We start from the raw sequence: 113,151 nt of genomic DNA, 5'->3' as shown, positions 1-113,151 counted from the left end.
CGGCGGCCGAGAAGATCGGTGGCCGAGTGGTCGTGAAGGCCCAGGTGAAGACCGGTGGCCGCGGGAAGGCCGGTGGCGTCAAGCTCGCCTCCTCGCCGGACGAGGCGGAGGAGAAGGCGCGCGAGATCCTCGGGCTGGACATCAAGGGCCACGTCGTCAAGATCCTGAACATCGTGCCGGCCGCGGCGATCGCCGAGGAGTACTACTTCTCCTTCCTGGTCGACCGGGCCAACCGCAACTACCTCTGCATCGCGTCGGCCGCCGGCGGCATGGAGATCGAGGAGGTCGCGCACACCAACCCCGACGCGGTGGCGCAGATCTCGATCGACCCGGCCACCGGAGTGGACGAGGCGAAGGCGCGCGAGATCGCCACGGCGGCGAAGTACCCCGCCGACGTGATCGACGCCGTCGTACCGGAGATCGTCAAGCTGTACGACGTGTTCATCGCCGAGGACGCCTCGCTGGTCGAGGTGAACCCGCTGGTCAAGCTCGCCGACGGCAACGTCGAGGCGCTGGACGGCAAGGTCACCCTGGACGAGAACGCGGACTTCCGGCACCCGGACCACGCCGAGTTCGAGGACATCGCGGCGGCGGACCCGCTGGAGGCGGCGGCCAAGGCCAAGGGCCTGAACTACGTGAAGCTGGACGGCTCGGTCGGCATCATCGGCAACGGTGCCGGGCTGGTCATGTCCACGCTCGACGTGGTCGCGTACGCCGGTGAGGAGTTCGGTGGCCAGAAGCCGGCCAACTTCCTCGACATCGGTGGCGGCGCGAGCGCCGAGGTGATGGCGAACGGATTGGAGATCATCATCTCCGACCCGCAGGTGGAGAGCGTGTTCGTCAATGTCTTCGGCGGCATCACCGCGTGCGACGCGGTCGCGAACGGCATCGTGCAGGCGTTCGAGCTGCTCGCGAGCCGCGACGAGCACGTCACCAAGCCGCTGGTCGTCCGGCTGGACGGCAACAACGCCGAGGAGGGCCGCCGGATCCTCGACGAGGCCGGCCTGGCCGGTCTGGAGCGGGTCGACACGATGGACGGTGCCGCCAGGCGGGCCGCCGAGCTGGCTGCGAAGTAAGGGATCGCTGAACATGTCTATCTTCCTGACCAAGGACAGCAAGGTCATCGTCCAGGGCATGACCGGCTCGGAAGGCACCAAGCACACCACCCGGATGCTTGCCTCGGGCACCAACATCGTCGGCGGCGTGAACCCGCGCAAGGCGGGCCAGAGCCAGGACTTCGACGGAAAGTCGGTGCCGGTGTTCGGCACGGTCGCGGACGCGGTGAAGGAGACCGGCGCGGACGTGTCGGTCATCTTCGTGCCGCCGAAGTTCACCAAGGACGCGGTGCTGGAGGCCGTCGAGGCCGCCGTACCGCTGGTCGTGGTGATCACCGAGGGCGTGCCGGTGCACGACACCGCCGCGTTCTTCGCGGCCGCGCAGGCGTCCGGCACCACCCGGATCATCGGCCCGAACTGCCCCGGCATCATCACCCCGGGCGAGGCGAACGCCGGCATCATCCCGGCCGACATCGCGGGTGCGGGCCGGATCGGTCTGGTGTCGAAGTCGGGCACGCTGACGTACCAGATGATGTACGAACTGCGGGACTTCGGGTTCTCCACCGCGATCGGGATCGGTGGCGACCCGATCATCGGGACCACGCACATCGATGCATTGCAGGCCTTCCAGGAGGATCCGGACACCGATGCGATCGTGATGATCGGTGAGATCGGTGGTGACGCCGAGGAGCGGGCGGCCGCGTTCATCAAGGAGAACGTGACCAAGCCGGTCGTCGGTTACGTCGCGGGCTTCACCGCGCCGGAGGGCAAGACGATGGGCCACGCCGGCGCGATCGTGTCCGGTTCGTCGGGTACGGCGGCTGCGAAGCAGGAGGCCCTCGAGGCCGTCGGCGTGAAGGTCGGCAAGACGCCGACCGAGACCGCCAACCTGATGCGCGAGATCATGCAGGGCCTGACCAAGTAAGCATCAGCAGTAGCAAGCGGGACCTGCGGCTTCGGCCGTGGGTCCCGTTGCTGTTTGCAGGCCGCTTACCTGTAGGCGGCCGAGCGCTCGGTCGCGCGGATCAGCGTCTCCCGGAAGCCGCCGTCGGTGACGTCGAGGTCCTTCAGGACCGGGAACAGCAGGTAGACCGCGCGATCCCCGGAGACCGCGACACCGATCCGGTAGGTGAACTTCTTCCCGTTACCGGTGTCGAACGACGCTTCCCAGGTCTCGCCCTTCATCACGCTGGTCGCGATCTCGCCGGTCGATTCCACCTTGGCGGTCGAGACGGTCTTCCCGCAGCCGTCGACGTTCTTGCGGATCTGGGCGACGAAGGTGCTCGCCGCCTTCGCGGTCGCGAACTTGGCCACTGTGTCGTCCAGGCCGAACTCGGTCGGCACCTTCGCGTCCGGCGTGACGTACGTCTGGGAGCCGTACTTGGTCGCCTTCGCCTTCTTCGGGTCGAAGTTCTCGCACTGGGTGCCAGGGCCGGTCTTCGCCGGGGTGCTCACCCACGGCTTGTCGATCTCGGCCAGCACCGGCAGGTCGACCGGCGCCATGAACCCCGGCGCCTCGGTGCTCGGCAGCAGGCTCGGCCTCGCCACCGGTGCCGCCTTGCTGCAGCCGCCGGACTGCGCGCAGATCCGCTTCGCGGCTGCGGCCGCGGTGGCCAGTACGGCGTTCGGCGGGGGCGGCGTCCCAGAGATCGTGTCGTGCTCCAGCACCATGGTCGCCTGACCAGCCACCGAGACGGCGATGGTCTTGTACTTCGTCTTGGTCCCGGACGGCTGCCCGAACACGGCGATCCAGCCGCGCTCACCGACGCCCGTGGTCAGGTAGCTGGCGGACAGCCGGGTCTGCTTCTCGGAGTTGCACTGGCCGAGCCAGCCGACGATCGAGGTGTATGCCTTGCCGGCCGCGGCCGCGTCGTTCGAGACCTCGACGTACTGGACGGCGGTCTGCTTGGTGGCCGCGTTCGAGAACGTGCGGACCCAGGTGCGCAGTCCGGCCGGGTCGGCGAACCGCTGCGACTGGCACGCGAACGCCTTGTCCGGCGCGGTGCTGCCGTCGGCGGTTTTGGTGATCGTCCAGGCACCGGTCGCGCCCAGTGGCTTCGCGGTGGCGGCGTCGAGCAGGGGCTTGTCGTCGGTCAGCACGTTGGAGTCGGCGGACTTGTCGTCGGAGGCTCCACTGCCGGCGTTCGCACCGGGTGAGTTGTCTCCGCCGAACGCGTTCAGAGCGGCGACACCGCCGCCTCCGACCAGAAGAACGACCGCGATACCGGCCGCGATCGTCTGGTTCCGCTTACGCGCCTTCTGCCGGCGCGCCTCCCGGGCAGCGGCACGACCGCCGCCGCGCGGTGCGCGGTGGGAACCGGCCAAAGCTCGACCTCCTGACTGATTCCACCCGACAGTACCCGGTGGATCCCGGTCGCCCACAGCCAGCTACCCGCCGGCCAGCGGGGGTGAACCGAGCGTGAGCAAGCGCGCCGAAGTCTTCCATATCCGGCGTGTCAGAACGAGTGGCATCTCGCGGCAGGGTGACGATGGGAGTCAGATGAGCGACATGCTGAGCCGCCCGGGCGCCCGTGACGGCGGACCACACCAGACGCCCGGGCCCGCCCCGTCCGACGTCGTCGCCCCGACCAAGCCGGTTGTGCTGTCGGCGGCGCTCTCGGCGGGAGCCTGCCTGCTGACCGGGCTGCTCACATGTGCAGCGGTGGCCGTGATCGGCTGGCTCGCCGCGACTTTCGGCGGCGCTTCCGGCGCTCTCCGGGCCGGGGCATCCGCCTGGCTGGTCGCGCACAAGGCCGGTGTGACGCTCGGCGGCGGTTCCGTCACGATCGCACCGCTCGGTCTAACGTTGTTCTTCGCCTGGTGCCTGTACCGCGGTGGCAAGTCCGCGGCCAGGAACAGCGCGGCTGACCGGACCGGGGACCTGATCCTGCTGTCCGGGGTGTTCGCCGTCGTCTACGGCCTCGGTGGGCTCATCGTGGCGCTGCTCACAGCGGACGGGTCGCTGAAGGTGCACCCGCTGGCGGCATTCCTCGGTGCCGGGACGATCGCGTTCATCGCCGGGACCCTCGGCATACTGGTCGAGTCCGGTGCGGCGGCGGACATCGCCGACGCGACACCGATCGGTCTCCGCGACACCGTGCCGGCCGCGGCGGCCGCCGTACTGACCGTGATCGCGATCGCATCCGTCCTGTACGGCGTACTGCTCGCGATCCACTTCTCCCGCATCACCGGGATGCTGGAGTTGCTGGACGCCGGTGTGATCGGGTCGGTGGTGCTGTTCGCCATCTGCCTGATGCTGGTGCCGAACATGATCCTGTACGTCGTCTCGTTCCTGGCCGGACCTGGATTCCAGCTGGGCGTGGGTACGACGATCGCCCCGACCGGAGTGGATGTCGGCAATCTGCCTGCGCTTCCGCTGCTGGCCGCCGTACCTGAGGATGGCGCGACACCGACGTACCTGCTCGCACTGACCGCGGTGGTCCCGCTGATCGCTGGTGTGGTGGCCGGACTGGTTGTGGTGCGGCGCGGTCTGGTCGATGAGGAGGCGGAGGCGCTCGGCTGGGACGCCTTTGCGCTCCGCGGTGGTATCGCGGCGCTGATCGCGGGCGTGATGCTCTACCTGCTGATGGCGTTGTCGGGCGGCTCGGCCGGGCCCGGGCGGATGTCGGCCGTGGGGATCCCGGCTGCGTTGCCGGCGGCCGGCGTACTGGCTGCCGGGATGGCGATCGGTGCGTCGATCACTGCCGCGGTGATCGCCTCCCGCCGACCGGCTGACGTTGAGGTGGATGCCGCGGGATAAGGTTTGCGGCGTGACAGACCCGGTTGCGCCTACCCCTGACCCTGCACGCCTCGTCGTGCTGGTGTCCGGATCGGGGTCGAATCTGCAGGCCCTGCTGGATGCCTGCGCCGACCCGGCGTACGGCGCTCGCGTCGTCGGCGTCGGTGCCGACCGGGACGGGATCGCCGGGCTGGACCGGGCCGCGACCGCCGGTGTGCCGACCTTCGTGCACAAGGTGAAGGACTACGCCGAGCGGGTCGAGTGGGACCGTGCGCTGACCGCGTCGGTGTCCGAGCACAAGCCCGACCTGGTCGTGTCGGCCGGCTTCCTGAAGCTGGTCGGCGACGACTTCCTGGCCGCGTTCGGCGACCGGTACATCAACACCCACAACGCGCTGCTGCCCGCGTTCCCAGGCATCCACGGGCCGCGGGACGCGCTCGAGTACGGCGTGAAGGTGGCCGGCGCGACACTGTTCTTCGTGGACGGCGGCGTCGACACCGGGCCGATCATCGCGCAGGTCGTCGTACCGGTCGAGGACGACGACACCGAAGAGACCCTGACCGAGCGGATCAAGGAGGTCGAGCGCCGCCAGTTGGTGGAGTGGGTCGGCCGGCTGGTCCGCGACGGCTGGACCATCACCGGACGAAAGGTTCGACTGAAGTGAGCACCGACCGCAGGCCGATCCGCCGGGCGCTGATCAGCGTCTACGACAAGACCGGTCTGGAGGAGCTCGCGACAGCGCTGTCCGCGGCCGGCGTCCAGCTGGTGTCGACCGGTTCCACCGCGGCCCGGATCGCGGCGGCCGGCGTACCGGTGACGAAGGTCGAGGAGCTGACCGGGTTCCCGGAGTGCCTGGACGGGCGGGTCAAGACGCTGCACCCGATGGTGCACGCAGGGCTGCTGGCCGACGTACGCAAGACCGATCATGTCGAGCAGTTGGCCGAGATGCGGGTCGAGCCGTTCGACCTGCTGGTGAGCAATCTGTATCCGTTCACGGAGACCGTTGCGTCTGGCGCCTCGACGGACGAGTGCATCGAGCAGATCGACATCGGCGGGCCGTCGATGGTCCGTGGCGCGGCCAAGAACCACGCCAACGTTGCCGTTGTCGTCTCGCCTTCCCGCTACCCGGAGATCGTTGCGGCGCTGGCTGCCGGTGGATTCAGTTTGGAGGAGCGGCAGCGGCTGGCTGTCGACGCCTTTGTGCATACGGCGTCGTACGACGTGGCCGTCGCGTCCTGGATGGGCAGTGTGCTCACGGACACCTCCGATGGCAGTGGGTTCCCGGCTTGGGCCGGTGCGACCTGGGAGAAGGCCGCCGTACTGCGGTATGGCGAGAACCCGCATCAGCCGGCGGCGCTGTACACCAACGGTCGTGGCGGTCTCGCGTCCGCGGAGCAGTTGCACGGCAAGGAGATGTCGTACAACAACTACGTCGACGCCGACGCGGCCCGGCGTACCGCGTATGACTTCAGTGAGCCGGCTGTCGCGATCATCAAGCACGCGAACCCGTGCGGCATCGCGGTCGGCAAGGACATCGCCGAGGCCCATCGCCGCGCCCACGAGTGCGACCCGGTCTCGGCGTACGGCGGTGTGATCGCGACCAACCGGCCGGTCTCGGTGGACCTGGCCAAGCAGGTCGCGGAGATCTTCACCGAGGTGCTGGTCGCGCCGGCGTACGAGGACGGCGCTGTCGAGATCCTGCAGGGTAAGAAGAACATCCGGCTGCTGGTCGCTGACGCACCGGCCGACGGCGATGCGGTTGAGATGCGTGGGGTCAGCGGTGGGTTGCTGATGCAGCACGTCGATCGCTTCCAGGCTCCTGGTGACGACCCGACTGCGTGGACGCTGGCGGCTGGTTCGGCGGCCTCGCCTGAGGTGCTGGCCGACCTCGCGTTTGCGTGGAAGGCATGCCGCGCGGTCAAGTCCAACGCGATCCTGCTCGCCTCGGATGGCGCCTCGGTCGGCGTCGGCATGGGCCAGGTCAACCGCGTCGACTCCTGCCGCCTCGCCGTCTCCCGCGCCGGTGAGCGGGCGGTCGGCTCTGTGGCTGCCTCGGACGCGTTCTTTCCCTTCCCTGATGGGCTCGAGGTCCTGATCGAGGGTGGAGTGAAGGCCGTGGTCCAGCCCGGCGGCTCCATCCGCGACGAAGCCGCCATCGAAGCCGCGGAGAAGGCCGGCATCACCATGTACTTCACCGGAACCCGCCACTTCTTCCACTGAACGTCCGACCCACGCGTGCTCCCGCGGCTGCTCCTCCGTCGCGACCGCTACGCGCGCTCCCACCCACCCCCGGCTCAGCGCCGGTACATCCTTTCCGGCTACCGCCGGGTGCGCCGGGCTAGCGCCGGCTGACGCCCGCGGGACATGAGGCTGCCGCCTGGTGCTGCGCGCTCCTGCATCGTGCACGACCGGTTGATCAGACTGACGGCTACTGCGACGGCCGGTCGATCCCTGAGGCGCCGCCCAGCGCCCCGCGTGATATTCGGCATCGCGACCTACGCCACCGCGTCTCACTTCTCCACTAACTATCGTTGAGGTCGTGGCGGAACATCACCTGGTGCCCGTCGTCGCGGGTGTTGCCGTCGGCGTACCAACCTGTTGACTCGTAGAAGCGCTGGCCTTGGGGGTAGTTGGCGAGGGTCCAGAGGATCGCTTGGGGGTAGGCGGCGCGGAGCGCGTCCAGAGCGGTGTGCATGAGGGTGGTGCCTAGCCCGGTGCGCCAGTACGCCGGATCGATAGCAATCGTGTCGAGCTCGCCCAATCGCGAATCCACCGGATCACGGCTGGGACCGATGCCGGCCAAGCCTGCGATGGTGCCGTCGGCTTCGGCGACCCACCATGTGGTGCGGTCGCTGGCCAGGTCGGCTGCCCACCGTTGGATCCGCCCGGCGTCGGCCTCGATGGGCGCCATCAGCCCGGCGAATCCCGCATTCCAGGAGTCGACGTAGATCTCCACCACCCGCGGCGCATCAGCCGGCGTCGCAGCCCGCACCACGATGCTCACCCCGCCCAGCCAAACCGGGCCAGCACCGAGTCGATCTCAGGATCGCTGGCGCGCCAGGACCAGGTGCGGAGTTCCACGAGCTTGATCAGGCCGAGCAGCATCAAGGGATCTTCTGCTACGTACCTGCCCTCAGGTGAGGTCGCCTCCATGAGATCCCCGTCCAGCTGGCTCACGCGGTAGCCGGCAGCTTCCAGCGCGAGGATCGCCGGCACGACCGTGTTCCCGGCCGAGGCGATGTTCCGTTGCTCTGTCATGGACGCACAGTAGGACAGGCGGCTCGGAGCGTCTCCTCGGAAATGGCTCCGGGGCGACCACGGTGTGGTTGGTCGCGGGCGATAGCCCGGCAAGTGGCGGCGATAAGCCCGGCAGGGATGCACCGGCGACAAGCCGGGGGTGGGTGGGAACGCCCGCGTAGCACGCGGGGGCTGATCTGTTAGTTGGGGACGATCAGGCCCAGGGCGGTGACGGCGGCGCCTACGGCTATGAGGAAGGTGGTGTCGAACATGCGGCCGCGGACGTGGAGGAGGCCGGCGGCGGTGTCGGAGAGGGTGGCGCGGAGGAGGCCGGCCAGGATGACGCTGCCGGCGAAGATCAGTACGCCGTTGCGCCAGTCGTAGAAGGTGAGGACGACCAGGCCGGTCAGGGCGACCAGGAGCGAGAGCACCAACGGCCATTCGCTGCTGCGCTGAGCCTCGCCCGCCATCAGCACGTCACGCTCGTCTCGTTCCGTCCCGTCCGGCTCACTGCGCCAGGCTCGCTTCGGCCGCCTCGACCACGTTGGTCAGCAGCATCGCCCGCGTCATCGGGCCGATCCCGCCCGGCATCGGCGCGATCCAGGAAGCCTGCTCGCGGGCCGCGGCCTCGATGTCGCCGACGATCTTGCCCTCGGCGCTCCGGCTGGTGCCGACGTCCAGCAGTACGGCGCCCGGCTTCACCATGTCCGCGGTGATCAGCCCGGCCGACCCGGCCGCCGCGATCACGATGTCGCCGGTGCGTACGACGGACGCCAGGTCGGTGGTGCCGGTGTGGCACTGGGTCACGGTGGCGTTCTCGCTGCGGCGGGTGAACAGCAGACCCATCGGCCGGCCGGCGGTCACACCCCGGCCGATCACGACCACGTGTGCGCCCGCGATCGGAACGTCGTACCGGCGGAGGAGCTCGACGCAGCCCTTCGGGGTGCACGGCAGCGGGCCGTCCTGGCCGAGGACGAGCTTGCCGAGGCTGACCGGGTGCAGTCCGTCGGCGTCCTTGGCCGGGTCGATCAGGCCGAGGATCGTGTTCGTGTCGACGTGCTTGGGCAGCGGGAGCTGGACGATGAAGCCGGTGCAGTCCGGGTTGTCGTTCAGCTCGCGGACCTTCGCGGCGATCTCGTCCTGGGTCGCGGTGTCCGGCAGTTCGACCTGGATCGACGCGATCCCGACCGCCGCGCAGTCGCGGTGCTTGCCGGCCACGTACGCCCGGCTGCCCGGGTCGTCCCCGACCAGGATCGTGCCGAGCCCGGGCACCACGCCCTGCTCGGCCAGCTTCGCGACCCGGACCTTCAGCTCGTCCTTGATCGCCGCCGCGGTGGCCTTGCCGTCCAGAATCTGCGCCGTCACAAGGCACGAGTCTGCCATGCGGGCGACCGGGAACACCTACCCCCTTGCTCGTGTTGAGGGAGGTAGTTTATTCTTGAACTACTGAGCAGCGAGGAGACCACCATGCCCGCCGTGACCGTCAGCGACATCACTGTGCTGCCCCGCGTCCACCAGCCGGATCCGGCCGTCGCGCACGAGCGCGCGGTGAAGTCGGTGACGTCCGCGCCGAGCGGCTTCGAGGGCGAGGGATTCCCGGTACGGCGTGCGTTCGCCGGCGTGGACCTGCGCGACCTCGACCCGTTCATCCACATGGACCAGATGGGCGAGGTCGAGTACGCGCCGGGCGAGCCGAAGGGTACGCCGTGGCACCCGCACCGAGGCTTCGAGACCGTCACCTACATGCTCGACGGGATCATGGAGCACCAGGACTCCAACGGCGGTGGTGGTGTCATCTCCAACGGCGACACCCAGTGGATGACCGCGGGGAGTGGGCTGCTGCACATCGAGACCCCGCCGGAGCACTTGGTGCTGAGTGGTGGCCTGTTCCACGGCATCCAGCTCTGGGTGAACCTGCCGAAGGTGCAGAAATGGGCGCCGCCGCGCTACCAGGACATCCGCGGTGGTGACGCTGCCCTGCTGTCCACGGAGGACGGCGGCGCGCTGATCCGCGTGATCGCGGGCTCGGTCGACGGCCATGACGGCCCCGGCTCGACCCACACACCGATCACGTTGGTGCACGCGACCGTCAGCCCTGGCGCCGAGCTGGTGCTGCCGTGGCAGCCGGACTACAACGCACTCGTCTACGTGCTGGCCGGCCAGGGCACAGTCGGCGCCGAGCACCGCCCGTTCCGCAAAGGCCAGTTGGCGGTCTTCGGTCCCGGTGACACGATCCGCACCGCGGCGGGGACGACGCAGCCGCAGGCGGAGCCGAACCTGGATGTCCTGATCATCGGCGGTCGCCCGATCCGGGAGCCGATCGCGATGGCCGGCCCGTTCGTGATGAACACCCGCGCCGAGGTCGTCCAGGCTTTCGAGGACTTCCAGGCCGGCAAGCTCGGCTCGATCCCCGCCGTGCACGGCGCTCCGACGGAACTGCGCAGTACTGACTAGCGTTGCCCTGGACAGTCTGAAACCCCGGTTCTACCTTCAAATGAAGGGGAAACGGGGATTTCAGGGGGCATCATGTCGCGTTTCCGGAAACTTGCGCTGATTGTGTCCGCGGTGGCACTGACCGTCGCCGCCGGCATACCCTTCCCGGCCTCGATCCCGTTGCCGAACGACTTCGCGCCGGAGGGCATCGCGACCGGGCCTGGGGCAACGTTCTACGCCGGATCGCTCACCACGGGTGACATCTTCCGGGGCAGCCTGCGGACCGGCAAGGGTGCGATCTTCGTCGACGCACCGCCGGGCCGCGCGGCAGGCGGCATGAAGGTCGAACGAGACGCGAAACGGCTGTGGGTGGCCGGCGGACCGACCGGACATGCGTACGTGTACAGCACCCGCAACGGCTCGACGATCAAGGATCTGGTGCTCGCCACCGGCGACAGCCTGATCAACGACGTCACGGTGACCAACCACGCGGCGTACTTCACCGACACGTTCGCTCCGGTGATCTACAAGGTGCCGATCGGAGCACACGGCCGGATCGGGACGCCGCAGACGATTCCGCTCAGCGGGCCGGCCGCCGTGATGGGGGAGTTCCCCAATCTGAACGGGATCGACGCGCCCAAGAGTGGGAAGTGGCTGATCCTCGGGCACTCGTCCCGCGGCGAGTTGTACCTGGTGAACCCGCGGAGCGGTGCCAGCCGGACGATCGCGATCACCGGCGGCACCATCACCCCCGGAACGCCGGACGGGATTCTGCTCGACGGCCGGACGCTGTGGGTGGTGGAGAACTTCGCTGAGCGGCTGGTCAAGATCAGGCTCAGCGGAGACCTGACCAGCGGCCGGATCACCGAGACCTTCACCAGCGACCTGTTCCGCATCCCGACCACCGTGGCCAAGTCCGGCGACCGGCTCGCGCTGGTGAACGCGCGCTTCGATCTCGGCTTGCCGCCGCCATTCGGACCGGGGGCACCACCAGGCACCGACTACGACGTGGTGCAGATCAAGAAGCCCTGAGGTCAGCCCTCCGGGTAGAAGAGGAACAGGGTGCAGCCCTTTTCCGACTGTGGCACATGGGACGACCCGGCCGGGGCGTGGATGAACGAACCGGCCGGGTAGTCGCGGATCCCGTCGTTGAACACCCCGTCGACGACGAAGACCTCCTCCGGCCCCGGGTCGTGGACGTCGATGCCTTCCCAGTGCGAGCCGGGCTCCATCTGGAGCACGTACGCCGCTGCCGTTCCGTTGGTCCAGAGCGGTCGCAACGTGATGCCGGCGAACACCTCACGCGCGGGTGCGTCGTCGACCGAGGCCCATTCGTAGTTCTGCATACCTTCGATCCTGAGATATCCACAGGGATGTCCCCAGTGTCTGGATAGTCTTGTTCGGGTACTTTTCTGTCATGAGTCCGCATCGGGTCGTCGCGCTGGTGTCGGCACTGCAGGGGAGCTTCGAGCTGGGTTGCGCGGCCGTGGTGTTCGGCAACGACCGGTACCGGTTCAGCGTGTGTACCGAGCGGCCGGGCGCGGTCCGGACGCGCGGAGGGTTCGACCTGCTGGTGACGTCCGGGCTGCGGGCGCTCGACCGGGCCGACACGATCGTCGTACCGGGGTGGCTGCCGGTCGGCCGGATGCCGTCCGACGCTGTACTGCGCGCATTGCGGCGGGCGCATCGGCGTGGAGCCCGGCTGGTGAGCATCTGCTCGGGCGCGTTCGCACTGGCCGCGACCGGTCTGCTCGACGGTCGCCGTATCACCACGCATTGGCGGCAGTGCGACGTACTGCAGAAGCAGTTCCCCGCGGTTCAGGTCGATCCGGACGTGCTCTACATCGACCACGGTGACATCGCGACGAGCGCCGGCTCCGGCACGGGGATCGATCTGTGTCTCCACCTCGTCCGCAACGACCACGGTGCCGCGTACGCCGCTCAGATCGCGCGGACGATGGTGATGCCGCCGCACCGCGAGGGCGGCCAGGTCCAGTACCGGACGGACGACCGGCCGCAGTCTCCCGATGCGTTGGGTGCCTTGCTGGATTGGGCGACCGAGCGACTCGCCGAGCCGATCACCGTGGACGACCTGGCCGCGCAGCTCAACGTGTCACCGCGGACACTCGCGCGACGCTTCGCGATTGAGCTAGGAGTGGCTCCGGGGCAATGGCTACTGGCGCAACGGATCGCCCGGACCCGTGCCCTGCTGGAGGAAACCGACCTCCCGATCGAGACCATCGTGACCCGCGTCGGCCTCTCCTCGGCCACCAACCTCCGCCGCCGCTTCCACACCGCCGTCCGCACAACGCCCAGCGCCTACCGCCGCGCCTTCCGAGCTCAGAAATCCCCAGAGTCGTCGAGGTCGATGTAGCAGCGGATCCGTGGATCGTCCGCTTCGCCGCCGTACGCCTCGACGAATCGCCGGGCCGCGGGAGGACCGCCGTACTGCGGGTTGAGCTCGCCGGACAGGCTCTTATACATCAGGGCGAGGTCGATGTAGCGGTCGCCCGTGCCGAGCCGGGCGAGGTCGAGGATGCCGGTGAACTGCAGTGTCTCCGGGTCGATGAAGACGTTCGGCGCCGCGTAGTCGCCGTGGGTGACGACATCCCGCTCGCCGGGAAACGGCGACGTGAACGGGCAGTCGGTCAGCTCGTGCAACTGCCGGATGCCGTCGGCGATCGCGGCGAGTACGGCGACCCGGTCGCGCGCCGGCCACGGCTGCGATGCGTCTCGGCCGGGGAGCTCGCTGGTCAGCAGCCAGTTGTTGCCTCGACCAACGACTCGAGGGCAGGGGAAGCCGGTGGTGCCGAGCCAGGCCAGCCGGTCGGCCTCGTGGTCGACGCCGGGGCCGGCCTTGTAGAACAGGCGTTCCCGTCCCCGGTCGAGCCGTACGACAACAGCCTCAGAGTTGCCGAGGTGGATCGGTTCGGCGGTGGCTGCGCCGAACCGATCCACGAGAGCGTTCAGATCCACTCAGTGAAGATTACGGTGCAACGCCGAGATCAGCTCCCCAGTTCCGGTGTCACCGTCGAGCGACCAGATCATCGCGCCACCCAGATCGCGCTTCGAGATGTACTGCGCCTTGCGCTTCATTTCGACCGGGTCGTCCCAGGTCCAGAACGTCGTACCGTCGAAGATCCAGGCGAAGCCGGCCTTGTTGTCGCGGTAGACGGTGTAGTTGGACAGCTGCGCCTTGAGGTAGCGGTAGTCGTCCGTGCCGGGCTCGAACGTGCCCGGTGCGGCACCCGTCGACGGCTGGAAGAGACCGTGGTTCTGGTCGGTCACGCCGGTCCAGCCGTGGGAGTAGAACGGCACGCCCATCACGAGTCGGCTCCGCGGCGCGCCTCGGGCCAGGTAGGCGTCGATCGTCACCTGCGAGCTGAACTCCGGTGTGGTCGGGTCACCCTTCGGTCCGTCGATCGCGGACTGCTGGTTCGTCAACTGCTCCCACGGACCGTGGTAGTCGTACCCCTGTGTCGTAGCGAAGGTCAGGTCCTTGAACAGCTTGCGGACCTCGAACCCGTTGTCGATCATCGTCGGGTTCGCCGGCAGGAACGCGGTCAGGTTGTAGCGGCCCTTGAACGGCCAGGACAGCTTGTCGAGTTGGGTGCGGTACTCGTGCACCAGCGCGGTGAAGTTCTGCTTGTCCTCGGGCCGGATCACGTTGCCCGGGTTGCCTTCGCTGCCGGGCCACTCCCAGTCGAGATCGATCCCGTCGAAGACACCCTTGGCGGCACCCGCGGGCAGGCCGGGCAGGTTGCCCTTCAGCCACATGTCCACGCAGGACTTCACGTGCGCGGCCCGCGAGGCCGGCGTGAGTGCGGCGTCGGAGAAGTACTTCGAGCCGGTCCAGCCGCCGAGCGAGATGCTGATCCGCAGCTTCGGATACATCTTCTTGAGTTTCTTGAACTGATTGAGGTTGCCGTTGAGCACCTGCCCCGGCTCGTCGGCCTTGCCGTCGACGCTCTGCTCGGCGCTGAACGGCCGTTGGTAATCGGCCCACGCGTCGCTGCTCAGGCAGTTCCCGGCAGCGTCGACGAAGCCGAAGGCGTAGTTGATCTGGGTCAGCCGCTCGGCCGACCCGTTCTTGACCAGATCGCTGACCAGGAAGTTCCGGTCGTACCCGCTCCAGTTGGTGTAGTACCCCACTACCCGCTTGCTGTCGTGCGCCTCGGCCGGTACGGCGGCAATGCCCGCCATCCCGACCCCGGCCGCCACCAGCAACGCCACACTCCGACGTCTCATTCGACTCCCCACCTGGCGGTTCAAGGGACAAAGTGCGCTCACAGTAGGACTGTTCCGACGATTTACACAATGTCTCTACCAAAGAATCTCTGACCTAGAATTCGCGGATGATCAGACCCGCGACGGCCGAGGACGCGGACGCGGTCACGACGATCGTGACGACCGCGTTCGAGGGATACATCCCGCGGATGGGCGTGGCCCCGATCCCGATGGTGATGGACTACCGCGCGGCCATCGCAGCCGGGAAGGTCTGGGTGACCGGAGAGCCCATCGCCGGCCTCGTGTTGCTGGAGGACGAACCGGACTCGCTGCTGCTGGATGTGCTCGCTGTTTCGCCGGACGCGCAGGGACGCGGCATCGGTGCCGCGCTGCTGGCCTTCACCGAAGTCGAGGCGAGGGCTCGTGGCTTTGACCGGATCACCCTCTACACGAACGCGGCGATGACCGAGAACATCGCCTACTACCCGCGCCACGGGTACGTCGAAACCGGCCGGGAGACCGTCGAGGATCGGCACCGGGTCTTCTTTCGCAAGGACCTCACGTAGGGTCGCCCGCATGACGGATGTGCGTGCGGATCTGGCGCCTACGGGTGCGTTGCGGGCCTCGATCAACCTGGGGAATCCGGTGCTGGCACAGGGGACGCCCGAGCAGCCGGGCGGGGTGACGGTGGACATCGCCCGGGAGATCGGTCGGCGGCTCGAGGTACCGGTGGAACTGGTCTGTTTCGATGCCGCGCGGAAGTCGTTCGAGGCGATGGCGACCGGCCAGGCGGACATCTGCTTCCTCGCTGTCGATCCCGCGCGGGCCACGGAGGTCGCGTTCACCGCGCCGTACGTCGTCATCGAAGGCGTGTTCGCCGTACCGCGGGACTCGGCCCTGACGACCGTCGACGAGGTGGACGCTCCGGGAGTCCGCATCGGCGTGAAGCAAGGGTCGGCGTACGACCTCTACCTGACCCGTGAGTTGCGGAACGCAACTGTCGTCCGCGGCAACGAAGGTGTCGACGTGTTCCTCGCCGAAGGTCTCGAGGCCGCGGCCGGGATCCGGCAGCCGATCGCGCGATTCGTTGCCGACCACCCCGAAGTGCGGCTGATCGACCAACGATTCATGGAGATCCGGCAGGCCGTCGGCACCACGAAGGGTCGCCGTCCGGAGACCGTTGCCTTCCTCCACGATCTGGTCGAGGACCTCAAGGCGAACGGATTCGTTGCCGACTCCCTGCTTCGGTCCGGGCAGCCGGACGCCTCGGTGGCTCCGCCCGCCTGACGCTCGGTGCCCGATCGGGCACCGGCCGTGCAGGTTGATGCCACGGCAGCCGATTCGCGAAACCATCCGGTACGGTCCGGACATCTAACGGTGTGTGGCTGATCGGCTCCGCTTCGTGAGGCGTGGGTGATCAGTCCGTCGTGAGGACAACCGAACGGGAGGGTCTCCATCGTGGTATCCACACCACGATCGAGGCGTATCGGCGTTGCCGCCGTCGCCTCGATCGCTGCCTTGGGTCTCGGGCTGTCCGGCCCAGCACAAGCATCAGCTGCTCCAGCACAACCACATCCCCTGGTCGCCAAGGCGAAGGGCAATGCACCGGATCAGCGCGTCACGCTCGTCACCGGTGACCGGATCACCTTGCACGGCGGCGATCCGGGCCGCGCCTCGATCGAGCCGGGCGCCGGCCGCCGCGGCATCGTCTTCTCCACCCAGCGGGTCAAGGACCACCTGTACGTCGTACCGTCCGACGTCCGCGAGCGGATCGCCCAGGGTCACCTGGACCGCCGGCTGTTCGACGTCACCGGCCTGATCAAGGCCGGGTACGACGACAAATCGACCGGCGCGATCCCGCTGGTCGTGACGTACGCCGGTCAGGCCAAGACGCGATCGACCGCGCCAGGTGCGACGGTGACCCGCCGGCTGCCGGTCGTCAACGGCGCGGCGCTGAAGGTGGACAAGGCGAAGGCCGGTGCGTTCCTGGCCGGTGCCACCTCGTCCCGCTCGACAGCCGGCGTCGACAAGATCTGGCTGGACGGCAAGCGCGAGATCAGCCTCGACCAGTCGGTGCCGCAGATCGGTGCACCGGCCGCGTGGCAGGCCGGCTACACCGGCAAGGGCATCTCGGTCGCCGTCCTCGACACGGGCATCGACACCTCGCATCCGGACCTGGCCACTCAGGTCGCGGGCGCGAAGAACTTCACCGAGGAGCCGGCCGAGGATCTGGTCGGCCACGGCACCCACGTCGCGTCGACGATCGCCGGTACGGCGGCCGCGTCAGCCGGCAAGTACAAGGGCGTCGCGCCGGACGCCAAGCTGTACGACGGCAAGGTCTGCGAGCAGGGTGGCTGCACCGAGTCCGCGATCATCGGCGGGATGGAGTGGGCCGCGACCGAGGTGAAGGCGAAGATCGTCAACCTCAGCCTCGGTGGCACCGACACCCCGGAGATCGACCCGCTCGAGGAGGTCGTGAACCGGCTGACCGCGCAGACCGGCACCTTGTTCGTCATTGCCGCAGGCAACGAAGGCCCGGGTGACGGCACGGTCGGTTCGCCGGGCAGTGCGGACGCCGCACTGACCGTCGGTGCGGTCGACAAGCAGGACAAGCTGGCCGAGTTCTCCAGCCGCGGCCCGCGGGTCGGCGACGGCGCGGTCAAGCCCGACGTCACCGCGCCCGGTGTCGCCATCGTCGCGGCGAAGGCGAAGAAGGCGATCATCGGTACGCCGGTCGGCGACCAGTATCTGATGCTCGACGGTACGTCGATGGCCACCCCGCACACCGCGGGCGCGGCGGCACTACTGGCGCAGCAACACCCGGACTGGAAGGCCGCCGAGCTCAAGGGCGCGCTGATGGAGTCCGCGAAGCCGGCCGCCGACCAGACCGCGTTCGAGCAAGGTGCCGGCCGGATAGACGTTGCCAAGGGCATCAAGCAGACCGTGATCTCCGAGCCGGGCAGTCTCTCGTTCGGTACGGCGGTCTGGCCGCACAACGACGACTCCCCGGTCACCAAGACGCTGACCTACCGCAACCTCGGCGACAAGCCGGTGACCCTCGCCCTGACCTCGACCCTGGTCGGTCCGGACGGGAACCCGGCGCCGGCGAATGCACTCGAGCTCAGCGCGGACAGCGTCACCGTGCCCGCCGGTGGCACCGCGTCGGTCCAGGCCACGTCGAACACGAACCACAGCGGCCCAGACGGCGGCTACTCCGGCCGGGTCACCGCGACCGCCGGCGACAGCTCGGTCGTGTCCGCGATCGGTGTGAACAAGGAGAAGGAGAGCTACGACCTGACGGTCAACGCGATCGGGCCGGACGGCAAGCCGGCGCCGGTCAGCGGACTGGTGTTCGGGCTCGAGACCGAGGTCTTCACGTTCCTCGACGACGCGAGCGGTACGGCGAAGATCCGGTTGCAGAAGGGTGAGTACGCGGTGCAGGGCGACCAGTTCGTCCCGAAGCCGGGTGGTGACACCGGTGACTACTACTCCCTGGTCCAGCCGAGCGTTCAGCTGACCAAGGCCACCACGGTGGTGCTGGATGCCCGGACGACCAAGGACATCAGGGTCACTGTCCCGCAAGCGGATGCGGCCGTCGCTGTCGCCGACATCGGGTACGACCGGACGGCTGCTGACGGGGTGCGCGGCCTTCTCTCGTCGGCGCTGCTGCTGGACTTCAACGGTGTGCACACGGCACAGGTTGGTGAATCGCTGCCGCCGGAGCAGATGACAGGTCACGTGTCGTCGCAGTGGGCGAAGCCGTCCGCGGACGGCTCGTTCGCCAAGTCGCCGTACCTGTACGGCGTGATCGACACGACGCCGGGCGGATACCCGACCGGGCTCGATCGCAAGGTCGAGGCGAAGGACCTGGCCGTGGTCAACCAGTCCTTCAACGCCACCGGCGATCGCGAGATCGACCGGGCCGTGTTCGGTACGGCGCCGCACTCGAGTGGAGGCTGGGCGGTCGTGCTGCCGTACGACACCCCGGCGACAACGAAGCTGCTGCTCGACGACAAGCCTTCCAGTTGGAGCTCGGAGATCAGCGAGGTCGTGCCGAGTACGGATCCGGAGGACCCGTTCCCGGTCACGGTCACCCGACTGGCGTCGCCGGCCAAGGAGTACAAGGCCGGCAAGTCGTACCAGCAGCGGTTCAACTCGGCCGCCTTCTCGACCAGTCCGTCGTACGCCGGCCGGATCGAGAACGACCTGGTGGTCGCGGCGTACTCGCTGGCCGATGCCGACGGCAACACCGGCGCCACCCGGACGGACACCGAGTCCAGCAAGCTGACCCGGGACGGTCAGGTCGTTGCCGAGTCGCAGTACTTCGGCTCGGCCGAGGTGACTGGATTGCCGGCAGAGAAGGCGACGTACACGCTGGAGTCGTCGCTGACTCGGCAGACGTGGTCCACCTTCACGACCCGGATGGACTTCAGCTGGACGTTCTCCTCGGCCGCGACGACCAAGGAGACGCTGCTGCCGCTGCTCGGAGTGCGGTACCGGCCGGCGGTCGACAGTCACAACGTGGCCGAACGCAGGCCGGTGACGGTGCTGCCGGTGGTCGTCGACGCACAGGCCGGCGCGAGCCTGCCGGGGATCCGCAAGCTGGAGCTGCAGGTGTCCGGTGACGACGGCAGGACCTGGCACAAGGCCGGCGTCGTACCGACCGGAAAGCGCACCTACAAGGCGATCTTCGCGACGCCGGCGGGTGCGAAGTCCGTGTCGCTGAAGGCGCACGTGGTCGATGCCGGAGGCAACGTTACGGACCAGACCGTGATCGGCGCGTACCCGCTGCGCTGACGAACAGCGGAAGGCCCCCGGGAGCTGCGTGCTCCCGGGGGCCTTCTGTGCTGGTGGGCGTCAGCCGAGCAGGTTGAGCGCCTGGACCGCGTCGCGCTCTTCGGCCAGCTCGGCGGTGCTGGCGTCGATCCGGGCGCGGGAGAAGTCGTTGATCTCCAGGCCCTGGACGATCTCCCAGTTGCCGTCCTTGGTGGTCACCGGGAACGAGGAGATCAGGCCCTCGGGGACGCCGTACGAGCCGTCGGAGACGACCGCCATCGACAGCCAGTCGCCCTCGGCCGAGCCCCGCAGCCAGTCGCGGGTGTGGTCGATGGTGGCGGCCGCCGCGGATGCAGCCGACGACGCGCCACGGGCCTCGATGATCGCGGCGCCGCGCTTCTGGGTGGTCGGGATGAAGTCGTTCTCCAGCCAGTTCTGGTCGTTGACGAGCTCGATCGCGCTCTTGCCGCCGACCTCGGCGTGGAAGATGTCCGGGTACTGCGTCGCGGAGTGGTTGCCCCAGATCGTCAGCTTCTTGATGTCGGTGGTGTGCGCACCGGTCTTCTTCGCCAGCTGGGCGAGGGCGCGGTTGTGGTCGAGCCGGGTCAGCGCGGAGAACCGCTCGGCCGGGATGTCCGGCGCGTTGCTCTTCGCGATCAGCGCGTTGGTGTTGGCCGGGTTGCCGGTCACGGTGATCCGGATGTCGTCGGCGGCGTGGTCGTTCAGGGCCTTGCCCTGGACGGTGAAGATCGCGCCGTTGGCCTCCAGCAGGTCACCGCGCTCCATCCCCTTGGTGCGCGGCCGCGCGCCCACCAGCAGCGCGACGTTCACACCGTCGAAGACGACGTTCGGGTCGTCGCCGATCTCGATACCGGCCAGCGCCGGGAACGCCGAGTCGTCGAGCTCCATCACCACACCCTCGAGCGCCTTCAGGGCCGGGGTGATCTCCAGCAGCCGCAGCTCGACCGGAGTGTCCGGCCCGAGCAGCGCGCCGCTCGCGATCCGGAACAGCAGGCTGTAGCCGATATTCCCGGCGGCTCCGGTAACGGCCACCTTCACCGGTGTAGTGCTCACGACACGCTCCTCGAACTGATTTGACTGTGTGCTTCGGACGCTAGCAAGCCGCGCGCCCGGTACCAACGCTGGGGCGGGACCGACTTCCTCACATTCGGGTGAAAAGGTGGGTGGGTGGAGCGCAAGGTCGGATCGGGGACTGCGACCGTCGAGGCGGACGCCGACGGGACGTTCGTGCTGCGGGTCGACGGGTCGCTGCAGTCGCAGGTCGACCTCGCGGACCCCACCCACCTGTCGTTCGAGTACATGCGCCGGATCGGCGACGTGGTCGACGCCGTCGCGCCACGGCGTCAGCCGGTCGCGGTCGTCCACATCGGTGGGGCGGCGCTGAGCCTGCCGAGGTACGTCGCCGCCACCCGGGCGCGGTCGCGGCAGATCGTCCTCGAACCCGACGAGGACCTGACCGAGTTCGTCCGGGAGGCGCTGCCGCTGCCGAAGCGCTCCGGCATCAAGGTGCGCGCCGTCACCGGCCGGGCCGGGATCACCCAGTTGTACGACGATTCGATGGACCTGCTGATTTTGGATGCCTTCGAGCGCGAGGCAGTCCCGGCGAACCTCGTCACCGGCGAGTTCTTCACCGAGTGTGCGCGGGTACTGCGGCCGACCGGCGTACTGGTCGCGAACCTGATCGACGGATCGGCCGGCTTGCCGTTCATCCGCCGGGTCGTGGCGACCGTCCGCGGGGTGCTCGGCGACGGCGTCGTGCTCGCCGAGCGGAAAGTCCTGCGGGGCAAGGGGTTCGGCAACGTCATCCTGGTCGCGTCGCCGCATTCCGTGCCCGATCTGACCGCGGCCGGCCGGAAGGCTCAGCCGCCGTACGACGTGATGCCGCTGAGCGAACTGGCCGGGAAGGCGGCGCCGCTCCTGGACGCGGAGGGGTTCGTCACGCCGCCGGCACCGCCGGGGACCTTCCGGAGCTGATCCGGTCAACGGCCTGTGCGACCGCCGCACGCTCGGCGGACGTGGCGCCGATCGCGCGCACCAGGTGGTCGAGTCGATCGCGGCCGGCCAGGCGGGTGCCCTGCAGCCAACCCTGAATAGTGGTGCGGGGGATGCCGGTCAGTCGGGCCAGAGTCCGCAGCGATCGTGGCCGGGCCAGCGTGGCCAGAGCGCTGCCCAGGTCTTCGAGTGTGGTGGCGAGCTGCAACAGGCCGAGGACGTCCTGCGGATCATGGCCCGCGGTCTCCCAGTGACGGCGCCAGACGGGCATCAGGTCGGGTGGTACGCCGCAGCCGGACAGGAACGCGGCCGTCACCTCCCAGGTCGGCAGCTGCTTGCCGCCGGCCGCGCGGACCAGGTGTGCGTGTGAGTAGTGCGCTCGCTCGGCCAGTTCGCGGTACGTCAGCCCGGCCTGTCGTCGTACCCGCTGCAGTGCCGCGGCGAAGGTTTCCACATCCTGCATTGCGACCTCCTCGCGATCAAACATAATCCAACATGAACGAACAGATCAAGTGACAGGAGTCAAGGTAGGCTTGGCCAATGTCCGTTGCGAAGGTCGCCGCTCTGACGTACTACCCGGTGAAGGGTCTGTCCGGTGTGCCGGTGGAGCACGCCGAGGTGGGGCCGACCGGGCTCCGGCATGACCGGAACTTCATGCTGGTCGAGCCCGACGGCACGTTCCTGAGCCAGCGCAGCCTGCCCGCGATGGCGGCGCTGCGGGCCGAGATCCTCAGCGACGGCGACGCGCTCCGGTTCTCCGGCCCCGGCGTACCGGATCTCGAGATCCAGGTCCGGTACGACGGCAAGCGGCGCGACGTCAGCCTGTTCGGGAAGTGGTTCGGCCAGGGCGTCGTCCAGGACCCGGCCGCGGCCGAGTGGTTCACCGAAAGGCTCGGCAAGCCGGCGGCGCTGGTCCGGGTCACGCCCGAGCACGAGCGGCCGGGCTGGGGTGTGCATCTGGGACAGACCGGCTTCGGCGACGCGCACGCGCTGATGATCACCTCGCTGTCGTCGCTCGACGGCCTGAATGCACGGATCGTCGAGCGCGGTGGCGACGCGATCCCGATGAACCGCTTCCGGCCGAACATCGTCGTGGCCGGCTGGTCCGAACCGCACACCGAGGACAAGGTGCTGCGGATGTCCGCGGGCTCGGTCGAGATCGGGTACTCGGCCCGCTCGATCCGGTGCGCGGTGCCGACCGTGGACCAGGCGACCGGCGAGAAGCGTGGGCCGGAGCCGACCCGGACGCTGGCGTCGTACCGGCGGCAGCCCGACTACGGCGGCGGCGTCAGCTTCGGCATGAAGGCCGCGGTGCTTGCCGGGGGCCCCCTTCACGTGGGTGATGAGATCTTGGTACACGAATGGATCCCGGCCGGTCCTGACCCGGCGCCGGAACGCCGGTAGCGTCCGAGACTCCACCCGACGGCGAGGGGGAGTCGTGCACCGGATCCTGTTGTTGCTGTTAGCCCCTGCTGCGTTGCTCGTCCCGGCGAACGCCGAGGTTCCGCGGACGCCGTCGTACCAGGTGGAGCTGACCAGCAACGCCGATGGCAGGACGTGGTCCGGGCGGGAGAGCGTCTCCTTCACGAACACCTCGGCGGACCTGATGGCCGAGATCTATCTGCGGCTGTGGGGCAATGCCGGCGGGTGCTCTTCGGTTGTCGTGAGCAACTTCTCCGGTGGTACGGCGACGACGGACTGCACTGTGGTGAAGGTGGTGCCTGCCGAGCCGGTGGAGCCAGGGAAGCCGACGACGATCGGGTTCGACGTCACCATGACTGCGCCGGACCGGGAGGATCGGTTCGGACGGTCGGGCGCGTACAGCTTCTTCGGCAACGCGCTGCCGGTGCTTGCCGTGCGCGACGGTGACGGCTGGCATCTTGATCCGGATGTCGGGATCGGTGAGAGCTTCTACACGGTGGCGGCGGACTTCGCGGTCCGGCTGCTGCACCCGGGTCAGCTCGGCGTACCGTCGACCGGCGAACTGATCGACGGTGTCGCGATCGCCAAGCAGGTCAGGGATTTCGCCTGGGCGGCCGGACCGTTCCGGACCGCCGAGGCCACGTCGCCTGGCGGCATCAAGGTGCGCACCTGGGCGACGGACTTGCTCAGTCCTGAGGCGGTGGCGGAGACCCGTACCGAAGCGGTGGCGGCGATCGACGACTTCGGGCGGCGGTTCGGCGACTATCCGTACGGCGAGATCGACCTGGTGCTGAACGACCGGTGGACGAACTTCAGCGGGATGGAGTACCCGGGGTTCGTGCTGTTGATCTCACCCGCGAGTCCGGTGGTTCATGAGGTGGCGCACCAGTGGTGGTACGGGATCGTCGGCAACAACGAGTACGCCGATCCCTGGCTGGACGAGGCGTTCGCGACGTACGCGACCGATCTGCACACGGGCGACCAGCAGGCCGGGTGCTGGCCGGGGTCGTTGCCGGTGGCAATCAGTAGCTCGATGGGTTACTGGGGAGCGCATCAGTCGTCGTACGCGACCTATGTCTACACCTACGGCTCGTGCATGTTGCATGAGTTGGAGCGGCTGATCGGGGCGCCGGCGATGGCGCGGCTGCTGACGACCTACGCGCGCGACCATTGGTTCGGGGTGTCCACCCCGGCCGATTTCAAGGCTGCCGCGCAGGCCGTCAGTTCGACCGACCTGACGTCGTTCTGGCGATCACACGCCGTCGGTTAGTGCGGTCGCGACGCCGTGGTCCACGACGCGCAGACGCTCGCTCAGTCCCGCGGCCGCGAACGCCGCGATCACCGTGTCGGGGCCTTCGGAGAAGTGCGCCCAGCCCTCGGTGTGGACCGGCACGATGACCGCGGGGTCGAGCAGGTGCGCGGCCTCGACCGCGGCCTCGGTCGTCAGGGTCAGGGGCGCTCCATCCAGGAGCGTCGTCCGCGCTCCGCCGGCGAACAGAACCGCGACGTCGAACGGGCCGAAGCGGTCGGCGATCTGCTTCACCAGGTCCACCGACGCGTTGTCGCCCGACACGTAGACGGTCGGCAGGCCTTCGCCGCTGAGCACGAAGCCGGTGACGACTCCCGTAACCGCCTCCGCGCCCTCAGGACCGTGCAACGCGGGTACGCCGGTCACCGTCAGCACACCGCCGTCCGGTCGCTGCAGGTCGTACGACTCCCAGTTCGCCAGGCCGTGAACACCGGGGATGCGGGTGGCTGCACCTGGAGTCGACAGGACCGCGGGGATGGACGGCAGCAGCGCCCGGCCGGCGTCGTCCAGGTTGTCCTTGTGCTGGTCGTGCGACAGCAGGACGGCATCGATCGTCCCGAGCTCCGCGGCGGGCACCGCCGGACCGGTCAACTTGGTCATCACCCGCCCACCCGGCAGTTCGTAGTCCTGGGGTTCGTCGAAGGCGGGATCGGTCAGCAGGTTCAGCCCACCGAGGCTGATCAGGGCGGTCGGACCGCCGATGTGCGTGATCTTCATACCTCGATCTTCCGGCGTAGCAGCATGGCTCACCATTGGCCCGAGAGCCACAGTTCCTGAAGATCGGGCCATATTGGTTGCATGCGTACAGTCGCCGTCTTCGCCTACGACGGGATGAGCCCGTTCCATCTGTCCGTGCCCTGCCTGGTCCTCGGCGATCGCCAGGGTGCGAAAGGTCAGTACGACGTACTGGTCTGTGCTGAGGAACCGGGGTCGCTGCGGACGAACGCGGGCTTCGGGATCAGCGTCGAGTGTGGGCTGGAGGTGATGGACCGCGCGGACGTGGTGATCCTGCCGAGTTGGGATCCGGATCGCGAACCTTCCGCCGTACTGCTCGACTCCATCCGGCGGGCGCATGCGCGCGGGGCGACTGTGGTCGGGTTGTGCATCGGGGCGTTCCTGGTCGCGGCCAGTGGGATCGCGGACGGGCGGGAGATCGTGACGCACTGGCGGTGGGCGGATCGGCTGCAGGAGCGGTACCCGGGAATCACGGTGCGCGCGGATGTGCTGTGGTCGGACCTCGGGGATTTGCTGACGTCCGCGGGGACGGCGGCGTCGCTTGATTGCTGCCTGCATCTGGTGCGCACCCACCACGGTGTCGAGTTGGCCGAGCAGTTGGCACGGAGCATCGTGGTCGCGCCGCATCGCAGTGGTTCGCAGGCGCAGTACATCCCGGTCCCGGTGCCGCCGGACCCCAGCGACGACGTGATCGAGAAGGCGATGGTGTGGGCTCGTGCCCGGCTGGATCAGCCGGTGTCGCTGGATGAATGGGCGGGTGCGGTCGCTTTGTCGCGGCGTACCTTCACGCGGCAGTTCCGGGCGCGGACCGGTAGCTCGGGGCAGGCGTGGCTACTGCGGCAGCGGCTGGACCGGGCCAGGTTGTTGCTCGAGACCACCGATCACCCGGTCGAACGGATCGCCACCGAGAGCGGCTTCGGCAGCAGCGCGGCCCTCCGCCACCACTTCCACACCATCCTCGGCACCACCCCTCAACGCCACCGGCAGGAGTTCGCCGTCTAGCAGGGGGCGTGCAGCTCGACAGGAGGTGTCCGGCCACTCCTAGTGCACCTGCGCCGCATACGCGCCCTGCGTACGCTGTCTCGCGGCTGCACTACCTGTCGGCCTGCCCGCCGACCCCACACCTCATTCACACGGGGGGATATCCCCTCGTGTTGTGCCTTCTCCGGTCGTATGGCAGGGGAGAAGGCACAAGTGCGGGGGATATCCCCTCGTGTTGCCCGGTCTCGGGTCGTGCGGCGGGGAGGTGACGACAGCTGTGGGGATAGCCGCTCGTGTTGGGGGGAGGGTCAGAGGATGAGGAGGAGCATGTAGAGGGCGGGGGCGGCGAAGGTGATGAGCAGGATCCAGGCGATCATCCGGTGCCGGGGCTTGTCGCGGTCCAGCGACGAGGCGAAGTAGAGGACGGCGCCTTCCTCGGTATGCCGGCTCAGACCCATCCGCCGTGCTTCCTCGGGCCGCGGATCCGGGCGCTCGTCCGCGAGCGCATCCGGCGGGATTCCGAAGTGCGCGGGCCGGGCAGGGTCCAGATCATCACGTTCCCCGTACATCCGGCCTCCCGCAGGGTTGGTGGACCATGAGTCGTTCTTACATGGTCGCACCAACCACCCACGAAGTACGCGTACGTCTTACGAGAAGTCAGCCACCCAGGCGTTCCGGGGGGTCTTGCCGGTGAGGGGGCACAGCAAGCTGGTGCAGTGCGACGACGAGCCGTAGCCGACGCCCAGCGTCTTGTGACCACAGTTCAGGATCGTCTTCGAGCTCTGCGACATCATCTGGTTGTAGGCGTCCTGGGCGCTCCACCGGTCGCCGCCCGCCTCGCTCATCGAGCCGTTGCTGCCGTTGACCGAACCCGACTCGGCGTTGCTTTCCGCGGTGTCCCGAGCGCCGCTGGTGATGTTGCTGTCCCGCTTCAGCGGCGCACACCCTTTGTCCTGGCGGGCGTTGTCGATCATGGTGAACAGCGCCAGCTCGTCCGAGGTCATGCTGCCGTCATCCGCCGGCGGTGGGGGCGGGTTCTGCGTTGCTGGGGGCTTGGACGGGGAGGTGGTGGTTGGGCGGTCGTCGGGGGTGGCCGTGGGATCCGTCGTCGGGTCCTGGGTTGGGGACGCGGTCGGGCGGTCGGTGGGCTTGGTGGTCGACGGCGTGGTGCTGGGGGTCGTCGAATCCGTGGGCGTGGGCGTCGCGGACGGGGGGACCGTCGGCTTACCCGTCGGGGTGGGTGGTGCGACGACCGGCTTGGTCGTCGGGGTGATGTAGGTGTCGTCGGTCCGGGTGACGATCGGGATCGACGCGTCGGCCTGGTCGTTCTGCGGCTGGTGCAGCAGGATCCAGGAGATCGGGGTGATCACCAGGATCACGGACGCGACCGCGATCAACGAACGTCGTCCGCGCGAAGCCTTCCCGGCCGCGGCCGCACGAGCCGCACTCCGCGACCCACCGCGCCCGCCACCGGAACCACCGGAACCACCGGAAGCGGCAGAACCACCGGAGCCACCGGCAGCGGCGCCACCGAGACGACGCCCGCTGCCGGAACCACTCGCGTCCGCGGTCCGCTTGTTCCCCGCCGCACTCTCAGCGCCGAGCTCAGCCCCAGCGCCCGCAGACTCGCCGGCTCCAAGCCGGCTCGTGGTGTCCGCGGTACCAGTAGCACCGCCAAGCCCTGTTGCCCCGGTTCGCGACCCACCGAGTGGCGTGGAGCCGGTCCGCGGGCTGGTGCCCAGGTGAGCGGTCCCGGTCGCGGTCAGCGTCCCGAACTCGTTCCCGATCCCGGTCGGACCCGCAGTCCGAGCGCCGTACTGCGTTCCGGTCGTGCTGCTGGGCCAGGCGTTGGAGTCCGTGTCGGTTGTGTCGCTGGAACTGGTGGGCTTCGTGTCGGCCGAGTCCGCTCGGGTGGTGAAGTCCCAGGCAGATGCGGGGGTTCCTCCCGAGCGTTCTTCGGCGGGGTTGGTGAAGTCCCAGGCGGAGGCGGCCGTGCTGGTGGGTGGTTCGGAGGCGCGGGCTTCGGCTTGGGATGCGAAGTCCCACGTCGAGGCCGGAGTACCCGAGGCGCGGTCGCGGGACTCCGCTTGTGCGGCGAAGTCCCAGGCGGAGGCGGCTGTCCCGGCCGTGCGTCCGCTGGATTCGGACGAGGCCCTGGGGGCTGCCACCCGGCGCGCGTTGTACTGCGGGGTGTCCGAGGACGCCGGCCGCCGGGCCGCACGTCGCGCTCCGCTCTCGGCCGCCTCGTCCTCCGGCGCACCGGCCGTCGACTGAGTGACCCACGAAGGAGAGCCGGCCGCGCGCGTGCCCGACCCGCCGAACCCCGACTGTGACGACCCGCCGAAACCCGACTCGGGCGAGCTGAAGCCCGAGGAGCGCGGTGCGTACTGCGGGGTCGTGTCGGGGCCGGACCAGAGTGGTGCGTCGTCGGTCGGGCGTGGTGCGTAGCGCGGTGGTTCGGGAGGGGCCGACGGGGTGGTGTTCTCCGCCGGGGTGGACCGGTTGGACCGGGCTGCTCGCGAGGAGGCGCGGGTCGCCTTCCTGCGTGGCTTGTACCGGCCGCTGTCGCCGGACTCGGACATTATGTCGTTGTTCCCTTCACTGTCGCGTCCCCAAGACGTGCCTCGTCATTCGTCTCACCGGAGCCCCCCAGGACGGACCGGCGACATGACAAGGACGGATCTACCCGCAGTGACCGGCCGCGAACCGGCCGGACATTGTGACCCTGAGACAACATCTCCGCCACACTCGGTGTTTTCCACACAATGACAATCCTCAGCTCCGGCCGAAGTCCTGGACCCAGCTGCCCGGGCCCCAGTCGGAGCGGACCTGACCCGAGTCGTAGCCGATGCCGATCGAGGTGAACCGGCAGTTCAGGATGTTCTTGCGGTGCCCGTCGCTCTGCATCCAGGCAGCGACGACCTTCTGTGCGGTGGAGTAGCCGGCCGCGATGTTCTCGCCCCAGCTGGAACCGCGGTACCCGGCGGCCGCCATCCGGTCGCCCGGATCCTGGCCGTCGGGGTTGGTGTGGTCCATGTAGTGCCGGCGAACCATGTCGGATGCGTGCCGACCGGCCGCCTCGACCAGTGCGCTGTCCAGCCGGAGCGGACCGCAGCCCTGCTGCTGCCGGATCTGGTTGGTCAGGTTCAGCACGTCACGCTCCTGCGAGTTGGTGCCGCCACCTCCGGACGGCGGCTGCGGCGGGTCGCTGGGCGTCGGGTCCTCGGTGACTGTCCTGGTCGGCGTACTGCGGCTGGGCCGCGGCTTCGGCCGGTGGCTGCCGTTCGTGGTCCGCGGTGGTGCCGGGGTCACCGTCACCGTCATGACCGGGTCGGTCGGCGTGGTGAGACCCCCCGTGGGGGTGATGCTCGGGGTACCGCTGGTCTGCGGCGTGTCCGACGACGTCGTGGTCGACGCGGCCGCACCGAGAGTCGGGGTGACGATGGTGGTCGCGCCGTTCGGCAGCGTCTTCGTCACGGTGATGCCCGGCGTCTTCGGCCGGGAGTCGTCGCCGGTGGAGTCCTGCCGAGTGTCCTCGGAGACGTTCAGGACCTTCGTCGCGTCCTGGACCGTGGAGTTGTCGTGAGACATCAGCCAGACCACCGGGCCGATCGCGAGCAGAACCGACAGGGCGCTGACGATCGGGCCGATCAGGCCGCGACTACGCCGGGGCGCGCGTCTGGTTCCGCGGTGTCGCCGGGGGGGAGGCGAATCCGTCATGGGTGGGCGAGTCCTCTTCGTTTTTCGTCGTACCGAGTACTTCGTCGTTCCCCTCGGGTCCAGCCAGGTCCCCCCTGGTGTCAGGCAGTGACCTTAACCGATGGGATAGGTCACCGTTACAGATCCGCGACCCCTCTTAACGATTCCTGAAGATTGCCGGAAACCGATTTACCACCGGCTCGCCCACGGGCCGGTGGCAACGATGCGAACAGCGCGGATCAGCCGCCGAAATCCTGGACCCAGGAGCCGTTGGACCAGTCCGGTTTGACCTGGCCGGAGTCGTATCCGACGCCGAGCCACTTGTAGGTGCAGTTGAGGATGTTCTCCTTGTGACCGGGGCTGTTCATCCAGCCCTTCACCACGGCCGCGGCGCTGGAGTAGCCGACAGCAATGTTCTCGGCCATCGCGCCACCGCTGTAGCCGGCCGACTTCATCCGGTCGAACGGGCTGCGGCCATCCAGGCTGTCGTGCGCGAAGTAGTGCTTGTTGACCATGTCGGACGCGTGCGCCTCGGCGGCCTTCGTCAGTGCGCTGTTCATCCGCAGCGGCCCGCAGCCGGCCTTCGCCCGCTCGTTGTTGGTGAGCGACAGTACCTGCGCCTCGGCGGTGCCCGACCCACCGGACGGCGGCTTCGTTGTCGTCCTGGTCGGCCGCGGAGTAGAGGTGTGGCTCGGCTTCGGCGACGGCTTCCGGGTGGCGTCGCGGCTGGGCGCCGTACTCTTCCGGATCGGCGTCGGCGTCGGGCTCTTGGTCTTCGGCCGCGTCGGCGTCGCCTTCGGCGGTGTCGGCGTCGGACTCGGGGTGTACGCCGGAGTGCTCGGGCTGATCGGCGTCGACGAGGCGTCGTCGGTGACCGAGGTGATCGGCTGCTCCTGGCTGGTCGGCTTGCCCGAACCGGTGTCCCGCAGCACGAACCACCCGACACCCATCAGCAGGATCAGGGCGGACAGAGACGCGAGGACGGGACCGACCACTCCGCTACCGAGCGATCGTTTGTGGTTCGTCATGGTGTGCAGCCTTGCCCACGGCACTACGGCGCGACTCCTCGCCCAGGCCGCACTTCACGAAGCTTTGACAAACTCATGCGTTTGAACGTGAGGTCAGCGAGAGCGGGCGATGATGATGTCCGCCACGACCTTCCACCCCAGGCTTCGGTACAGCCGCAGGCCGTCGATGGACGCGATCAGGATGCCGCGCTTTGCGCCCTGGGCCGCGGCCGTCTCGACCAGCGAAGCCATCACCGCACTGCCGAGACCGCGCCGCCGATGGGCCGGATCGGTCTCGATCCGGTCCGCCACGGCGTCCTCGCCGACCACCGCCATCCGCCCGCTCGACACCACGCCGCCGTGCAGGGTGGCGCGGGTGATGATCAGGTCGGACTCGAGCTCGGTGTGCAGGGCATAGCGCTCGTGCAGCTTCAGCGCCGGCTGCTCCGACAACTGGATCGTCATCAGCCAGTCCTGGTCCTGCTGGACCTCGAGGCCGAGATCCTCGAGCTGCTCGATCCGGGCCTCTTTGTCGTCGGTGGCCAGCGTGATCCAGCCGGCGCCGCGACCACCGCCCTCGGCCAGAGCCAGCTCGGCCGCGCGTTCGACGCGTTCCGGTTTGTCGTCGGCATCCAGGACGACGTACTCCATCGCGCGGTTCTCCTCACCCGCGCGGACGGTCAAGATGCCGTCGTTGTCGTCCTCCACAGTGGTCCAGCCCCGCGAGACTGACCACCCGGCCTGCCAGCGGCGGACCAGCTCCTCACGATCTCTCACCCGTCGATTCAAGCAGCCAGATGCCGAGACGGCGAGGGGAAACGGTGTGGTCTGGCACCAACTGGCCGTACTCCACCGATTTCGGGCGGTTACCACTACCGCCCGGACTGGTCAGTCCGCAAGTCCTGGGTCCGTCCGATTCCGGCCGTACGGCGGTCAGCCGGGCAGCCGCTCGGACGCGAGCAGGTCGAAACCGAGGTGGTCGACGTACGACCCGTCCCGGCGTGCCGCCGCCTGCCGCATCCGGCCGAACTGGGTGAAGCCGTTGACCTCGGCAACGTGCGCCGACGCGCTGTTGCCCTCGGCAGCCAACAGGACCAGCCGCCGCCGGCCCAGACCGCCTTCGGCCACAGGCTTGAAGGCGTGGTCGATCAGCAGCCCGACCGCGGTCGACATCACCTTCCGTCCGCGCGCCTCCGGGTGCATCCAGTACCCGATCTCGCCCACGGTCTTGTCCATCCGGGTACTCATCCCGAAGATGCTGACGCAACCCAGCAACTCGTCGGTCTCCTGGCCGGCGATCGCCCACGAGACCCCGTTGCCGGACGCGAGGTTGTCCTGCCGGGTCCGCATGAAGCCGTGCGCGTCCCCGAGCGTGTACGGCGACGGCATGTCGGCCAGCCAGTGCTGCGTCCGCTCGTCGCTGCACGCCTCGACGATCCGCTCGGCATCCGTCGACCGGAACGGGCGCAACCGCAGCCCGTTGCCTTCGAGTACGGCGACATCCCACCAGATGCCGTGCGGCTCCAGCGCATCGTTCCGGCCGACCGAGGCGATCCACTCGTCCTGCCGCACACCGCGCGCCCGCCCACCTCCTGGTACGACGACCACGCCCTGGAAGCCGGCCTTCCAGGCGACCCGGCGCGAAGCCCAGTTGCCGGTGAAGGCCCGCCAGATCACCCGCTCCCAGTTGAGGACGTCGAACGCGTGCCGGACGGTGAGCTTCAGCGCCCGGGTCATCACCCCGGCGCCGCGGACCTCCGGTGTCACGCCGAACCCGACCTCGCCGACGCCGCCCTCACCGTCGCGCAGGTCGATCGTCCCGGCGTACCCGCCGTCGTACTCGATCGCCCAGGCCCGCATGGTGCCGTCACGCCAGCCGTCCGGGATGAGCTCGGTCAGGAAGTTGACCGCGTGCTCGCGCAGGTAGGGGACCGGGATCGTGGTCCACCGCTGCATCACCGGGTCCTGGCACATCTGGTAGACGGAGTCGATGTCGTCGGCCGTGTGCGCGCGCAGGGTCACCACGCCATCGGTCAGGACCGGAACATCCTCGGGAAATCGCATACTTCAGGGTGACAAGGTGTCCTCGTCGCGGCAATGCCATTTCCCTGACAGCGGCACGTTCTCCGTCTACTCTGTGGGGGTGAACGCAGCTGGAACAGAGGCTCCGAAGGGCCGGGGAGGGCAGCTGGCCGCCCAGCGGCAGGCCACGATCGTTGCCGAGGTCAACAGTCGTGGCGCGATCACCGTGGCCGAACTGGTCGACCGGTTCGGCGTGTCGGACATGACGATCCGGCGCGATCTGGACGCGCTCGACTCGAGCGGTCTGCTGCACAAGGTGCACGGTGGTGCCACCTCGGTGGGGCTGCGGAGTGCGCACGAGCCGGGGTTCGACGCCAAGCTGACGCAGGAGTCCGCGGCCAAGCAGGCGATCGCGGCCGAGGCAGCCGGACGGGTGCAGCCGGACAGCGCGATCGGCATCGGTGCCGGCACGACGACGTACGCGCTGGCCCGTCAGTTGCTCCGGGTGGAGAACCTCACGGTCGTGACGAACTCGGCTCGGATCGCGGACGTGTTCCACGGCAACAGCCGCTCCGACCGGACCGTCGTGCTGATCGGTGGCATTCGTACGCCGTCCGATGCGCTGGTCGGACCGATCGCGACGGCGGCGCTGGCGTCGCTGCATCTCGACCTGCTGTTCCTCGGCGCGCACGGCGTCGACGCGGAGCACGGTCTGAGTACGCCGAACCTGATGGAGGCCGAGACCAATCGCTCCTTCATCGGCGCGAGTCGCGAGGTGGTCGTGGTCGCGGACCACACCAAGTGGGGCACGGTCGGCCTGAGTACGTTCGCCACCTGGTCGGACCTGGACGTCATCGTCACCGACTCCGGCCTGTCCACCGCAGCCCGCAAAGCGATGCGCGACACCGGGTGCGATCTGGTCATAGCCTCATGAGTCCTCGCCGCTGTCGGCTGACGGTTTGATGGGGTGGGGGAAGAAAAGAAGAAGAAGTGGGGAGGGGCCGGGGATGAGAGGGAGCCGGGAGGCTCCGCTCGGTAGGCCGTACTGGGTTCTCTGGACCGCTGGCGCCGTCTCGTTCGCCGGTGACGGGATCATGTTCGGCGCGCTGCCGTTGCTGGCCGCATCGATCACCCGCGATCCCCGCATCGTCTCGCTCACCGAGGCGGCCGCGAACGTCGGCTGGCTGCTGCTCGGGCTGATCTCCGGGGTGATGGTCGACCGCTGGCGACGTACGACGACGATGTGGATCGTCGACACGATCCGGGCTGTGGTAGCCGGCGCGTTCGCGGCCGTCGTACTGCTCGACCTCGGGACGATCCCGCTGCTGCTGCTGACCGCGTTCCTGCTCGGTCTGCTCGCGCCGTTCTTCGACAACGCGGCGTCGGTCGTGGTGACCGATGTCGTCGTACCGGCCTCACTCGAACGGGCGAACGGCTACAGCCAGGCCTCGCTCGTGGTGCTTTCGAGCCTGATCGGTCCGCCGTTGGGTGCAGCGTTGTTCGTGCTGAGCCGCGGACTGCCGATCCTGCTGAACGCCGTCTCGTTCGCCGGGGCGGCGTTGCTGGTCTGGATCGTCCGGAAGTCCGCGCCGGCTCGCGTCGTCGACGCCGACCGCCACCTCGGCCGCGAACTCAAGGAAGGACTCGTCTATCTCTGGCAGCACAAACTGCTGCGATCACTGTGCTTGCTGCTCACGATCGTGAACGCCGTCGGCGCCGGCATCGTCGCGATCCTGGTGCTGTACGTCCTCGAAGTACTGCACCTGCCGCAGGCCGGCTTCGGTTGGCTGGTCGCCATCTACGCGATCGGCGGTGTGCTCGGTGCATTCATAGCGCCACGGTTGTCCCGACGGATCTCGACTTCCACCAGCCTGATCGGGGCGATGGTCCTCAGCGGCGTCGCGGTCGTGTGCTTCGGCGTACTGTCCGACCTGGCCCCGGTCGCCGTGGCCGCGGTGGCCCTCGGCTTCGGCAGCACCTGGTGGAACGTCGTCTCGATCACTTTGCGGCAGCGCGTCGTACCGGCAGAACTGCTCGGCCGGGTGACCGCGGTCTATCGGATGGTCGCGTTCTGCGCTGCACCGCTGGGCGCCGTCGGTGCGGGATTCCTCGCACACCGCACCGACCTACGCACTCCCTACCTGGTGATGGGGCTGATCCAGCTGGCGGCCACCGTTGTCTCCGCCCCGCTGATCCGGCGCGAGGTCCGAGCGGCCACGGCTACGTCCTGAACGGGCACCTTGGTCGGCGCGCGATGCTCCGGCCGACGGTGTCGCTGCCAGGGCGCTGGGGGCGTTGAAGCCGTGTTCCGCAAAGGCTTTCTCGATCGCGGCCAGGACCGGGTCGGCCGCGTTCGCCTCGGTCAGGGCGATGATGCAGCCACCGAAACCGCCGCCAGTCATCCGCGCGCCGAGCGCACCTGCTGCGAGAGCACTGTCGACCGCGACGTCCAGTTCGGGCACGGTGATCTCGAAGTCGTCCCGCAGCGACGCGTGCGACGCGGTGAACAACGGTCCGACGTCGCGCAACCGGCCGGCGTGCATCAACGCGACCGCGTCCTCGACTCGGCGGATCTCCGTGACCACGTGCCGGACCCGGCGTCGTACGACGTCATCCGGCAAACGATCGAGTGCAGCATCGAGCTCCTCGAACGCGATCGATCGCAACGCCGGTACGCCGAGCTCCGCCGCGGCCTGCTCGCAGCTCTTCCGGCGGGCGGCGTACTCGCCGTCGACGTGCCGGTGCGGTGCCTTCACATCCACGACCAGCAACGCGAGGTCGTCGGCGGCCGGGTCGAACGGGATCTGCTCGGTCGACATCGCACGGATGTCGAAGTACAAGGCATGACCGGCCGTGCAGCACATCGACGCCATCTGGTCCATCAGTCCGACCGGCGCACCGACGTAGTTGTTCTCGGCGCGTTGTGCGAGCCGCGCGACCTCGCCGGGGTCGACCTCGATGTCGCGCAGGCCGAGCAGCGCGACGGACGTCGCACACAGCAGGGCCGCGGATGAGGAGAGGCCGGCGCCCGAAGGGAGGTCGGAGTCGACCAGCAGGTTCGCGCCGCCGATCGCGTAGCCGGACTCCCGCAGGATCCAGGCAGCACCCGCCGGGTACGCCGCCCAGTCGCCGACCGAACCCGGTGTCAGCTCGTCGATGGCGAACTCGATCACGCCCCGATGCCCGGTGGAGGCGACCCGGATCCGGCCGTCGTCGCGTTTCGACGCAGTCACCAGGATCCGGTTCGGCAGAGCGATCGGCAGCACCAGGCCGTCGTTGTAGTCGGTGTGCTCGCCGATCAGGTTGACCCGGCCCGGCGCCCGCCAGCTTCCTTCCGGCGTGGTGCCGAAGACGTCCTCGAACGAGCTCACGAACCAACCTTCCGCAGGGTCTCGGCGACGTCCTCGGGCCGGGTGTCGCTGATGAACGCGCCCATCCCGGACTCCGACCCGGCCAGGTACTTGATCTTGTCCGCGGCCCGGCGGATCGACAAGAGCTCGAGGTGAAGGTAGCCGAGCTCGCGGTCGATCCGGACCGGGGCCTGGTGCCACGCCGCGATGTAGGGCAGCGGGTCGCCGTACAGGCCGTCGAGGCGGCTCAGGACGTCGAGGTACAGCTCGGCGAAATCGTCGCGCTCGCCGACCGACAGCTCGTCGATCCCGGCCACCTGGCGGTGCGGGTACAGGTGCACCTCGACCGGCCAGCGGGCCGCCTCGGGCACGAACGCGGTCCAGTTGCCGTTTTCGCCGATGACCCGGGTGCCCTCCTTGCGCTCGGCCGCCAGGACGTCGGCGAACAGGTTGCTGCCGGCAACTTCCTGGTGCCGGCGGGCCTGCGTCATCAAGGTGCGCATCCGCGGCGGCAGGAACGGGTAGGCGTAGATCTGGCCGTGCGGGTGGCTCAGCGTCACGCCGATCTCGCGGCCGCGGTTCTCGAACGGGAAGACCAGTTCGACGTCGTCGCGGGCGCCGAGCTCGGCGGTCCGGTCGGCCCAGGTGTCGACCACCAGGCGGGCCTGGCCCTGGGACAGGTTGGTGAAGGACTGGTTGTGGTCGCTGGTGAAGCAGACCACCTCGGTCCGGCCCGGGCCGGCGAAGGACGGGAACCGGTTCTCGAACACCGCCACGTTGTAGTCGTGGTCCGGGATCTCGGTCGGGTTGCCCGGCTTGCTCGCGCAGAGCGGGCACTGGTCGGCCGGCGGCAGGTAGGTCCGGGTGTTGCGGTGGGTCGCGTAGGTGATCACGTCGCCGGTCAGCGGGTCGGTCCGCAGCTCGACCTGGGGCTGTGGTGCCGGCAGCCCGCGGGTGTCCTCCAGTGGAACCCGCACCGGCGCATCGGCCGGGTCGTAGTAGCTGAGCTCGCGTCCGTCGGACAGCTTGGTGTCCGTCCGGCGCGCGCCACGCGGTGTGTTCATCGATTGACCCTCCCGGCCGACCCGACACTGGTCAGCCAGGAATCATCGTAAACCAACAAACTCGAACATGCATCGTTGGACCTGCCACCGGTAGGGTAGGTAGATGGACGACTACGCCCAACGAACGCCCTCTCGACATCCCACGAGAGGGCGCTAGGACTCCCCACCCATGAACGACACGCTGCTCAATATCGTCCTGATTCTTGTCTTCGTGCTGATCGGTGGGGTCTTCGCCGCAGCCGAGATGGCCCTGGTCTCCCTGCGCGAGAGCCAGCTCAAGTCGCTGTCGCACCGCGGCCGGCGCGGCGAGATCGTGGCCAAGGTGGCCGCGAATCCGAACCGCTTCCTGTCCGCGGTCCAGATCGGCGTGACCCTGATGGGCTTCCTGTCCGCCGCCTTCGGTGGCGCGACGCTGGCCGACTCACTCTCCCCGCACCTGCAGAAGCTGGGCCTGCCCGAGTCGGTCGCGAACACGGCCGCCCTGGTGCTGATCACCATCGCCATCTCCTACGTCTCGATCGTGCTCGGCGAGTTGGCGGCCAAGCGGCTCGCGCTCCAGCGGGCGGAGACGTTCGCCCTCGGCCTCGCGCCGCTGGTCGACCGGATCGCCTCGGTCGCCCGCCCGGTGATCTGGCTGCTGTCCAAGTCCACCGACCTGGTGGTCCGCGCACTCGGCGGCGACCCGAACGCGAATCGTGAGGTGATGTCCGACGAGGAACTGCGCGACCTGGTCTCCGGGCACGAGTCACTCGGCGAGGAGGAACGCCGGATCGTCGACGACGTGTTCGAAGCCGGCGGCCGGCAGTTGCGTGAGCTGATGCTCCCGCGGACCGAGGTGGACTTCGTCGACGCGGAGATGCCGGCGTACAAGGCGGTGAAGTTCGCGGCCGAGCGGCCGCACTCGCGCTACCCGGTGATGAACGGGTCCGCCGACGACATCGTCGGGTTCGTCCACGTCCGGGACCTGTTCGACCCGGCCGTCGCGTCCCGCTCGGTCCGGGTCGGCGACCTGGCCCGCGAGGTGCTGATGCTGCCGGACACCGCGAAGCTGCTGCCCACGCTGACCGAGATGCGCCGCCGCAGTACTCACCTGGCGATCGTGCTGGACGAGTACGGCGGTACGGCGGGCATCGTCACACTGGAGGACCTGGTCGAGGAGCTGATCGGCGACATCCGGGACGAGTACGACGAGGAGTCCGTCGAGACGACCCGGTTGCGCAGCGGCGACATCGAGGTCGACGGCCTGCTCAACCTGGACGACTTCGCCGACGAGACCGGCCTCGAGCTCCCGGACGGCCCGTACGAGACGGTCGGCGGGTTCCTCGCCGCGCGGCTCGGCAAGGTCCCGGCCGCGGGCGAGGAGGTCCAGGTCGCCGAGCACAACCTGATCGTGATGGCGATGGACGGCCGCCGGGTCGCCCGCGTCCGGGTGCACCTGATCAAGCCGACAGATGGTGAGCCGGTTCCGGATGCGGAGCCAGCGTCCGCCGCCGACTGACGATCACCAGACCGCCCACGACGTACCCGAGGCCCTGGAAGACGAGGACCGGGATGATGCCGACCGCGTCACCGAGGACACCGGCGGCCACGATGCCGACCAGCACCGCGACACCTTCGGCGGCAGCGATCGCGCCGAAGACCCGGCCGCGGATGCGGTCCTCGGTGAGGCGTTGCAGCACGGTCATCAGGCCGGCGATCGTGAACGCACCCGGTACGCCGACGACGATCATGCAGACGAACGCCGGGATCAGGCTGTCCGAGACGAGCGGGTAGCAGAACAGCGTCAGGTCGACCAGACCGAACAGCAGCGACCCGACCCCGAGCATTGTTGCTGCAGGCAACCGTGAGCCGACCGAGGCGGCGACCAGGCCGCCGACGATGCCGCCGATCGCCTGCGACGAGACGATCAGGCCGTACGCCTTCCCGTCGCCACCGAGCTCGGCACTGACGAACGGCGCGAACAGCGTGCTCATCACGCCTTCGCCGACGCCGGTCACGACGCAGAAGCCGAACAGCAGCCGCATGCCCGCACTGCCGACGCACAGCCGGAGCCCTTCGGTCCATTCAGCCTTCAGCCGCTTGATCGCCCCTTCGGCGGCCTGCTCCGCGGACTGTGCTTCTTTACGGCGCGCGGAACGGTGGCGGATGCCCGCGACCAGTGCGACCGCGATCAGGAAGGTCGCCGCGTCGGCGATGGCCAGTAGGGACAGGCCGCCGACGGCCGCGAGCACACCGCCGAGTGCGGCGCCGACGAGCCGGGCGATGTCACGGATCTGACTGTTCAGCGCATTCGCGGTCACGAGTTGCTCTGACTCGACCAGGGCCGGGACGAGGGACTGCTCGGCCGGGGTGAAGAACTGCTGCAGACAACTCTGTGCGAGCACGACGCAGTACACGATCCAGATCGCGCCTTCGTCCCGGACCGCCAGGAGCGGAAGCAGGACCACGGCGTTCAGGATGTTCGTCACGATCATCGTCGTACGGCGGTCCCAGCGGTCGACGAAGACGCCGGCCAGCGAGCCGAGCAGGACCGGTGGCACGAACGACGCCAGCAGCAGACCGCCGGACGCGAGCGTGGATCCGGTCAGCACGTAGATCTGGAACGCGAGCCCGGTGCGCAGCAGCCAGTCGCCGGTGAGAGAGATCAGCCCGGCGCTCAGCATCAGCCGGTAGTCGCGTTGCCGCGCGAGGACGCCCCACAGGTCCTTCATCGCTACTCCTCTTCGGGGGTGATCGTGACGATCTGGGTGATGGCGACGTGCCGGCTCCCGGCCGGACGGGTGGACTTGTCGTCGATCGGCCGCTCGTCGATGTACCGCTGCACAAGGGCGTTGATCTGCTCGACGAGCTCGGCCAGTTCCTCGCCGGTCAGGTAGACACCGCTCTGCCCGATGCCGGAGTGGTCGCGCCAGATCGGGTCCTCGGCCGGCCGCTGCTGCTGCCACCTGCTGAGCGACTCCAGTGCGCGCTCGGCCAGCAGTTGCTCGAGTACGTCGGCCGCCGCGGCGCCTTCCGGCGTCTGGGAGGCCTCGCGCCACGACTGCGACGTCGACACCAATCGCCACGGCCGCTCCCGGTTGTCCTTACCGGGAGCGGGCTCGACGAAGTCGTACTTCGCCAGCTGCCGCAGGTGGTGTGAGGCGAGTGCCTGGCTGATCCCGAGCCGACGTGCCGCATCGGCCGCGGTCATCGGCCCCTCCCGCCCGAGCAACCCCTGCAGATCCAGCCGCACCGGGTGTGCCATCGCCCGGATCGCCAGCGGATCGTCGAGCAGCCGCATCCGCCGGGGCTCATTCTCCAAAGACATGCTTGGAATATGCGCCGGACCGAATGAGATGTCAAGCCATTGCTTGGAATAGCATCTCCGACCGGGAGAAGATCCGCTGGTCAGCCGGTCTGTTCGCGGATCCACTCGAGGCCGGTCTCGGCCTGGGCAAGGACGGAGACGTGACCGTCGCCGGGGAGGAGGCGGAGGGCGGCCGGGCGGATGTTCCGCGCCAGCCAGGTCCCGTGCGAGCTGGGGATGATGCCGTCGGTCTGACCGTGGAAGAGCAGAGTGGGCGCGGTGATGGTGGTCGGGTCGCAGCCCCAGGGCACTACATAAGAACAGTCATCGTCGATCAGGCCGTCGGGACCGTTGGGCATCGACTTGTCGCCGGCGACCGAACCCAACCAGCCCCACGGGCCCTCGAACATCGCCAGGTCCGTGGCGGTGAACTCCGGGTCGTACTCGACTCCCGAGGCCTCGTGCCGCACCTTCGCCTCCCGGCCGGCGGCCGCGGCATGGAGTGATGCCAGCCCGGAAGGGATCATCCCGTCGTACCAGTCGAGGCCGGCCGCGTCGTATGGCGCGATGGCGGCAAATGTGGTGACGGCCTCGACCCGATCGCCGAGGATCGCAGCGGCACCGAGGGCGTACGAGCCACCGCCCGAGTAGCCCATCAGCGCGAAGGTGCCGATGCCGAGGGAGTCCGCGACCATGGTCAGGTCCGCGGTGACCGATGCCATCGTCCGCCCCGGCGCGGCGGTCGATCCGCCGTACCCGGGCCGGTCGAACGAGATCCACCGGATCCCGAGCCACTCGCCCGCCTCCGCCAGCGGCGCCGGCGGGGCACCGAGGTTCGGCGTGCCGTGGTGCCAGAACACCGCCAGCCGGGCATCGTCGCCGGGCGCGCTGTCATACACATGCAGCGTGCGCCCGTCCGCCAGCCGGAAGTCCATCTCGTCCATCTCGCTCACCTTAGATCCGTAGTGGGTTGGCGAGCGGTACGTCGGAGGGCCGCGGGCGGACTCGACATTTCGGGCAGCAAACTCTGCCCGGACGCGAAATGTCGAGTCCTCCGGGCGGCCTCCGACCTCTGCTGCGAAGATCCACCCAGACTCCGAAAGGAACCGTCATGAAGTACCTGCTACTGATTCACAGCAACCCGATCACCTGGGGGCACCCGTCCTTCCTGTACACCGAGGAAGGCCGGGCGCTGCCGAAGAAGGCCCGCGACGCGCTGGCCGCGCAGCTCGAGAACCTCCTCGAGGAGCTCGACAAGTCCGGCGAGCTGATCAACGCCGTCCCGCTCGAACCGCCGGCCAGCACCAAGGTGGTCCGGGTCCGCAAGGGCGTCCGCGCCACCACCGACGGCCCCTACTCCGAGGCCAAGGAACAGCTCGCCGGCGTCTTCCTCGTCGACGTGGCCTCCCCGGAACGCGCCGAGGAGATCGCCGCGACCATCCCGGAAGCCGAGTTCTGCGCAGTCGAAGTCCGCCCAGCCTCCGTCTTCGACTGAAGGGCGTGTCTGATGGTCCCCCGCCTACTGCGCGGCACTCGGCACGGCACCTCGCCGCACTGGCGCAAAGGCCACGATGCTCCGCATCGAGACCTTCGCTCCAGCACGCCGATGCACCGCACCGAGCACCTGCTCGCTACGGCGCTGGACCATCAGACACGCCCTAACTAACCAGCCGGGTGTGGTTCTCCCGGGTCGCGAGGGCGGGGTCGAGGGCGCCGAGGGCCAGCCAGGTGGCGCCGCCGACCCCGTCCCGAGCGGTCAGGACCTCACCGGAGAACTGCCGATGGATGTTTTCCCGGATCAATTGGCCGACCGGTGATGTTTCTCCCGCCACACTTCCGGCGAGCACCATTGGGCCTTTGTCCGACGTTGTCGTGAGCCGGCTCACTGTTTCAATGAGCAATTCGGCTGCGCGTTTCACCAGAGCCCGCGCGGTCTCGTCATTCTGTTCGTATGCCGTCACCACCGTCCGCGCCAATTCAGCGAGCAGGACGGGCGGCCGGCTGTTCACCGTTCGGATCAGGTCGTCACGCAGTACGTCGTACCCCTCACGCAATGCGATTGTCTGCTCGTCGCGGTCCGGCAGAATCGCCTGGACAACGGCCTCGCCGAGCAGACCGATCGGCTCGCCGAGATCGAGAGCGAGCAACACACTGCGCACAGCCTCGCGGCCCAGCCAGAATCCGGACCCCTCGTCACCCAGCAGCCAGCCGTGGCCGCCCGCGGTGCGGACCAGTTGGTGATCGCGGACCAGACCGGCGTTGCTGCCGGTGCCGACGATCAGGACGGTGCCGTCAGGCTCAGCCGTGCCGGAGGCGAAAGCCACCTCCAGGTCGCCGATGAAGTCCGGCTCCACGACCAGCCCCACTCCGGACCAGGCTGCGTCGAACTGCGCCTTCACATCCGGGCGTCCCAGCGCCGATCCACCCGCCGCACCGACCACTGCGGCCTTGACGGCGGTCGGATCCAGGCCGGTCAGCGCCGCGTGAAGCGCCTGGCCGAAGTTGGCCGCCGCACTTGCGGGGTGGCTGGTCGGATTCCCGCCTGCCGCGGCCCCTCTTCCCACTACGTTGCCATCATGGTCAGCGATCACGATCCGGGTGGAGGTGCCGCCGAGGTCGCCGCCCAGGACCAGTGCCGATGCTGGCATCAAGACCACTGAGTCCGCAGGTTCCGGCAGCGGGCGTTCGACCGACATACGCAATGCTCCAAACTGCTCAAAAGAGCCCTTTAGTAAGCACAAGAGAACAAGGTCACGCAACGGTCCCGATCTGGGAAGAAGAGTGAGATGAGCCTTGACTTTAGCTGCCAGTTGAGAAAAGTTCTGTCCAGCAAACCGCAAACTTGCGCACTTGTCGGCATCCGGAGTGTCGCAGCGAACACATTAGTGGAGGGGTGGGGCCGCTGATGGCCAGCAGTAACCCGGGGGAGACCGGCGGAGTGAGCGCGCAGGACTATGTTCACGCGCTGACGCCGATCATGACGGCGGTCACCGAGCAGATCGACGGTCCGATCCAGCAGGCCGCGGAGCTGATGACCAAGGCATTGCGCGCAAACGGGGTGATCCAGGCCTTCGGGTCCGGCCACTCCGAGGCGCTCGCGATGGAGATCGCCGGCCGCGCCGGCGGCCTGATCGCGACCAACCGGATCGCCCTGCGTGATCTGGTCCTGCTCGGCGGCGAATCGATCGAGGTACTGCGCGGCGGCGAACTGGAGCGCGATCCGTCGATCGCGCGCCGGCTCTACGATCTGGCCGAGCCGCATCCTGACGACCTGTTCGTGATCGCCTCCAACTCCGGGGTGAACGGCTCGATCGTCGAGTTCGCCACCGTGGTGAAGGAGAAGGGCCACCCACTGATCGCGATCACCTCGCTGCAACACACCGGTGGGATGGACTCGCGCCATCCGTCCGGCAAGAAACTGATCGACCTCGCGGATGTGGTGCTCGACAACCACGCGCCGTTCGGCGACTCCGTGCTCGACCTTCCCGGCGATGGGGGCAAGGTCTGCGCCGTGTCGTCCATCACAGCCGCCCTGATTGCGCAGATGCTGGTGGCCGAGGTGCTCCGTAGGCTCACCGACGCCGGTGAGACTCCACCGGTGTACCTGTCAGCGAACATCCCGGGCGGGGACGAACACAACCACGCCCTTGAAGCAAGGTACGCCGGTCGAATCCGGCGTACTGCGTGAAACACTCCTTGGAAGGCGGGACCAATGACCACTCCCAACAACCTGTCGCGGCGCCTGTTCCTGCAGCGCGCAGCGGTCGGCACCTTGCTGGCGACCGGCGGCAGTACGCTGCTGGCCGCCTGTGCCACCGGCGGCAGTGACGACAGCGGTTCCGGCGGTGGAGGCGCCGACAAGACCGCGGACAACCCGTTCGGTATGGCGGACAAGTCGACCGTTGACGCGGTGATCTTCAACGGTGGGTACGGCTACGACTATGTGACGTTCGCGGCCAACCTCGTGCAGCAGAAGCACGCGGGCTCGACGGTCAAGGTCGCTCCGTCCACCGAGATCGCCCAGCAGTTGCAGCCGCGCTTCGTCGGTGGCAACCCGCCGGACCTGATCGACAACTCCGGCAAGGCCCAGATCGGCTTCGGCACGATCCTGGACCAGCTCGCGACGCTGGACGACGTCTTCGAGGCCAACAACTACGAGGGCACGAAGATCGCCGACACCCTGTACCCCGGCGCCAAGGACCCCGGTACCTACGACGGCAAGTTCGTCGCCATGAACTACGTGCTCACGCTCTACGGCCTGTGGTACTCCGAGAGCCTGTTCAAGGAGAACGGCTGGGAGCTGCCGAAGACCTACGACGCGCTGCTCGACCTCGGCGCGAAGGCCAAGGCGAAGGGCAAGTACCTGTTCGTCTGGGGCAAGGAGGCCGCGACCTACTACCACACCCTGGCCGTCGACTCCGCGATCAAGGAGGGTGGCGACGAGGTCCGGCTGGCGCTGGGGAACCTGGAGGCGAACTGCTGGTCGCAGCCGCAGATCCAGGGCGTCTTCAAGGCCATGGAGACCATGGTCAAGAACGGCTACTTCGTCCCCGGCGGGGCCGGCACCCAGTTCACCGCGGCGCAGGCGAAGTGGAGCAACGACCAGCAGGCGATCCTGTACCCCTCGGGTTCCTGGATCGAGAACGAGATGAAGAAGGCCACGAAGTCGGGCTTCGCCATGAAGGGCATTCCGGAGCCCACGCTCACCGACAGCCCGAAGCTGCCGTACGAGGCGCTGCGCAGCGCGGCCGGCGAGCCGTTCATCGTGCCGTCGAAGGGCAAGAACGTCGCGGGCGGCAAGGAGCTCCTGCGGGCCATGCTGTCCAAGGAGGCGGCGACCAACTTCGCCAAGACGCGGCTGGCGCCGACGATCGTCAAGGGTCTGGTTCCCGCGGACGGTTTCGGTTCGACGGCGCTGCAGTCGCAGATCGCGATGCTGGACGCCGCCGGTACGAACATCTTCGACTACCAGTTCGTCGGCCTGTACGGCATGAACACCGACAACCTCGTGGTCTGGAACTCGTTCCTGTCCGGCCAGCTCGACGCGGCCGGCCTGACCAAGGGCCTGCAGCAGATCACCGACAAGGTGCGCAACGACAGCTCCGTCAAGAAGATCCCGGTCACGAAGTGACCGTGACGCAAGATGTCGTGCCGGAGGGCGGGCCCGAGCGGTCCGCCCCCCGGCGGGGCCGGGGGACGGCCCCCCGGCGGCGCCGGCCGCTGACCTTCGACCGGGTCAGCTTCATGGTCGTGTTCCTCGGCCTGCCGCTGGCGGTGTTCGTGATCTTCGTGGTCTCGCCGTTCGTGCAGGCCCTGTACTACTCGCTGACCGACTGGTCCGGGTTCAGCGCGGGGCAGAACTTCGTCGGCTTCGACAACTACGTCAAGCTCTTCCACGACGACATCTTCCTGAAGGCCGTCCGCAACAACATCGAACTCGCGATCGTCGTGCCGTTGGTGACGATCGTGCTGGCGCTGACGCTGGCCACGCTGGTGACGGTCGGAGGCTCGGGCACCGGGACCGTCCGCGGCCTGCGCAACTCCGGCTTCTACCGGATCGTCTCCTTCTTCCCGTACGTGATCCCCGCGATCGTCATCGGCATCATCTGGGCCCAGGTGTTCACGCCGGGCTCGGGTGTCCTGGACGCGATGCTGTCGAAGATCGGCCTGCACCAGTTCGAGAACTACGCGTGGCTCGGTGACGCGCGGACCGCGATGCCGGCGTCGATGTTCGTGATGATCTGGGGCTTCGTCGGCTTCTACATGGTGCTGTTCATCGCCGCCATCCGGGGCATCGAACCCGAGGTGTTCGAGGCAGCCCGGATCGACGGCGCCGGCCGGTTCCGAACGGCGGTGTTCCTGACGGTGCCGCTGATCCGGGACAACGTGCAGACGGCGTACATCTATCTCGGTATCGCCGCCCTGGACGCCTTCGTCTACATGCAGGCGCTGAACCCCGGCGGCGGGCCGCAGAACTCGACGCTGGTCATGCCCCAGCAACTCTTCACCACGGCCTTCACCAAGGGGCAGTTCGGCTACTCGACGGCGATGGGCGTGGTCCTGGCCGCGGTGACGATGCTGTTCGCGCTGCTGGTCTTCACAGTGAACGCCCTGACCGGCGGACGTGAGCGGAAGGTACGCCGATGACCACCACTACCGCCGACCGGGCCGGAGTCGTCGACGCGTCCCGCGCACCCGGTCACCGGTCCCGCGAGGGCAGGGGTGTGGCCACGACCGCCCACATCGCGCTGATCCTGTGGTCGCTGCTGGTGATCCTGCCGCTGCTGTGGACGCTGTTGTCCTCGTTCAAGTCGACGCAGGAGGTCCTGGGCAACCCGCTGGCGCTGCCGAGTACGCTGCGCTTCGACAACTACGCCAACGCCTGGACGACGGCCGGCATCGGTCGCTACTTCGTGAACACGGTGGTCGTCGTCGGCTGCGCGCTGGTGCTGGTGATGATCCTCGGCGCCATGTGCGCGTACGTGCTGGCCAGGTTCTCGTTCCCCGGCAACCGGCTGATCTACTACTCCATGCTGGCCGGGCTGACGTTCCCGGTCTTCCTGGCGATCGTGCCGCTGTTCTTCGTGCTGAAGAACCTCGCGCTGCTCAACACCCTGCCTGGGTTGATCATCACCTACGTCGCGTTCGCGCTGCCGTTCACCGTCTTCTTCCTGCACAGCTTCTTCAAGGCGCTGCCGGGCGAGGTCTACGAGGCGGCGCAGATCGACGGGGCAGGTGAGTGGCGCTCGTTCTTCTCGGTCATGTTGCCGATGGCGCGGCCGGGGATGGCGTCGGTCGCCATCTTCAACTTCCTGGGGTTGTGGAACCAGTTCCTGCTCCCCGTTGCGCTGAACACCGACTCGAAGAACTACGTGCTCTCGCAGGGCATGGCCTCGTTCGCATCGCAGGCCGGCTACGCGGTGGACTTCGGCGCGCTGTTCGCGGCCGTGGTCATCACGGTGGCGCCGGTGCTGGTGGTCTACATCATCTTCCAGCGTCAACTGCAGGTCTCCGTCACCGCCGGAGGCGTGAAGTAGGAGTAACAGCCTGCCGTGCTGCTGACACGGCAGGCTGTCGTTGCACGCTGCGCGGGCGTCATCAATGCGTAGCCGAAAAGATCTCGCTCTCCTCGGCGGCTCGCCGTAATCTCGACAGTGGGAGTGAGGGCGATGGAGTGGCTTGGGGTGGTGGTCGTGTTCGGGCTGCTGTGCGGCCTGCTCAGCCTCCTGGTGCCGAACCCGCCGTCACGTCGTCGCCGCCGGTGGTCGCGCTCGATGCAGCGCGTCACCAGACGGTTCCGGCGGCGCAAGGTCGTCCAAGCCGATCCGTTCGACACGTTGTGGGTGCAGACCAGGCTCAGCCACCTGGCCGGTGAGATCCGGCGGATCGAGACCACGCCCCGGCTCTATGCCCGGGCCCACCGGTTGATGGCCGCCGAGGCGGCGTACGACGACCTGCTCGACGAGGCCTGCCGACTGGCCGGCGTACCGAGCGAGGCAGAGCTCGAGCGCAGTGAGGAGAAGCGCTGGCTCGAGGAGCGGGAGCTGGCCTCGCGCGGCTGGTCCTGGTGACGCGTTAGCGCCAGACGACCTGGTCGAGGAAGTCCTCCACCGCCGTCACCACCTGCCCGAGGACGGCGGCCGATTCGGCGAGCCGGCCCGGGACGTACATCCCGTGGTCCGCCTCCGGCGCCTCCAGCAGGTACGGCGTGAGTTCGCGAGCGAGAACGGGATCCCACAACTTGTCCGCCGTACCGCCGACCAGCAGGAACGGCGCGGTGGACCGGCGCAGCCCGTCGACCACCCAGGGGCTGCTCAGGTTCGGAGTCAGCCAGATCGCCGGAAGAGCGCGCTCGGCGGCGAGGTGACAGGCATAACTGCCGAGTGACTTCCCGACCAGCAGGACCTCACCTTCGGCGCCTTCCAGCGCCCGCGTCGCCTGCGGCAGGACCCACGGCCCGCGCTCGTCGTCGGTCAGCGTCAACGGTCGATCGGGCTCGTCCCACCACACCCGGATCACGTCTGCTCCCCGCTGCTCGGCGGCGTCCCCGGCGTACATGGGAAGGGGCGAGGCGGGACCGAACTGGCCGCCGGGCAGGACGACCACTGTGCGCGAAGTCATAGTCGCGAGTCTATGAGTCGGCAGACCCGCCCCGGTGCCGGGTGGACTGAGGGCGCTGGCAGAATCGTGGGTATGTCTGTTGCTGCGTCTGACCCCTCCGCAGCCGGTTCCCAGCGTCGCCCTCGGGTGCTGTCCGGGATCCAGCCGACGGCGGACTCCTTCCATTTCGGCAACTACCTCGGGGCGTTGCGGCAGTGGGTGGCCCTGCAGGACGACCACGACGCGTTCTACTGCGTGGTGGACCTGCACGCGATCACGGTGGAGTACGACCCGAAGCAACTGCGGGAGCGGACCCGTCGCTCGGTCGCCCAGTTGCTCGCGGCCGGGATCGACCCGGAGCGGTCGACGCTGTTCGTCCAGTCGCACGTGCCCGAGCACTCCCAGCTGAGCTGGGTGCTGGGCTGCATCACCGGATTCGGTGAGGCGAGCCGGATGACGCAGTTCAAGGACAAGTCCGCCAAGGGCGGCGCCGACCGCGCCACCGTCGGCCTGTTCACGTACCCGATCCTGCAGGCCGCGGACATCCTGATCTACCAGGCCGACCGGGTCCCGGTCGGCGAGGACCAGCGCCAGCACCTGGAGCTGACCCGCGACCTGGCGCAGCGGTTCAACCACCGGTTCGGCAAGACCTTCCGGCTGCCCGAGCCGCACATCGTCAAGGAGACCGCGAAGATCGCGGACCTGCAGGACCCGACCGCGAAGATGAGCAAGTCCTCCTCGTCGGCGGCCGGCATCATCGACCTGCTGGACGACCCGAAGGTGAGCGCGAAGAAGATCCGCTCCGCCGTCACCGACTCCGGCCGGGACGTGGTCTTCGACCCGGAGAACAAGGCCGGCGTGGCCAACCTGCTGACCATCTACTCCGCACTGACCGGCCGCAAGATCAGCGAGCTCGAGGACGAGTACGCCGGCCGCGGGTACGGCGACTTCAAGAAGGACCTGGCCGAGGTCGTGGTCGAGTTCGTCACCCCGTTCCGGGAGAAGACGCTCGGCTACCTCGACGACACGGCGCAACTGGACGCGATCCTGGCCGCCGGGGCGGAGCGGGCGCGCGCCGTCACCGAGCCGACCCTGCAGCGGGTGTACGACCGGCTGGGCTTCGTGCCCGGACCGGCACTCCGCGAGTCGGGCCGGTAGGGCCACGGATGGCGACGATCGGTGTCGCGATCCCGATCGCGGAGCCGTACGGTTCGGAGCTGCAGAAGTTCCGTGCCGAGTTCGGTGATCCGATGGCCGCGTCGATCCCCACCCACGTGACCCTGCTGCCGCCGACCGAGGTGGAGGGGGCCGATCTCGCCCTGATCGACGACCACCTGCTCGAGGTCGCGGCCCGGTTCCCGAGCTTCCGGATCCGGCTCCGCGGTACGGCGACGTTCCGGCCGATCTCCCCGGTCGTGTTCGTCCCGCTGGCCGAGGGCATCTCGTCCTGCGAGGTGCTGCAGTCGCAGGTCCGGTCCGGGCCGCTGCAGGTGGACCTGCGGTTCCCGTACCACCCGCACGTCACGGTCGCGCACGATCTGGACAAGGACGCACTGGACCGCGCGTACGACGCCCTGGCGGAGTACGACTGTGCCTTCGACGTGGACGCCTTCAGCCGGTACGAACACGGCGCCGACGGCGTGTGGCGGCCGCAACGGTCGTTCCCGCTGGCAGGCTGAGACTCCGTTCCCGGGGTACAGGAGAAGCATGGGCATCATGAAGGCCTGGCGCTGGTTCAGCCGGACGCAGGTCTGGCGGGCCTGGCAGCGGTTCGGCAACCGCCGGGGCAACCGGTTGGCGGGGGCAACGACGTTCTTCGCGTTCCTGTCGCTGTTCCCGCTGATCACACTGGCGGCGGCGATCGTCGGCTCGCTGCTCGGCGACAGAGCGATCGAGGCACTGAAGAACACGCTGGACCACAACCTGCCCGGGATCGCCGACCGGATCGACGTCGACGGCCTGGTCTCGAACGCCGGCACCATCGGGCTCATCTCCGCCGTCTCGCTGCTCTTCACCGGCCTGCTGTGGATCGACTCGCTGCGCGCGTCGATCCGGTCGATGCACGAGCTGGACGACCAGCCCGGCAACTTCGTCCAGCGCAAGCTCGCGGACCTCGCCGCGCTCGTCGGCCTCGGTCTGATCGGCCTGATCAGCACCGGCGCGTCCTCGATCCTGACCGGGCTGTCGGCGCGGATCGTCGACGCCGCCAACTGGGAGGGGTCCTGGCTGGCGAGCTGGGGCATCGACCTGGTCAGCGTCGTCGTCGGCATCGCGGCCGGTGCGATCCTGTTCCTCTACCTGCAGACCGCGCTGCCGCGGATCATGCTGCCGCGCAAGGTCGCCCTGATCGCGGCGCTGGCCGGCGGCGTCCTGTTCTACCTCGCACAGAAGCTCGGCAACCTCTACGTAACCCACGTCATCGGGGCCAACGCGGCGTACGGCGCTCTGGCGTTGCCGCTGGCGCTGCTGGTCTGGATCTACCTGCTGACCCGGGCCTTGATGGTCGTCGCGGCCTGGACGAAGGAAGCGACCCTCGATGCCGCTGCCAGGGAAGCGACCGATGAGGGCCGCCTGAGGATCGCGGAGGAGCCGCTGCCGCCTGAGCTGTCCGTGCAGGAGCCTCTGCTGCCCGGACCGCCTGGGAAGCGCTACAAGGTGGTGCCAGTGCCTCAGAAGAAGGCGGACACGGTCTCTGTCGCCGCGGGGGCTGTGCTGGGTATCACCGCGGTGACTCTGGTGAGTCAGCTCGCCAAAGCGGCCCGTACGTTCCGCCGCTAGCTAGTGGCGTCGCCTGCGGAGTGCCTTGGGGCGTCTGAGGAACAGCCCGAGCAGTAGAACGGGTGGGGCGGCGTACACCCAGGCTGGGACGCGGAACGCGATCGACTGGACCGCCTGGCCGGGGTTGAGCACGGTCCGGCTGCGCGGCGGGTGCGCCGTACTGGTCGTGCCGGTGGTGATCTTGCCCTCGGTGGTGCCGGTCTCGGCCTTCGGCGGCACCGCCGCGGCCGGCTTGACCAGCGTGCCCACCGGGTTGAGCTTGGTGTAGTTCTTGAACGTCCAGGTGAGCAGGTTGCTCGCGTCCTCGGTGACGCCGTGCGGTGCGTTCATCAGCGTCACCACGAGCGTATGGCCGTTGCGGCGGGCCGCGCCGATGAAGGTGTTGCGGGCCAGCGTCGTGTAGCCGGTCTTGACGCCCAGCGCGCCGTCGTAGCTGAACAGCAGCTTGTTCTGGTTCGCGACCTGGTACGTGCCGCTCTTGCCTGCGTTCGGAAAGGCCGTGTACTTCGTCGCCGCGTACTTGGCGAAGTCCGGCCGGGCCAAGCCTGCCTGCGCGAACAGTGCCAGGTCGTACGCGCTGGAGAACTGCCCGTCCGCGTCCAGACCGGTCGGGTCGGTCACGTGGGTGTCCTGCGCGCCGATCTCCTTGGCCTTCTGGTTCATCCGTTGGATCGTCGCCGGGATGCCGCCCTGGTCGTGGGCGGCCAGCGCGTGAACGGCGTCGTTCCCGGAGGCGAGGAACATGCCCTGGAACAGCAGGTCGACCGTGTAGCGCAGTCCGGGATAGACGCCGACCTTGCTGCCGATGATGCCCGCGTCGGCGTCCGTGCCGACGACCGGATCGGTCTTCTTCAGCCGCGGCAGCAGGACCAGGGCGGTGAGGGTCTTCAGCGTGCTGGCGGGCCGCAGCTTCGCGTGCGGCGCCTTCGCGACCAGGACGTCGCCGGTGTCGACGTCGGCCACCACGTACGCCGATGCCTGGACAGCCGGCGGTGCCGCCCCGTCGGCGACGACCGTCGGCTTCGCGGTCAGCAGGTCGCCGCCGACCGGGCCTTGTGGGCCCTGGCCGGCGGCGGTCGCTGTCAGAGGTCCGGCGACCACCAGTGCGGCGGTTGCGCAGGCCGACAGAAGCAAACGCATCGGCGGCACTCTAGACGGCTTGGGGTCCCTGCGTCACGCCCGGTACGCCGTCCACATGTTGCTGATGCGGGTGCTCTGGCCGGGAGTGAACTGGTTGTAGCAGGAGTCGTAGGAGTAGTCCATGTAGTTGTGGATCGGGTCCAGACCGGGCAGCGAACAGGAGTTCCGGCCGGTCGGGCAGCCGCTGCTGGCGCTGCTCTGAGCCGGCGTGTCGGACACCGAGTCGTTCGTGCTCGTGCAGCCACCCTGGAAGGTGTGATACAGCCCGAACCAGTGGCCCGCCTCGTGCGACGCGGTCTTGCCGAGGTTGAAGTTCGTCGCCGAACCACCGGGCAGGGAGCTGTACTGCACCCGGATGCCGTCGATCGTCGGACTGCTCTGGTAGTCCCACGGGAACGTCGCGATGCCGAGGTAGGAGAAGTCGACCAGCCAGATGTTCAGGGCGTTCTTACCACCCTTGCGCGTTTGTGACCGGTACGTCGTGCTCTGGCCGTCGCGGTGCCAGGTGTTGTTGTTGAACCGGTCCGTGCCGGCCAGATAGAACGTGAAGCCGGTGTTCGCGGCCGCGGAGGACTCGCCGCCGGCGAAGTCCTGGTTCAGTTCGGCGATCTGCTGGTTGATCTGGGTCGCCGTGACGTCGCCGGCGCCGGTGCTGCTGCGCATCACGTGGATGTAGACCGGAACGCTCGCCGCGGCGAGTTTCCCGGCCTGGGGCGCCAGGCCGCGGGCGGCCTTGGCCTTCAGGATCTGCGCCGTCCTGGCCTCGATCGACTGCTGCTCGGCCGCGGACAGGTCGCGGTGGTCGGCGCCGAACCCACCACGGGCCGCGGGACCGTCGGCCGGGGTGAGACACGGGTTGCCGACCTGGTCGACCGGCAGTTGCGCGGTCGCCTGACCTCCGAGTGGGCTGAACGCGAGCGCCGTACCGGCCAGCAGAACGGCGACGGCGGGGGGGCGGGTAAGGAAAGATCGCATGGCGGTCCTCCAGGATCGGGCCGCTTGGGCGGTGCGGCCGAATCCCCCGATTTTCCGCACCACCCCGCCATCTGCCCAGACCCCGAAGTGTCACGGCACCACCAGGCCGCGACATTGACAGGGGTGGCCGGGCTTTGAGTCAATGGACTGGGGGCAGACCAATAGATCCGAGGAGTGGACGTGGCTGCTGGCAGGATTCGGGTGCAGGAGTTGCGGGATCTGGTCGGGTCCGGGCGGGTCGACACGGTGCTGGTGGCGATCACGGACATGCAGGGGCGGTTGCAGGGGAAGCGCTGTGGCGCGCGGTACTTCCTGGAGGAAGTGCTGAGGCACGGGACCGAGGGGTGCAACTACCTGCTGGCGGTCGACGTCGACATGAATACCGTCGACGGGTACGCCATGTCGTCCTGGGAGCGCGGGTACGGCGACCTGGTGATGGCCCCCGACCTGGACACCTTGAGGCTCGTCCCGTGGCAGGAGGGGACAGCGATGGTCCTCTGCGACGTGCAATGGCTCGACGGCACCCCGGTGGTCGCGTCACCACGCCAGGTCCTCCGCGCACAACTCGACCGCTTGGCCGCGAGGGGCCTCAAGGCGTACGTCGGCACCGAGCTCGAGTTCATGGTCTTCGACGACACCTTCGAGTCGGCCTGGGACAAGCGCTACCGCGACCTCGTCCCGGGCAACCAGTACAACGTCGACTACTCCCTCCTCGGCACCTCGCGGGTCGAGCCGCTCCTGCGCGACATCCGCAACGGCATGACCGGCGCCGGCCTGTACGTCGAGTCCGCCAAGGGCGAATGCAACTTCGGACAGCACGAGATCGCCTTCCGGTACGACGAGGCGCTCGTCACCTGCGACAACCACTCGATCTACAAGACGGGTGCGAAGGAGATCGCCGCGAAACACGGCAAGAGCCTCACGTTCATGGCGAAGTACGACGAACGCGAGGGCAACTCGTGCCACATCCACCTGAGCCTGCGGTCCACCGCGGGCGACGCCGTTCTGGCGGGTGATCGCGAGCACGGGTTCTCCGAGTTGATGGAGCGGTTCATCGCCGGTCAGCTCGCCTGCCTGTCCGAGTTCACCTACCTGCTCGCGCCGAACATCAACTCCTACAAGCGCTTCGTCCGCGGCAGCTTCGCGCCGACAGCGGTCGCCTGGGGCCTGGACAACCGGACCTGCTCGCTCCGCGTGGTCGGCCGCGGCGACTCGCTCCGGGTGGAGAACCGCCTCCCCGGCGGCGACGTGAACCCGTACCTGGCCGTCGCCGCGATCATCGCCGCCGGCCTGCACGGCATCGAGAACGAACTCGAGCTCGAGCCCCTGCTGGAGGGCAACGCGTACGACTCCGACAAGCAGCACGTGCCGGCCACGTTGCGCGAGGCGGCCGCGCTGTTCACCGGTTCGAAGATCGCCCGCGACGCGTTCGGCGAGGAGATGGTCGACCACTACGCCAACGCGGCCCGCGTCGAGCTCGACGCGTACGACGCCGCCGTCACCGACTGGGAGCGCATCCGTGGCTTCGAACGCCTGTAGATCACGACCCCGCATCGGCATCACGACCTACCTGGAGCCGGCCGCTTGGGGGATCTGGCAGCGCGAAGCCGCCCTCCTCCCGCGCGCCTACCTCGACGGCGTCGTCGCGGCCGGAGGCGTACCGCTGCTGTTGCCTCCGGTCGGCACCGACCCGAGCGTCCTCGACGTTCTCGACGGCCTGATCGTCTCCGGTGGCTGCGACGTCGACCCAGCCTCGTACGACGCCACGCCACATCCGGAAACGGTCGGCACCAGGCCGGGCCGGGACGAGCACGAGCGTGTCCTGATCCAGGGCGCACTCGACCGGGATCTGCCGCTGCTGGCGATCTGTCGCGGCCTGCAAATGCTCAATGTCACGCTGGGCGGGACGCTGCATCAGCATCTCCCGGACGTCGTCGCCCACGAGGCACATCGACCGGAGGCGGCGGTGTTCGGCGCCACCGAGGTCAAGGTCGAGCCGGACACTCTCACAGCCCGCATCCTGGGCGAGCGCACCGGGGTGCACTGCTATCACCACCAGGCCATCGACCTACTGGCGCCGAGCCTGACGGTCACGGCCCGAGCTGGCGACGGAACGGTGGAAGCGGCCGAGGCGCCGGACCACAGTTTCGTCCTCGGAATGCAGTCGCACCCGGAAGAGAACCTCGACGACCTGCGGCTGTTCGCCGCCCTGATCGCAGCGGCGAGGAGCCGTTCATGACGTACGACGTGATCAACCCGGCCACCGAGAAGGTGGTCCGCACGATCGCCCTGGCCACCGAGCAGGAGGCGGACGCGGCGATCGCCAGAGCCGCGGAGGCCTTCCACACTTGGCGAAACGTTGCCCCAGCGGATCGCGGCCGGTTGCTGCGCCGCTTCGCCGAAGCGGTGGACGCGGACCTGGAGAACCTTGCCGCGCTGGAGGTCGAGAACGCCGGCCACACCATCGCCAACGCTCGCTGGGAGGCCGGCAACGTCCGAGACGTACTGACCTATTACTCGGCAGCCCCGGAACGCTTGTTCGGCAAGCAGATTCCCGTTGCCGGAGGCATCGATATCACCTTCCAGGAACCGCTCGGCGTGGTCGGCGTGATCGTGCCGTGGAACTTCCCGATGCCGATCGCCGGCTGGGGTTTCGCTCCTGCATTGGCCGCCGGCAACACCGTCGTACTGAAGCCGGCCGAGCTGACTCCGCTGACCGCGATCCGGCTCGGTGAGCTCGCGCTCGAGGCGGGACTGCCGCCGGGCGTTTTCGAGGTCGTGCCGGGCAAGGGAACGGTGGTCGGGCAACGGTTCGTCACGCATCCCGCCGTTCGCAAGGTGGTCTTCACCGGGTCCACCGTGGTCGGCAAGCAGATCATGGCCGGCTGCGCGGACCAGGTGAAGCAAGTGACGCTGGAACTCGGCGGGAAATCGGCCAACATCGTCTTCGCGGATGCGGATCTGGACAAGGCCGCGGCCCAGGCGCCGTACGGCGTGTTCGACAACGCCGGCCAGGACTGCTGCGCGCGATCGCGGATCCTGGTCGAGCGGTCGGCGTACGACCGGTTCCTGGAACTGCTCGAGCCGGCGGTGAAGGGATTCCGCGTCGGCGACCCCAGTGATCCGGAGACAGAGATGGGGCCTTTGATCTCCAGAGCTCAGCTCGAACAGGTGGCGTCGTACATCGACAATCCTGCGATCCAAGGGACCGCGCCGACCGGGCCTGGGTTCTGGTTCCCGCCGACCGTGCTTGCGCCCGCGAGTGATCGGGCGGTGCGGGAGGAGATCTTCGGGCCGGTGGTGGCGGTGATCCCGTTCGAGGACGAGGCCGATGCGCTGCGGATCGCGAACGATTCGGAGTACGGACTGTCCGGCTCGATCTGGACGCGGGACACCGGCCGCGCGCTGCGGGTCGGCCGTGGTGTCGAGGCGGGCAACCTGTCGATCAACTCGAACTCGTCGGTGCGGTACTCCACGCCGTTCGGCGGCTACAAGCAGTCCGGGCTCGGACGTGAGCTCGGCCCGGACGCGCTCGACGCATTTACCGAGACCAAGAACATCTTCATCAGCACGGAGGACTGAATGGACTCACACGCCCACCGGCTGCAGGGCCGGGTTGCGGTGGTCACCGGCGGTGCGAGCGGGATCGGCCTGGCCACGGTACGACGCCTTGCCGCCGAAGGGGCTGAGGTTGTGATCGGCGACGTCGACGCAGCCGCCGGGAAGGCCGCTGCGGACGAGGTCGGCGGGCTGTTCGTGGCGACTGACGTGACCGATCAGGCCGCGGTCGAGAACCTGTTCCGCCAGGCCTACGACACCTACGGCAGCGTGGACATCGCGTTCAACAACGCGGGCATCTCGCCGCCCGACGACGCGTCGATCCTGGACACCGGGCTGGAGGCGTGGCGCAAGGTGCAGGAGGTCAACCTGACCTCGGTGTACCTGTGCTGCAAGGCCGCGATCCCCTATATGCAACGGCAGGGCCGCGGCTCGATCATCAACACCGCGTCGTTCGTCGCCGTCATGGGCGCGGCCACATCGCAGATCTCGTACTCCGCGTCGAAGGGCGGCGTACTCGCGATGAGCCGCGAGCTCGGGGTCGAGTTCGCGCGGCAGGGGATCCGCGTCAACGCGCTCTGCCCTGGGCCGGTGAACACACCGCTGCTGACCGAGCTGTTCGCGAAGGATCCGGAGCGGGCGCAACGGCGGCTGGTGCACGTGCCGATGGGCCGATTCGGTGAGCCGGAGGAGATCGCGGCCGCGGTCGCCTTCCTGGCCAGTGACGACTCGTCGTTCATCACCGCCAACACGTTCCTCGTCGACGGCGGAATCTCAGGCGCCTACGTCACTCCGATCTAGGGTGTGCTCATGGTTGCCCAGGCAGACGACGCGGTGTTCCGGCCGGTCCGGACCGGCAACCCGTTCGAGGAGACGGTCGAGAGGTTGCTGCAGGCAATCAAGCTCGGCGTCGTCGTGCCTGGGGACCGGCTCCCGTCCGAGCGCGACCTGGCAGCCCGGCTGAACGTCAGCCGGGTCACCCTGCGGGAGGCGATCCACGCGCTCACCGAGGCCGGGTACGTCGAGTCCCGGCGCGGGCGGTACGGCGGCACGTTCGTCAACGCGCAGCTGCCGAAGCCCCGCCGTACGCCGGCCAAACGGCTCGCCCGCGAACTCGGCGACGGGCTGGAGGACGCCCTCCTACTGCGCTCTGCCTTGGAGACCGGAGCAGCGGAGGCGGCCGCGGCGCGCGCGTTGAGCGACGCAGAGCAGGAGCACCTCCGGCGTTGTCTCGCGGAGACTTCGGCCGCCAAGTTGTCCGACTACCGCCGCTTCGACTCACGACTGCATCTAGCGATCGCGGAGGTCTCCGGCTCGCCGTCACTGACGTCGGCGACTGCGGACGTCCGGATGCGGTTGAACGAGTTGCTCGACGCGATCCCTTTGCTGGAACGCAATCTGCGGCACTCCAACGAACAGCACGAGGCGATCGTCGAGGCGATCCTGACCGGCGACGCATCGACCGCCCGCCAGGCCATGCAGGAGCACCTGTCCGGCACCGCCACCTTGCTGCGCGCCTTTCTCGCCTGACCCCTTGACAGCCCGTCCGGACACGCCTGCGGCTGGACACGCCTTCGGCTGGGTACCGGGCCAGGTACTCGGCCGGAGGTGTGTCCTTTGTCTACAACGTCGGGGTGGGCGATCCGTGCCCCGGCACCATCGTGCCGCCTGACTGCTCGGATCTGGGCAGCGTCGGGTGACAGGATGGTGACGGGATGGTTTCCTCATGTGACACTCGCCGTGTCGTCCGGTCATTGACTGTGATAATCGACGAGGGTAATCCTTCGAGGAGTATGTGGGATCGATGACTGACGACGAGCTGGTCGGGCGCGCCGGGCTGGTCGAGCGTGCGAAAAAGCAGCTCGAGACCAGCGGTAGCGTGCTGCTCTACGGCCCGACCGGGATCGGCAAGTCAGCCCTCGGCCGCGCCCTGGTCGCCGACCGCACCCGCGCCGGGTGCCGCGTCCTGAGCGCTGCCCCGTCCCAGAGCGAAGCCGGTCTCCCGTATGTCACCCTCCTCGACCTGTTGTCCAACCAGCTCGAGCTCGCCTGGACGGTGCTGCCCGATCACCTCCGCCAGCCGCTCGAGGTCGCCCTGCTGAAGGCGAGCGCTCCCGACACCGTCCGCGACGAGCTGGCCGTGCGCCTCGCCGTACTGCATGTGCTGCGCCGCCTCGCGGCCAACGGGCCTGTGCTGCTGGTCGTGGACGACATCCAGTGGGTGGACCCGTCCAGCCTGGAGGTGCTGACGTTCTGCGCCCGCCGGCTGTCCGAGGGCGTGCACATGCTGGCGACCGAGCAGGTGGCCGACGGCGATCTGCCGATGATGGCCGAGGCGTGCCCGGAGCCGGTGCTCCAGCTGGAGGTACCGCCGCTGACCGAGCCGGACGTGCTCGGTCTGCTGCGTCAGAGGCTCTCCAGTCCGCTGCCGGTGCGTACGGCTCGCCGCATCTTCACCGCCAGCGCCGGCAACCCGTTCATGGCGCTGGAGCTCGGCCGGGCGGTGCTGCGGCATCCGCAAGGCGTCTCGCCGAACGATCCGCTCCCGGTGTCGAGCCGGCTCAAGACGCTGCTCGGCGACCGCCTGTCCGACCTGACTGCCTCCGCGCACGAGCTCCTGCTGCATGCAGCCTCGTCGCCGCGGCCGACCACGGCTCAGCTGGCGCAGTCCCTCGGGCGGCCGATCGAGACCGAACTGGCCGAGGCCGAGTCGCTCGGGCTGATCGACGTGTCCTCCGAGCGGCTCAGGTTCGCGCACCCACTGCTGCGGGAGTTCGTGTACGCCGAAGCCACCTCGGCTGCTCGTCGGCAGGCCCACGCACAGCTGGCCGCTGTGGTCGACGAACCGGTCGAGAACGCGACCCACCGTGCATTGGCCACCCAGGAGGCCGACCCTGAACTCGCCTGTGCGATCGAAGAGGCCGCCGCCGTCGCTGCCGGCCGGGGTGCACCCGGAGCTGCCGCGACCCTGTGGCGACTGGCGGCCGAGCGTACGCCGTCCAGCCTGCCGGATGAGCGTGCTCGGCGCCTGACCCGGGCCGCTGACGACGCAGCGGCCGCCGGGCATCTCGCGGAGTCGGCTGAGATGGCCCGTATCGCCGTACAGGCTGCTACTGCGCCGGAGACCAAGGTTCCGGCGCTGTTGCTGCTGGTGGATGCCGCGTGGCCGGACCCGGATCGGCGGGGCGAGATCCTGACCGAGGCGTTCGAGGCGTCGGTCGGGGACCGGCGGCTCGAGGCGCGGGTGCGGATCATGCGCAGCCACAGCAAGTACTTCGACCGGCGGCTCGACGAGGCGCAGGAGGACGCACGGGTTGCGGAGGGCCTGGCGCGAGAGAGCGGCGACACCGAGGCGCTGGTGGACGCGTTGAGCGCGGCCAGTTCGGTGCTGATGTCGAGGGACGCGAAGCAGACCGCGGACGCCCTGCTGCAGCAGGCGGCCGAGCTCGCGCTCGACCTGCCGCTCACCAAGACCGTGGTGAACGCCAGGCAGATGGCGGCGATGCGGGAGCTGTTCTGCGGCCGGACCGACGAGGCGATCGCGGCGATCAGCTCACTCGTCGACGAGGTGCGTGACGGTGGTGCCATGCGGTGGCTCGCGTCAGTGCTGATCTCGGCGACCGCGATCTACGAGCGCAGTGGGCGCGGAGCGGATGCGCTCGCCGCCGGGCACGAGTGCTACCAGCTCATGCAGGACATCGGTGAAGAGGCCGAGGTCGGCATGATCATCGCCAGCCGCGCGGAGTGGGCCGGCGGTACGGCGGCCATGGGCCGGCAGCTCGCGGAGGCGGCGCTGGAGGGTGTCCGCCTGGTCGGCAACGACGAATGGACCGGCCCGGCGCTGGCCAGTCTCGGGCTGATCGGCGTACTGACGGGTGATCCGCAGCGCGCGGTGGAGGCGTTCGACGCGATCGCGGACTCGGGTGAGGCGGCGATGCCGTTCGACCCGGCGGTCATCCCGTGGCACGCGGACTACGCCGAGGCGCTCGTCGCGGCGGGCCGGCTGGACGACGCCGCGGCGCTGATCGCGGACATCCGGGCGCGGGCCGAGACGCTGGATCGTGCGGTCATCCGGGTTGGGCTGGCGCGGTCGGAGGCGTTGCTGATCGCGAAGCAGGGCGATCCGGCGGCCGCGCTGGATCTACTGGAGGAGACGATCGGCACGGCGGGCGAGCGGGTGTACCCGCTGGACCTGGCCCGGTGTGAGCTCACCCGCGGCCGGGTGGCCCGGCAGGCGCGCCGGCGGTCGGTCGCGCGGACGGCGTTCCTGGACGCGATCGAGCAGTTCGAGGCGTACGGCGCACCCGCGTGGCGCGAGGTGGCCGAGACCGAGCTGGCCCGCCTCGACGTACCGAGCCGGAGCCGCCAGCCGTCCGAACTCACCGACAACGAGCAGCAGATCGTCGCCATGGTCCGCGACGGCTCCACCAACCGCGAGATCGCCGCCGCGCTGTACCTCTCGGTCAAGGCTGTCGAGTCCCAGCTGACCCGGCTCTACCGCCGCTTCGGTGTCGCCAACCGCACCCAGCTGCTCCGGATGGTCGACCGGCCCCACGGGTGAACTGTGCGGGGAAACCCTTGATGTGACCCGTGGGTAAGTTGGATCGCTTGCCGCCGCGCCATGCGATGAACCAAGGTCGATGGCATGAGCTCGCCCCTCGGGCGGGGCGGCCGAGTGAGGCGCGGCCGCCCCGTTTCCAATGCCGGGGACAATGGGCGGGTGAAACTCGAACGCAAGCACGCGCTGGTCCTGCTCGGCATCGCGATCTGGAACGTCGTCACGTACGTGACCTTCATCAAGAACCTTGCCGCCACCGAGGGCCGTCCGACCGGGTACTACGTCGCCCACACCGTCCTGATCGTGGTCAACCTGCTGATCGCGGCCCTGCTCGGAACCTGGGGCGTCCGCGCATACAAGGCCTCCCGCGCAGAGCAGAAGGTCAACGCCTGACGAAGCTCGCCGGCGTCACCCCGAGCATCTTGCGGAAGTGCCGGTTCAGGTGGGACTGGTCGTAGAACCCGGCCAGCGTCGCCACGTCCGCGGGCGGATGCCCGTCGAGTAGATAGCGCCGGGCCAGGTCGACCCGGCGCCCGGTCAGGTATCGATGCGGCGGCATGCCGAACTCCCGGCTGAACGCCCGGACCAGATGCGCCGGATGCGCATGCACCAGCTTCGACGCGTAGTCCAGCGTGATCCCGGCCGGCACGTTCGCGTCCAGTACGTCGCGGAGCCGCGACGCGATCCCGGGATCGCGCGGATCGGGCGGGTCGAGCACGTTCCGCTGCAGATGTTGCCGCAGCCGCTCCTCGATCAGCGTCAGCCGGCTTTGCGCCTCCAGGTCCTCCCGCCCGTCCAGCAGTACGCCGTGCAACTGGTGCAAACGGTGCCGCAGCAGCGGATCGACGTACTCGGGCTGGTCGACGGCCGCACCGATCAGGTCGCGACCGAGCCGCTCGGGCTCCAGGTACAGCACGCGCTTGCGGAAGCCCTCGGGCCGGACCGAGCGGCCGTCGTGCGGGACGTTTGGCGGCAGCAGTGAGACCTGGGCCTGGGCCAGTCCGTGTTCACGGTGGTCCAGGTCGTACCGCACCACGCCCTCGTCCACGATCAGCACGGTCCAGGCGTCGTGCGTGTGGCTCGGGTACGCGTGCGACGGGAAGTGCGCGTGCAGGACCTCGACGACCCCGCTCAGCTCGGGCCGCCACGCCTTGACCTCGGCGCCACCGCTCACAGTCAAGAACATACGCTTGCGTCCCGTGAAGGCTTACATCAGCGCGGACATGGAGGGCATCACCGGACTGGTCGACGCGGAGGACGTCCAGCCGCCGGGCCGGGACTACGAGCGGGGCCGGGTGATGATGACCGAGGACGTGAACGCCGCCGTCCGCGGTGCGTACGCCGCCGGTGCGACCGCCGTACTGGTCAACGACGCGCACGGCCCGATGCGCAACCTGCTGCCGGACCTGCTCGACCCCCGCGCCACGCTGATCAAGGGCCGCCCGAAGCCGATGGGCATGATGGAGGGCCTCACCAGCGAGTACGACGCCGTCCTCTGCATCGGGTATCACGCCCGGGCCGGGGTGCTCGGCGTACTCAGCCACAGCTTCATGGGCCACGAGATCGAGGACATCTGGCTCGACGATCAGGTCACCGGCGAGATCGGCCTCTTCCACGCCGGTGCCGCGGCGTACGGCGTACCGGTCGCGGTGCTGACCGGTGACGACACGGCCTGCGCGGAGATGAGTGCTTGGGACGCCGGCGTACGCACGGTCGCCGTCAAACAAGCCAAGGACCGCTTCGCCGCCCAACTCGTCCCAATCCCCGGGGCCCGCGCCGCCATCGAATCCACCACCACCGAAGCCCTGCGCTCCCTGCCCAATGTCAGGAAACGCTCAACCCCTTGCCGCCTGACCGTCCGCTGGCAATCCGCCTCCGTCGTCTCCCACCTCACCGCCATCCCCGGCGTAACCCGCCAAGACGACCGCACCGTCACGGTCGAATCCGACATGCTCACCCTCTACCGCCTCTTCAACCTCTTCCTCCGAGTAGCCACCGCAGTAACCACCAACCCCCCGTACTGCTGACCACCCGCGCGACGCCCGCTGATGACCGCACCGTGCGGCCGCCGAGCCGTGGATTTGGTGCAGGATCTGGTCGATTCGGCGATGAAATCCACGACTGGTGAGGAGGTGAAGAACGTACAAGACCGTCCGGGGTGGGGGTCGGGACGATGGGGGTGTGGACAGTGAGAAGGAACCGATCCGGTTTGAGACGAAGATTGCTGTTTTGTTGCGGGAGGATTTGGCGGTTTGGCAGCGGTTGAATGTGGCGGCGTTCTTGGTGAGTGGGATTGCGGGGACTCGGGCTGAGGTGGTGGGGGAGCCTTATGAGGATGCGGACGGGGTGATGTATCTGCCGATGTTTCGGCAGCCGGTGTTGGTGTTTGAAGGGTCGAAGGAGTTCATGGCGACCGCGCACCAGCGGGCGTTGCAGCGGGGGATCGAGCATTCGGTGTTCACTCAGGAACTGTTTGCTACTGGCAACGATCGGGACAACCGGGCAGCCGTGAAGGCGGTCGCGACCGAGGAACTGGACCTGGTCGGGATCGCCCTCTACGGCCCGAAGAACGCCGTCGACAAGACCCTCAAAGGCGCCCACATGCACCCGTGAGAGGGCGCCCACATGCACCCGTGAGCACATGCACCCCGTAAGCACATGCCGCCAGGAGTTAGCGGAGGCCGACGAAGCTCCAGGTCTTGCCTCGGTCTGTGCTGACCGCTGCCCGGGTGGCGACGCCGTTCTGGTCCTGCGGGCCGTACATCAGCTGCTCGTCTCCGGCGAGGTAGGTGAGCAGGTCGGGTACGCCGTTCACGAGTCGCGCGTGTCCGTCGCTCAAGGTGTAGAGCTCGGGTGTCGGGTGGTCGGCCGGCTGTCCGAGCGCCACCGCGGTGCCGTCGTCGAAGGCGACCGGGTAGACGCCCTTGCTCCATTGTGGGGTCTGAACGGTTGCCCAGTGGGCACCGCGATCGGTCGACATCCGCACCGTCGCGATCTCCTCGGCGTTCGCGGACACCGCGACGATCGTGCGACCGTCGGGACTGACCGAGAGCGTGCTGCCCGGCTGATCCGGATGCAGCAAGGCCTGCTGCCAGTTCTTGCCGTCGTCATCCGACCAGTAGATGTCGCTCCGCGAGGCACTGCCCGGCGTACCGCCGAACTCCTCACCGAGCACCCCGCCGACAACCCACCATCGCCCGGTCTCGTCCCGGGCAGTCGACCAAGCGGTCTGCAGGCCAGGGATCTCGAACGGACGCAGGGTCGAGTCGGCCGGATTGAGTACGACGAGCCGGCCGCCAAGGATCTGGTCCGTCAGGATCTCGCCGGCGCGGATCGTCCTGGTCGGCGCGGCGTACCGGAGCGCCGTCTGCACCACGCCGCGCGAAGTCGATCGCAGCAGCACGGTCCGGGACCAGGACTGGTCGCCTGGTGTCAGCCGCTCACCCTCCGGCCCGGACACAGCGATCACCTCGTCGCCGGACCGGAACGTCGCGTAGGGCACCGACCGCACCGGTGCCGTCGCCTTCTTCCCGTCCCTGTTGACGACGGCGGCGTACCGGCACACCGGCGGCGTACTGCAGTCGTCCCAACCCGCCGCCCAGCGCGTCGGCGAGACGAGCGCCGGCGACGCGACGTTGTTCCACGCAAACGGTGCGGTCGGCGGAGCCACCGGGCGATCCGGAGACGGACTGCTGCCGGACGGGAGGACGGCGAACAGTACGGCGGCCACCATCGCGGCGGCGACCGTCGCCGCGACCACCAGTTGCTTGCGGTGGCGGCGTCGTACGCCGCGCCGCTCCAGCTGCTCGAACACAGGCGGCTCGACCACTTCCTGCACGGACCAGGCGAGGTCCTTCAGCTCAGACATGGTCGACCTCCTCTGCGGTGTCACGCATCAACGGGGCCAGTCGCGCTCGCCCGCGCACCAGGCGGGCCTTGACCGTGCCCTCCGGAATGCCTAGCTGGGCGGCGATCTCTCGGACGGGCAGATCCACGATGTGGTGGAGCGCGATGACCTCGCGCTGCTCCCACGGCAGCCGGCGGAGCGCGTCGACGAGCGCGACGTGGTCCGGAGACAGTCCTGGTACGACGTCCGCCGGTGGACCGGTCCGGCTGATCAGACCGTGGAAGACGATGGTCCGGCGGTACCGGCTGCGGGCGACGTTCACCGCGACCGTGCGCAGCCACGCCTCCGGGTTGTCGACCTGGGCGAACCGGTGCGGCTTCTCCACCGCCCGGACGAACGCCTCCTGGACCGCGTCCTCGGCCTCGGTGAGGCTGCCGCACAGGCCGTAGAGCTGCCCGACCAGCCGGCGGTAGCAACCGTCGTACACCTCGCGCAGACTCTCCAAAGCACCCTCCCCGGCCCATCTGCCCACCTTCCTGTCGGCTTGGCTGCCGGCAGGAGAAGAAGAAAGCGGTGTTGGTGCAACAGCAACCAACCTCTGTCCCCACGACGGATGGGGGACAGAGGTTGGTTGGTGAATGTGAGCTAGCTCACACCCGGCGGAAGATCAGTGCGCGCTTGACCTCCTGGATCGCCTTGGTGACCTCGATGCCGCGCGGGCAGGCGTCGGTGCAGTTGAACGTGGTCCGGCAGCGCCAGACGCCTTCCTTGTCGTTCAGGATCTCCAGCCGCTGTTCGGTGCCCTCGTCGCGGCTGTCGAAGATGAACCGGTGCGCGCCCACGATCGCCTGCGGGCCGAAGTACTGGCCGTCGGACCAGAAGACCGGGCAGGACGTCGTACAGGCGGCGCACAGGATGCACTTGGTGGTGTCGTCGAAGCGGTCCCGGTCGGCCTGCGACTGGATCCGCTCCCGGGTCGGCTCGTGGCCGCTGGTGACCAGGAACGGCATCACCGCGCGGTACGCGTCGAAGAACGGCTCCATGTCGACGACCAGGTCCTTGAGCACCGGCAGGCCCTTGATCGGCTCGACGGTGATCTCCTTCTCCGGGTTCAGGTCCTTGATCAGCGTCTTGCAGGCCAGCCGGTTGCGGCCGTTGATCCGCATCGCGTCCGAGCCGCAGACACCGTGCGCGCAGGACCGCCGGAAGGTCAGCGTGCCGTCCTGCTCCCACTTGATCTTGTGCAGCGCGTCCAGCACCCGGTCGGTCGGCTGGAGGCTGACGGAGTACGTCTTCCACTCCGCTTCGTCGACGACCTCCGGGTTGTACCGCAGGACCTTGACCTTGACGTCCATCAGTACTTCCGCTCCATCGGCTTGTAACGGGTCTGGATGACCGGTTTGTAGTCGAGCCGGATGTTGACGTTGCCTTCGGCATCGAGCTCGCGATAGGCCATCGTGTGCCGCATGAAGTTGACGTCGTCGCGGGTGGCGTAGTCCTCCCGGAAGTGCCCGCCGCGGGACTCCTTGCGGGCCAGCGCGGACACCACCAGCACCTCGGCCAGGTCGAGCAGGAAGCCGAGCTCGACCGCCTCGAGCAGGTCGGTGTTGAAGCGTTTGCCCTTGTCCTGCACGCCGACGGAGGCGAACCGCAGCTTGAGCGCCTCGATGTCGACCAGCGCCTGCTTCAGCGAGCCTTCGGTCCGGTACACCTGCGCGTTCAGGTCCATCGTCGCCTGCAGGTCGGACCGGATCGCCGCGATCCGCTCCTCGCCGGTGGAGTTGCGCAGCCCTTCGACCAGTTCGACGACGTACGCCGAGGGGTCGTCCGGCAACTCCTCGAAGACGGCGGTTGCGGCGTACTCCGCGGCCGCGATGCCCGCGCGCCGGCCGAAGACGTTGATGTCGAGCAGCGAGTTCGTGCCCAGGCGGTTCGCGCCGTGCACGGACACACAGGCGACCTCACCCGCGGCGTACAGGCCCGGGATCACGTCGTCGTTGGTGGCCAGCGCCTCGCCCTTGATGTTGGTCGGGATGCCGCCCATCGCGTAGTGCGCGGTCGGGAACACCGGGATCTGCTCGGTGTACGGCTCCACGCCCAGATACGTCCGGGCGAACTCCGTGATGTCCGGCAGTTTCGCGTCGATGTGCGCGGGCTCCAGGTGGGTCAGGTCGAGCATCACGTACGCGCCGTCCGGACCGCAGCCGCGGCCCTCGCGGACCTCGTTGGCCATCGCCCGGGCGACCATGTCCCGCGGCGCCAGGTCCTTCACGGTCGGGGCGTACCGCTCCATGAACCGCTCGTTGTCCTTGTTCCGCAGGATGCCGCCCTCGCCACGGGCCGCCTCGGACAGCAGTACGCCGAGGCCGGCCAGGCCGGTCGGGTGGAACTGGAAGAACTCCATGTCCTCCAGCGGCAGGCCCTTGCGCCAGACGATGCCCATTCCGTCGCCGGTCAGCGTGTGCGCGTTGGACGTGGTCCGAAACACCTTGCCGAAGCCGCCGGAGGCGAAGATCACCGACTTGCCCGAGAACACGTGCAGCTCGCCGGTGGCCAGCTCGTAGGCGACCACACCGCTGGCCTTGCCGTCGGTCATCAGCAGGTCGAGAACGTAGTACTCGTTGAAGAATTCGACGTTCTGCTTGATGCACTGCTGGTACAGCGTCTGCAGGATCATGTGGCCGGTGCGGTCCGCCGCGAAGCAGGACCGGCGAACGACGGCCTCACCGTGGTTGCGGGTGTGCCCGCCGAAGAACCGCTGGTCGATCTTGCCCTCGGCGGTCCGGTTGAACGGCAGGCCCATCTTCTCCAGGTCGAGGACGGCGTCGACCGCCTCACGGCACATCACCTCGGCCGCGTCCTGGTCGACCAGGAAGTCGCCACCCTTGACCGTGTCGAAGGTGTGCCACTCCCAGTTGTCCTCCTCGACGTTGGCCAGCGCGGCGCACATGCCGCCCTGGGCCGCGCCGGTGTGCGACCGGGTCGGGTAGAGCTTGGTGAGCACCGCGGTCCGGGTCCGCTTGCTGGACTCGAGGGCGGCGCGCATGCCCGCTCCACCCGCGCCGACGATGATCACGTCGTACTGATGCTGTTGCATAACGTCCTTACTTACAGACCGACAGCGTGCTGCTGGGGTCGAGGCAGGGGTCGAACGTGAAGATCACCAGGGTGCCCAGTACGACGATGACGATCGCCGCCGTGATCAGCAAGGCCTTGAGCCAGAACCGGGTCTGGTCCTTCTCGGCGTAGTCGTTGATGATCGTGCGCAGCCCGTTGGTGCCGTGCAGCATGGCCAGCCACAGCATCAGCAGGTCCCAGACCTGCCACAGCGGGTTGGCCCACTTGCCGGCCACGAAACCGAAGTCCAGCGCGGTGATGCCGCCGCCGAGCATCAGGTTCACGAACAGGTGGCCGAGCACGAGGACGACCAGGGCCAGGCCGGACAGCCGCATGAACAGCCAGCTGTACAGCTCGAAGTTGGTCTGCCCGGAGCGGTTCCGGCCGCCGCCCTTCAGCGAGCGGGAGCGGGAGCTGGACCGGGGTGCGGCGATCTCCGACATCTCAGCCTCCGAACACGTGGGTCAGATGGCGGATGACGAACGGCACGAACAGCACCACCCAGATCACCCCGACGCCGATCATCAGCTGCCGCTGGTAGCGCGGGCCCTTGGCCCAGAAGTCCACCAGGATGAGCCGGATGCCGTTGAACGCGTGGAACAGGATCGCCGCCACCAGACCGACCTCGAGCAGGCCGACGATCGGGTTCTTGTAGGTGCCGATGACCTCGTTGTAGGCCTCCGGGGAGACCCGCACCAGCGCGGTGTCGAGCACGTGCACCAGCAGGAAGAAGAAGATCCCGACACCGGTGATCCGGTGCGCGACCCACGACCACATGCCCTCCCGGCCGCGATACAGCGTGCCGGCTGGTTTGCTGGGCACCAGATCCTCCTCGTACGCGTTCACCAGGTCGTCTTGATGCTAGACCCGCTCGTTGAGGTGAAATGTACTGACAGCTGTGACATCGATCGCGATGCGTGTGAGATCGGTCGCGTCGGCCGACTGAGGGGAGAACACGGTGAGTTTCTGGATCTGCGCGACCTGTGCGGTGGAGCACTCCGAACAAGTGGAGGTCTGCGCGATCTGCGCCGACGAGCGGCAGTGGGTGCCCGCCGACGGCCAGCACTGGACCACCCTGGAGGAGCTGGCCGCGGCCGGCACCGAGGTGACCATCGACGAGGTCGAGCCGAACCTGTACGGCGTCCGGTCGAAGCCGCCGGCCGGGATCGGCCAGCAGTCGATGCTGCTGGTGACGCCGGACGGCAGCCTGCTCTGGGACCCGATCGGGTTCGTCGACGACGACGCGGTCCGGCGGATCCGCGAACAGGGCGAGGTGGCCGGGATCATCGCGAGTCACCCACACATGTACGGCGTCCAGGTCGAATGGAGCCACCGGCTCGGTGACGTGCCGGTGTACGTCTCCGAGGCGGACGCGGAGTGGGTGGCCCGGCAGGACCCGGTGATCCGGACCTGGTCGGGCAAGCTGAACCCGTTGCCCGGAGTGACCGTCATCCAGCCGGGCGGGCATTTCCCGGGCAGTGCGGTGGTGCACTGGGCGGAGGGTGCCGAGGGCAAGGGTGTGATCCTGTCCGGGGACACGATCTTCGCCAACCCGGACCGGACCTCGGTCAGCTTCATGCGCAGCTATCCGAACCGGATCCCGCTGTCCGGCGCGGTCGTGGACCGGGTCGCTCGCGCGCTCGACCCGTTCGAGTACGACCGGCTGTACAACAACTTCGGTGCCTCGATCCCGGTCGACGCGAAGGCCGTCGTACGCCGGTCGGCCGATCGCCACGCGGCGTGGGTCCGCGGCGACTATGACCACCTGACCTGATCTGTACAGGACGACAGGAGGTACACCCCCAGCGGGCGCTGCAGTCACGCTCAGCCTGGCCCTGTGGACCGCCGGATCGGGCCGTACCTCCTGTCGAGCTGCACGGTCAAGCGGCCAGGCGCCCCTGGCCCAGCCGGGTGTGGAGGGCGAGCATGTGGCGGATGCAGAAGTCCCAGTCGTAGAGCTCGGCCCGGCGACGGGCCGCGGCTCTGCGTCCGGGCAGCTTCGCCAGGTCGAGTACGGCGTCCGCCAGCGCGACCGGGTTCGCCGAGGCCCAGCGACCACAGGTCTGGTCGACCAGTTCGCGCGCACCGCCGGTGTTCGCGGTGACGACCGGCGTACCGGCGGCGAGGGCTTCCAGGACGGCCAGGCCGAAGGTCTCGCCGGGGCAGACGGACAACGCGATATCCGCCTCGGCCAGGTGTGTCGCCAGGCGCTGGCGGCCGTCGACGTACCCGTGGAAAATGACCGGGGCGTCACCGGCGATCGCGACCAGCTCGTCCAGGTGAGGGCCGGAGCCGTAGACGTCCATGCGCAGGTTCACACCGCGGCGATGCAGCTCGGCCGCGGTGGCCACAGCCAGATGCGGGCTCTTCTCGCGGGACAGCCGGCCGGCGTGGACCAGCTTGAGTACGCCGTCGTCGACCGGCTCGGCCAGCGACGGGTGGAACGTGTCCAGATCGACCCCGAGCGGGATCCGGACCAGCGGCGTCGTCACCTCGTCGAACTCGGCAGCGGCGTACCGCGACGTCACCACGACCGCGTCGTACGTGCGGCTCAGGATCTTGTAGAGCGCGCCCACACCGGCGATGACGCCCTGGCGGTACTGCGCTCCTTCACCGCCGAGCCGCCGGGGCCGGGCGGTGTACAGCGACAGCATCGCGTCCAGGCGTTCGTGGCTGAACAGCACCGAGCCGATGTCGTTCTTGCGGGCCCAGCGCGCGACCGGCAGCAGCGTGGATTTGTCCGAGATCTCCACGGTGGTCGGCCGGAAACGCTCGAGCGTCTCGATCACCTTCCAGGGATCGGTGATGAGGCGGTACCCACCGGCGATCTTCAGGGCCTTCGTCCGGACCACGGTGCCGAACTCGGTGTCGATCGCCACGTCCCGTTCGCCCGGGGTGATCACGATCCGCTCGGCGCCGGCCTCGACGTACCCCTGACCGAGGTGCTCGATCGCGGTCCGCATCCCACCGGAGGTCGGCCCGACGAAGTTGGCCAGCTGGGCGATCCGCAGCAAGCTCATCGGCGTCCTCGCTTCGCTCCGGGCGCCGATGAGGCGCAAATCCGGCTGTGCTTTCTGATGAGCTCGCTCCGCTCGCTCATGCGACCCGCCGTACGGCTGCCGCCTCGCGCAGGACCTCGGCGTAGTGCCGGTCGACCAGATCGTCGACCACCGCCGGCCAGGTCCGGGACTGCACGCGTTCCAGGCCGCCGGCGGCCATCCGGCCGCGCGCCGTGGGGTGATCGAGGAGCGTCTTGACCGCCTCGCGCAGCGATCCGGGCTGGCCGGGTTCGAACAGCAGGCCGTTCTCGCCCGGATGGATCAGGTCGAGCGGGCCGCCCGCGGCCGGGCCGACGGTGGCCACCCCGGAGGCCTGCGCCTCCTGGATCGTCTGGCAGAACGTCTCGTGTTCCCCCGTGTGCACGAAGACGTCCAGCCCGGCGAAGATCGACGCCAGGTCGGCACCCCGGCGCATCCCCAGGAAGGTTGCGCTGGGCAAGGAGTGTTCCAGCGACACGCGGTCCGGTCCGTCGCCGACGACGACGATCCGGCAGTCCAGGTCGGTCAGTTCGGCGAGCCGGCGGACCTTCTTCTCCGCGGCCAGCCGGCCGACGTACCCGACGATCGGCTTGCCGTCCGGGGAGATCTCCCGGCGCCAGTTCTCGTCACGGTGACCGGGATCGAAGAGGTCCAGGTTCACGCCGCGGCCCCACAGATGGACCCGCGGTACGCCGCCCTGCACCAGCGCCTCCACCGACGCGGTCGACGGTGCGAGGGTGCGATCGGCCCGTGAGTGGGTACGCCGTACCCAGCGCCAGATCCCACGATCCGCGGCGGCGAACCAGGGGTACTGGCGGGCGAACCCGGCGATGTCGGTCTGGAAGATCGCCACTGTCGGCAGCCCGAGCCGGCGCGCCGCGCGCAGCCCGTAGGCCCCGATGATGAACGGCGAGGCGAGGTGGACCAGATCGGGATCGAAGTCGGCCATTGCCCGCTCGATCGACGGATCGGGCAGGCCGACCGGGAACTCCTTGTACCCAGGCGTGCGGAAGCTGCGGGCCCGGATCACGGGCACGTCGGCATAGCTGTCCGGACCGGGGCCGGGGGCAATGATCAGCAGCTCGTGCCCACGGGCACGCAGCCGATCGGCGACGTGGCGAGCCGTGTTCGCCACGCCATTGATCTGCGGCAGGAAGGTCTCAGCCACCATCACGATCCTCACAGCTGCGAGGTTCCCCACCGAGCATGAACCCTCGGCGACACCTTCGTGACACGGTGTGGATGCCCTGTCGACGGCTTCAGGGCCGCCGGGTGACTGGCACGTGACCACGGGGCTGCATCTGGTGAGTGCCCCGTGAACAGCGGGGCACCAGCGCGGTCAGCGGGTGAGCGTGGTGGTGACAGTGGCCTCCGGGTACCAGTTCTCGAAGTCCTTGTAGTGGGCGGTGAACGTGGTGGTACCGCGCGGGAGGGCGTAGGTAGCGGTGAAGGTGCCCGCCGAGGTCATCTCGGGGTTGCCGATGAGGCGGGCGGTCGAGCCGGCCGGCGTGGCGTACAGCTGCAGGAACTGCTGGTTGGTGGAGCTTCCGGGGCGCGAGTACGGCGACGTCCAGGTGACGGTGACAGACGCGGTGGACTTGGCCTTGCCGGATCCGGTGCGTGCCGCGACATGGAGGTCGGTGACCGGCGCCTTCGGCTGGTGCGCCGGTCCGAAGGAGTGCAGGAGCTGGACGTTCTGATACGTGTCGTCGTACGTGACCGCCCAGGCCCGGGTGCCGGTGGAGTTGAGCAGCAGGGTGCCCTTCCAGAGTTCGTCGGCGCTGCGGAAGTCGACGGCGTACGTCGGGGTCGTGCTGCCCTTGGCGTAGAACAGCACGTCGGCATCGTTGGAGCCGGTGCTCGAGCGGCCGACGGCGACCGTCGAGCTGTCGCCGGACCAGGCAGCGTCGGCCGGGTAGGCGCCGCTCGGGTACACCGCGGCGTCGGAGAGGTCGGCGAGTTTGTAGGAGTGGTGCTCGTACGGGTAGCCGGTGGTCTCGACGACCTCGGTGCCGTCGGGGCTGATGGCGTAGTCGACCAGGTTCTCGCCGGTGTTCTCGCGCCGGCTGACGATGGTCGGTGTGGCGCCCGAGACGTCGATGACGTACGTCGTGACCGGTGAGTACCCGGTGTCGCCGGCGACGAGCAGTCCGTTGGCCGCGCCGGCGATGATCGGGTGGTAGTTCGGGCCGTCGGTGTAGACCGTCGCCGCGGTCCCGGGCGCGGACCAGATCAGCAGGCCGGATGTGCCGAGACCGCAGTCCAGGAAGGCGGCGACGATCTTGTCTCCGGTCGGTTCGACGCTGTACACGCAGGCGCCCTTGGGGGCGTCGTACGTTGCCGAAGGCACCAATGTGTCCGCGTCCAGCGCGGTCACGCGGTCGTAGTCCTGAGTCACCAGGAGCTGCTGGTGGTCGTGGCTGAGAACCACGTCGGAGGCGCCGGTCACTGCCGTCAGCTTCGTCTGCAGCACGCCGTCAAGGTCGGTCACCACGAGCGGGAGGGTGCTGCCGGCGCCTTGCGCGAGGTACAGCCGGCCACGTGCTTCGTCGAGCTCCATGGCGCGGAGATCCTGGACCGGAAGCTGGGTCCCGACACTCTTCACCAGCATCGGCTCGTCGGCCGAGCTCGGTCCGGCGACCACCACGCCGACCGACACCGACATGATCAGAGCCAGGCCCCCGAGGGCCGGTCCACGCGCGCGCATCAAGAACTCCGGGTTGGTAGGCGGAAACCTCTTCCCCCGAAGCCGCCACAGCCTAGAAGGAATCCCACCACGCGGCAAAACGACCCCTTCCCGCATCTCTGTGCTTCAGCCCACATCGGTGGCGTGGGCTGGTGCATACCAGTGGGAGTGTGGTTCGGCCTACCGTGGGGGGATGAGTCATCGGAGTGAGTCGGGGTTCGAGTTCGCGCCGGTGTACGGGCCGGAGGTGCTGGACGGGTTCGAGCCGGGCGGCAAGCTGGGGGAGCCGGGGAAGTTCCCGTTCACCCGGGGTGTGTACCCGACGATGTACACCGAGCGGCCGTGGACCATGCGCCAGTACGCCGGGTTCGGCACCGCGGCGGAGTCGAACCAGCGGTACCACCAGCTGATCGACCACGGCACCATGGGCCTGTCGGTCGCCTTCGACCTGCCCACCCAGATGGGCTACGACTCCGACGCCCCGATCGCGCACGGCGAGGTCGGCAAGGTCGGTGTGGCGATCGACTCGATCGACGACATGCGGGTGCTGTTCGACCGGATCCCGCTGGACCAGGTGTCCACTTCGATGACCATCAACGCCCCCGGGTCGGTGCTCCTGCTGCTGTACCAACTGGTCGCCGAGGAGCAGGGCGTCGCCGGTGACAAGCTCACCGGCACGATCCAGAACGACGTACTGAAGGAGTACATCGCCCGCGGCACCTACATCTATCCCCCGAAGGAGTCGCTGCGGCTGATCAGCGACATCTTCGCGTACTGCAAGGCGGAACTGCCGCGCTGGAACACGATCTCGATCTCCGGCTACCACATGGCCGAGGCCGGCGCGACGCCCGCGCAGGAGATCGGCTTCACGCTGGCGGACGGGATCGAGTACGTCCGGGCCGCGGTCGCTTCCGGCCTGGACGTGGACGAGTTCGCGCCGCGACTGTCGTTCTTCTTCGTCGCCCGGACCACGCTGCTCGAGGAGGTGGCGAAGTTCCGTGCCGCCCGGCGGATCTGGGCGCGAGTGATGCGGGACGAGTTCGGCGCGAAGAACCCGAAGTCGATGATGCTGCGCTTCCACACCCAGACCGCGGGCGTCCAGCTCACCGCGCAGCAGCCCGAGGTCAACCTGGTCCGCGTCGCCGTCCAGGGACTGGCCGCCGTACTCGGTGGGACGCAGTCGCTGCACACCAACTCGTACGACGAGGCGATCGCGCTGCCGACCGAGAAGGCGGCCCGGCTCGCGCTGCGCACCCAGCAGGTGCTCGCGTACGAGACCGACGTGACCGCCACCGTCGACCCGTTCGCCGGCTCGTACGTCGTCGAGTCGCTCACCGACGAGGTGGAGGCGGCCGCGGTCGAGTTGATGGATCAGGTCGAGGAGTACGGCGGTGCGGTCGCCGCGATCGAGAAGGGCTTCCAGAAGCAGGAGATCGAGCGGTCGGCGTACGCGATCGCGCAGGAGATCGACTCGGCCGAGCGTGTCGTCGTCGGGATGAACAAGTTCAGGATCGCCGAGGAAGAGCCGTACGAACCGCTCCGGGTCGACCCCGCGATCGAGGCCCAGCAGGTCGAACGCCTGGCCAAGCTCCGCGCCGAACGCGACCAGCCGGCAGTCGACGAAGCCCTGGCTGCCCTGAAGAAGGCGGCCGAAGGCAATGCCAACTGCCTTTACCCGATGAAACAGGCGCTCAAGGCCCGAGCAACCGTGGGCGAAGTCTGCAACACCCTCAGGGATGTGTGGGGTGTCTACGTCCCCGCCGACACCTTCTGACCCGAGCTTCTGACCCGAGCCGATATGGTCCGCTCGAACGCTAGCGTTGAGCGGACCTGCGGGTCGAGAGGGGTTGGCGATGGGGCGTCGAGGTATGGCGGTCGTCGGGGTGGTGCTGGGTCTGCTGGTGTCCGCCGGTTGCGGCCCTGGCGACGACGAGGGCGGTGGTCTGCCGACCTTGGGGCCGGAGTCGAGCGGGCAGCCGACCAGCGCGAGTACGACTCCGGGAGAGACGACTGCTTCCCCGACGACAGGGTCTTCGAGCGGCGGGCCGCCGAACACGATCGCGGTGCACCGGCGCAAGGTCGTGGCCGCGTCGACCTCGGACAAGGCGGCCGCGGACGCGTTCATCAAGTACATCGAGGTCCGGCTGACGGCGTACCACAAGGTCCAGGTCGATCTCGACGCGCTGGGCAAGACGGCGACCGGCGACGCGCTGAACGCCGTTCGCTCCGACGTCGCCGGGCTGCGCAGTCGCGGCCAGCACACGGTCGGCGAGGTGTGGGTGGACGTTCCCAAGGTGACCGCGCGCGGGTCGGCCGCGACGCTGACCTCGTGCATGGTGAACACCACGGTCGATGTGGATGCGAAGGGCAAGCCGCTCAGCGCGCCGAAGCCCTTCTACAACATCACCAGCACGCTCCAACTGGGCGGCGGCAAGGTCTGGCTGGTCAAGACGATCAAGTTCGGTGGCGACAGCCCCTGCCATTGACGCAACCGAACCGCGTCATAGAACGTCTGAGTCCACGTCTCGATAGAGTTGGTACGACCAGACCTGGGGAGTAGCCACCATGAAGCGCACAGTAATCGCCACCGCCCTGGCGGGACTTGCTGCGGCGGCGGTCACGGCCGCGCCGGCGCATGCCGGCGGTGGACTCGAGCAGTCCGGTGACGGTGGCTACAAGATCTCCGTCAGCGTCACGATCACCAGCGACTCCGGTGCCGTGGTGCAGAGCGGCGGTACGTCGCTCGCCGTCGCGCCGACCTGCTGGTGGGAGCTGTACAACCCCGACATCGGCGGCAACGACGCGACCACGCCCGAGGGCTTCCAGAAGTTCTACGACGAGTCGATCCCGCTGCTGAGTGGGCACGCCGCGGCGGGCCGGCTGTCGATGCCGGACGCCGACGAGGTGAAGCGGGTGACGGAGGCGGCGAAGAACGGGACGAAGTACCGCTGGTACAGCCTGCGCTGCCAGGAGGGCCACAACGGTGTCGACGAGGGGTACACCAAGTCCGGCGGCAACTACTACGGCACCGAGATCGGCATCGGCTACGCCGCGTTCATCCAGGGCCAGGAGCCGGAGCCGTACGTCGCCCCGGAGGACCTCGCGACCTCGCTGTGGGACTTCGCCCAGCAGGGGCTGACCGACCCGGCGATCGACCGCAACCCGAAGGTCAGCGCGAACGGCGGCGCCACGCTGGTGAACGTACCGACCTGGTTCTGGGTGACCAACCCGGCGACCGCGCTCGCCGACGACGGCAAGCTGCACCTGACGGCCACCGCCGGGAACACGACGGTGACGCTGGACGCGCAGAGCAACGGTGTCGCCTTTACCTCGCCGGCCGGCTCCACCTCGTGCTCGGTCAACCAGGCCAAGTACGCGTACGGCGCGGGCGCCTCGGAGGGTTCGGCCTGCACGATCTCGTTCGACCGGTCGAGCGCCGGCTGGCCGGTGACCGCCAGCACCACCTGGGGCGGCACCTGGTCCGGCAACGACGGCACCGGCGCAGCGCTGCCCGAGGTCTACCACTCGACCACCGTCAACGTCCCGGTCGTCGAGGTCCAGGTCCCGAACCGCTGACCCTGTAGGGCGTGTCTCCCCATCCCACGCCTACTGCGCGGCACTCGGCGGGCACCTCGCTGAGCTGGAGCGAAGGGCACGATGAAACCACATCGAACCCTCCACTCCAGCTCACCGAGGCACTCCGCCGAGCACCTGCTCGCTACGGCGTGGGATCGGGAGACACGCCCTAGTCCAGTAGGGCGCAGGACGCCAGAACCGTCATCCCGACGGTGATGGCGTCCTCGTCCGGGGAGAAGCCGGGCGTGTGCAGGTCGGCGGCCGCGTCCACACCCAGGGGACGGACGCCCAGCCGCGCCATCGCGCCTGGAACGTGCTCGAGGTACCAGGCGAAGTCCTCGCCGCCCAGGCTCTGATCGGTCGCGGCCACTGCGTCGGGCGTGATCGCCTCGCTGACCGCGCGCTGGAACACCGCGATCGCCTCCGCATCGTTCATGACCGGGGGTACGCCGTGCGTCACCTCGGTACTGACCTCGACGCCGTACGGAGCGATCAACTGCTCGGCCAGGATGGGGATCAGGTCGGCGGCCAACTTCCAGGCGCTGACGTCCAGGCATCGCACGGTGCCCTCGGCCTCACCGCGGGACGGTATGGCGTTCGCGGCCGAGCCGGCGGTGATCCGGCCCCAGACCATCGACAGGCCGGCCCGCGGGTCGACCCGGCGCGACAACGCGGCCGGCAGCTCGGTGACAAGGGTGGACAAGGCGTAGACCAGATCGCCAGTGAGGTGCGGCCGGGAGGTGTGACCGCCGTCGCCGGTCACCCGCACCAGGACACGGTCCGCTGCCGCGGTCAGCGCGCCGACCCGCAGGCCGACCTGCCCGACCGGCAACCGGGGATCACAGTGCAGGCCGTAGATGCGCCGTACGCCTTCCATGCCGCCGGCCGCGATCACACCGAGCGCGCCGCCCGGCATCACCTCCTCAGCCGGCTCGAAGATCAGCCGGACGCGACGGTCCAGCAGCCCGTCGGCCGACATCCGCCCGAGCACCTCGGCGGCGCCGATCAGGATCGCGGTGTGGACGTCGTGACCGCAGGCGTGGGCCACGCCTTCGTACGTCGACCGAAAAGGGGAATCGACACCCTCCGTCACCGGCAGGGCGTCGATATCGGCGCGGAGCGCCACACAGGTGTCACCGGAGCCGATGTCGCAGATCAGACCGGTGCCCGTCGGCAGCACCTGCGGTGACAGGCCGGCCGCCACCAGCCGCTGCCGGATCAGCTCGGTGGTCCGCACCTCGTGCCAGCCGAGCTCCGGATGCGCGTGCAGGTCGCGACGCACGGTCACGATCTCGTCCCGGACCGCCGCGACACGGCTCTGCAGGTCGCTGAGCAGCAGCTGCTGCGAAATGGTCATTGGGGAATTCTCGCATCGCAGCGGCGGAACAACGGCCCGGGCTCGGGCACCGGACCGATCCGGTCAGCGCCACCTCACCCGCCGCGTCGGCGTTCTGGCTGAGCGTCACAGCCGAAACTACGATTGAGTAACGAGCATTTCAGTGACGCATCGTCAGTGGCTGGGGGGTCTCGCCGGGTCTATCGTTTCGCTGCGAACGCCTGCACGGGGCGATCAGGGATCGAGGAGGCATCTTGCGGCACACGACGAAGCTGGCGGCGCTCGCCGTCACCGTGGCGCTGTTGGTGGCGGGCTGCGCGAAGAAGGAAGACACCGGTGGTGCTGCCACCAGCGACGAGCTGTGCGCCGACAAGTCGGGGGCGGGACCCAAGGTCGGGCTGGCGTACGACATCGGCGGCCGCGGCGACCACTCCTTCAACGACCTTGCCGCGGCGGGTGTGAAGAAGTCCCTGGACGAGCTGGACGCCACCTGCGAGGAGTCCGAGGCCGCGGCGCAGGAGCCGGACTCCGCGAAGGAGGAGCGGCTGCGCACGCTGGCCGAGGCCGGCTTCAACCCGGTCGTGGCGGTGGGCTTCGTCTACACCGAAGAGGTGAACAAGGTCGCCAAGGAGTACCCGAACGTCAAGTTCGCGGTCGTCGACGGGTTCGCCGAGGGTCCGAACATCACCAACCTGGTGTTCTCGGTCGAGCAGGGCTCGTTCCTGGTCGGTGTCGCCGCGGGCCTGAAGACCAAGACCAAGAAGGTCGGCTTCATCGGCGGCGTGCGGGGCCCGATCATCGACCCGTTCGCGGCCGGCTTCAAGGCCGGGCTGGCAGCCGTCGACCCGAGCATCAAGCTCGACATGAAGTGGCTTTCCGACACCGGTGACGCGAAGGCGTTCGCGAACCCGCCGGGTGCCAAGACCGCGGCCACCGCGCTGTACGACGGCGGTGCGGACATCGTCTTCCACGCCTCCGGCCTGTCCGGTGGCGGCCTGTTCGACGTCGTCGGAACGAAGCCGGACGGCATCTGGGCGATCGGCGTCGACTCCGACCAGTACCAGACCGCGACGCCCGAGCAGCAGAAGCACATCCTGACGTCGTCGCTGAAGAAGGTCGACGTGGCCGTCTTCGACTTCGTGAAGGCGTTCAAGGACGGCACCACCAAGGCCGGCTACGACCTGTACGACATCAAGCGCGACGGTGTCGGGTACGCGACCAGCGGTGGCTTCCTCGACGACGTGACCGCGAAGATCGACGAGTACAAGGCGAAGCTGGTCTCCGGCGAGCTGACTGCACCGTCGAAACTCTGACGAGTGAAACCCTCGGGCTCGGGCCGATGACGCGGTAGCGTTGCGGCCCGGGCCCGAGGCTCGTCCCGGCGACAACGAGGTCGCCGCAAGACCTGGGAGCGTGTGACATCGACACCATGACTCAGACGATGGCCGTCCGGCTGAGGGGAATCGGCAAGAGTTTTCCCGGTGTGGTGGCCAATCACGACGTCGACATCGAGGTCCGGACCGGCACGGTGCACGCCCTGGTGGGCGAGAACGGCGCCGGCAAGTCGACGTTGATGAAGATCCTGTACGGCGTGCAGAAGCCGGACGAGGGCACGATCGAGATCGGCGGCGACGAGATCGTGCTGCACTCGCCGGCCGATGCCATCCAGCACGGTGTCGGGATGGTGTTCCAGCACTTCATGCTGGCCGACAACCTGACCGTGCTGGAGAACGTTGTCCTCGGCGCCGAGAAGCTGTACGGGATCGGCGACAAGGCCCGGGCCAAGATCAACGAACTGTCCGGCTCCTACGGCTTCGGTCTGTCGCCCGACCACCTGGTCGAGGACCTCGGTGTGGGCCAGCGGCAACGGATCGAGATCCTCAAGGTCCTGTACCGCGGCGCGAAGATCATCATCCTGGACGAGCCGACCGCCGTCCTGGTGCCGCAGGAGGTCGACGCACTGTTCGGCAACCTGCGCGAGCTGAAGGCCCAGGGCTACACGCTGCTGTTCATCTCGCACAAGCTGGACGAGGTACTTGCGGTCGCCGACGACGTGACGGTGATGCGACGCGGCACCACGGTGGCCGCCGTCCAGCCGAAAGACGTGACCGCGCGCCAGTTGGCGGAGCTGATGGTGGGCTCGGAGCTGCCTTCACCCAGCACCGAGGAGTCGACGGTCACCGACGACGTTCAGCTCGAGGTCGAGAACGTGACCCTGGCCGGTGCCGGGGAGCGGAACCTGCTGGACGACGTGTCGTTGCGCATCCACCGTGGCGAGGTGCTCGGCATCGCCGGTGTCGAGGGCAACGGTCAGACCGAACTGGTCGAGCTGGTGATGGGCATCCGGCCGCCCACCTCGGGCCGGGTCCGGCTGGGAACCGAGGACATCACCGACTGGTCCACCGCGGCCCGCCGCAACGCGGGCATCGGGTACATCCCCGAAGACCGGCACCGGCACGGCCTGCTGCTCGACTTCCCGCTCTGGGAGAACCGGATCCTCGGTCACCAGGACCGTCCGCCGACCGTGCGCGGACCGTGGATCAACAAGGCCGGCGCGCGCAAGGACAGTCAGCGCATCGTCGACCAATTCGACGTCCGGACGCCGTCGATCGAGACCACCGCACGGGCACTGTCCGGCGGTAACCAGCAGAAGTTCATCGTCGGCCGGGAGATGAGTGGCGACCCGGTCCTGCTGATCGCATCCCACCCGACCCGGGGCGTGGACGTCGGCGCGCAGGCCGCGATCTGGGACCACATCCGCGACGCCCGCCGGCAGGGGCTGGCCGTGTTGCTGATCTCCGCCGACCTGGACGAGCTGATCGGCCTGTCGGACCAGATCGAGGTCATCCTGCGCGGCCGGCTGGTCGGCGAATTCGACCCTGACACGGTCACCCCGGAGCAGCTCGGCTCGGCGATGACCGGTGCCGGAGAAGAGGAGTGATGGGCAAGCTCGATCTGCGCCGGATCGCGCTGGCGCTCGCCGCGCCGGTACTCGCCATCGTCGTCGCGCTGCTGATCACCTGCCTGATCCTGCTGGCGGCCGGCAGTTCGGTCTCCGGCTTCCTGAGCACGATCTTCTCCGCGCCGGCCGAGCGCAACGTCATCAACATCCTGAACAACGCGTCGATCCTGTACCTGTCCGGCCTGGCGGCCGCGATCGGGTTCCGGATGAACCTGTTCAACATCGGTGTCGAGGGCCAGTACCAGATCGCGGTCTTCGCCGCCGCCGTGTTCGCCGCCCAGGGCTGGTTGCCGGGACCGATCAATGTGGTGGTCTCCATCATCCTGGCGATGCTGGTCGGCGCGATCTGGGCCTCGATCGCCGGCGTACTGAAGGTCACCCGCGGCGTCAGCGAGGTGATCTCGACGATCATGCTGAACGCGATCGCGCTCTCGCTGACGGCGTACCTGCTCCGAAAAGTCGGGGTGTCGACCGGGAGCAACCTGGCCACCGAGGAGATCCCGCGGGACAGTTGGGTGGGCGGCATCAAGTTGCTGTCCGGGGCCCCGAACGAGCTGCTCGGCCTGTCCCTGCTGGCCGTACTCGGCGGGATCGGTTACGCCATCCTGCTGAACCGGTCGAAGTTCGGCTTCGCGCTGCGGGCCACCGGCACGTCGGCCAGCGCGGCCGTTGCCAGCGGCATCGACGTACGGCGGATGGTGGTCGTCTCGTTGATGATCTCGGGCGCGGTGGCCGGGCTGATCGGGCTGCCGCTGCTGTTCGGCAGCTCGCACAGCTACGGCACCACCTTCCAGGCCGGTATCGGCTTCTCCGGGATCGCGGTGGCACTGCTCGGCCGGAACAACCCGATCGGCATCGCGTTCGGTGCGCTGCTGTTCTCGTACCTGACCGAGCAGAGCAACCTGCTCGAGATCAACGCGCAGGTCTCGCCGGACATCGTCGCGATCAGCCAGGGCATCATCGTGCTCGCCGTCGTCATCGCCTACGAGGTGGTCCGCCGGTACCGCAACGCGCTGGAACAGCGGCAGGTGGCAGCGGAACTCAGTACCTCGGCCCCGTCCGAGGCGACCCCGGAGGCGACCCGATGACGATGGCTCCCGAAGAGCTCCGGCCCGCCGGAGCCCCGTCCGCGGCCCTCGTCCCGCGGCGGCGGATCAGCATCTGGGTCTGGCTGCTGGTCGGCCTGGTCCTGATCTCCGCGGTCCGGGTGCTCACCGGCGCCAACGAGGTCGACTCGGCCGGGACTATGCGCGAGACGGTCAACGCCTCGGTCCCGATCGCCCTCGCGGCGCTGGCCGGTCTGTGGTCGGAACGCGCGGGCGTGGTCAACATCGGCCTCGAGGGCATGATGATCCTGGGCACCATCGGCGCCGGGTACTTCGGTTACTGGTACGGCCCGTGGGCGGGAATCGTCGGCGCGATGGTCTTCGGTCTGATCGGGGCCGCGCTGCACGCGCTCGCAACCGTGTACTTCGGCGTCGACCACATCGTGTCCGGCGTGGCGATCAACATCATCGCGCTGGGTGCGGCCGCCTTCCTCGCCGACACGTGGTTCTCCGGCCTGCGCGGCGGTGGCCCGACCCAGTCACCACCACTGGACGCCCCGCTGTCGATCACCCTTCCCGGGATCTCCGATGCGATGATCACGCTGCAGGACAAGCACTGGTTCATCATCTCCGACCTGGCCTCGCTCGTGGCCGCCGTGACCACCGAGCTGTCGAGCATGACGGTGCTGGCGGTAATCTTCATCGTCGGCAGCGCGCTGCTGCTGTGGCGGACGGGGTTCGGCCTCCGGCTGCGGTCGTGCGGTGAGAGCCCGGTGGCGGCGGAGAGCCTGGGCGTCAACGTCTACCGGTACAAGGTCATCGCCGTACTGACGTCCGGTGCGATCGCCGGGGCCGGTGGTGCGTTCATCGCGCTCGTCTCGTCCGGGATCTACCAGAACGGGCAGACCGGTGGGCGTGGCTATATCGGCCTGGCCGCGATGATCTTCGGCAACTGGCGGCCCGGCGGGCTGGTGATGGGTTCGGTGCTGTTCGGCTACACCGACGCACTCCAGCTCCGGGCCGGTGGTGAGGCCGTGCACGCACTGCTGATCCTGGTCGCGATCATCCTGCTGGGCGTTGCGATCCTGCAGTTCCGGCGTGGGCTCAAGATCGCCGCGGCGACCTCGCTGGTCATCGCGGTCGGCTTCGCGGTCTGGTTCTTCACCACCGACACGGTGCCGGCCGACTTCACCCGGATGACGCCGTACGTGACCACCCTCCTGGTGCTTGGGCTGGCCGCGCAGCGACTCCGGATGCCGGCCGCCGACGGGTTGAGATATCGACGCGGTCAGGCAGGTTAGCGCCGTGCCGGGGGAGGTCGACTGGCCGGCGCTGCGGGCGATCGCTGTCGAGGTGATGGGTCGCGCCTATGCGCCGTACTCCGGCTTCGCGGTCGGGGCGGCGGCGTACGTCGACGACGGGCGCATCGTTGCCGGGTGCAACGTCGAGAACGCGTCGTACGGACTGGCCCTGTGCGCCGAGTGCGGGCTGGTGTCCGAGCTGCACCGCACCGGCGGCGGCCGGCTGGTCGCGTTCACCTGCGTGGACCAGCACGGCGACCTGCTGACGCCGTGCGGGCGGTGCCGCCAGTTGCTGCACGAGAACGGCGGGCCGGATCTGTTGCTGGAGACCCCGACCGGGCCGCGGCCGCTGCGTGAGCTGTTGCCCGACGCGTTCGGGCCCGAGGACCTGGAGAAGTAGTGAGCTTCGACGCGGTGGATGTCATCCGCACCAAGCGGGACAAGGGCGAGCTGAGCGACGGTCAGATCGACTGGGTGATCGACGCGTACACCCGGGGCGACGTCGCGGACGAACAGATGTCCGCCCTGGCGATGGCGATCCTGCTGAACGGCATGAACCGTCGCGAGATCGCCCGCTGGACCGCGGCGATGATCGCGTCCGGCGAGCGGATGGACTTCGCCAAGCTGTCCCGGCCGACCGCGGACAAGCACTCGACCGGTGGCGTCGGCGACAAGATCACGTTGCCGCTGGCACCGGTGGTGGCCGCCTGCGGCGCCGCCGTACCGCAGCTGTCCGGCCGCGGCCTCGGACACACCGGCGGCACGCTGGACAAGCTCGAGTCCATCCCGGGCTGGCGTGCCGCGCTCTCGAACGACGAACTGATGCGCCAGCTGGACGAGGTCGGCGCGGTGATCTGCGCCGCCGGCGACGGCCTCGCGCCCGCGGACAAGAAGCTGTACGCGCTGCGGGACGTGACCGGAACGGTGGAGGCGATCCCGCTGATCGCCAGTTCGATCATGAGCAAGAAGATCGCCGAGGGCACCGGTGCGCTGGTGCTGGACGTGAAGGTCGGCTCCGGCGCCTTCATGAAGGAACTCGCCGACGCCCGCGAGCTGGCCGAAACCATGGTTGCCCTGGGCACGGACGCCGGCGTGAAGACTGTTGCCCTGATCACCGACATGTCCGTCCCGCTCGGATTGACCGCGGGCAACGCGCTCGAGGTCCGCGAGTCCGTCGAGGTCCTGGCCGGCGGCGGCCCGGCCGATGTGGTCGAGCTGACGATCGCGCTGGCGGCCGAGATGCTGGCCGCGGCCGGCGTCACGGACGTGGACCCGGCCGAGAAGCTCCGCGACGGTACGGCGATGGACGTCTGGCGCACCATGATCGCGGCCCAGGGCGGCGACCCGTCCGCCGTTCTTCCGGTCGCCCCCGAGCAACACGTCGTACCGGCTCCGGCCACCGGCGTACTGTCCAAACTCGATGCCCTCGGCATCGGCGTGGCCGCCTGGCGCCTCGGCGCCGGCCGCGCCCGCAAGGAGGACCCCGTCTCCGCGGTCGCCGGCGTCGAACTCCACGCCAAACCCGGCGACCAGGTGACCGAGGGCCAGCCGCTCCTCACCCTCCACACCGACGACCCCACCCGCTTCGATCGAGCCCTCGAGTCCCTGACCGACGCCGTCGAGGTCGCCACGTCGTACGACCCGACCCCGCTGGTCATCGACCGCATCGGCGAGTGACCTGGCCCTCTCCGACGGTAAGGTGTCCGGAGCGACCGGATAGTCGGAGGTGTCTGTGGTTCGCGCACGGCTTGCTGCCCTGCTGCTGGTGCCGATGATGGTGCTGCCCGCAGCCTGTGGCGGATCGGACGACACAGGTGGCCTGCCGGCGGCGGGTTCGGATTCGAGCGGTCCCTCGAGCAGTACCCCGGCCACGACGCCGGCCTCGGCCGCAACGCCCACGCCGGTGCCGACCACCAGTACCCAGAAGTACGGTGCACTTACTCTCGTCATCAACCACAAGCCGGCCCCGCCGGCCGCCGCTGCCCAGGCGTTGCAGGCGTACGACGCCTTCGAGCGTGCCTCGCACAAGACCCAGGCGACGAACGTCGAGGATCCGACCCTGGCGACGTGGGGCGCGGCCGCTGCTCTGCAGGACATCCGGCGCATCCTGCAGAGTCAGAAAACCCAGAAGGTGCGCACCGGCGGTGCGATCACTGTCACCACCAAGGTGGTCAGGACGAGCGCTGCCGCCGCTGCATTGGACACTTGCTACGACCAGTCGAAGTCGGTGCTGGTCCGGGCCAACGGGACGACGTACGTGGGACCTGGGGCCAAGAAGGATCCCAAGCTCAGCGCGAGCGTCATCCTCGGCAACATCGCCGGTGTCTGGAAGGTGACCGAGTACAACCTCAAGGCGGAAGCATGTTGATCCGACGACTGGCGATCCTGACCGCACTCGGAGTGGCCGGCCTGGCGACAGCAGCACAGCCGGCCTTCGCCGACCGCACGACACCGACACCGGGTGCCGGCGGCAACACCATCAGCATCACCGTCACCGGGACCGGTGTCCGCGGCGGTTCGGGCGGACAGGGCGGGACCCAGACGGTGTCGACGCCGGTCCCGTGCATGTACATCCAGAGCATGACCGGCAAGGAGTACTACGAGTGGGTCGAGAACGGCGGCACCATGGGCCGCGGACCCAACGGTGACACGATCGATCCGTACCCGGGCTACGAGAAGTACAAGGACGACGACAAGGGCCACTGGTACGGCGGCATGTGCTCGTCGGAGTCCTTCGGTGACGACCTGGACGCCTTCTTCAAGTACTCCGACGCCTGGTTCGCCGAGCACCGGGGCGTCTACGTACCGGCCGGTGGCACGCCCCCGATCCCGCCGGTACCGCCGGAGATCCTGCGCAACGTCGCCTTCGACGCCTTGACCGTGCCGGCGCCGCGGCTGGACTGGAACCCGAAGCACACCGGCGACGCCGCGACCCTCGTCAACCTGGACACCTGGGTCTGGCTCCAGGACCGCGCAACCAACTACTACGTCGAGGCCTCGGTCAACTCGATGGTCGGCCGGATCTCGGCCCGCGTCGACGCGGACCTGACCGGCATGACCGTGTCCGCCCCCAACGCGGACACCGTCACCTGCCCGAACGCCGGCGTACCGTACGCCCCCGGCGCCACCGGCCAGTGCGCCCTCACCTTCAACAAGGCCAGCGCCGGCGGTGGCACCAGCCCCGTGACCGCGAAGACCAACTGGCACACCACCTGGTCCTCCAACCCCGGCGGCCCGCAGGGCGACACCCCCGAACAACTCGACCCGGCCCCCGGCACCACCAACATCCGCGTCATCGAGGTCCAGGTCCCCAACCGCTGACGGAGTTCGGCCCGTGAACCCCGACGTCGTGGTGAACCGTTGAGCGGGTAACGTGTTCCCGGCTCTGTGCCTATCGACGGAGGTTTCTGTGGCCCGCTCGCGTCTGGCCGTACTGCTGCTGGCCCCGCTCGCGGTCCTCCCGGCAGCCTGCGGAGGCGGAGACGACACCGGCGGCCTGCCGACCGTGCCGGACTCGTCGGCGCCCACCTCGGCGACCCCGGGGACTCCGTCCGCGACCTCGAGCGCGAGCCCGACCCCGACGACCCAGCCGACGCGTTCGGTCGGGAAGTACAGGAACCTGACGGTGGACCTGCGGCGGCCCGCGGGACTCACTGCCGGCGCCTCGGCGGCCGTCGTCACCTTCCAGCAACTGCACTTGGCCTTCGGCGCCCTGGCGGCGGGTGAGAGCTCGCCCCCGCCGATGTCGCGGTCCGCGGAGCCCGTGGTGGTGAAGTACCTCGACGCGGTGCTGAAACCGCAACTGGGCCGGAAGGAACACTCGGGCGGCACGATGACCGTCCGGGTCACCAAGGCGCAGGCGTCCGGGGAAGTTGCCGCGGTCAACGGCTGCCTCGACCAGACCAAGCTGATCACCTACCGCGCGAACGGCACGAAGTACGTCGACGCGAGTGTGCGTCGCAGTCCCACCCTGACCATCCAGACGACCCTGTCCCGCTCGGCAGGCATCTGGAAAGTGAGCAACTACGTTCTGAAGGAAACCCGATGCTGAAAATGCGCACGGCTCTGGGGACCACTGCACTCGGTGTCGGCCTACTGCTGACGTCCGCCGGCCCCGCCCTGGCCTTCGACCCACCCCCCGGCACCACCCCCACCACGAGCGGCGGAACCGTCACCATCACCGTGACCGGGACGGGAGTGCGGGGAGGTAGCTCCGGGCACAGCGCATCGCGGACCGTGTCGGTGCCCGCGCCGTGCTACATGGAGCCCGGGATGACCGGCAAGGAGTACTACGAGTGGGTCAGCAGCGGGAAGGCCAACGCCGACTGGCATCACACCGGTGGTGACCTGGACGGCGCGTTCAAGCCGTACCCGGGGTACGAGCAGTACAAGGACGACGACAAGGGTCACTGGTACGGCGGCGTCTGCTCGTCAGAGACGTTCGGCGACGACCTGGACTCGTTCTTCAAGTTCGCCGACGAGTGGTTCGCCAACCACAAGTCGGTGTACGTCCCCGCCGGACAGGCTCCGCCCACCCCGCCGGTTCCGCCGCAACTGCTGCGTGACGTCGCATCGCGCGAACTGACCATCCCCGAACCGGCCATCGACTGGAACCCCAAGCGGAGCGGCGACGGGTCCACGCTGGTCAACCTGGACACCTGGGTCTGGGTGAAGGACCGGGTCGACAACCTGTACGTCGACGCCACCGCGAACTCGGTGACCGGCGCGCAGACGGCCCACGTCGAGGCGAAGCTGTCCACGCTGACCGTTTCCGCACCGGGTGCGGGATCGACCACCTGCAACGGCATGGGTACGCCGTACGCCCCGGGCGCCGCCAATCCGTGCACGATCCAGTTCACCAAGGCGAGCCCCCTCGGCGGCACCACGCCGGTCACCGCGACCACCACGTGGGGCGCGACCTGGTCGTACAACGGCACGGACATGGGCGCGATCCCGCAGCAGCCCGCACCGCAGAGCTACACCACCAACATCGGCGTACTGGAGGTTCAGGCCGTCGCTCGTTGATCAAGGCAACAGGACCCGGCTCGGTACGACCGAGCCGGGTCTTTTGCTGTCTACTCGGCGGCCACCTTCTGCGTGAGGGCTTGGGCGTCGGCGGGGAGGGTGGACATGGGGTCGGCGGTGAGGTCGGTGGTGGTGTGGGTGACGAGGACGGAGACGATGCTGTCGGTGCCTCGGCGGGACCAGGCGCGCTCGGAGTGGGTGACCTGGGTCGTTGTGCGCAGGAAGGTCTCGTAGCCCGTCACGGTCGCCGGGAGGTCCTCCAGGAGGCCGTAGCCGCCGTTCGGGGGACCGGTCATCCGGCCGACGCAGTTCTTGTTGCCGCTGACAAGGAGATTCCAGTCCTTGGTCAGCAGCGTCGTGTCCTTGTAGGTGTAGAGGAACGACTTCACCACGGTCCCGCCGGCGAGCGAGTACTGGACGAACTGCGTCTGATCCGCATGATCCTGGAGGCCTGAAGCGCCGCCGAGCTTGCACCCGTTGGGCGGTACGCCGTCCTCGTCCAACGGCTCCTGCTGCGGCGATCCGGGCAGGTCGGACGACTTGACCACACCTGCGATCGGCGCAGGCGGTCCCAGCGGCGGCGGAGCTGCTGCTGGTTCGTGCCCACAAGCCGCCAACATCGCTCCACAAGCCATGAGCACCACCGAGCCTGCAGCCCTGCGCATGGATGTTCCCCAGTACTCGTTACCCCGGTCGACTGAAGGCACCGACCCTATCGGTCCGAGGACTCCCAGGTCACCCCTACTCTGCGGAGGGGCCGGGGCAACCGACCAGTGGGGCGATCTGCTGTGCGAGGTTCTTGACGAGTTCGTCGCGGGAGTCCTTGTCCTTGGGCTTGATGAGCTCGACGCGCAGGACGGTGGTCTTGCAGAGCCAGCGTGCGCGACCGACGTCGCCCGTGTTCGGTTCGACCCCGCCTGATCCGCCGGCGACGGTGAACTTGCCTGCGTCCGGATACTTCTTGAGCGAACCGTCCGCACCCTGGGCCTTGATCTTGGTGGTCAGCTCGGCCGTGAAGGAACCCACTTCCTTGCCCTCGGAGAAGACAGTGCACCCGGCGCGCTTGTAGGTGGCCTCCGACTGGGTCGGGTTCGTCAGTGGGAGTCTGCCGTCGCGGACCCCGGTCAGCGCCGGTGCGCCGGTGGCATCGAACCACCACGACGCCATGGTCACGTCGCAGAGCTTCGCGTCGGCCGCCGGTGGCGCAGCGTCCTTCTCGCAGGCACACAGGCCCAGCAGGAGTACGCCCACCGCTGCGAGAAGGAGGCTGCGCCGCATCACTTGTCTCCGTACTTCTTCTGGAAGTCGTCGAAGGAGTTGTCGATCTCACCGGTGACGTCGGACGTCAGCCCGGTCTGGCCATCGGCCTGCAACAGAACGCGCTGCATCTCCTCCTTGCTCAGCTCTTCCGGGAGCTTGGGACGGCCGTGCTCGGTCGGCCAGTCGTCGACGCCGCTGGGCAGGTCATGCTTCTCCATCGCGTACAGCGCCTGCAGTTGCGTCAGGGACATGGTCGAGGTCTGATTCTCGTTCGCCGATTTGATCGCGTCCGACGTCTTGTCGGCCGTGTAGCCGTCGACGATAGCGTCCTTGACCGCGCCCTTGACCAGGTCACCGATCACCGGGACCTTGTCGGTCTTGACCAGGTCGATCGGCGATGTGAACAGCTCCGCGATCTTCTTGCGCTCCTTCGCAGCTTCCGTCGCGCTCTCGATGTCTCCGTTGACCAGTGAGTCCGTCATGAACCCCGTCAGCGTCGCGCCCTCGTGAGCCGCCTTGTGCATTGACCCGCTGTCGCTGCGCTGGTGCTCGGCGGCGTAGTCGAAGCGCGCGGCGTTGAGGATCGACGTGGCCCTTCCGACCGCGGATGCGGCGGCCTCGTTGTCGCCGACGTCTTGCAACGCACCACGCAAGACGGCCTGGTTGAGGTTGATGCCGTAGGCAGGGAGGCCGGATTCCTTGCCGAGTCCGAAGCCGTAGGGATTGTCCTTGTCGCCCCAGGCATGGGTTCCCGGCGTGTCCTCGCCGACGTTGGCATCGTGCACCCGGTCGGCGTCGCCGATGTAGGTGGCGATGATGCCGCCGACCTCCTCCTTGACACCGTCGAGCGGCTTCTCCTTGCCGCCGATGTCGAACAACAGGTTCGAGGAGATCTCGGCGGCCTTCTTGGCCTCACCCTGGTCGTGGCTGTACGCCGCGTCGATGGTGGCGGTGCTCAGTACCTTGCCGGCCTGCGTGCTGAGGTGGTCGCCGTCCTGACGCTCGACGGTGAAGTAGTGCAGCAGGTCCTTGTTGCCCATCACGGCCTGGGCGTCGCGGGTGCTGTTGTCGGCGACGTTCAGGTACTCGCGCAGCGGGTTGATCTCCTTGAAGCTGTCCTTGCCGAAGTGCCGGTAGTCGGGGTCGTTGTAGATCTGGCCCCAGATGGTCGGGTCGTTGTGCTCGCGGTCCTTGAGCGCGGTGCCCATCGACTCGAAGACCGCCGGGTCGACATCCTTGCGGGACTTGTCGATGTAGTGCAGCAGGATGGCCGCCGACCACGGGTCCTCGGCCATCTTCTTGCCCCACTCGGGATCCATCTTGGCCGAGGCGGTGGAGAACATGCCGGCCAGGCCCTTGCCCATCTGCTCCTGCAGATCGATCAGCGCCTGGTGCTCGTCACCGGGGTTGAGGGTGGTCTGCCAGTACCCGTTGCTGTTGCGCCCGAACAGATCCTTCAGCTTGTTCATCACGTCGGACACGCCCTTGGGGCCGAGCCCGTTCATGACCTGCCACGAGACGTCCTTGTCGTCCTGGTAGCGGTTCAGCAGCGCGGCGAGCAGCGCGGCGCGCTTGCGGTCGTCGGCGTTGTCGATGTCCAGGTCCTTGAGCTGCTTGGTCATCTCGTTGCCGAGCGCCTGCTTGACCTCCCACAGCTTGTCGCCGTGTTCGACCTTGTACGACGCCTGTCCGTCGCCGTCGACGTCGAGCAGCTTGGCCAGGTCGAGCCGGGTCTGCAGCTCGGGTTTCTGCTCGGTCAGCCACTTGGTGGTCTTCCCGAGCGTGCCGTCGTCCAGCGACGGCAGCGCGATCGGCGTGTTGCTCTTGGCCGAGTTGCGCTGCCCGTCCACGCTCGAGACGAGCGTGTCGAGCTTCTTCAGCGCGGAGTCGAGCAACTTGATGTCGATCTTGATGTCGGCCATGGCACCCCTCGTCACATTCGGTCACTCAAGGTTACGGACGACGAGGTTCAGCCGGCCCCTGAAAAGGTCGTAGGTGGCGAGCGCCACACAGCCACGGGATGACCCCTCGGAGCCGTATGTTTTTCTTATTCGAGGAGGTCTCACGAGGGGGCCCCTGACTGGGAGGTTGAGATGGCGCAGGCCAACATTGCGGATCTGGAGAACCTGTACGACAAGCTGGTCGCGAGCATGAACTCGGCCGACCAGATCGTGACCGATGTCGACGGTGCACACTCCCGGGCCGCCGAGGAGTGGCACTCCAAGGGTGCTACGGAGTTCGCGACGGCTTGGGTTGACTTCAAGAGCTCGCTGACGAACATGTGCCAGGCGTTCGCGGCGGCCTCCAACGACGTCGCGTTCCAGCAGCAGCACTTCAAGATCGGTGCGAAGGAAGAGGGCCAGCACCGCGACCTCCCCAAGGTCACCTCGCCCCGCTGACGCAGCCCAACGAGAAGTCCCGCTCACCAGGTGGTGTGCGGGACTTTTTCGTTGCCTGCCTGCCGTTTTGATCCCCGGCGCCACCCGGGGAACAGGCCGGATCAGCCGGGCGCAGGGCCGGGGCAGCCGACGACCGGAGCGATGTGCTGGGCCAGGCTCTTGACGAGCTCGTCGCGCGAGTCCTTGTCCTTGGGCTTGTAGAGCTCGACCCGCAGCAGCGTGGTCTTGCAGGTCCACCACGCACGACCGACGTCGTCGCCGGTGTTGGGCTCGACGACTCCCGATCCGTCCGCGACGGTGAACTTGCCCGCTGCCGGGTAGTCCCGGAACGAGGCGTTCGCGTTCGTCATGCTGTCCTTGGTGGTCAGCTCGGCCCGGAAGCGGCCGACCTCCTTGCCCTCGGAGAAGACGTGGCACTCCCCGGCCTTGAAGGTGGCGTCGGTCTGTCCCGGGTTCGTCAGCGGGAGGTTGCCGTCGCGGGCCCCGGTCAGGGCCGGCGCGCCGGTGGCATCGAACCACCAGGACGCCATCGTGTCGCCACAGATCTTCGCGTCGGCCGCCGGCGGCGCAGCCTCCTTGTCGCAGGCGCTGAGGCCCAGCAGGAGGACACCGGCGGCTGCGAACAGGAGGCTGCGATGCATCAATTGTCTCCGTACTTCTTCATGTACACGTCCCAGGCATTCTCCACCTCGCCGGTGACATCGGACGTGAGGCCGGTCTGGGTGTCGGCGTTTGCGAGGACACGCTGCACCTCCGGCTCCGACAACTTCTCCGGGGGCTTGGGGTGGCCGTTCTCCGTCGGCCAGTCGGCGCCGGTGGGCAGATCATGCTGCTCCATCGCGTACAGCGCCTGCAGTTGCGTCAGCGAGATGCTCTTGCCCTGGGCCTCGTTGGCCTTGTCGATCGCGTCGGACGTCTTGTCCGCCGTGTAGCCCTCGACCAGGGCATCGGTGACCTCGCCCTTGATGAAGTCGCCGATCACCGGGACCTTGTCGGTCGGGATCAGGTCGATCGGCGACGTGAAGAACTCGGCGACCTTCTTGCGCTCCTCGGCGGCTTCCTTCTCGCTGTCGATGTTGCCGTTGACCAGTGAGTCGGTCATGAAACCGTTCAGCGTGGACGCCTCGTGCGCCACCTTGTGCATCCCGGTCGGGTCGTCCTTGTGGTGCGCGGCGGCGTAGTCGAACCGTGCTGCGTTCAGGATCGACGTGGCCTTCCCGACCGCGGACTTCGCGGCGTCGTTGTCGCCGACATCCTCCAGCACCCCGCGCAGGTCCGCCTGACTGAGGTTGATGCCGTACGTCGGGAGACCGGATTCCTTGCCGAGCCCGTACGGGTACGGGTGATCCTTGTCGCCCCACAGGTGATAACCCTGCGTCGAGTCTCCGCCCTTGTCGTGGACACGCGCGGCGTCGGTGATGTAGGTGGCGACGATCCCGCCGACCTCTTCCTTGACGCCGTCGAGTGGCTCGGACTTTCCACCGAGGTCGTGCAGCAGGTTGGACGAGATCTCGGCGGCGCTCATGGCGTACTGGTAGTTGTCGCTGTACGCCGCGTCGACGGTTGCGACCTTGAGGACCTTGCCGGCCTGGTCGCTGAGGTGGTCGTAGTCCTGACGCTCGCTGGTGAAGTAGTGCATCAGGTCCTTGTTGCCCATCACGGCCTGGGCGTCGCGGGTGCTGTTGTCGGCGACGTTCAGGTACTCGCGCATGGGGTTCAGGTTGCTGAAGTGCTCGTTGCCGAAGTTCCAGTAGTCGGGATCGTTGAAGATCTGCGACCAGATCATCGGGTCGTTGTGCTCGCGGTCCTTGAGCTCGGTGCCCATGGCCTCGAACACCATCGGATCGATGTCCTTGTGCGCCTTGTCGACGTAGCGCATCAAGACGCTGGCCGACCACGGGTCCTCGGCGATCTTCTTGCCCCAGTCGCCGTCCATGTACACCGAGGCGCTGGAGAACATGCCGGCCAGGCCCTTGCCCATCTGCTCCTGCAGATCGATCAGGGCGGTGTGCTCGGCTCCGGCGTCGCCGGAGTTCTGCCAGTACGTGCTGCCGTACTGGCCGGTCATGTTCCGGAGCTTGTTCATGACTTCGGTGACGCCCTCGGGGCCGAGGCCGTTCATGACCTGCCACGGGATGTCCGGGTCGTTCTGGTACCGGTTCAGCAGCGAGGCGAGCAGCGCGGCGCGCTTGCGGTCGTCGACGCTGTTGACGTCGAGATCCTTGAGCTGCTTGGTCATCTCGTCGCTGAGGCCGCGCTTGACCTCCCACAACTGGTCGCCGTACTCGACCTTGTACGACGCCTGGCCGTCGCCGTCGACATCGAGCAGCCGGGCCAGGTCCAGCCGGGTCTGCAACTCGGGCTTCTGCTCGGTCAGCCACTTGGTGGTCTTGCCGAGCTCACCGTCCTCGAGTGACGGCAGCGAGATCGGCGTGTTGCTGCTCGCGGACTTGCGCTGCGAGTCGGTCGACGAGACCAGCGTGTCGAGTTTCTTCAGCGCCGAGTCGAGCTTGTTGATGTCGATCTTGATGTCGGCCATCTCACATGTTCCTCATCGACCACTGCTTGGGCCAGGCGTTGCCACGCCAGTCGTTCTCCGGCACCTCGTCCGGCTCCTTGCTCCACGCCGCGTTGACCACAGTGACCGCGTCGTCGAACGCACCGAGGATCGTCGCGGTCTTCCCGCGCAGCGTGTTCGAGAACTCGGTCGCGCTGTCGCAGGCCCAGCCGCCCGACGACAGGTCGCTGAGCAGGCTGTCGGCCGGGTTGCCGGCCCCGTGGTAGATCGCGTCCCGGCAATTCGGGATCACCGAGGTCTTGCAGTTGTTCAGTGTGCCCTTGTACGCGTTCTGCTCTTCAGCCATGCCCACCCCTCTGTCGTCAGGTACGTCACAGATTAGTAAAAGCCAGGGTCAGATCGTCGGGTCCCCGCAGGTCAGCCATCGATCGGCACCTGCGCCCAGCTCCAGCCGCCGGGCCGCGCGAACACGCCGCGGCCGATCGGAAGGCTGGCGGTCGCCGAGCGTGGCAACCGGACGTTGAGAATCTCGCCGTCGCTGGACGATCGTGGCGCCAGCAGCAGACCGGTCCGGCCCTTGCGGATGTCGGCGGTCAGACCGCGGTAGTAGCCGCCGACCTCATCGATGCCGCAGGCCACGATCACGCAGCTGCCGGAGTCGCGCAGGGTTTGGTAGTGCGTCGCGACGGCCGTGCTGACGGCGTGGTCCGGACCGAGGACGTCGAAGTCGTCGAAGACGACCAGGTGCCGGGGTCCGAGGGACCGCAACGCGTCCTCGAGGTCGCCGATCGATGCGTCCGCGTGGAACTGGCCCCGGCTCTTGCGGCCCTTGAGGTTGCGCAACGGCGACAGCCGGGGGGTGACGATCAGCGTCCGCCAGCCCATGGCATCCGCCTCCCGCAGCATGAACTCCAGCGCCGTGCTCTTGCCGGATCGGGGCGGACCGCTGATCAGGAATCCGGCGCCGTCCTGGAGCGCGTCGTACCTGAGCAGGGTCAGGGTGTCGCCGCCGACGCCGACGGAGATCTGGCTCTGCGTCGGCTGGCTGGTGGACAGCTCCATCGCCTTGGTGGTCGAGATGCTGAGGGGGAGCTCGTCGACGCGCCGCGGGCGCAGCACGAGCGGGATCTCGCCGGCCAACTCGGTCGCGACCCGGCCGATGTCCTGCAGCGCGCCGACCTGGGCGACACCCGTCGGATCCTCGGTCAGCAAGGCGATCTGGACCTCACGCGGCCTCTCGCCGCCACGGAACGCGCGGCCCGGCGGCATCGAGGTCGGTACGTCGCGACTGCGCATGCCGATCGCGGAGAAGTCACCGGCCTCGGGCATCCGCAGCATCAGCCGGTCCTCGACGAGCGCGGAGACGCGGCCCAGGACACCGCTCCGGTCGGTCCCGAGAACCACGCGGATCCCGACGCCGGCACCCTCCTGCAGGACCGAGATGAGCAGGTCGATCATCGTGCCGCCGTCGACGGACTCGTAGGCCGCGGTGAAGCCCTCGAGACGGTCCAGCAGCACCACGAAGTACGGCAGGCGGTCGTCCTCGGCCACCGCCTCGCGTTGCTCGGTGATGTCCGCGAATCCCTGCTGGGCCAGGAGTTGCTGGCGCCGGGTGACCTCGGAGTTGAGCAGGTTCATCAGGCGGTACATCCGGTCCACCTGGTTGCGCTGGACAACGGCTCCGGTATGCGGCAGCGACAGCATCGGCAGTAGTGCACCGTTGCCCGCGTCGATGCCGTAGAGGTGCACATCGCGCGGGTCGCAGAACCGGCCGATCGCGCCGGCGATGCAGCGCAGGCCGGTGGAGCGGCCCATCCGGCCGGCGCCGGCGATCACCAGGTGACCCGACTTGCCGAGGTCCCAGACCTCGGTGCGCTGGGCCTGCTGGTACGGGATGTCGGCAAGACCGATGGGCAGCGGTGGCACCACACCGGTCTTGCGCTCCGGCAGGTCGAGGTCGTCGAGTGTGAGCTGCTCCTCGAGCGCCGGCAGCCACGGCGAGGGGATCGGCGGGATGGCCATCTGTGCGGTGGCCGCGTCGATCGCCCGGACCAGGCTGGTCAGGTCGGTCGGCGTGGTGATGTCGTCCTCGTCCTCGACCACCTGGACCGCCTGGTTCCGCGCCGCGGAGTCGGCGTCGAACGGGCGTACGGCGACATCGCTGCGCACCTGCACTCCGCGGGGGCGGCCGCCGACGCGGGCGGACTGGAACGGGATCAGGGACGAGTGGCCGAGGCGGGCCAGGGCGCGGCCCGGCGTCGACTTGGAGATGTGCGCCGCGTCGGAGGCGTCGATGACGTCGGACGAGTCCTGCTGGTCGGTGACCCGCAGCGCGATCCGCAGGTTGGTGTTCGACTTGATCTCGGCCGACACGACGCCGGACGGACGCTGCGTGGCCAGGATCAGGTGGACGCCGAGCGACCGGCCACGCCGGGCGATGTCGACGAGACCGTCGACGAAGTCGGGCAGTTCCGACACCATGGCCGCGAACTCGTCGATGACCAGCAGCAGCCGCGGCATCGGGGCGTCGCCGTCCTCCTTGGCCGCCAGGTAGTCGTCGATGTCCTTGGCGTCGGCGTCCGCGAGCTGATGCTCCCGGCGACGCAGCTCGGCGCCGAGGGACTCCAGCGCGCGGGTGGTCAGGTGGCCGTCGAGGTCGGTGACCATACCGACGGTGTGCGGGAGCAGCTTGCAGTCCTTGAACGCCGCACCACCCTTGTAGTCCACCAGCACGAAGGTGAACTCGTCCGGGCGGTTGCCGACGGCAAGCGAAGCGATGATGGTCTGGAGCAGCTCGGACTTACCGGAACCGGTGGTGCCGGCCACCAGGCCGTGCGGACCGTCGGTGCGGATGTCGAGGCTGAAGGTGCCCTCCACGCCTTCGCCGACAACTGCCCGGGTGGTGCGGCCGCCACTCTTCCACCGCTGCACGATGTCGTCGCCGGTCGGGTCGTTGAGACGCAGTACGTCGAGCAGCCGGGACGAGTCCGGCAGGGACGACGCGGCACCGTCGGCGGTGGCGTCCCGGACCGGCGCGAGCGCCCGCGCCAGCCGGTCGCACCAGCTGGCCGGCACCAGGTCTGGCTGGATCCCCTCGACGGTGGCCTCCTGGGTGGTCGCCAGGCTCACGCCGTACTGCGTGCCGATGACGAGCGCGCGGCACTCTTCAGGGAGCTGCCGCTGGTCCTCGTCGAGACAGATCGCGAAGATGCCGTACCGCGGGCCCTGCCGGAGCAGGGTGACCACGCCGCTGTTGCGCCGCAGCTCGTTCGCGCCGTCGAGTACGACGACGATCTGGTCGGGGAGCGGGACCTGCTGCTCCTCGAGCTCACGCCGCTGGTCGATCTCGGCGAGCAGTTCGTTGACGCGGCGCGACGCGGTGTCGGCGTCGGTGGCGACGGAGGCGACCGCGACCCCGGCGTCGCGGCGGCGCAGGTGCGGCAGCCACGGCGTCCACGACCACGCGTCCCGGTTGGCGCCGTACGTGATGACAGCCATCCGCAGGTTCGCCGGGCTGTGCAGGGTGGCGAGCTGGAGCAGGATCGACTGCGCCACCGTCTGCCGCAGTTCGGGCGGTCCGGCGATGCCCACGACACCGGCCTTGGCCAGCGGCAGCACAGCCGGTACGTCGGGAGCGGTCCAGCGCAACGGACCCTCGTGCTGCATCCGCGACGAGTCCTTGACCGTCACCGCACTCGGCACGTCGGCGGTGCCGACCCGGACCACCAACCAGTCCGGGTCCTTCGGCCGGCGTTCCCACAACCGCGCCCTCGGTCCGTTGGCGAACAGCAGCAGCGCGGCGGGATCCGGCCAGTTGTGCCGGCGGGAGGAGCGCTCGTCCAGCAGGCTGTCGAACGCGTCTTGCTCGACCCTGCGGAGCTGCTCGTGGTACTCGGCCAGCTGACGGGTGTACTGGACCTTCTGCATCCGCCGGGAGCTGGTGAAGTTCGCGATCATCATCAGCGGCGAGATCGCCGCGAACATCAGCGTGTACGTCGAATGCGTGATCAGGTACGTCGCCCCGCTCATGAACACCGGCGCGATGACGATGAGGAACGGGATCGGCATCTTGTCCGGTCGGTGCGGCACGCCTGGCAGCGAGAACTCGGTCTTGCGCTGCTCGGGCAGCAGCCGGGGCGGCCGGCTGAAGTCCATCGTCGCGCCCTCCGCGGTCGGGACCAGCGACGCGTCCGGAGCGGTCACCGGCGACAGCTCGAAGTACTGGCGGCCGATGCCGAGCACGCTGCCCGGCTCCCACTCGACCTCGCCGGTGACGGGCTCGCGGTCGATCCGCAGGTAGGGCAGTGCGTCCTGTGGACTGATGGTGTCGCGGGACGTGCTGAGCCGCTCCATCGCCTGCTTCTTGCGCTGCCACCAGCGCTTCTTGGGCGGCGGCGGGAGCTGGTCGCCGACGATGATCGGACCGTCCAGCGGGACCCGGCGGTCCGGGGCAGGGACGGTGCCGAGCTCTTCCATGCCAGGCCGGATCATGACCCGCCCGTCGATGCCGACCTCCAGGTACGCCGCCACTTCGGGGGAGTCCTCGACCAGAGGCAGGGCCGAGTGATCCATTCCGAGGACGTACGAGCCGACGCCGAGCCGGTGCACCAGGCCCGCGCCGTACCCGCCGGTGCAGCACAGGTCGACGATGCCGCTCGGCTCGACGCCGGGGTCGGCCACCGGAGCGCCGATGCCGATGACCGCACCATGCCGGACCGGGGATGCCTTCAGCAGGGCGTTGTCCGGCAGTTGCCGGCCGCGCAGGAACAGCGGTGGGCGGGAGGTGTCGAAGCCGTTGGCGCTCGGGGCGCTGCTGAGCAGCCGGATCGAACCGTCGTCGGAACCGGCCGGCGGGCGGCCGTCCGGCGCCAGGGCTCCCGCCAGGTCGCCGATGGTGGTGTCGTCCTCGGCGTCGATGGTGAGATCCCGGGCCACACCGGTCCGGGCGTCTACGGCGGTCAGGAACAGCAGCACTGTCAGGGCTCCCTCATCGGCCTCTCGAACCTCCGCAGTCTAGGACTGCGCAGGGGCGCGGGTTCAGCCGGACAGCAGGGCGGTGCGTTCGGCGGTGAGCGCCTCGGTCTCGGTGAGGATCTCGGTCCGGCGGGCGGCGAGGTCGTCGCCCACCTGGCGGACCACGTCCCGGGTGCGCGGGATCTGCTTGCGGGTCTGCAGTACGAGGACGAACGCCTTCATGTCGAGACCGGGGCGATCCAGCCACACGTCGAGCAGCCGGCCGCCGGCATCGAGCGGCTGCCCGGATCGCAGTGGCCGGCGTTCGTCGTACGTCCGGAGCTCGTCGCTGAGCTTGGACAGGCAGCGGTCGGCGTACGCCGCGGCGCCGTCGACGGCCTGCAGTTCGTCGAACTTCGCCTTGCCGGCCAGGATGCCGCCGCCGGCCGCATCGCCGGCGGCCGCCACTGTCGCCCGGTTCACCAGGAACTCGAGGGTGTCCAGGGCGCGATCGGACCAGCCGACGCTGGTGATCAGGTCGTCGGTCTCGCGCAGCCGTACGGCGAGGTCCTCGAGCTCGGTGGCGATCACCCGCAGGCGGTCAGCGGTGTCGTCCCCGGCCGTGAGCAGGCCGGACTCCTTGTCGTCCAGCGCGGCCACGTAGTCGTCGGCGACCAGCTGCAGGTCGTCGTACCGGGCTCGTGCGTCGTCCAGTTCGGTGCGAGTCTGCTCGAACCGGCGGCGGGCGTCGTCGTAGCGGTCCTCGGCCTCGTAGAGCTCCGCGCGCAGGTCGTCGAGTTGCTGTTCCTGGCCACGGCCGAACAGTGATCCGAGCCAGGATCCGGTCCGCCGCTCCAGCCGGTCCAACTGGTCGTAGCCGTGGGCAACTTTCTTGTCCCAGTGCCTGGTCTCGCCGTACAGATTGTCCATCCGGCGCTGCAGCCGGTGGATCGTCTGGCTCAGCGGCTGCAGTTCCGCGCGGGCAGAGCGTCCCGCCGCGATGCGTTGCTCCACGCGATCCGCCATACCGGCCATTCGACCATCGCGCCGGTTCACCGTTCGGATGACCCCGAAAATCGATGACGGAGAGTAAGATCAAGGGTGCTGAGGGTGCCCGGTTCCGGACCTCGGGTCCGGTGCGAGATGACCCCGGACAGGCGGTAGGGTCAGAGGCTGCCAGACGAGGGCTTAGCGCCGAATCCGGTGCCGGAACGGCCCGCGAAGGATCCAGAAGGAAGTAGGGCAGATGTCCACCACCGGCACCGAGATGGTCGACCGGCAGCGCCAGCGTGCCAACCGAGCCTCGAACCGTACTCCGGGCGGCAGACTGCCGACCGCGTCGAAACGGCGCCGGCCGACGCTCGCCGCGCTCGCGGCTCTGCTGATCGTCGGCGGTGCGCTGATCGCCGGTGTGCTCGCGGTCCGGATGGACGAGCGGGTCGCGGTGGTGCAGGTGGCGCGCGACGTCAGCGTCGGCTCGAAGATCACCAAGGAGGACCTGGCCCAGACCCGGGTCTCCGGTGACAACCTGAACCTGATCCCCGCCGACGACGTCGACAAGATCCTCGGCAGGTACGCCAAGGTCAACCTGGTCAAGGGCCAGTTGCTCGACGGCCTGCAGACCACCAAGTCCTCCCCGATCTCCGACGACAAGGCCGCGGTCGGCGTCGTCCTGCTCGACGGCCGGGTGCCGGCCACCGGACTGATGCCCGGCGACGAGGTCCAGCTGATCCGGATCGGCCAGGGCAACACGCCGCCGGCCGAGCTGGGCGAGGCCGTCGTGCTGGACTCGCCGCAATCGGCCGACGAGGGCAGTGGCCTGGGCAAGGACACCGCCGACGCGCAGACCGCGACGATGCTGGTCGACCGGGGCGACGTCAAGGCAATTACCGATGCCTCAGGCAACAACCGGATCGCGGTCGCGCTGCTGAAGAGCGGCTCGTCACTGGGAGACAAGTAGATGGGCCTGTACGTCATCGCCTCGGCGAAGGGCTCGCCAGGGGTCACCACGACATCTGTGGTCCTGGCCGGCGCGTGGCCGGTGGAGCCGGTGCTGGCGGACCTCGACCCGGCCGGAGGCGATGTCGCCCTGCGGTACCGCGACGAGGCCGGTGCGCCGCTCGACCCGGATCGCGGACTGCTGTCGCTGGGCGCCGGCGTCCGCCGGGGTAGCGGCGAGGCGCTGCTCACCGACCACGTCCAGCGCGTCTCCGGCGGCCTGCAGGTGCTGACGGGCGTGACGTCGCCGAGCCAGGTGCAAGGCCTCGGCCCGGCGTGGTTGCACCTGGCCCGCCTGCTGCGCTCGGACCCCGAGGGCCGCGACGTGATCGCGGATTGCGGCCGGCTGATGCCGGGCTCCGCGACCGTTCCGGTGCTGCAGAACGCGGACGCCGTACTGATGGTGGCCCGTCCGACGGTCGAGGGGCTCGCGCATCTGCGGGAGCGGCTGCACAGCTTCGCCGACGTGCTCCAGTTCGGGCAGTACGAGGCGGTCCCGGTGGGCGTCGCGCTGGTCGCGTCGTACCGGGACGGCCGGGTGGCCGGGGACGTGCAGTCGATCCTGGAGCGCTCGCGGCTGCCGGTCTCCGTGCTGGGCATCATCGCCGAGGACGAGAAGGCCGCCGAGGCCATCCGGCTGGGTGACGGCCACCGGGCGCGTAAGTCGCTGCTGGTGCGGTCAGGTGCCGAGGTGGCCGAGCGGCTGCACCGGCTGGGCCGCCCGGCGCCGGCGTCACAGAACGCGGAATGGGGTGTCGCCTGATGGACCAGTCACTGGTACGCCGCCTCCGTGAAGAGGTCGCCGAGGTCCTGGCCCGGCAACGCCGCGAGGACGCCGCCAACGGCCTGCCGCAGATGTCCGCGGAGGACGAGCGCCAGTTCGCCCGGGCGGTCGTCGGCCGGGTGCTGGAGACGCACGCCCGGGCCGAGATCGCCGCCGGCCGGACCCCACCGGGAGCGTCCGAGGAGCATGATCTTGCCGACGGCATCCATGCCGCACTGTTCGGCGTCGGCCGGCTGCAGCCGCTGCTCGACGACCCGATGGTGGAGAACATCGACATCAACGGGTGCGACCGGGTCTTCATCGGGTTCGCCGACGGCCGCGAGGAGCTGGGCGACCCGGTCGCCGAGTCCGACGACGAGCTGGTCGAGCTGATCCAGACGCTGGCGGCGTACTCCGGCCTGGCCAGCCGGCCGTTCGACTCGGCCAACCCGCAGCTCGACCTGCGGCTGCCCGACGGCAGCCGGTTGTCGGCGCTGATGGGTGTCTGCCCCCGTCCGTCGGTCTCGATCCGTCGCGCCCGGCTGACCCGGGTGTCGCTGGAGATGCTGATCGAGTACGGCACGATGACGCCGGACCTGGCGTCGTTCCTGTCCGCGGCCGTCGCGGCCCGCAAGAACATCATGATCGCGGGCGCCACGAACGCCGGGAAGACGACGCTGCTGCGGGCGCTGGCCAACGAGATCCCGCCGGACGAGCGCCTGATCACGGTCGAGCGCTCGCTGGAGCTGGGCCTGGGCGAGTTCGAGGACCTGCACCCGAACGTGCTGGCCACCGAGGAGCGGCTGCCGAACAGCGAGGGCCAGGGCGCCATCGTGATGGCCGAGCTGGTCCGCCGGTCGCTGCGCATGAACCCCAGCCGGGTCATCGTCGGTGAGGTGCTCGGCGACGAGATCGTCACCATGCTGAACGCGATGAGCCAGGGCAACGACGGCTCGCTGTCGACCATCCACGCGAACTCGTCGCTCGAGGTGTTCAACCGCATCTGCACCTACGCGATCCAGTCGGCCGAGCGGCTGCCGGCCGACGCCACCATGATGCTGATCGCGGGCGCGATCGACTTCGTCGTGTTCGTTGAACGACGCAACGACTTCTCCTCCGGCGGCGGGCTGCGCCGGATCATCACCTCGGTCCGCGAGGTCAACGGTGTGGACGGCCGGGTGCTGTCCAGCGAGATCTTCCAGGCCGGGCCGGACGGCATGGTCCAGGCGGCCGCGCCGATCAGCTGCCTGGCCGAGCTCCAGGCGGCCGGTTACCAGGCGAGCGCTCCGGCTGGGTGGGCGTCGTGACCGTCCCGTCCCTGGACCTGATGCTGATCGTGCTGCTGGGTGCGGTCGTCGGCGGCGCGATCCTGATGCTCGTCTGGGCGCTGATCCCGCAGACCGGACCCGAGGTGATGCGGGGGCCGTCATCGATCGTCACGCATCTGCGGACTGCGGGCACGCGGCTCCCGATCGCGGTCGGAGCTGCGCTGCTGGTGCTGCTGCTGACCCAGTGGCCTGTCGCGGCCGCGGCGACCGGGGCGCTGGCCTTCGCCTGGCCGGCCCTGTTCGGTGGCGCGGCTGCGGAGTCGAAGGCGATCGCCCGGCTGGAAGGGCTCGCGGCCTGGACGGAGTCCCTGCGTGACACCGTCGCCGGTGCGGTCGGCCTCGAGCAGGCGATCCCGGCGACGGCGTACGCGGCATCTCCCGCGATCCAGACGGAACTGACCGCACTCGCGGACCGTCTCAGGGTGCGTGTCCCACTACCGCAGGCGTTGCAAAGGTTCGCCGACGAGATGAACGACTCCAGTGTCGACCTCATCGTCGCCGCGCTGATCCTGAACGCGCGTCTGCGTGGCCCGGGCCTGCGCGACGTACTGAGCTCGTTGTCGGAGTCGGCCCGCGCGGCCGTCGAGATGCGGCAGCGGGTCAACGCCGGCCGCCGTAGTACCCGGCGCAGTGTGCAGATCGTCATGGTCGTGACCGTGGCGTTCGTGCTCGGCCTGTCGCTGTTCAACCGCAAGTACGTCGAGCCGTACTCGACGGCACTGGGTCAGCTCGTGCTGATGATGATCCTCGGGCTGTTCGCGGTCGGCTTCCTGTGGCTGCGCCGGCTGGCCAGCTTCGAGACTCCGCAGCGCTTCCTGCATGCCCGGGACCGGGTGCCGGACGGAGGTGGTCGCGGATGACGCTGGTCATGCTCGGCGGCGCTCTGGCCGGACTCGGTGTGCTGGTCCTGATCCGTCTGGTCGGCAACTCCGCGCCCAGTGGTGCGGCCGGCCTGTTGCAGCTCGACGCGGACATGCGCCGGTACCGCAACGAGGTCAGCCTCACGGCCGACCGGCGGCACCAGGAGGAGTCGCTGCGGATGCGGCGGCTGGGCTCCGGCATGCGCCGGGCGCTCGAGGCGCGGGGCATCCGGGTGCCGGTGTCGCTCTCGGCCGACCTGGGTATCGCTGGCCGGTCGCTGGAGACGCATCTGGCCACCAGCCTGGTCGGCGCCGTGGTGGGTTTCGTCGCGCCGACGGTGATGCTGATTCCGCTGAGCATCGTCGGCGCCGGCCTGCCGGGCTTCGTGCCGATCTGGCTCGGGATCGTCGGTGCGGTCGTCGGTGCCATCCTGCCGACGCTCCAGCTACGGACCAAGGCCGCGGACCGGCGCCGTGACTTCCGCCATGTGGTCAGCGCCTTCCTCGACCTGGTCGCGATGAACCTGGCCGGTGGCCGCGGTGTGCCGGAGGCGTTGTCGTCGGCATCCGGGATCAGCGACGGCTGGGCGTTCGTCCGGATCCGGGACACGTTGGAGACCGCCAGGCTGCAGGGGGTCACCCCGTGGGCGGCGCTCGGCGAGCTCGGTGACGAACTCGCGATCGACGAACTGCGTGACCTGTCGGCCGCACTCGCCCTGGTCGCCGAGGACGGCGCCAAGGTGCGGGACTCACTGGTCGCCCGTGCGGTGTCGATGCGGCGGCGCGAACTGGCCGACACCGAAGGCCGTGCCCAGGCGCGGTCCCAGTCCATGCTGATGGCCCAGATGTTGCTCTGTGTCGGCTTCCTGCTCTTCCTGACGTATCCAGCTGTTGCCCGGGTGGTCGGACTGTGAACCGTCCCACCGGTCCCCGAGGAGGGAAATGATGATGCTCAACCCCAACAACCCGACCGTCATGTTCATGCGGGTCTTCATCGCCGCGCGCATCCAGCGTGCCCGCCGGCTCGAGGGTGGTGCGTCGGCGCTCGAGTGGGTGCTGATCTCGGCGCTGCTCATCGGCGTCGCGCTGGCCGTCGGCAAGATCATCCTGGACAAGCTGACCAAAAAGGCCGACAGCCTGGACCTGGGCTGACCGACGGCGATGACGGTTCGGCGGTGGGCCCGGGCGATCCGGGGCAGGTGCACCCGTGCACGGCGGGACGAGCGCGGCGCGAGCAGCGTCGAGCTGGTTCTGTACGCGCCGATCCTGATGCTTGCGATCTTCCTGACCATCCAGTTCTCGCTGATCTACCTGGGCAACCAGGCGGCCTCGGCCGCGGCGCGGGAGGCGGCCCGAGTGGCCCGGACCTCGCTCGACCGGGGCAAGGCGGAGGCGGCCGGTCGCGCGTACACCGACCACATCGGCCAGGGAATCCTGGAGGACGTGCAGGTGACCGTGACACCGGTCGGCGCCGATCAGGTGCGGGTCGAGGTCACCGGGCACGCGCAGAAGATCACGCCGTTCCTCGATCCACCGACCGTCACCCAGGTCGTGCAAGGACCACTGGAGGAGTTCCGTGCGGACAACTGACCCGAGAGGGCGTCTCTCCGGTCGTCTCCGCCGTCGCCGGACCGACCGCGGTTCGATGGCGGTGGAGATCGTGCTGCTCGCGCCGGTGATGATGGCCTTCATGATGCTCGTCGTGGCCGGCGGCCGGTACGTCGCGGTCCGCGGCGACATCGAGGCGGCCAGCCGGGACGCGGTCCGCGCGGCCAGCCTGGAGCGGACAGAGGGGGCTGCCCGGGCCACCGCCGTCGACACCGCCGACGCCCAGCTGCAGGACGTCGGCCAGTGCCAGAACGCCACCCTGAGCGGAAACTTCGTCTCCGGCGGGACGATCACCGTCAGCATCACCTGCCAGGTCTCGTACGACGGCCTGGGCCTGATCGGGCTGCCCGGGTCGAAGACCGTCACGATCGAGAGCTCGGCCCCGATCGATCTGTACCGGAGGACCGGATGAACAGGCTGCTCCGGCGGCTCCGCCACCGCGTCGCCGCCCGCGGGCGGGCGCGTGGTGAGCGTGGATCCGCCACCGTCTTCATGCTCGGCTTCGCCGCCGTCCTGCTGGTCGGCGCCGGGCTCGTCGTCGACGGCGGCCTCGCCCTGAACCAGCGCAGCCGGCTGACCGACGACGCCGAGCAGGCCGCTCGCGCCGGTGCCAACGCGATCGACGTGGCCGCATTGCGCGACCGCGGCGAGCTGGTGGTCGACTCCGGCCAGGCGCGCGCGGTGGCCACCAACTTCCTCGCCGGCCGCGGCTACACCAACATCCGGGTCACCGTGAACGGGAACCAGGTGACCGTATCCGCCGACACCACAGTCGACACCGCGATCCTCGGTCTGGTCGGTATCAACAAGTTCGATGTGCACGGCACCGCTGTCGCCGAGCCCGAGACCGGAATCGGCTAGGAGACACCCATGACTCAGCAGAAGGCCGGCCGATTCGTCGCGAGCCCACCCGACCCGTCGCGCTTCAACCAGCCGAAGCCGCCGGAACCACGCTCGGCCGGACAGACCGCGCTCGCCGCGCTCGCACTCCTGCTACTCGTGATCGGCGTACCGATGGCCCTGTGGGTCCTGACCGGCCCGCCGCCGTTGCCGTCGGGCTGGCCGAGCCGCGAGGACCTGACCGCACCGATCGGTGTGGACGCACTGCTCACGGTGCTGCGCGCCGTGGTGTGGATCGCCTGGCTGCACTTCGTCGTGTGCGTGATCGCCGAGATGGCCAGTGCCGTCCGTGGCCGTGGTGTGCCGGTGGCGGTCCCGCTCGGCGGTGGCAGCCAGCGACTCGCGCGCATCCTCGTCAGCGCTCTGCTGCTGACGGGGATCGCGGCCGGCCAGGCCGCGGCGGCGACCGGTCACGGTTCCAGCGCGTCGACGGAGAACAAGTCCCAGGTCACCATCAGCGCGACGACGCAGCAGCAGCCCGCGCCGGAGGAGAACGCGCAGGTCGACCACAACCGCTTCGGCGGAGCTCCGACCACCACGGTGGCGACGAACCAGAACAATCCGCTGGCCGGTAAGAAGGTCTACACGGTCAAGGCACCGGTCGGGCATCACCACGACAGCCTCTGGGACATCGCCGAGAAGCACCTCGGTGACGGCCGCCGGTACAAGGAGATCTACGAGCTCAACAAGGAGCGGGTCCAGCCCGACGGCAGTCACCTGCACCTGGCCCGGCTGATCATGCCGGGGTGGGACCTGATCATGCCCGAGGACGCCGTCGGCGTCAGCCGGGTGCCGCTGGAGACCGCGACCCCGCCGGCCACGGTGACGACGCACACCGAGCAGCCCGGCAATCCCACCACGACCGAGTCCGGTTCGACGGTCGAGCAGGGAGCCCAGACTCCGACGATCCAGCAAGGCGAAGAAGCCGGTACGACGACCGCCGGGGACCACCACGCGGTCCACGCCGGCGACGCGCAGGAGGACTCGCGCTGGCGGCTGCCTGCCGACCTGTTGGGTGGCGGACTGGTCGGCGCGGGCCTGCTCGGCCTGCTGCTGATCGAGCGGTACCGGCGGCGCGGACGTGACCCGGAGGCAACGGCCACGACAGCCGAGGTGGCGCTGCGGGTCGGTGCCGATCCCGAGCGCTCCGACGCGCTCGACCGTGTGATGCGGGCGCTGGTGCGTCAGTGCGAGGCAGCCGGACAACCGCTGCCGCCACTGTTCGGTGCGCTGGTCGACGACGACGGCGTCGAGCTGCTGCTCGCGCCGGCCCAGGGCAACCCGCCCCCGCCGTGGCAGGACATCGACAACGGCCGGCGCTGGCGGATCTCCGGGACCGACATCCCGACCGACCGCTCCGGCCCCGCGCCGTTCCCCGCCTTGGTCTGCCTGGGCCGGGACGAGTACGACCGGGACGTTCTGGTCGACCTCGAGGCGGCCAGCGGTGCGCTGAGCCTGGAGGGTGACCCGGTGGTGGCCCGCGAGGTCGCCACGTCCGTCGCGGTCCAGCTGGCGACCAACCCGTGGACCGACATGCTGCGCGTGACGACCTCCGGCCTGCCGGAGGCGATCGAGGACGTGCTGGGCGAGCGCCTGCGGGTGGTCGACGACATCGAAGCGGTCATCCCGGATCTCGAGCGGGGCACGGTGGAGACCGAGGTGCTGGCCGGCCGGGTGAGCCGTTCGGCCGACGCCGCCCCGCAGTACGTCGTACTCGGTGCACCTCCGCGTGAGGACACCGCGAACCGGCTGGGCGCGCTGGCGGCGCGGACGCGGGCCGGGTTCGGTCTGATGGTCGCCGGTGCTGTGCCGGGTGCGCGGTGGCAGCTGCGGGTGGACGAGTCGGGCACGTTGCGCATCCCCGCGCTCGGCCTGACGCTGTCGGCCAGCCGACTGTCCGAGCCGACCGTCGACTCCCTCACCGAGTTGCTGGGTGCCGCGCGGACTCCGACCCCGACGCCGACTGGACCGAGCCGGGTCCGGCTCCCCAGCAGCGGCCGGATCGGCGACGACTCGAGCTGGTCGACCGCGACCGTGCGGATCGGCGTCCTCGGACCGCTGGATGTCCGGGCGCCCAACCGGCTGGAGGCGGAGCGGGTCCCGCTCGCCACCGAGATCGTGGCGTTCCTGGCCCTGCACCCCGGCGGAGTGCACCCGAGCGTGCTCGGTGCCTCGGTCTGGCCGCGTGGCGTCACCCCCGAGGTTCGGGACGGTGCCGTGGAGCGGGTGCGCCAGTGGCTGGGCACCGACACCGTCGGCGGCCACCACCTGCGCCAGGACGCCTCGGGCCGGCTGATGCTGGGTCCGGAGGTCGCTGTCGACTGGGACTGCTTCACCGAACTGGCCCGACGCAGCCGGACCGCCCAGACTGTCCGGGACGAGCGCGAGTTGTTGCGTCGTGGCCTGCATCTGGTGCGTGGCGCGTTCCTCAGCGGCCGTCCCCGTGGCGGCTACTCATGGATCGCCCGGGTGCATCTCGAGCGGCTGGTGCCGGACGTCGTCGTCGACGCCTCGCACCGGTTGTGGGAGCTGGCGATGAACGCGGACGACCCGGCGGGTGCGGTCAGCGCCGTACAGGCCGGTCTGCGTCTTGCCGACAGCTCCGACCTGCTGTGGCGTGACCTCCTGACCGCCGAGTTCCGGTACGGCGGTACGGCGGCAGCCGAGCGGATCGTCGAGGCCCTCGGCGACCGCATCCAGCGGTACGGACTGGTCCTCAGCCCCGAGACCGAGGCTCTGATCGAGGACATCCTGCCCGCAACGGCACCGCGCTCCCGCCACGCAGGCTGACGAGCACGCCGGCCCGGTCCGGGCCGGCGGTCAGCTCTTGCTGGTGGTGAGGCGGGCGCGCTGCTCTCTGGCGATGGCCTTGAGCAGTGCGGTGTCGGGCTTGGGATCGGTGCCCAGGGCACTGGCCTGGCGGACGCTGAGCTGGACGACCAGGGTGTTGACCACGAAGCTCACCTCCGCGATCGCCTCGGATTGCCCGGTGCCGCCGTCGTACTGGACCTTGGCGTCGCTGAGCGCGCCCGGTACGCCGAACGAGTGCTCGTGGGTGTCCTGGTCCCAGAAGCCCTGCTGCAAGGTCTTCGCCTTGGCCGCGGAGGCCGCCTTGAACAGTTGCACGGTGAACTGCTTCTTCTTGTCCGCGCTGATCCGCGACGCGCGGTAGCCGTCGACGAAGCCGGCGTTGAGCAGCAGCGCGCGATCGACCGCGGGTACGGCGGACCAGTTGGCCAGGAACGTGGTCGCGGTGAACGGCCCGGCGGCACTGCGCGGATCGGCAACGTATCCGCGGGGCAGGACGACCAGCCCGGCCAGTGCGCTCTTCGGCGCCTTCTGCACCGCGGCCCCCGAGGACTTCGCGGCGGGGGTCTGCACGGTGCCGACCGTGGCTCCGGCGTCGCTCCCGCAGCCGGTCACCCCCAGCAGGAGTGCGGTCACTACAGCGGCAACGCCTGGCGCAGTCCGCGTCACGGTGTTTCTCCGTCCGGCTTCTCGCCCCCGAGAGCTTCAGAAGGTCTCCGGGCCAGATGTCATCAGAGCAAAGTGAACGAACGGCGAACGCCTCGCAAATCACAGGGATCGCGACTCGGTGAGGAGCGTCTCGATCCGGCGTCTCGCGGCCTTCGGGTGCAGGGGTTCGCAGCCGGCTTCGATGCAGCGGCGGACCACCTGGGGGTCGTCGCGGAGCAGCAGCAGGCCGCGGCGGAGCAGGGTGAACGGCGGCTTGCGGTGTTCGCGCAGATCACGCTGGAACCGCCGGGCGAACGTGACGAGCCGGTGGTGCCGGATGCAGATGGCGGCGGCCAGTAGGCCGCGATCGCGGAGCCGGCCGGTGATCTGGTCGGCGAAGATGCCTTCGGCAATGATCAGCGGCGATCCCGCCGTGCTGACCGGGCGGTGACCGACCGTGCCGTCCGCGGCGATGTCGTAGATCGGGAGTTCGGCGGAGCCCGTCGTACACAACTGCTCGAGGGCTGCGACCGCGCGGTCGCCGTCCCAGGAACGTGGGTCGTCCCAGTCAACGATGCCCAGCGGGGAGCGCGGCATCGCCTCGTCGTCGCCGTCGCGGTAGAAGTCGTCGAGCCGGACGACGGGCAGCCCGACCAGTTCGGCCAGCCGCGACTTCCCTGCTCCGGAAGGCCCGGCCAGCAACACCACACGCGAACTCACCGCCACATTCTCCGCCACACCCCGGTCACTCCCCGGGCCGGGGAGCTATCGGTTGTACGGCGTGGACAGCAGCGGGACGGTGTTGGTCAGGACTTGGCCGTAGAGGGCGCGGACCTGCGCCGCCACGGCGTCGGACATCACCGACGGCTCGGGCTTGCTGACCGGGACGTGCCAGGTCGGTGGGGCATCGGCACCGGACAGTGCCCACGCCGCCTGCCGGGCAGCGCCCAGGGCGACGTACTCGGCCGGCTCCGGGAGGATCACCTCGGCGCCTAACAGTGCGGGGGCCAGTGCCTGGACCGCACGGGACCGGGCGGCGCCGCCGAGCAAGAGCACGCGGTGGACCGGGAGGCCCTGAGCGCGGAGGGCGTCGACAGCGTCGGCCAGGCCACACAGCAGGCCTTCGACCGCGGCGCGGGCCATGGTCGCGGGCTGGGCGGTGGCGCGGGTGAGGCCGTAGATCAGACCGGTCGAGTGCGGAAGGTCCGGCGTACGCTCGCCGTCCAGGAACGGCAGTAGGACGAGCCCGTTGCTGCCGGACGACGTCAGAGCGGCCTCGTTGAAGGCGTCCAGGTCCAGGCTGAGCAGTTCGGCCGTCGCGGACAGGACGCGGGCGGCGTTCAGCGTGCACACGAGCGGGAGATACTCACCGGTGGCATCCGCGAAGCCGGCCACCAGGGCGGTCGGGTCGGCGGTCGGATGGGTCGAGCGTGCGAACGCCGTACCGCTCGTGCCGAGGGAGACGGCGACGTCACCCGGCTGGAGGTCGAGGCCGAGCGCGGCTGCTGCGTTGTCTCCCGTGCCGGCGGCCAGTACGGCGCCGGACGCGGTGTGGCCGACGATCTCCGCCGGACCGGCCACGCGCGGGAGCTTCAGCGAGCGGCCGAAGGCGAGCTCGACCAGGTCCGGCCGATAGCTGTTCGTCGCCGGCGACCACCATCCGGTGCCCGACGCGTCACCGCGATCGGTGGTGATGCCCTCGATGCCGTG

The 113,151-nt window shown here is 68.9% G+C and carries 109 protein-coding genes (2 of these 109 running past the window's edge); 61 read left to right on the top strand and 48 right to left on the bottom strand.

Annotated elements, in window-relative coordinates:
- Positions 1-1,076, top strand: partial view of an ADP-forming succinate--CoA ligase subunit beta gene (gene sucC / locus E0H73_RS08380; protein ID WP_131352916.1) — the 3' portion only. 97 nt of this gene lie to the left of the window's left edge; 1,076 of the gene's 1,173 nt are visible here — the last part of the coding sequence; its start codon lies beyond the left edge, outside the window; the stop codon is at positions 1,074-1,076.
- Positions 1,077-1,089: 13 nt separating this feature from the next.
- Complete coding sequence (sucD, locus tag E0H73_RS08375) at positions 1,090-1,980, top strand: succinate--CoA ligase subunit alpha (protein ID WP_131352915.1); 891 nt, start codon at positions 1,090-1,092, stop codon at positions 1,978-1,980.
- Positions 1,981-2,045: 65 nt separating this feature from the next.
- On the opposite strand, the gene E0H73_RS08370 is transcribed toward sucD, so the two are convergent.
- Entirely contained in the window at positions 2,046-3,380 is a 1,335-nt protein-coding gene (locus E0H73_RS08370) for a hypothetical protein (RefSeq protein WP_131352914.1), read from the bottom strand.
- A gap of 175 nt (positions 3,381-3,555) precedes the next feature.
- Here E0H73_RS08370 and E0H73_RS08365 point away from each other — a divergent pair, with 175 nt between their 5' ends.
- The 3 genes from E0H73_RS08365 to purH are packed head-to-tail and all read left to right on the top strand — an operon-like array spanning position 3,556 to position 7,014.
- Positions 3,556-4,815, top strand: coding sequence for a cell division protein PerM (locus tag E0H73_RS08365; protein WP_131352913.1), 1,260 nt, complete (start codon positions 3,556-3,558; stop codon positions 4,813-4,815).
- Between the two features lie 10 nt (positions 4,816-4,825).
- On the top strand, positions 4,826-5,458 hold the full coding sequence (gene purN / locus E0H73_RS08360; protein WP_238163889.1) for a phosphoribosylglycinamide formyltransferase: 633 nt from the start codon (positions 4,826-4,828) through the stop codon (positions 5,456-5,458).
- A complete protein-coding gene (gene purH, locus E0H73_RS08355; protein WP_131352911.1) occupies positions 5,455-7,014 on the top strand; it encodes a bifunctional phosphoribosylaminoimidazolecarboxamide formyltransferase/IMP cyclohydrolase in 1,560 nt (519 codons plus the stop codon). The genes purN and purH overlap by 4 nt, the downstream gene beginning before the upstream one ends.
- Before the next feature lie 301 nt (positions 7,015-7,315).
- On the opposite strand, the gene E0H73_RS08350 is transcribed toward purH, so the two are convergent.
- The 4 genes from E0H73_RS08350 to E0H73_RS08335 all read right to left on the bottom strand — a co-directional run bounded on the left by E0H73_RS08350 (position 7,316) and on the right by E0H73_RS08335 (position 9,396).
- Positions 7,316-7,798, bottom strand: a complete 483-nt coding sequence (locus E0H73_RS08350; RefSeq protein WP_165555535.1) for a GNAT family N-acetyltransferase — start codon at positions 7,796-7,798, stop codon at positions 7,316-7,318.
- On the bottom strand, positions 7,795-8,052 hold the full coding sequence (locus E0H73_RS08345; RefSeq protein WP_131352909.1) for a hypothetical protein: 258 nt from the start codon (positions 8,050-8,052) through the stop codon (positions 7,795-7,797). Before E0H73_RS08345 ends, E0H73_RS08350 begins: the two co-directional genes overlap by 4 nt.
- Before the next feature lie 179 nt (positions 8,053-8,231).
- Positions 8,232-8,501, bottom strand: coding sequence for a DUF3017 domain-containing protein (locus tag E0H73_RS08340; protein WP_131353317.1), 270 nt, complete (start codon positions 8,499-8,501; stop codon positions 8,232-8,234).
- 37 nt (positions 8,502-8,538) lie between these two features.
- Positions 8,539-9,396, bottom strand: coding sequence for a bifunctional methylenetetrahydrofolate dehydrogenase/methenyltetrahydrofolate cyclohydrolase (locus E0H73_RS08335; RefSeq protein WP_131352908.1), 858 nt, complete (start codon positions 9,394-9,396; stop codon positions 8,539-8,541).
- Between the two features lie 102 nt (positions 9,397-9,498).
- Here E0H73_RS08335 and E0H73_RS08330 point away from each other — a divergent pair, with 102 nt between their 5' ends.
- Both E0H73_RS08330 and E0H73_RS08325 read left to right on the top strand, forming a co-directional pair.
- Entirely contained in the window at positions 9,499-10,485 is a 987-nt protein-coding gene (locus E0H73_RS08330) for a pirin family protein (RefSeq protein ID WP_131352907.1), read from the top strand.
- Between the two features lie 72 nt (positions 10,486-10,557).
- On the top strand, positions 10,558-11,496 hold the full coding sequence (locus tag E0H73_RS08325) for an SMP-30/gluconolactonase/LRE family protein (protein ID WP_238163888.1): 939 nt from the start codon (positions 10,558-10,560) through the stop codon (positions 11,494-11,496).
- Positions 11,497-11,498: 2 nt separating this feature from the next.
- Here E0H73_RS08325 and E0H73_RS08320 read toward each other — a convergent pair whose 3' ends face one another.
- Positions 11,499-11,810 (bottom strand): cupin domain-containing protein, encoded by a 312-nt coding sequence (locus tag E0H73_RS08320; RefSeq protein WP_131352906.1) that lies wholly within the window; start codon positions 11,808-11,810, stop codon positions 11,499-11,501.
- A 71-nt stretch (positions 11,811-11,881) separates the two neighbouring features.
- Here E0H73_RS08320 and E0H73_RS08315 point away from each other — a divergent pair, with 71 nt between their 5' ends.
- On the top strand, positions 11,882-12,838 hold the full coding sequence (locus E0H73_RS08315) for a helix-turn-helix domain-containing protein (protein ID WP_131352905.1): 957 nt from the start codon (positions 11,882-11,884) through the stop codon (positions 12,836-12,838).
- Here the strand turns inward: E0H73_RS08315 and E0H73_RS08310 are convergent.
- On the bottom strand, positions 12,805-13,440 hold the full coding sequence (locus E0H73_RS08310) for a phosphotransferase (RefSeq protein WP_131352904.1): 636 nt from the start codon (positions 13,438-13,440) through the stop codon (positions 12,805-12,807). The genes E0H73_RS08315 and E0H73_RS08310 overlap by 34 nt on opposite strands.
- Complete coding sequence (locus E0H73_RS08305) at positions 13,441-14,712, bottom strand: glycoside hydrolase family 18 protein (protein WP_131352903.1); 1,272 nt, start codon at positions 14,710-14,712, stop codon at positions 13,441-13,443. It lies immediately after the preceding gene.
- A 107-nt stretch (positions 14,713-14,819) separates the two neighbouring features.
- Between E0H73_RS08305 and E0H73_RS08300 the strand changes: the two genes are divergently transcribed.
- The 3 genes from E0H73_RS08300 (at position 14,820) to E0H73_RS08290 (ending at position 19,488) form a co-directional block, all read left to right on the top strand.
- Positions 14,820-15,257: a GNAT family N-acetyltransferase gene (locus tag E0H73_RS08300; protein ID WP_131352902.1), complete on the top strand. Its 438-nt coding sequence runs from the start codon at positions 14,820-14,822 to the stop codon at positions 15,255-15,257.
- Between the two features lie 10 nt (positions 15,258-15,267).
- Positions 15,268-15,978, top strand: a complete 711-nt coding sequence (locus tag E0H73_RS08295; RefSeq protein ID WP_131352901.1) for a transporter substrate-binding domain-containing protein — start codon at positions 15,268-15,270, stop codon at positions 15,976-15,978.
- Between the two features lie 171 nt (positions 15,979-16,149).
- Positions 16,150-19,488: a S8 family serine peptidase gene (locus E0H73_RS08290; RefSeq protein WP_131352900.1), complete on the top strand. Its 3,339-nt coding sequence runs from the start codon at positions 16,150-16,152 to the stop codon at positions 19,486-19,488.
- A 60-nt stretch (positions 19,489-19,548) separates the two neighbouring features.
- Here E0H73_RS08290 and E0H73_RS08285 read toward each other — a convergent pair whose 3' ends face one another.
- On the bottom strand, positions 19,549-20,541 hold the full coding sequence (locus E0H73_RS08285; RefSeq protein ID WP_131352899.1) for a malate dehydrogenase: 993 nt from the start codon (positions 20,539-20,541) through the stop codon (positions 19,549-19,551).
- 114 nt (positions 20,542-20,655) lie between these two features.
- Between E0H73_RS08285 and E0H73_RS08280 the strand changes: the two genes are divergently transcribed.
- Positions 20,656-21,462, top strand: coding sequence for a spermidine synthase (locus E0H73_RS08280; protein WP_131352898.1), 807 nt, complete (start codon positions 20,656-20,658; stop codon positions 21,460-21,462).
- Here E0H73_RS08280 and E0H73_RS08275 read toward each other — a convergent pair.
- A complete protein-coding gene (locus E0H73_RS08275; protein ID WP_202867257.1) occupies positions 21,425-21,943 on the bottom strand; it encodes a helix-turn-helix domain-containing protein in 519 nt (172 codons plus the stop codon). The genes E0H73_RS08280 and E0H73_RS08275 overlap by 38 nt on opposite strands.
- Before the next feature lie 77 nt (positions 21,944-22,020).
- Here E0H73_RS08275 and E0H73_RS08270 point away from each other — a divergent pair, with 77 nt between their 5' ends.
- Positions 22,021-22,884 carry an MOSC domain-containing protein gene (locus tag E0H73_RS08270; RefSeq protein WP_131352896.1) on the top strand — a complete coding sequence of 288 codons (864 nt, stop codon included), beginning with the start codon at positions 22,021-22,023 and terminating at the stop codon, positions 22,882-22,884.
- Between the two features lie 34 nt (positions 22,885-22,918).
- Positions 22,919-24,172 (top strand): M1 family metallopeptidase, encoded by a 1,254-nt coding sequence (locus E0H73_RS08265; RefSeq protein WP_202867256.1) that lies wholly within the window; start codon positions 22,919-22,921, stop codon positions 24,170-24,172.
- On the opposite strand, the gene E0H73_RS08260 is transcribed toward E0H73_RS08265, so the two are convergent.
- The gene (locus tag E0H73_RS08260; protein ID WP_131352894.1) at positions 24,155-24,928 is read right to left on the bottom strand and encodes an MBL fold metallo-hydrolase; all 774 of its coding nucleotides are present in this window, start codon (positions 24,926-24,928) and stop codon (positions 24,155-24,157) included. The two genes, E0H73_RS08265 and E0H73_RS08260, sit on opposite strands and share 18 nt — an antisense overlap.
- A gap of 81 nt (positions 24,929-25,009) precedes the next feature.
- Here E0H73_RS08260 and E0H73_RS08255 point away from each other — a divergent pair, with 81 nt between their 5' ends.
- Positions 25,010-25,948 (top strand): GlxA family transcriptional regulator, encoded by a 939-nt coding sequence (locus tag E0H73_RS08255; protein ID WP_131352893.1) that lies wholly within the window; start codon positions 25,010-25,012, stop codon positions 25,946-25,948.
- A 287-nt stretch (positions 25,949-26,235) separates the two neighbouring features.
- Here the strand turns inward: E0H73_RS08255 and E0H73_RS08250 are convergent, their stop codons facing one another.
- From E0H73_RS08250 to E0H73_RS08225, 6 genes are all read right to left on the bottom strand, one after another.
- The gene (locus tag E0H73_RS08250) at positions 26,236-26,496 is read right to left on the bottom strand and encodes a hypothetical protein (protein ID WP_131352892.1); all 261 of its coding nucleotides are present in this window, start codon (positions 26,494-26,496) and stop codon (positions 26,236-26,238) included.
- Positions 26,497-26,574: 78 nt separating this feature from the next.
- Positions 26,575-28,509 (bottom strand): CAP domain-containing protein, encoded by a 1,935-nt coding sequence (locus tag E0H73_RS47105; RefSeq protein WP_238163887.1) that lies wholly within the window; start codon positions 28,507-28,509, stop codon positions 26,575-26,577.
- Between the two features lie 193 nt (positions 28,510-28,702).
- On the bottom strand, positions 28,703-29,518 hold the full coding sequence (locus E0H73_RS08240) for a CAP domain-containing protein (protein WP_238163886.1): 816 nt from the start codon (positions 29,516-29,518) through the stop codon (positions 28,703-28,705).
- A gap of 347 nt (positions 29,519-29,865) precedes the next feature.
- On the bottom strand, positions 29,866-30,654 hold the full coding sequence (locus E0H73_RS08235; protein WP_131352890.1) for a CAP domain-containing protein: 789 nt from the start codon (positions 30,652-30,654) through the stop codon (positions 29,866-29,868).
- A gap of 93 nt (positions 30,655-30,747) precedes the next feature.
- Positions 30,748-31,410, bottom strand: a complete 663-nt coding sequence (locus E0H73_RS08230; protein ID WP_131352889.1) for a GNAT family N-acetyltransferase — start codon at positions 31,408-31,410, stop codon at positions 30,748-30,750.
- A 156-nt stretch (positions 31,411-31,566) separates the two neighbouring features.
- Positions 31,567-32,697, bottom strand: a complete 1,131-nt coding sequence (locus tag E0H73_RS08225) for a GNAT family N-acetyltransferase (RefSeq protein WP_131352888.1) — start codon at positions 32,695-32,697, stop codon at positions 31,567-31,569.
- A 79-nt stretch (positions 32,698-32,776) separates the two neighbouring features.
- Between E0H73_RS08225 and E0H73_RS08220 the strand changes: the two genes are divergently transcribed.
- Both E0H73_RS08220 and E0H73_RS08215 read left to right on the top strand, forming a co-directional pair.
- Positions 32,777-33,589, top strand: coding sequence for a DeoR/GlpR family DNA-binding transcription regulator (locus E0H73_RS08220; protein ID WP_131352887.1), 813 nt, complete (start codon positions 32,777-32,779; stop codon positions 33,587-33,589).
- A 73-nt stretch (positions 33,590-33,662) separates the two neighbouring features.
- Entirely contained in the window at positions 33,663-34,886 is a 1,224-nt protein-coding gene (locus E0H73_RS08215) for an MFS transporter (RefSeq protein WP_131352886.1), read from the top strand.
- On the opposite strand, the gene galK is transcribed toward E0H73_RS08215, so the two are convergent.
- Positions 34,782-36,026 (bottom strand): galactokinase, encoded by a 1,245-nt coding sequence (gene galK, locus E0H73_RS08210; RefSeq protein WP_131352885.1) that lies wholly within the window; start codon positions 36,024-36,026, stop codon positions 34,782-34,784. The two genes, E0H73_RS08215 and galK, sit on opposite strands and share 105 nt — an antisense overlap.
- Positions 36,023-37,069, bottom strand: coding sequence for a galactose-1-phosphate uridylyltransferase (gene galT, locus E0H73_RS08205; RefSeq protein WP_131352884.1), 1,047 nt, complete (start codon positions 37,067-37,069; stop codon positions 36,023-36,025). The genes galK and galT overlap by 4 nt, the downstream gene beginning before the upstream one ends.
- 169 nt (positions 37,070-37,238) lie before the next feature.
- Between galT and E0H73_RS08200 the strand changes: the two genes are divergently transcribed.
- Positions 37,239-38,567, top strand: a complete 1,329-nt coding sequence (locus tag E0H73_RS08200; protein ID WP_131352883.1) for a hemolysin family protein — start codon at positions 37,239-37,241, stop codon at positions 38,565-38,567.
- On the opposite strand, the gene E0H73_RS08195 is transcribed toward E0H73_RS08200, so the two are convergent.
- The 3 genes from E0H73_RS08195 to E0H73_RS08185 form a co-directional block, all read right to left on the bottom strand.
- Positions 38,509-39,780 carry an MFS transporter gene (locus E0H73_RS08195; RefSeq protein WP_131352882.1) on the bottom strand — a complete coding sequence of 424 codons (1,272 nt, stop codon included), beginning with the start codon at positions 39,778-39,780 and terminating at the stop codon, positions 38,509-38,511. The two genes, E0H73_RS08200 and E0H73_RS08195, sit on opposite strands and share 59 nt — an antisense overlap.
- Before the next feature lie 2 nt (positions 39,781-39,782).
- The gene (locus tag E0H73_RS08190) at positions 39,783-40,376 is read right to left on the bottom strand and encodes a helix-turn-helix domain-containing protein (RefSeq protein WP_131352881.1); all 594 of its coding nucleotides are present in this window, start codon (positions 40,374-40,376) and stop codon (positions 39,783-39,785) included.
- Positions 40,377-40,456: 80 nt separating this feature from the next.
- The gene (locus tag E0H73_RS08185) at positions 40,457-41,299 is read right to left on the bottom strand and encodes an alpha/beta fold hydrolase (RefSeq protein WP_131352880.1); all 843 of its coding nucleotides are present in this window, start codon (positions 41,297-41,299) and stop codon (positions 40,457-40,459) included.
- 167 nt (positions 41,300-41,466) lie between these two features.
- On the opposite strand from E0H73_RS08185, the gene E0H73_RS08180 reads away from it, so the two are divergent.
- Positions 41,467-41,850 carry a YciI family protein gene (locus E0H73_RS08180; RefSeq protein ID WP_131352879.1) on the top strand — a complete coding sequence of 128 codons (384 nt, stop codon included), beginning with the start codon at positions 41,467-41,469 and terminating at the stop codon, positions 41,848-41,850.
- Positions 41,851-42,013: 163 nt separating this feature from the next.
- Here the strand turns inward: E0H73_RS08180 and E0H73_RS08175 are convergent, their stop codons facing one another.
- Complete coding sequence (locus tag E0H73_RS08175; RefSeq protein WP_238163885.1) at positions 42,014-43,003, bottom strand: N-acetylglucosamine kinase; 990 nt, start codon at positions 43,001-43,003, stop codon at positions 42,014-42,016.
- Between the two features lie 257 nt (positions 43,004-43,260).
- Between E0H73_RS08175 and E0H73_RS08170 the strand changes: the two genes are divergently transcribed.
- From E0H73_RS08170 to E0H73_RS08150, 5 genes are all read left to right on the top strand, one after another.
- Positions 43,261-44,043: a sugar isomerase domain-containing protein gene (locus tag E0H73_RS08170; RefSeq protein WP_131352878.1), complete on the top strand. Its 783-nt coding sequence runs from the start codon at positions 43,261-43,263 to the stop codon at positions 44,041-44,043.
- Between the two features lie 24 nt (positions 44,044-44,067).
- A complete protein-coding gene (gene ngcE / locus E0H73_RS08165; RefSeq protein ID WP_131352877.1) occupies positions 44,068-45,486 on the top strand; it encodes an N-acetylglucosamine/diacetylchitobiose ABC transporter substrate-binding protein in 1,419 nt (472 codons plus the stop codon).
- Positions 45,487-45,488: 2 nt separating this feature from the next.
- Positions 45,489-46,502: a carbohydrate ABC transporter permease gene (locus tag E0H73_RS08160; RefSeq protein ID WP_238163884.1), complete on the top strand. Its 1,014-nt coding sequence runs from the start codon at positions 45,489-45,491 to the stop codon at positions 46,500-46,502.
- Complete coding sequence (locus tag E0H73_RS08155; RefSeq protein ID WP_131352876.1) at positions 46,499-47,392, top strand: carbohydrate ABC transporter permease; 894 nt, start codon at positions 46,499-46,501, stop codon at positions 47,390-47,392. The genes E0H73_RS08160 and E0H73_RS08155 overlap by 4 nt, the downstream gene beginning before the upstream one ends.
- 132 nt (positions 47,393-47,524) lie before the next feature.
- On the top strand, positions 47,525-47,926 hold the full coding sequence (locus E0H73_RS08150) for a hypothetical protein (protein ID WP_202867255.1): 402 nt from the start codon (positions 47,525-47,527) through the stop codon (positions 47,924-47,926).
- A 4-nt stretch (positions 47,927-47,930) separates the two neighbouring features.
- Here E0H73_RS08150 and E0H73_RS08145 read toward each other — a convergent pair whose 3' ends face one another.
- Positions 47,931-48,476: an alpha/beta hydrolase gene (locus tag E0H73_RS08145; protein ID WP_131352875.1), complete on the bottom strand. Its 546-nt coding sequence runs from the start codon at positions 48,474-48,476 to the stop codon at positions 47,931-47,933.
- Between the two features lie 72 nt (positions 48,477-48,548).
- Here E0H73_RS08145 and trpS point away from each other — a divergent pair, with 72 nt between their 5' ends.
- The 3 genes from trpS to E0H73_RS08130 are packed head-to-tail and all read left to right on the top strand — an operon-like array spanning position 48,549 to position 51,233.
- Positions 48,549-49,613, top strand: coding sequence for a tryptophan--tRNA ligase (trpS, locus tag E0H73_RS08140; protein WP_131352874.1), 1,065 nt, complete (start codon positions 48,549-48,551; stop codon positions 49,611-49,613).
- Between the two features lie 8 nt (positions 49,614-49,621).
- Positions 49,622-50,134 (top strand): 2'-5' RNA ligase family protein, encoded by a 513-nt coding sequence (locus E0H73_RS08135; protein WP_131352873.1) that lies wholly within the window; start codon positions 49,622-49,624, stop codon positions 50,132-50,134.
- Positions 50,135-50,162: 28 nt separating this feature from the next.
- Complete coding sequence (locus E0H73_RS08130; protein WP_131352872.1) at positions 50,163-51,233, top strand: YihY/virulence factor BrkB family protein; 1,071 nt, start codon at positions 50,163-50,165, stop codon at positions 51,231-51,233.
- On the opposite strand, the gene E0H73_RS08125 is transcribed toward E0H73_RS08130, so the two are convergent.
- Both E0H73_RS08125 and E0H73_RS08120 read right to left on the bottom strand, forming a co-directional pair.
- A complete protein-coding gene (locus tag E0H73_RS08125; protein ID WP_131352871.1) occupies positions 51,234-52,373 on the bottom strand; it encodes a D-alanyl-D-alanine carboxypeptidase family protein in 1,140 nt (379 codons plus the stop codon).
- 33 nt (positions 52,374-52,406) lie between these two features.
- A complete protein-coding gene (locus tag E0H73_RS08120; RefSeq protein ID WP_131352870.1) occupies positions 52,407-53,348 on the bottom strand; it encodes a zinc metalloprotease in 942 nt (313 codons plus the stop codon).
- Between the two features lie 180 nt (positions 53,349-53,528).
- Here E0H73_RS08120 and E0H73_RS08115 point away from each other — a divergent pair, with 180 nt between their 5' ends.
- From E0H73_RS08115 to E0H73_RS08085, 7 genes are all read left to right on the top strand, one after another.
- Positions 53,529-54,887 carry a glutamine synthetase family protein gene (locus E0H73_RS08115; RefSeq protein WP_238163883.1) on the top strand — a complete coding sequence of 453 codons (1,359 nt, stop codon included), beginning with the start codon at positions 53,529-53,531 and terminating at the stop codon, positions 54,885-54,887.
- Entirely contained in the window at positions 54,868-55,587 is a 720-nt protein-coding gene (locus E0H73_RS08110; RefSeq protein ID WP_131352869.1) for a gamma-glutamyl-gamma-aminobutyrate hydrolase family protein, read from the top strand. Before E0H73_RS08115 ends, E0H73_RS08110 begins: the two co-directional genes overlap by 20 nt.
- The gene (locus E0H73_RS08105; protein ID WP_131352868.1) at positions 55,584-56,930 is read left to right on the top strand and encodes an aldehyde dehydrogenase family protein; all 1,347 of its coding nucleotides are present in this window, start codon (positions 55,584-55,586) and stop codon (positions 56,928-56,930) included. Before E0H73_RS08110 ends, E0H73_RS08105 begins: the two co-directional genes overlap by 4 nt.
- The gene (locus E0H73_RS08100) at positions 56,931-57,707 is read left to right on the top strand and encodes a 3-oxoacyl-ACP reductase (RefSeq protein WP_131352867.1); all 777 of its coding nucleotides are present in this window, start codon (positions 56,931-56,933) and stop codon (positions 57,705-57,707) included. It abuts the gene before it with no gap.
- A gap of 9 nt (positions 57,708-57,716) precedes the next feature.
- The gene (locus E0H73_RS08095) at positions 57,717-58,436 is read left to right on the top strand and encodes a FadR/GntR family transcriptional regulator (RefSeq protein ID WP_131352866.1); all 720 of its coding nucleotides are present in this window, start codon (positions 57,717-57,719) and stop codon (positions 58,434-58,436) included.
- Between the two features lie 274 nt (positions 58,437-58,710).
- Positions 58,711-61,467: a helix-turn-helix transcriptional regulator gene (locus E0H73_RS08090; RefSeq protein WP_131352865.1), complete on the top strand. Its 2,757-nt coding sequence runs from the start codon at positions 58,711-58,713 to the stop codon at positions 61,465-61,467.
- A 159-nt stretch (positions 61,468-61,626) separates the two neighbouring features.
- A complete protein-coding gene (locus E0H73_RS08085; RefSeq protein WP_131352864.1) occupies positions 61,627-61,857 on the top strand; it encodes an SCO4848 family membrane protein in 231 nt (76 codons plus the stop codon).
- Here the strand turns inward: E0H73_RS08085 and E0H73_RS08080 are convergent.
- Positions 61,847-62,650, bottom strand: a complete 804-nt coding sequence (locus tag E0H73_RS08080) for an AraC family transcriptional regulator (protein ID WP_131352863.1) — start codon at positions 62,648-62,650, stop codon at positions 61,847-61,849. The genes E0H73_RS08085 and E0H73_RS08080 overlap by 11 nt on opposite strands.
- Before the next feature lie 13 nt (positions 62,651-62,663).
- Between E0H73_RS08080 and E0H73_RS08075 the strand changes: the two genes are divergently transcribed.
- Entirely contained in the window at positions 62,664-63,491 is an 828-nt protein-coding gene (locus tag E0H73_RS08075; protein ID WP_131352862.1) for a M55 family metallopeptidase, read from the top strand.
- Between the two features lie 154 nt (positions 63,492-63,645).
- Positions 63,646-64,077 (top strand): DUF2000 domain-containing protein, encoded by a 432-nt coding sequence (locus E0H73_RS08070; RefSeq protein WP_131352861.1) that lies wholly within the window; start codon positions 63,646-63,648, stop codon positions 64,075-64,077.
- Between the two features lie 58 nt (positions 64,078-64,135).
- Here E0H73_RS08070 and E0H73_RS08065 read toward each other — a convergent pair whose 3' ends face one another.
- The 6 genes from E0H73_RS08065 to sdhC all read right to left on the bottom strand — a co-directional run bounded on the left by E0H73_RS08065 (position 64,136) and on the right by sdhC (position 69,250).
- Positions 64,136-65,332, bottom strand: a complete 1,197-nt coding sequence (locus tag E0H73_RS08065; protein ID WP_131352860.1) for a WD40/YVTN/BNR-like repeat-containing protein — start codon at positions 65,330-65,332, stop codon at positions 64,136-64,138.
- On the bottom strand, positions 65,325-65,816 hold the full coding sequence (locus E0H73_RS08060; protein ID WP_131352859.1) for an RNA polymerase sigma factor: 492 nt from the start codon (positions 65,814-65,816) through the stop codon (positions 65,325-65,327). The genes E0H73_RS08065 and E0H73_RS08060 overlap by 8 nt, the downstream gene beginning before the upstream one ends.
- 145 nt (positions 65,817-65,961) lie before the next feature.
- On the bottom strand, positions 65,962-66,666 hold the full coding sequence (locus E0H73_RS08055) for a succinate dehydrogenase iron-sulfur subunit (RefSeq protein ID WP_131352858.1): 705 nt from the start codon (positions 66,664-66,666) through the stop codon (positions 65,962-65,964).
- Complete coding sequence (sdhA, locus tag E0H73_RS08050; RefSeq protein WP_131352857.1) at positions 66,666-68,408, bottom strand: succinate dehydrogenase flavoprotein subunit; 1,743 nt, start codon at positions 68,406-68,408, stop codon at positions 66,666-66,668. The genes E0H73_RS08055 and sdhA overlap by 1 nt, the downstream gene beginning before the upstream one ends.
- A gap of 7 nt (positions 68,409-68,415) precedes the next feature.
- Positions 68,416-68,871 (bottom strand): succinate dehydrogenase hydrophobic membrane anchor subunit, encoded by a 456-nt coding sequence (locus tag E0H73_RS08045; protein WP_131352856.1) that lies wholly within the window; start codon positions 68,869-68,871, stop codon positions 68,416-68,418.
- Between the two features lies 1 nt (position 68,872).
- The gene (gene sdhC, locus E0H73_RS08040; RefSeq protein ID WP_131352855.1) at positions 68,873-69,250 is read right to left on the bottom strand and encodes a succinate dehydrogenase, cytochrome b556 subunit; all 378 of its coding nucleotides are present in this window, start codon (positions 69,248-69,250) and stop codon (positions 68,873-68,875) included.
- A 136-nt stretch (positions 69,251-69,386) separates the two neighbouring features.
- Between sdhC and E0H73_RS08035 the strand changes: the two genes are divergently transcribed.
- Positions 69,387-70,202: an MBL fold metallo-hydrolase gene (locus E0H73_RS08035; RefSeq protein ID WP_131352854.1), complete on the top strand. Its 816-nt coding sequence runs from the start codon at positions 69,387-69,389 to the stop codon at positions 70,200-70,202.
- Between the two features lie 106 nt (positions 70,203-70,308).
- Here the strand turns inward: E0H73_RS08035 and E0H73_RS08030 are convergent, their stop codons facing one another.
- The 3 genes from E0H73_RS08030 to E0H73_RS08020 all read right to left on the bottom strand — a co-directional run bounded on the left by E0H73_RS08030 (position 70,309) and on the right by E0H73_RS08020 (position 74,173).
- Complete coding sequence (locus E0H73_RS08030; protein WP_131352853.1) at positions 70,309-71,448, bottom strand: glycosyltransferase; 1,140 nt, start codon at positions 71,446-71,448, stop codon at positions 70,309-70,311.
- A 76-nt stretch (positions 71,449-71,524) separates the two neighbouring features.
- Complete coding sequence (locus E0H73_RS08025; RefSeq protein WP_202867253.1) at positions 71,525-72,649, bottom strand: glycosyltransferase family 4 protein; 1,125 nt, start codon at positions 72,647-72,649, stop codon at positions 71,525-71,527.
- A 156-nt stretch (positions 72,650-72,805) separates the two neighbouring features.
- Entirely contained in the window at positions 72,806-74,173 is a 1,368-nt protein-coding gene (locus E0H73_RS08020; protein WP_131352851.1) for a hypothetical protein, read from the bottom strand.
- Between the two features lie 172 nt (positions 74,174-74,345).
- Between E0H73_RS08020 and E0H73_RS08015 the strand changes: the two genes are divergently transcribed.
- The 3 genes from E0H73_RS08015 (at position 74,346) to E0H73_RS08005 (ending at position 77,728) form a co-directional block, all read left to right on the top strand.
- Positions 74,346-75,926, top strand: a complete 1,581-nt coding sequence (locus tag E0H73_RS08015) for an acyl-CoA mutase large subunit family protein (RefSeq protein ID WP_131352850.1) — start codon at positions 74,346-74,348, stop codon at positions 75,924-75,926.
- 79 nt (positions 75,927-76,005) lie between these two features.
- Entirely contained in the window at positions 76,006-76,638 is a 633-nt protein-coding gene (locus E0H73_RS08010) for a hypothetical protein (protein WP_131352849.1), read from the top strand.
- Positions 76,639-76,717: 79 nt separating this feature from the next.
- Complete coding sequence (locus E0H73_RS08005; RefSeq protein WP_131352848.1) at positions 76,718-77,728, top strand: hypothetical protein; 1,011 nt, start codon at positions 76,718-76,720, stop codon at positions 77,726-77,728.
- Positions 77,729-77,897: 169 nt separating this feature from the next.
- Here the strand turns inward: E0H73_RS08005 and E0H73_RS08000 are convergent, their stop codons facing one another.
- Positions 77,898-79,085 carry an amidohydrolase gene (locus E0H73_RS08000; protein ID WP_202867252.1) on the bottom strand — a complete coding sequence of 396 codons (1,188 nt, stop codon included), beginning with the start codon at positions 79,083-79,085 and terminating at the stop codon, positions 77,898-77,900.
- A gap of 233 nt (positions 79,086-79,318) precedes the next feature.
- Between E0H73_RS08000 and E0H73_RS07995 the strand changes: the two genes are divergently transcribed.
- The 10 genes from E0H73_RS07995 (at position 79,319) to E0H73_RS07950 (ending at position 89,398) form a co-directional block, all read left to right on the top strand.
- A complete protein-coding gene (locus E0H73_RS07995) occupies positions 79,319-80,377 on the top strand; it encodes a BMP family lipoprotein (protein WP_131352847.1) in 1,059 nt (352 codons plus the stop codon).
- Between the two features lie 116 nt (positions 80,378-80,493).
- Positions 80,494-82,005, top strand: a complete 1,512-nt coding sequence (locus tag E0H73_RS07990; protein ID WP_131352846.1) for an ABC transporter ATP-binding protein — start codon at positions 80,494-80,496, stop codon at positions 82,003-82,005.
- The gene (locus E0H73_RS07985; protein ID WP_131352845.1) at positions 82,005-83,114 is read left to right on the top strand and encodes an ABC transporter permease; all 1,110 of its coding nucleotides are present in this window, start codon (positions 82,005-82,007) and stop codon (positions 83,112-83,114) included. The genes E0H73_RS07990 and E0H73_RS07985 overlap by 1 nt, the downstream gene beginning before the upstream one ends.
- Positions 83,111-84,373: an ABC transporter permease gene (locus tag E0H73_RS07980; RefSeq protein ID WP_131352844.1), complete on the top strand. Its 1,263-nt coding sequence runs from the start codon at positions 83,111-83,113 to the stop codon at positions 84,371-84,373. Before E0H73_RS07985 ends, E0H73_RS07980 begins: the two co-directional genes overlap by 4 nt.
- A gap of 4 nt (positions 84,374-84,377) precedes the next feature.
- Positions 84,378-84,773 (top strand): cytidine deaminase, encoded by a 396-nt coding sequence (locus E0H73_RS07975; RefSeq protein WP_131352843.1) that lies wholly within the window; start codon positions 84,378-84,380, stop codon positions 84,771-84,773.
- The gene (locus E0H73_RS07970) at positions 84,773-86,050 is read left to right on the top strand and encodes a thymidine phosphorylase (protein WP_202867250.1); all 1,278 of its coding nucleotides are present in this window, start codon (positions 84,773-84,775) and stop codon (positions 86,048-86,050) included. Before E0H73_RS07975 ends, E0H73_RS07970 begins: the two co-directional genes overlap by 1 nt.
- Before the next feature lie 55 nt (positions 86,051-86,105).
- Complete coding sequence (locus tag E0H73_RS07965; RefSeq protein WP_131352842.1) at positions 86,106-86,741, top strand: hypothetical protein; 636 nt, start codon at positions 86,106-86,108, stop codon at positions 86,739-86,741.
- Positions 86,735-87,694, top strand: a complete 960-nt coding sequence (locus E0H73_RS07960) for a hypothetical protein (RefSeq protein ID WP_131352841.1) — start codon at positions 86,735-86,737, stop codon at positions 87,692-87,694. Before E0H73_RS07965 ends, E0H73_RS07960 begins: the two co-directional genes overlap by 7 nt.
- An 88-nt stretch (positions 87,695-87,782) precedes the next feature.
- Positions 87,783-88,424, top strand: coding sequence for a hypothetical protein (locus E0H73_RS07955; RefSeq protein WP_165555533.1), 642 nt, complete (start codon positions 87,783-87,785; stop codon positions 88,422-88,424).
- Positions 88,418-89,398: a hypothetical protein gene (locus E0H73_RS07950; RefSeq protein ID WP_165555531.1), complete on the top strand. Its 981-nt coding sequence runs from the start codon at positions 88,418-88,420 to the stop codon at positions 89,396-89,398. The genes E0H73_RS07955 and E0H73_RS07950 overlap by 7 nt, the downstream gene beginning before the upstream one ends.
- 50 nt (positions 89,399-89,448) lie before the next feature.
- Here the strand turns inward: E0H73_RS07950 and E0H73_RS07945 are convergent, their stop codons facing one another.
- The 3 genes from E0H73_RS07945 to E0H73_RS07935 all read right to left on the bottom strand — a co-directional run bounded on the left by E0H73_RS07945 (position 89,449) and on the right by E0H73_RS07935 (position 92,580).
- On the bottom strand, positions 89,449-90,063 hold the full coding sequence (locus E0H73_RS07945) for a hypothetical protein (protein ID WP_131352838.1): 615 nt from the start codon (positions 90,061-90,063) through the stop codon (positions 89,449-89,451).
- Positions 90,064-90,139: 76 nt separating this feature from the next.
- A complete protein-coding gene (locus E0H73_RS07940; protein ID WP_131352837.1) occupies positions 90,140-90,676 on the bottom strand; it encodes a hypothetical protein in 537 nt (178 codons plus the stop codon).
- Complete coding sequence (locus tag E0H73_RS07935) at positions 90,676-92,580, bottom strand: hypothetical protein (RefSeq protein WP_131352836.1); 1,905 nt, start codon at positions 92,578-92,580, stop codon at positions 90,676-90,678. Before E0H73_RS07935 ends, E0H73_RS07940 begins: the two co-directional genes overlap by 1 nt.
- A 171-nt stretch (positions 92,581-92,751) precedes the next feature.
- Between E0H73_RS07935 and E0H73_RS07930 the strand changes: the two genes are divergently transcribed.
- Positions 92,752-93,057 (top strand): hypothetical protein, encoded by a 306-nt coding sequence (locus E0H73_RS07930; RefSeq protein WP_131352835.1) that lies wholly within the window; start codon positions 92,752-92,754, stop codon positions 93,055-93,057.
- Positions 93,058-93,158: 101 nt separating this feature from the next.
- On the opposite strand, the gene E0H73_RS07925 is transcribed toward E0H73_RS07930, so the two are convergent.
- From E0H73_RS07925 to E0H73_RS07905, 5 genes are all read right to left on the bottom strand, one after another.
- Positions 93,159-93,698, bottom strand: coding sequence for a hypothetical protein (locus E0H73_RS07925; protein ID WP_131352834.1), 540 nt, complete (start codon positions 93,696-93,698; stop codon positions 93,159-93,161).
- Positions 93,698-95,596 (bottom strand): DUF6571 family protein, encoded by a 1,899-nt coding sequence (locus E0H73_RS07920; protein WP_131352833.1) that lies wholly within the window; start codon positions 95,594-95,596, stop codon positions 93,698-93,700. The genes E0H73_RS07925 and E0H73_RS07920 overlap by 1 nt, the downstream gene beginning before the upstream one ends.
- Position 95,597: 1 nt before the next feature.
- Positions 95,598-95,921 (bottom strand): hypothetical protein, encoded by a 324-nt coding sequence (locus E0H73_RS07915; RefSeq protein ID WP_131352832.1) that lies wholly within the window; start codon positions 95,919-95,921, stop codon positions 95,598-95,600.
- A gap of 71 nt (positions 95,922-95,992) precedes the next feature.
- Positions 95,993-100,549 carry an FtsK/SpoIIIE domain-containing protein gene (locus tag E0H73_RS07910; protein WP_202867249.1) on the bottom strand — a complete coding sequence of 1,519 codons (4,557 nt, stop codon included), beginning with the start codon at positions 100,547-100,549 and terminating at the stop codon, positions 95,993-95,995.
- A gap of 63 nt (positions 100,550-100,612) precedes the next feature.
- Entirely contained in the window at positions 100,613-101,554 is a 942-nt protein-coding gene (locus tag E0H73_RS07905) for a coiled-coil domain-containing protein (protein WP_131352830.1), read from the bottom strand.
- A 220-nt stretch (positions 101,555-101,774) separates the two neighbouring features.
- On the opposite strand from E0H73_RS07905, the gene E0H73_RS07900 reads away from it, so the two are divergent.
- The 10 genes from E0H73_RS07900 to E0H73_RS07855 are packed head-to-tail and all read left to right on the top strand — an operon-like array spanning position 101,775 to position 110,775.
- The gene (locus tag E0H73_RS07900) at positions 101,775-102,488 is read left to right on the top strand and encodes an SAF domain-containing protein (RefSeq protein ID WP_131352829.1); all 714 of its coding nucleotides are present in this window, start codon (positions 101,775-101,777) and stop codon (positions 102,486-102,488) included.
- On the top strand, positions 102,489-103,289 hold the full coding sequence (locus E0H73_RS07895) for a CpaE/TadZ family protein (protein WP_131352828.1): 801 nt from the start codon (positions 102,489-102,491) through the stop codon (positions 103,287-103,289).
- A complete protein-coding gene (locus E0H73_RS07890; RefSeq protein WP_131352827.1) occupies positions 103,289-104,596 on the top strand; it encodes a TadA family conjugal transfer-associated ATPase in 1,308 nt (435 codons plus the stop codon). Before E0H73_RS07895 ends, E0H73_RS07890 begins: the two co-directional genes overlap by 1 nt.
- Positions 104,593-105,477 (top strand): type II secretion system F family protein, encoded by an 885-nt coding sequence (locus E0H73_RS07885; RefSeq protein ID WP_238163882.1) that lies wholly within the window; start codon positions 104,593-104,595, stop codon positions 105,475-105,477. Before E0H73_RS07890 ends, E0H73_RS07885 begins: the two co-directional genes overlap by 4 nt.
- Positions 105,474-106,391, top strand: coding sequence for a type II secretion system F family protein (locus E0H73_RS07880; RefSeq protein ID WP_131352826.1), 918 nt, complete (start codon positions 105,474-105,476; stop codon positions 106,389-106,391). The genes E0H73_RS07885 and E0H73_RS07880 overlap by 4 nt, the downstream gene beginning before the upstream one ends.
- 31 nt (positions 106,392-106,422) lie before the next feature.
- Positions 106,423-106,629 (top strand): hypothetical protein, encoded by a 207-nt coding sequence (locus E0H73_RS07875; protein WP_238163881.1) that lies wholly within the window; start codon positions 106,423-106,425, stop codon positions 106,627-106,629.
- A 9-nt stretch (positions 106,630-106,638) separates the two neighbouring features.
- A complete protein-coding gene (locus tag E0H73_RS47915; protein ID WP_131352825.1) occupies positions 106,639-107,067 on the top strand; it encodes a TadE/TadG family type IV pilus assembly protein in 429 nt (142 codons plus the stop codon).
- Between the two features lie 55 nt (positions 107,068-107,122).
- Complete coding sequence (locus E0H73_RS07865) at positions 107,123-107,497, top strand: TadE/TadG family type IV pilus assembly protein (protein WP_131352824.1); 375 nt, start codon at positions 107,123-107,125, stop codon at positions 107,495-107,497.
- Entirely contained in the window at positions 107,494-107,946 is a 453-nt protein-coding gene (locus tag E0H73_RS07860) for a TadE/TadG family type IV pilus assembly protein (protein WP_131352823.1), read from the top strand. The genes E0H73_RS07865 and E0H73_RS07860 overlap by 4 nt, the downstream gene beginning before the upstream one ends.
- A 9-nt stretch (positions 107,947-107,955) precedes the next feature.
- A complete protein-coding gene (locus E0H73_RS07855; RefSeq protein WP_131352822.1) occupies positions 107,956-110,775 on the top strand; it encodes a BTAD domain-containing putative transcriptional regulator in 2,820 nt (939 codons plus the stop codon).
- Between the two features lie 30 nt (positions 110,776-110,805).
- Here the strand turns inward: E0H73_RS07855 and E0H73_RS07850 are convergent, their stop codons facing one another.
- The 3 genes from E0H73_RS07850 to E0H73_RS07840 form a co-directional block, all read right to left on the bottom strand.
- Positions 110,806-111,462: a hypothetical protein gene (locus tag E0H73_RS07850; protein ID WP_131352821.1), complete on the bottom strand. Its 657-nt coding sequence runs from the start codon at positions 111,460-111,462 to the stop codon at positions 110,806-110,808.
- Positions 111,463-111,561: 99 nt separating this feature from the next.
- Complete coding sequence (locus tag E0H73_RS07845; protein WP_131352820.1) at positions 111,562-112,161, bottom strand: uridine kinase family protein; 600 nt, start codon at positions 112,159-112,161, stop codon at positions 111,562-111,564.
- A gap of 45 nt (positions 112,162-112,206) precedes the next feature.
- Positions 112,207-113,151, bottom strand: partial view of an FGGY family carbohydrate kinase gene (locus tag E0H73_RS07840; RefSeq protein ID WP_131352819.1) — the 3' portion only. 513 nt of this gene lie beyond the right edge of the window; 945 of the gene's 1,458 nt are visible here — the last part of the coding sequence; its start codon lies beyond the right edge, outside the window; it ends in the stop codon at positions 112,207-112,209.

Origin of the sequence: Kribbella pittospori, from assembly GCF_004331465.1 — a bacterium.
In the GTDB taxonomy this organism is placed as follows: domain Bacteria; phylum Actinomycetota; class Actinomycetes; order Propionibacteriales; family Kribbellaceae; genus Kribbella; species Kribbella pittospori.
Note: the sequence above shows the minus strand (reverse complement) of the source record. Positions and strands in the feature narration are given on the sequence as shown.

What these genes read in the sequence shown, in the direction of transcription:
- sucD (WP_131352915.1), top strand. Translation starts at nt 1,090, where the DNA reads ATGTCTATCTTCCTGACCAAGGACAGCAAGGTCATCGTCCAGGGCATG.
- E0H73_RS08365 (WP_131352913.1), top strand. Translation starts at nt 3,556, where the DNA reads ATGAGCGACATGCTGAGCCGCCCGGGCGCCCGTGACGGCGGACCACAC.
- E0H73_RS08345 (WP_131352909.1), bottom strand. Translation starts at nt 8,052, where the DNA reads ATGACAGAGCAACGGAACATCGCCTCGGCCGGGAACACGGTCGTGCCG.
- E0H73_RS08340 (WP_131353317.1), bottom strand. Translation starts at nt 8,501, where the DNA reads ATGGCGGGCGAGGCTCAGCGCAGCAGCGAATGGCCGTTGGTGCTCTCG.
- E0H73_RS08330 (WP_131352907.1), top strand. Translation starts at nt 9,499, where the DNA reads ATGCCCGCCGTGACCGTCAGCGACATCACTGTGCTGCCCCGCGTCCAC.
- E0H73_RS08325 (WP_238163888.1), top strand. Translation starts at nt 10,558, where the DNA reads ATGTCGCGTTTCCGGAAACTTGCGCTGATTGTGTCCGCGGTGGCACTG.
- E0H73_RS08320 (WP_131352906.1), bottom strand. Translation starts at nt 11,810, where the DNA reads ATGCAGAACTACGAATGGGCCTCGGTCGACGACGCACCCGCGCGTGAG.
- E0H73_RS08315 (WP_131352905.1), top strand. Translation starts at nt 11,882, where the DNA reads ATGAGTCCGCATCGGGTCGTCGCGCTGGTGTCGGCACTGCAGGGGAGC.
- E0H73_RS08305 (WP_131352903.1), bottom strand. Translation starts at nt 14,712, where the DNA reads ATGAGACGTCGGAGTGTGGCGTTGCTGGTGGCGGCCGGGGTCGGGATG.
- E0H73_RS08300 (WP_131352902.1), top strand. Translation starts at nt 14,820, where the DNA reads ATGATCAGACCCGCGACGGCCGAGGACGCGGACGCGGTCACGACGATC.
- E0H73_RS08295 (WP_131352901.1), top strand. Translation starts at nt 15,268, where the DNA reads ATGACGGATGTGCGTGCGGATCTGGCGCCTACGGGTGCGTTGCGGGCC.
- E0H73_RS08275 (WP_202867257.1), bottom strand. Translation starts at nt 21,943, where the DNA reads ATGCAGGATGTGGAAACCTTCGCCGCGGCACTGCAGCGGGTACGACGA.
- E0H73_RS08270 (WP_131352896.1), top strand. Translation starts at nt 22,021, where the DNA reads ATGTCCGTTGCGAAGGTCGCCGCTCTGACGTACTACCCGGTGAAGGGT.
- E0H73_RS08260 (WP_131352894.1), bottom strand. Translation starts at nt 24,928, where the DNA reads ATGAAGATCACGCACATCGGCGGTCCGACCGCCCTGATCAGCCTCGGT.
- E0H73_RS08255 (WP_131352893.1), top strand. Translation starts at nt 25,010, where the DNA reads ATGCGTACAGTCGCCGTCTTCGCCTACGACGGGATGAGCCCGTTCCAT.
- E0H73_RS08250 (WP_131352892.1), bottom strand. Translation starts at nt 26,496, where the DNA reads ATGTACGGGGAACGTGATGATCTGGACCCTGCCCGGCCCGCGCACTTC.
- E0H73_RS47105 (WP_238163887.1), bottom strand. Translation starts at nt 28,509, where the DNA reads ATGTCCGAGTCCGGCGACAGCGGCCGGTACAAGCCACGCAGGAAGGCG.
- E0H73_RS08240 (WP_238163886.1), bottom strand. Translation starts at nt 29,518, where the DNA reads ATGTCTCACGACAACTCCACGGTCCAGGACGCGACGAAGGTCCTGAAC.
- E0H73_RS08235 (WP_131352890.1), bottom strand. Translation starts at nt 30,654, where the DNA reads ATGACGAACCACAAACGATCGCTCGGTAGCGGAGTGGTCGGTCCCGTC.
- E0H73_RS08225 (WP_131352888.1), bottom strand. Translation starts at nt 32,697, where the DNA reads ATGCGATTTCCCGAGGATGTTCCGGTCCTGACCGATGGCGTGGTGACC.
- E0H73_RS08215 (WP_131352886.1), top strand. Translation starts at nt 33,663, where the DNA reads ATGAGAGGGAGCCGGGAGGCTCCGCTCGGTAGGCCGTACTGGGTTCTC.
- galT (WP_131352884.1), bottom strand. Translation starts at nt 37,069, where the DNA reads ATGAACACACCGCGTGGCGCGCGCCGGACGGACACCAAGCTGTCCGAC.
- E0H73_RS08200 (WP_131352883.1), top strand. Translation starts at nt 37,239, where the DNA reads ATGAACGACACGCTGCTCAATATCGTCCTGATTCTTGTCTTCGTGCTG.
- E0H73_RS08195 (WP_131352882.1), bottom strand. Translation starts at nt 39,780, where the DNA reads ATGAAGGACCTGTGGGGCGTCCTCGCGCGGCAACGCGACTACCGGCTG.
- E0H73_RS08190 (WP_131352881.1), bottom strand. Translation starts at nt 40,376, where the DNA reads ATGTCTTTGGAGAATGAGCCCCGGCGGATGCGGCTGCTCGACGATCCG.
- E0H73_RS08185 (WP_131352880.1), bottom strand. Translation starts at nt 41,299, where the DNA reads ATGGACGAGATGGACTTCCGGCTGGCGGACGGGCGCACGCTGCATGTG.
- E0H73_RS08180 (WP_131352879.1), top strand. Translation starts at nt 41,467, where the DNA reads ATGAAGTACCTGCTACTGATTCACAGCAACCCGATCACCTGGGGGCAC.
- E0H73_RS08175 (WP_238163885.1), bottom strand. Translation starts at nt 43,003, where the DNA reads ATGCCAGCATCGGCACTGGTCCTGGGCGGCGACCTCGGCGGCACCTCC.
- E0H73_RS08170 (WP_131352878.1), top strand. Translation starts at nt 43,261, where the DNA reads ATGGCCAGCAGTAACCCGGGGGAGACCGGCGGAGTGAGCGCGCAGGAC.
- ngcE (WP_131352877.1), top strand. Translation starts at nt 44,068, where the DNA reads ATGACCACTCCCAACAACCTGTCGCGGCGCCTGTTCCTGCAGCGCGCA.
- E0H73_RS08155 (WP_131352876.1), top strand. Translation starts at nt 46,499, where the DNA reads ATGACCACCACTACCGCCGACCGGGCCGGAGTCGTCGACGCGTCCCGC.
- E0H73_RS08150 (WP_202867255.1), top strand. Translation starts at nt 47,525, where the DNA reads ATGGAGTGGCTTGGGGTGGTGGTCGTGTTCGGGCTGCTGTGCGGCCTG.
- E0H73_RS08145 (WP_131352875.1), bottom strand. Translation starts at nt 48,476, where the DNA reads ATGACTTCGCGCACAGTGGTCGTCCTGCCCGGCGGCCAGTTCGGTCCC.
- trpS (WP_131352874.1), top strand. Translation starts at nt 48,549, where the DNA reads ATGTCTGTTGCTGCGTCTGACCCCTCCGCAGCCGGTTCCCAGCGTCGC.
- E0H73_RS08135 (WP_131352873.1), top strand. Translation starts at nt 49,622, where the DNA reads ATGGCGACGATCGGTGTCGCGATCCCGATCGCGGAGCCGTACGGTTCG.
- E0H73_RS08130 (WP_131352872.1), top strand. Translation starts at nt 50,163, where the DNA reads ATGGGCATCATGAAGGCCTGGCGCTGGTTCAGCCGGACGCAGGTCTGG.
- E0H73_RS08125 (WP_131352871.1), bottom strand. Translation starts at nt 52,373, where the DNA reads ATGCGTTTGCTTCTGTCGGCCTGCGCAACCGCCGCACTGGTGGTCGCC.
- E0H73_RS08120 (WP_131352870.1), bottom strand. Translation starts at nt 53,348, where the DNA reads ATGCGATCTTTCCTTACCCGCCCCCCCGCCGTCGCCGTTCTGCTGGCC.
- E0H73_RS08105 (WP_131352868.1), top strand. Translation starts at nt 55,584, where the DNA reads ATGACGTACGACGTGATCAACCCGGCCACCGAGAAGGTGGTCCGCACG.
- E0H73_RS08100 (WP_131352867.1), top strand. Translation starts at nt 56,931, where the DNA reads ATGGACTCACACGCCCACCGGCTGCAGGGCCGGGTTGCGGTGGTCACC.
- E0H73_RS08095 (WP_131352866.1), top strand. Translation starts at nt 57,717, where the DNA reads ATGGTTGCCCAGGCAGACGACGCGGTGTTCCGGCCGGTCCGGACCGGC.
- E0H73_RS08090 (WP_131352865.1), top strand. Translation starts at nt 58,711, where the DNA reads ATGACTGACGACGAGCTGGTCGGGCGCGCCGGGCTGGTCGAGCGTGCG.
- E0H73_RS08080 (WP_131352863.1), bottom strand. Translation starts at nt 62,650, where the DNA reads ATGTTCTTGACTGTGAGCGGTGGCGCCGAGGTCAAGGCGTGGCGGCCC.
- E0H73_RS08065 (WP_131352860.1), bottom strand. Translation starts at nt 65,332, where the DNA reads ATGTCTGAGCTGAAGGACCTCGCCTGGTCCGTGCAGGAAGTGGTCGAG.
- E0H73_RS08055 (WP_131352858.1), bottom strand. Translation starts at nt 66,666, where the DNA reads ATGGACGTCAAGGTCAAGGTCCTGCGGTACAACCCGGAGGTCGTCGAC.
- sdhA (WP_131352857.1), bottom strand. Translation starts at nt 68,408, where the DNA reads ATGCAACAGCATCAGTACGACGTGATCATCGTCGGCGCGGGTGGAGCG.
- E0H73_RS08045 (WP_131352856.1), bottom strand. Translation starts at nt 68,871, where the DNA reads ATGTCGGAGATCGCCGCACCCCGGTCCAGCTCCCGCTCCCGCTCGCTG.
- E0H73_RS08030 (WP_131352853.1), bottom strand. Translation starts at nt 71,448, where the DNA reads ATGAGCTTGCTGCGGATCGCCCAGCTGGCCAACTTCGTCGGGCCGACC.
- E0H73_RS08020 (WP_131352851.1), bottom strand. Translation starts at nt 74,173, where the DNA reads ATGCGCGCGCGTGGACCGGCCCTCGGGGGCCTGGCTCTGATCATGTCG.
- E0H73_RS08015 (WP_131352850.1), top strand. Translation starts at nt 74,346, where the DNA reads ATGAGTCATCGGAGTGAGTCGGGGTTCGAGTTCGCGCCGGTGTACGGG.
- E0H73_RS08010 (WP_131352849.1), top strand. Translation starts at nt 76,006, where the DNA reads ATGGGGCGTCGAGGTATGGCGGTCGTCGGGGTGGTGCTGGGTCTGCTG.
- E0H73_RS08005 (WP_131352848.1), top strand. Translation starts at nt 76,718, where the DNA reads ATGAAGCGCACAGTAATCGCCACCGCCCTGGCGGGACTTGCTGCGGCG.
- E0H73_RS08000 (WP_202867252.1), bottom strand. Translation starts at nt 79,085, where the DNA reads ATGACCATTTCGCAGCAGCTGCTGCTCAGCGACCTGCAGAGCCGTGTC.
- E0H73_RS07990 (WP_131352846.1), top strand. Translation starts at nt 80,494, where the DNA reads ATGACTCAGACGATGGCCGTCCGGCTGAGGGGAATCGGCAAGAGTTTT.
- E0H73_RS07985 (WP_131352845.1), top strand. Translation starts at nt 82,005, where the DNA reads ATGGGCAAGCTCGATCTGCGCCGGATCGCGCTGGCGCTCGCCGCGCCG.
- E0H73_RS07980 (WP_131352844.1), top strand. Translation starts at nt 83,111, where the DNA reads ATGACGATGGCTCCCGAAGAGCTCCGGCCCGCCGGAGCCCCGTCCGCG.
- E0H73_RS07960 (WP_131352841.1), top strand. Translation starts at nt 86,735, where the DNA reads ATGTTGATCCGACGACTGGCGATCCTGACCGCACTCGGAGTGGCCGGC.
- E0H73_RS07950 (WP_165555531.1), top strand. Translation starts at nt 88,418, where the DNA reads ATGCTGAAAATGCGCACGGCTCTGGGGACCACTGCACTCGGTGTCGGC.
- E0H73_RS07945 (WP_131352838.1), bottom strand. Translation starts at nt 90,063, where the DNA reads ATGCGCAGGGCTGCAGGCTCGGTGGTGCTCATGGCTTGTGGAGCGATG.
- E0H73_RS07940 (WP_131352837.1), bottom strand. Translation starts at nt 90,676, where the DNA reads ATGCGGCGCAGCCTCCTTCTCGCAGCGGTGGGCGTACTCCTGCTGGGC.
- E0H73_RS07935 (WP_131352836.1), bottom strand. Translation starts at nt 92,580, where the DNA reads ATGGCCGACATCAAGATCGACATCAAGTTGCTCGACTCCGCGCTGAAG.
- E0H73_RS07930 (WP_131352835.1), top strand. Translation starts at nt 92,752, where the DNA reads ATGGCGCAGGCCAACATTGCGGATCTGGAGAACCTGTACGACAAGCTG.
- E0H73_RS07925 (WP_131352834.1), bottom strand. Translation starts at nt 93,698, where the DNA reads ATGCATCGCAGCCTCCTGTTCGCAGCCGCCGGTGTCCTCCTGCTGGGC.
- E0H73_RS07920 (WP_131352833.1), bottom strand. Translation starts at nt 95,596, where the DNA reads ATGGCCGACATCAAGATCGACATCAACAAGCTCGACTCGGCGCTGAAG.
- E0H73_RS07915 (WP_131352832.1), bottom strand. Translation starts at nt 95,921, where the DNA reads ATGGCTGAAGAGCAGAACGCGTACAAGGGCACACTGAACAACTGCAAG.
- E0H73_RS07905 (WP_131352830.1), bottom strand. Translation starts at nt 101,554, where the DNA reads ATGGCGGATCGCGTGGAGCAACGCATCGCGGCGGGACGCTCTGCCCGC.
- E0H73_RS07900 (WP_131352829.1), top strand. Translation starts at nt 101,775, where the DNA reads ATGTCCACCACCGGCACCGAGATGGTCGACCGGCAGCGCCAGCGTGCC.
- E0H73_RS07895 (WP_131352828.1), top strand. Translation starts at nt 102,489, where the DNA reads ATGGGCCTGTACGTCATCGCCTCGGCGAAGGGCTCGCCAGGGGTCACC.
- E0H73_RS07890 (WP_131352827.1), top strand. Translation starts at nt 103,289, where the DNA reads ATGGACCAGTCACTGGTACGCCGCCTCCGTGAAGAGGTCGCCGAGGTC.
- E0H73_RS07880 (WP_131352826.1), top strand. Translation starts at nt 105,474, where the DNA reads ATGACGCTGGTCATGCTCGGCGGCGCTCTGGCCGGACTCGGTGTGCTG.
- E0H73_RS07875 (WP_238163881.1), top strand. Translation starts at nt 106,423, where the DNA reads ATGATGCTCAACCCCAACAACCCGACCGTCATGTTCATGCGGGTCTTC.
- E0H73_RS47915 (WP_131352825.1), top strand. Translation starts at nt 106,639, where the DNA reads ATGACGGTTCGGCGGTGGGCCCGGGCGATCCGGGGCAGGTGCACCCGT.
- E0H73_RS07865 (WP_131352824.1), top strand. Translation starts at nt 107,123, where the DNA reads ATGGCGGTGGAGATCGTGCTGCTCGCGCCGGTGATGATGGCCTTCATG.
- E0H73_RS07860 (WP_131352823.1), top strand. Translation starts at nt 107,494, where the DNA reads ATGAACAGGCTGCTCCGGCGGCTCCGCCACCGCGTCGCCGCCCGCGGG.
- E0H73_RS07855 (WP_131352822.1), top strand. Translation starts at nt 107,956, where the DNA reads ATGACTCAGCAGAAGGCCGGCCGATTCGTCGCGAGCCCACCCGACCCG.